The sequence below is a fragment of the Chitinophaga sp. HK235 genome (assembly GCF_018255755.1).
In the GTDB taxonomy this organism is placed as follows: Bacteria; Bacteroidota; Bacteroidia; order Chitinophagales; family Chitinophagaceae; genus Chitinophaga.
The window spans coordinates 5,904,288-6,019,630 of the sequence record NZ_CP073766.1; the positions used below are offsets into that span (position 1 = coordinate 5,904,288).

Annotated in this window: 99 protein-coding genes, 3 tRNA genes, 2 pseudogenes and 1 riboswitch (3 of these 105 running past the window's edge); of the genes and pseudogenes, 50 read left to right on the forward strand and 54 right to left on the reverse strand. The window is 45.8% G+C overall.

Features of this window, described 5'->3' with window-relative positions; genetic code table 11:
• Positions 1–15 carry the 3' end of an SPOR domain-containing protein gene (locus KD145_RS22330; protein ID WP_212001794.1) on the forward strand. The gene continues 426 nt to the left of window position 1, outside the view, so only the last 15 of its 441 coding nucleotides appear in the window; the start codon falls outside the window, past its left edge; its stop codon occupies positions 13–15.
• Positions 1–1,177: the 3' portion of a M20 family metallopeptidase gene (locus KD145_RS22335; protein ID WP_212001795.1), read on the forward strand. Its footprint begins 2 nt before the window's first position; the window shows 1,177 of its 1,179 coding nt (coding positions 3–1,179); only part of the start codon is in view: it crosses the left edge, with 1 base visible at position 1; its stop codon occupies positions 1,175–1,177. Before KD145_RS22330 ends, KD145_RS22335 begins: the two co-directional genes overlap by 17 nt.
• Positions 1,178–1,327: 150 nt before the next feature.
• Here the strand turns inward: KD145_RS22335 and KD145_RS22340 are convergent, their stop codons facing one another.
• The 5 genes from KD145_RS22340 to glyA all read right to left on the reverse strand — a co-directional run bounded on the left by KD145_RS22340 (position 1,328) and on the right by glyA (position 5,757).
• Positions 1,328–2,065, reverse strand: a complete 738-nt coding sequence (locus tag KD145_RS22340; RefSeq protein ID WP_212001796.1) for a hypothetical protein — start codon at positions 2,063–2,065, stop codon at positions 1,328–1,330.
• Between the two features lies 1 nt (position 2,066).
• Complete coding sequence (locus KD145_RS22345) at positions 2,067–2,438, reverse strand: GntR family transcriptional regulator (protein ID WP_212001797.1); 372 nt, start codon at positions 2,436–2,438, stop codon at positions 2,067–2,069.
• A 12-nt stretch (positions 2,439–2,450) separates the two neighbouring features.
• A complete protein-coding gene (locus KD145_RS22350; protein WP_212001798.1) occupies positions 2,451–3,254 on the reverse strand; it encodes a hypothetical protein in 804 nt (267 codons plus the stop codon).
• Positions 3,255–3,259: 5 nt separating this feature from the next.
• Entirely contained in the window at positions 3,260–4,093 is an 834-nt protein-coding gene (locus KD145_RS22355) for an ATP-binding cassette domain-containing protein (protein ID WP_212001801.1), read from the reverse strand.
• Between the two features lie 386 nt (positions 4,094–4,479).
• Positions 4,480–5,757, reverse strand: a complete 1,278-nt coding sequence (gene glyA / locus KD145_RS22360) for a serine hydroxymethyltransferase (RefSeq protein WP_212001802.1) — start codon at positions 5,755–5,757, stop codon at positions 4,480–4,482.
• A 181-nt stretch (positions 5,758–5,938) separates the two neighbouring features.
• Between glyA and KD145_RS22365 the strand changes: the two genes are divergently transcribed.
• A complete protein-coding gene (locus KD145_RS22365) occupies positions 5,939–6,931 on the forward strand; it encodes a sugar phosphate nucleotidyltransferase (RefSeq protein WP_212001803.1) in 993 nt (330 codons plus the stop codon).
• 35 nt (positions 6,932–6,966) lie between these two features.
• Positions 6,967–7,911 (forward strand): nitronate monooxygenase family protein, encoded by a 945-nt coding sequence (locus KD145_RS22370; RefSeq protein WP_212001804.1) that lies wholly within the window; start codon positions 6,967–6,969, stop codon positions 7,909–7,911.
• Positions 7,912–7,983: 72 nt separating this feature from the next.
• On the opposite strand, the gene KD145_RS22375 is transcribed toward KD145_RS22370, so the two are convergent.
• The 4 genes from KD145_RS22375 to KD145_RS22390 all read right to left on the reverse strand — a co-directional run bounded on the left by KD145_RS22375 (position 7,984) and on the right by KD145_RS22390 (position 12,401).
• The gene (locus KD145_RS22375) at positions 7,984–9,294 is read right to left on the reverse strand and encodes an ABC transporter permease (protein ID WP_212001805.1); all 1,311 of its coding nucleotides are present in this window, start codon (positions 9,292–9,294) and stop codon (positions 7,984–7,986) included.
• An 18-nt stretch (positions 9,295–9,312) separates the two neighbouring features.
• A complete protein-coding gene (locus tag KD145_RS22380) occupies positions 9,313–10,257 on the reverse strand; it encodes an ABC transporter ATP-binding protein (RefSeq protein ID WP_212001806.1) in 945 nt (314 codons plus the stop codon).
• Between the two features lie 54 nt (positions 10,258–10,311).
• Entirely contained in the window at positions 10,312–11,871 is a 1,560-nt protein-coding gene (locus KD145_RS22385) for an NAD(P)/FAD-dependent oxidoreductase (RefSeq protein WP_212001807.1), read from the reverse strand.
• A gap of 146 nt (positions 11,872–12,017) precedes the next feature.
• Complete coding sequence (locus KD145_RS22390; RefSeq protein WP_212001808.1) at positions 12,018–12,401, reverse strand: DUF3127 domain-containing protein; 384 nt, start codon at positions 12,399–12,401, stop codon at positions 12,018–12,020.
• A 556-nt stretch (positions 12,402–12,957) separates the two neighbouring features.
• On the opposite strand from KD145_RS22390, the gene dnaA reads away from it, so the two are divergent.
• From dnaA to KD145_RS22415, 5 genes are all read left to right on the forward strand, one after another.
• Positions 12,958–14,391 (forward strand): chromosomal replication initiator protein DnaA, encoded by a 1,434-nt coding sequence (dnaA, locus tag KD145_RS22395; protein WP_113615518.1) that lies wholly within the window; start codon positions 12,958–12,960, stop codon positions 14,389–14,391.
• Positions 14,392–14,531: 140 nt separating this feature from the next.
• Positions 14,532–14,792 carry a hypothetical protein gene (locus KD145_RS22400; protein WP_212001810.1) on the forward strand — a complete coding sequence of 87 codons (261 nt, stop codon included), beginning with the start codon at positions 14,532–14,534 and terminating at the stop codon, positions 14,790–14,792.
• A gap of 323 nt (positions 14,793–15,115) precedes the next feature.
• Positions 15,116–15,204: transfer RNA gene (locus KD145_RS22405), tRNA-Ser, on the forward strand.
• A gap of 223 nt (positions 15,205–15,427) precedes the next feature.
• Complete coding sequence (locus KD145_RS22410) at positions 15,428–15,979, forward strand: GNAT family N-acetyltransferase (protein WP_212001812.1); 552 nt, start codon at positions 15,428–15,430, stop codon at positions 15,977–15,979.
• Between the two features lie 200 nt (positions 15,980–16,179).
• Positions 16,180–16,389 carry a GreA/GreB family elongation factor gene (locus tag KD145_RS22415; RefSeq protein WP_212001814.1) on the forward strand — a complete coding sequence of 70 codons (210 nt, stop codon included), beginning with the start codon at positions 16,180–16,182 and terminating at the stop codon, positions 16,387–16,389.
• 109 nt (positions 16,390–16,498) lie between these two features.
• Here KD145_RS22415 and KD145_RS22420 read toward each other — a convergent pair whose 3' ends face one another.
• Entirely contained in the window at positions 16,499–16,834 is a 336-nt protein-coding gene (locus KD145_RS22420; RefSeq protein WP_212001816.1) for a hypothetical protein, read from the reverse strand.
• Between the two features lie 413 nt (positions 16,835–17,247).
• On the reverse strand, positions 17,248–18,312 hold the full coding sequence (locus KD145_RS22425) for a serine hydrolase (RefSeq protein ID WP_212001818.1): 1,065 nt from the start codon (positions 18,310–18,312) through the stop codon (positions 17,248–17,250).
• 507 nt (positions 18,313–18,819) lie between these two features.
• On the opposite strand from KD145_RS22425, the gene KD145_RS22430 reads away from it, so the two are divergent.
• From KD145_RS22430 to KD145_RS22445, 4 genes are read left to right on the forward strand one after another with little or no spacing between them, the layout of a single operon-like run.
• Positions 18,820–21,876 carry a TonB-dependent receptor gene (locus tag KD145_RS22430; protein WP_212001820.1) on the forward strand — a complete coding sequence of 1,019 codons (3,057 nt, stop codon included), beginning with the start codon at positions 18,820–18,822 and terminating at the stop codon, positions 21,874–21,876.
• Positions 21,877–21,903: 27 nt separating this feature from the next.
• Positions 21,904–23,376: a RagB/SusD family nutrient uptake outer membrane protein gene (locus KD145_RS22435; protein WP_212001822.1), complete on the forward strand. Its 1,473-nt coding sequence runs from the start codon at positions 21,904–21,906 to the stop codon at positions 23,374–23,376.
• Positions 23,377–23,399: 23 nt separating this feature from the next.
• Positions 23,400–25,040 (forward strand): arylsulfatase, encoded by a 1,641-nt coding sequence (locus KD145_RS22440; protein WP_212001824.1) that lies wholly within the window; start codon positions 23,400–23,402, stop codon positions 25,038–25,040.
• Positions 25,041–25,061: 21 nt separating this feature from the next.
• Complete coding sequence (locus KD145_RS22445; RefSeq protein ID WP_212001825.1) at positions 25,062–26,669, forward strand: arylsulfatase; 1,608 nt, start codon at positions 25,062–25,064, stop codon at positions 26,667–26,669.
• Here KD145_RS22445 and KD145_RS22450 read toward each other — a convergent pair.
• Positions 26,647–27,501, reverse strand: coding sequence for an AraC family transcriptional regulator (locus KD145_RS22450; RefSeq protein WP_212001827.1), 855 nt, complete (start codon positions 27,499–27,501; stop codon positions 26,647–26,649). The two genes, KD145_RS22445 and KD145_RS22450, sit on opposite strands and share 23 nt — an antisense overlap.
• A 128-nt stretch (positions 27,502–27,629) precedes the next feature.
• On the opposite strand from KD145_RS22450, the gene KD145_RS22455 reads away from it, so the two are divergent.
• Both KD145_RS22455 and KD145_RS22460 read left to right on the forward strand, forming a co-directional pair.
• On the forward strand, positions 27,630–28,613 hold the full coding sequence (locus KD145_RS22455; protein ID WP_212001829.1) for an NADP-dependent oxidoreductase: 984 nt from the start codon (positions 27,630–27,632) through the stop codon (positions 28,611–28,613).
• A 210-nt stretch (positions 28,614–28,823) separates the two neighbouring features.
• Positions 28,824–28,898 (forward strand) — tRNA-Pro (locus KD145_RS22460).
• A gap of 104 nt (positions 28,899–29,002) precedes the next feature.
• Here the strand turns inward: KD145_RS22460 and KD145_RS22465 are convergent.
• Positions 29,003–29,164, reverse strand: a complete 162-nt coding sequence (locus KD145_RS22465) for a hypothetical protein (RefSeq protein WP_212001830.1) — start codon at positions 29,162–29,164, stop codon at positions 29,003–29,005.
• 218 nt (positions 29,165–29,382) lie between these two features.
• On the opposite strand from KD145_RS22465, the gene KD145_RS22470 reads away from it, so the two are divergent.
• The 4 genes from KD145_RS22470 (at position 29,383) to KD145_RS22485 (ending at position 36,924) form a co-directional block, all read left to right on the forward strand.
• Positions 29,383–30,387, forward strand: a complete 1,005-nt coding sequence (locus tag KD145_RS22470) for a YafY family protein (protein ID WP_212001831.1) — start codon at positions 29,383–29,385, stop codon at positions 30,385–30,387.
• A 258-nt stretch (positions 30,388–30,645) separates the two neighbouring features.
• Positions 30,646–32,223 carry a class I SAM-dependent DNA methyltransferase gene (locus KD145_RS22475; RefSeq protein ID WP_212001832.1) on the forward strand — a complete coding sequence of 526 codons (1,578 nt, stop codon included), beginning with the start codon at positions 30,646–30,648 and terminating at the stop codon, positions 32,221–32,223.
• 2 nt (positions 32,224–32,225) lie between these two features.
• A complete protein-coding gene (locus KD145_RS22480; RefSeq protein ID WP_212001833.1) occupies positions 32,226–33,344 on the forward strand; it encodes a restriction endonuclease subunit S in 1,119 nt (372 codons plus the stop codon).
• A gap of 205 nt (positions 33,345–33,549) precedes the next feature.
• Positions 33,550–36,924, forward strand: a complete 3,375-nt coding sequence (locus KD145_RS22485; protein WP_212001834.1) for a DEAD/DEAH box helicase family protein — start codon at positions 33,550–33,552, stop codon at positions 36,922–36,924.
• 282 nt (positions 36,925–37,206) lie between these two features.
• On the opposite strand, the pseudogene KD145_RS22490 reads toward KD145_RS22485, so the two are convergent.
• Positions 37,207–38,285, reverse strand: a pseudogene (locus KD145_RS22490) (IS3 family transposase); the annotation flags it as partial.
• An 81-nt stretch (positions 38,286–38,366) separates the two neighbouring features.
• On the opposite strand from KD145_RS22490, the pseudogene KD145_RS22495 reads away from it, so the two are divergent.
• Positions 38,367–38,735: pseudogene (locus KD145_RS22495) on the forward strand (helix-turn-helix domain-containing protein); the annotation flags it as partial.
• Positions 38,736–38,737: 2 nt separating this feature from the next.
• Here KD145_RS22495 and KD145_RS22500 read toward each other — a convergent pair.
• From KD145_RS22500 to KD145_RS22510, 3 genes are all read right to left on the reverse strand, one after another.
• Positions 38,738–39,196 (reverse strand): GNAT family N-acetyltransferase, encoded by a 459-nt coding sequence (locus tag KD145_RS22500; protein WP_249219522.1) that lies wholly within the window; start codon positions 39,194–39,196, stop codon positions 38,738–38,740.
• A 70-nt stretch (positions 39,197–39,266) separates the two neighbouring features.
• Positions 39,267–39,884, reverse strand: a complete 618-nt coding sequence (locus KD145_RS22505) for a hypothetical protein (protein ID WP_212001836.1) — start codon at positions 39,882–39,884, stop codon at positions 39,267–39,269.
• Positions 39,885–40,011: 127 nt separating this feature from the next.
• Positions 40,012–41,949, reverse strand: coding sequence for a pentapeptide repeat-containing protein (locus tag KD145_RS22510; RefSeq protein ID WP_212001837.1), 1,938 nt, complete (start codon positions 41,947–41,949; stop codon positions 40,012–40,014).
• Positions 41,950–42,155: 206 nt separating this feature from the next.
• Here KD145_RS22510 and KD145_RS22515 point away from each other — a divergent pair, with 206 nt between their 5' ends.
• The 3 genes from KD145_RS22515 to KD145_RS22525 all read left to right on the forward strand — a co-directional run bounded on the left by KD145_RS22515 (position 42,156) and on the right by KD145_RS22525 (position 44,880).
• The gene (locus tag KD145_RS22515) at positions 42,156–42,485 is read left to right on the forward strand and encodes a hypothetical protein (protein WP_212001839.1); all 330 of its coding nucleotides are present in this window, start codon (positions 42,156–42,158) and stop codon (positions 42,483–42,485) included.
• A 159-nt stretch (positions 42,486–42,644) separates the two neighbouring features.
• Positions 42,645–43,175, forward strand: a complete 531-nt coding sequence (locus KD145_RS22520) for an RNA polymerase sigma factor (protein ID WP_212001840.1) — start codon at positions 42,645–42,647, stop codon at positions 43,173–43,175.
• Positions 43,176–43,182: 7 nt separating this feature from the next.
• Positions 43,183–44,880, forward strand: coding sequence for a hypothetical protein (locus tag KD145_RS22525; protein ID WP_212001842.1), 1,698 nt, complete (start codon positions 43,183–43,185; stop codon positions 44,878–44,880).
• Here KD145_RS22525 and KD145_RS22530 read toward each other — a convergent pair whose 3' ends face one another.
• Together KD145_RS22530 and KD145_RS22535 are read right to left on the reverse strand one after the other, a co-directional pair.
• Positions 44,881–45,774 carry an AraC family transcriptional regulator gene (locus tag KD145_RS22530; RefSeq protein WP_212001845.1) on the reverse strand — a complete coding sequence of 298 codons (894 nt, stop codon included), beginning with the start codon at positions 45,772–45,774 and terminating at the stop codon, positions 44,881–44,883.
• 27 nt (positions 45,775–45,801) lie between these two features.
• A complete protein-coding gene (locus KD145_RS22535) occupies positions 45,802–46,749 on the reverse strand; it encodes an SDR family NAD(P)-dependent oxidoreductase (RefSeq protein ID WP_212001846.1) in 948 nt (315 codons plus the stop codon).
• 139 nt (positions 46,750–46,888) lie between these two features.
• Here KD145_RS22535 and KD145_RS22540 point away from each other — a divergent pair, with 139 nt between their 5' ends.
• The 4 genes from KD145_RS22540 (at position 46,889) to KD145_RS22555 (ending at position 49,523) form a co-directional block, all read left to right on the forward strand.
• Positions 46,889–47,404, forward strand: coding sequence for a hypothetical protein (locus KD145_RS22540; protein WP_212001848.1), 516 nt, complete (start codon positions 46,889–46,891; stop codon positions 47,402–47,404).
• Positions 47,405–47,480: 76 nt separating this feature from the next.
• Positions 47,481–48,377, forward strand: coding sequence for an NAD-dependent epimerase/dehydratase family protein (locus KD145_RS22545; protein ID WP_212001850.1), 897 nt, complete (start codon positions 47,481–47,483; stop codon positions 48,375–48,377).
• Between the two features lie 60 nt (positions 48,378–48,437).
• Positions 48,438–49,013 (forward strand): Crp/Fnr family transcriptional regulator, encoded by a 576-nt coding sequence (locus KD145_RS22550; RefSeq protein WP_212001852.1) that lies wholly within the window; start codon positions 48,438–48,440, stop codon positions 49,011–49,013.
• A gap of 63 nt (positions 49,014–49,076) precedes the next feature.
• Positions 49,077–49,523 carry a carboxymuconolactone decarboxylase family protein gene (locus KD145_RS22555; RefSeq protein ID WP_212001855.1) on the forward strand — a complete coding sequence of 149 codons (447 nt, stop codon included), beginning with the start codon at positions 49,077–49,079 and terminating at the stop codon, positions 49,521–49,523.
• A gap of 13 nt (positions 49,524–49,536) precedes the next feature.
• Here KD145_RS22555 and KD145_RS22560 read toward each other — a convergent pair whose 3' ends face one another.
• Positions 49,537–50,031 carry a GNAT family N-acetyltransferase gene (locus tag KD145_RS22560; RefSeq protein WP_212001857.1) on the reverse strand — a complete coding sequence of 165 codons (495 nt, stop codon included), beginning with the start codon at positions 50,029–50,031 and terminating at the stop codon, positions 49,537–49,539.
• Between the two features lie 182 nt (positions 50,032–50,213).
• Here KD145_RS22560 and KD145_RS22565 point away from each other — a divergent pair, with 182 nt between their 5' ends.
• Entirely contained in the window at positions 50,214–50,777 is a 564-nt protein-coding gene (locus tag KD145_RS22565) for a hypothetical protein (protein ID WP_212001859.1), read from the forward strand.
• 57 nt (positions 50,778–50,834) lie between these two features.
• Here KD145_RS22565 and KD145_RS22570 read toward each other — a convergent pair whose 3' ends face one another.
• The 5 genes from KD145_RS22570 to KD145_RS22590 form a co-directional block, all read right to left on the reverse strand.
• Positions 50,835–51,257, reverse strand: a complete 423-nt coding sequence (locus tag KD145_RS22570; protein ID WP_212001861.1) for a BrxA/BrxB family bacilliredoxin — start codon at positions 51,255–51,257, stop codon at positions 50,835–50,837.
• Positions 51,258–51,392: 135 nt separating this feature from the next.
• Positions 51,393–51,593, reverse strand: a complete 201-nt coding sequence (locus KD145_RS22575; RefSeq protein WP_212001863.1) for a hypothetical protein — start codon at positions 51,591–51,593, stop codon at positions 51,393–51,395.
• Between the two features lie 68 nt (positions 51,594–51,661).
• The gene (locus KD145_RS22580; RefSeq protein WP_212001865.1) at positions 51,662–52,039 is read right to left on the reverse strand and encodes a hypothetical protein; all 378 of its coding nucleotides are present in this window, start codon (positions 52,037–52,039) and stop codon (positions 51,662–51,664) included.
• 112 nt (positions 52,040–52,151) lie between these two features.
• On the reverse strand, positions 52,152–54,542 hold the full coding sequence (locus KD145_RS22585; protein WP_212001867.1) for an ABC transporter permease: 2,391 nt from the start codon (positions 54,540–54,542) through the stop codon (positions 52,152–52,154).
• Between the two features lie 186 nt (positions 54,543–54,728).
• Complete coding sequence (locus KD145_RS22590) at positions 54,729–55,058, reverse strand: hypothetical protein (protein ID WP_212001869.1); 330 nt, start codon at positions 55,056–55,058, stop codon at positions 54,729–54,731.
• 280 nt (positions 55,059–55,338) lie between these two features.
• Between KD145_RS22590 and KD145_RS32505 the strand changes: the two genes are divergently transcribed.
• The 4 genes from KD145_RS32505 (at position 55,339) to KD145_RS22605 (ending at position 57,041) form a co-directional block, all read left to right on the forward strand.
• Entirely contained in the window at positions 55,339–55,464 is a 126-nt protein-coding gene (locus KD145_RS32505; protein ID WP_256441229.1) for a hypothetical protein, read from the forward strand.
• Positions 55,465–55,488: 24 nt separating this feature from the next.
• Positions 55,489–56,322: an AraC family transcriptional regulator gene (locus KD145_RS22595; RefSeq protein WP_212001870.1), complete on the forward strand. Its 834-nt coding sequence runs from the start codon at positions 55,489–55,491 to the stop codon at positions 56,320–56,322.
• 70 nt (positions 56,323–56,392) lie between these two features.
• Entirely contained in the window at positions 56,393–56,881 is a 489-nt protein-coding gene (locus KD145_RS22600; protein ID WP_212001871.1) for a DUF1772 domain-containing protein, read from the forward strand.
• Between the two features lie 85 nt (positions 56,882–56,966).
• Positions 56,967–57,041 (forward strand) — tRNA-Pro (locus tag KD145_RS22605).
• Positions 57,042–57,120: 79 nt separating this feature from the next.
• On the opposite strand, the gene KD145_RS22610 is transcribed toward KD145_RS22605, so the two are convergent.
• Entirely contained in the window at positions 57,121–57,570 is a 450-nt protein-coding gene (locus KD145_RS22610) for a helix-turn-helix domain-containing protein (RefSeq protein WP_212001872.1), read from the reverse strand.
• A 135-nt stretch (positions 57,571–57,705) separates the two neighbouring features.
• Between KD145_RS22610 and KD145_RS22615 the strand changes: the two genes are divergently transcribed.
• Positions 57,706–58,629 (forward strand): zinc-binding dehydrogenase, encoded by a 924-nt coding sequence (locus tag KD145_RS22615; RefSeq protein ID WP_212001874.1) that lies wholly within the window; start codon positions 57,706–57,708, stop codon positions 58,627–58,629.
• Positions 58,630–58,743: 114 nt separating this feature from the next.
• Here the strand turns inward: KD145_RS22615 and KD145_RS22620 are convergent, their stop codons facing one another.
• On the reverse strand, positions 58,744–59,154 hold the full coding sequence (locus tag KD145_RS22620) for a VOC family protein (RefSeq protein WP_212001876.1): 411 nt from the start codon (positions 59,152–59,154) through the stop codon (positions 58,744–58,746).
• A 316-nt stretch (positions 59,155–59,470) separates the two neighbouring features.
• On the opposite strand from KD145_RS22620, the gene KD145_RS22625 reads away from it, so the two are divergent.
• A complete protein-coding gene (locus KD145_RS22625; RefSeq protein WP_212001878.1) occupies positions 59,471–59,770 on the forward strand; it encodes a putative quinol monooxygenase in 300 nt (99 codons plus the stop codon).
• A gap of 155 nt (positions 59,771–59,925) precedes the next feature.
• Here the strand turns inward: KD145_RS22625 and KD145_RS22630 are convergent, their stop codons facing one another.
• The 3 genes from KD145_RS22630 to KD145_RS22640 form a co-directional block, all read right to left on the reverse strand.
• Positions 59,926–63,132: a reprolysin-like metallopeptidase gene (locus KD145_RS22630; RefSeq protein WP_249219523.1), complete on the reverse strand. Its 3,207-nt coding sequence runs from the start codon at positions 63,130–63,132 to the stop codon at positions 59,926–59,928.
• A gap of 205 nt (positions 63,133–63,337) precedes the next feature.
• Positions 63,338–65,077: a carbamoyltransferase N-terminal domain-containing protein gene (locus KD145_RS22635; protein WP_212001880.1), complete on the reverse strand. Its 1,740-nt coding sequence runs from the start codon at positions 65,075–65,077 to the stop codon at positions 63,338–63,340.
• Complete coding sequence (locus KD145_RS22640) at positions 65,046–66,164, reverse strand: glycosyltransferase family 4 protein (RefSeq protein WP_212001881.1); 1,119 nt, start codon at positions 66,162–66,164, stop codon at positions 65,046–65,048. The genes KD145_RS22635 and KD145_RS22640 overlap by 32 nt, the downstream gene beginning before the upstream one ends.
• A 226-nt stretch (positions 66,165–66,390) precedes the next feature.
• Positions 66,391–66,579, forward strand: a riboswitch (cobalamin riboswitch).
• Positions 66,580–66,826: 247 nt separating this feature from the next.
• Here KD145_RS22640 and KD145_RS22645 point away from each other — a divergent pair.
• The 4 genes from KD145_RS22645 to KD145_RS22660 all read left to right on the forward strand — a co-directional run bounded on the left by KD145_RS22645 (position 66,827) and on the right by KD145_RS22660 (position 75,543).
• Positions 66,827–69,175 carry a TonB-dependent receptor gene (locus KD145_RS22645; RefSeq protein WP_249219525.1) on the forward strand — a complete coding sequence of 783 codons (2,349 nt, stop codon included), beginning with the start codon at positions 66,827–66,829 and terminating at the stop codon, positions 69,173–69,175.
• Between the two features lie 28 nt (positions 69,176–69,203).
• The gene (locus tag KD145_RS22650; RefSeq protein WP_212001882.1) at positions 69,204–70,700 is read left to right on the forward strand and encodes a PepSY domain-containing protein; all 1,497 of its coding nucleotides are present in this window, start codon (positions 69,204–69,206) and stop codon (positions 70,698–70,700) included.
• A 382-nt stretch (positions 70,701–71,082) separates the two neighbouring features.
• On the forward strand, positions 71,083–74,124 hold the full coding sequence (locus KD145_RS22655) for a TonB-dependent receptor (RefSeq protein WP_212001885.1): 3,042 nt from the start codon (positions 71,083–71,085) through the stop codon (positions 74,122–74,124).
• Between the two features lie 45 nt (positions 74,125–74,169).
• Positions 74,170–75,543: a RagB/SusD family nutrient uptake outer membrane protein gene (locus tag KD145_RS22660; protein WP_212001886.1), complete on the forward strand. Its 1,374-nt coding sequence runs from the start codon at positions 74,170–74,172 to the stop codon at positions 75,541–75,543.
• A 96-nt stretch (positions 75,544–75,639) separates the two neighbouring features.
• Here KD145_RS22660 and KD145_RS22665 read toward each other — a convergent pair whose 3' ends face one another.
• From KD145_RS22665 to KD145_RS22690, 6 genes are all read right to left on the reverse strand, one after another.
• Positions 75,640–78,798: a T9SS type A sorting domain-containing protein gene (locus KD145_RS22665; RefSeq protein ID WP_212001887.1), complete on the reverse strand. Its 3,159-nt coding sequence runs from the start codon at positions 78,796–78,798 to the stop codon at positions 75,640–75,642.
• Between the two features lie 196 nt (positions 78,799–78,994).
• Positions 78,995–79,504 carry a hypothetical protein gene (locus KD145_RS22670; RefSeq protein WP_212001888.1) on the reverse strand — a complete coding sequence of 170 codons (510 nt, stop codon included), beginning with the start codon at positions 79,502–79,504 and terminating at the stop codon, positions 78,995–78,997.
• A 93-nt stretch (positions 79,505–79,597) separates the two neighbouring features.
• A complete protein-coding gene (locus KD145_RS22675) occupies positions 79,598–79,945 on the reverse strand; it encodes a helix-turn-helix transcriptional regulator (protein ID WP_212001890.1) in 348 nt (115 codons plus the stop codon).
• Between the two features lie 428 nt (positions 79,946–80,373).
• The gene (locus tag KD145_RS22680) at positions 80,374–81,111 is read right to left on the reverse strand and encodes a hypothetical protein (protein ID WP_212001891.1); all 738 of its coding nucleotides are present in this window, start codon (positions 81,109–81,111) and stop codon (positions 80,374–80,376) included.
• 136 nt (positions 81,112–81,247) lie between these two features.
• Entirely contained in the window at positions 81,248–81,799 is a 552-nt protein-coding gene (locus KD145_RS22685) for a hypothetical protein (RefSeq protein WP_212001892.1), read from the reverse strand.
• Positions 81,800–81,887: 88 nt separating this feature from the next.
• Entirely contained in the window at positions 81,888–82,223 is a 336-nt protein-coding gene (locus KD145_RS22690) for a DoxX family protein (protein WP_212001893.1), read from the reverse strand.
• A gap of 96 nt (positions 82,224–82,319) precedes the next feature.
• Between KD145_RS22690 and KD145_RS22695 the strand changes: the two genes are divergently transcribed.
• On the forward strand, positions 82,320–82,661 hold the full coding sequence (locus KD145_RS22695; RefSeq protein WP_212001894.1) for a helix-turn-helix domain-containing protein: 342 nt from the start codon (positions 82,320–82,322) through the stop codon (positions 82,659–82,661).
• A gap of 55 nt (positions 82,662–82,716) precedes the next feature.
• Here KD145_RS22695 and KD145_RS22700 read toward each other — a convergent pair whose 3' ends face one another.
• The 3 genes from KD145_RS22700 to KD145_RS22710 form a co-directional block, all read right to left on the reverse strand.
• Positions 82,717–83,247, reverse strand: a complete 531-nt coding sequence (locus KD145_RS22700; RefSeq protein WP_212001895.1) for an OmpA family protein — start codon at positions 83,245–83,247, stop codon at positions 82,717–82,719.
• A 111-nt stretch (positions 83,248–83,358) separates the two neighbouring features.
• Positions 83,359–83,721 (reverse strand): hypothetical protein, encoded by a 363-nt coding sequence (locus KD145_RS22705; protein ID WP_212001896.1) that lies wholly within the window; start codon positions 83,719–83,721, stop codon positions 83,359–83,361.
• Positions 83,722–83,823: 102 nt separating this feature from the next.
• Positions 83,824–84,723, reverse strand: a complete 900-nt coding sequence (locus KD145_RS22710; RefSeq protein WP_249219527.1) for a glycerophosphodiester phosphodiesterase family protein — start codon at positions 84,721–84,723, stop codon at positions 83,824–83,826.
• A 134-nt stretch (positions 84,724–84,857) separates the two neighbouring features.
• Here KD145_RS22710 and KD145_RS22715 point away from each other — a divergent pair, with 134 nt between their 5' ends.
• The gene (locus tag KD145_RS22715) at positions 84,858–85,958 is read left to right on the forward strand and encodes a serine hydrolase (protein WP_212001897.1); all 1,101 of its coding nucleotides are present in this window, start codon (positions 84,858–84,860) and stop codon (positions 85,956–85,958) included.
• 73 nt (positions 85,959–86,031) lie between these two features.
• Here the strand turns inward: KD145_RS22715 and KD145_RS22720 are convergent, their stop codons facing one another.
• Both KD145_RS22720 and KD145_RS22725 read right to left on the reverse strand, forming a co-directional pair.
• On the reverse strand, positions 86,032–86,559 hold the full coding sequence (locus KD145_RS22720; RefSeq protein ID WP_212001898.1) for a DUF1697 domain-containing protein: 528 nt from the start codon (positions 86,557–86,559) through the stop codon (positions 86,032–86,034).
• Positions 86,556–87,293, reverse strand: coding sequence for a DUF4184 family protein (locus KD145_RS22725; RefSeq protein ID WP_212001899.1), 738 nt, complete (start codon positions 87,291–87,293; stop codon positions 86,556–86,558). The genes KD145_RS22720 and KD145_RS22725 overlap by 4 nt, the downstream gene beginning before the upstream one ends.
• A gap of 175 nt (positions 87,294–87,468) precedes the next feature.
• Here KD145_RS22725 and KD145_RS22730 point away from each other — a divergent pair, with 175 nt between their 5' ends.
• Positions 87,469–87,993 (forward strand): YceI family protein, encoded by a 525-nt coding sequence (locus KD145_RS22730; protein WP_212001900.1) that lies wholly within the window; start codon positions 87,469–87,471, stop codon positions 87,991–87,993.
• A gap of 109 nt (positions 87,994–88,102) precedes the next feature.
• Entirely contained in the window at positions 88,103–89,353 is a 1,251-nt protein-coding gene (locus KD145_RS22735; protein WP_212001901.1) for a DEAD/DEAH box helicase, read from the forward strand.
• A 6-nt stretch (positions 89,354–89,359) separates the two neighbouring features.
• Here the strand turns inward: KD145_RS22735 and KD145_RS22740 are convergent, their stop codons facing one another.
• The 8 genes from KD145_RS22740 to KD145_RS22775 all read right to left on the reverse strand — a co-directional run bounded on the left by KD145_RS22740 (position 89,360) and on the right by KD145_RS22775 (position 98,162).
• Positions 89,360–89,986 (reverse strand): hypothetical protein, encoded by a 627-nt coding sequence (locus KD145_RS22740; protein WP_212001902.1) that lies wholly within the window; start codon positions 89,984–89,986, stop codon positions 89,360–89,362.
• 118 nt (positions 89,987–90,104) lie between these two features.
• The gene (locus KD145_RS22745; protein ID WP_212001904.1) at positions 90,105–90,692 is read right to left on the reverse strand and encodes a YceI family protein; all 588 of its coding nucleotides are present in this window, start codon (positions 90,690–90,692) and stop codon (positions 90,105–90,107) included.
• 34 nt (positions 90,693–90,726) lie between these two features.
• Positions 90,727–91,161, reverse strand: a complete 435-nt coding sequence (locus KD145_RS22750; protein WP_212001906.1) for a DoxX family protein — start codon at positions 91,159–91,161, stop codon at positions 90,727–90,729.
• A gap of 75 nt (positions 91,162–91,236) precedes the next feature.
• On the reverse strand, positions 91,237–91,689 hold the full coding sequence (locus tag KD145_RS22755; RefSeq protein WP_212001909.1) for a MarR family winged helix-turn-helix transcriptional regulator: 453 nt from the start codon (positions 91,687–91,689) through the stop codon (positions 91,237–91,239).
• Between the two features lie 309 nt (positions 91,690–91,998).
• Positions 91,999–93,096: an efflux RND transporter periplasmic adaptor subunit gene (locus tag KD145_RS22760; protein ID WP_212001911.1), complete on the reverse strand. Its 1,098-nt coding sequence runs from the start codon at positions 93,094–93,096 to the stop codon at positions 91,999–92,001.
• Between the two features lie 4 nt (positions 93,097–93,100).
• Positions 93,101–96,253, reverse strand: coding sequence for an efflux RND transporter permease subunit (locus KD145_RS22765; RefSeq protein WP_212001912.1), 3,153 nt, complete (start codon positions 96,251–96,253; stop codon positions 93,101–93,103).
• Between the two features lie 9 nt (positions 96,254–96,262).
• Complete coding sequence (locus tag KD145_RS22770; RefSeq protein WP_212001914.1) at positions 96,263–97,654, reverse strand: TolC family protein; 1,392 nt, start codon at positions 97,652–97,654, stop codon at positions 96,263–96,265.
• Between the two features lie 88 nt (positions 97,655–97,742).
• On the reverse strand, positions 97,743–98,162 hold the full coding sequence (locus KD145_RS22775) for a hypothetical protein (protein ID WP_212001915.1): 420 nt from the start codon (positions 98,160–98,162) through the stop codon (positions 97,743–97,745).
• A gap of 150 nt (positions 98,163–98,312) precedes the next feature.
• On the opposite strand from KD145_RS22775, the gene KD145_RS22780 reads away from it, so the two are divergent.
• On the forward strand, positions 98,313–98,855 hold the full coding sequence (locus KD145_RS22780) for a DinB family protein (RefSeq protein WP_212001916.1): 543 nt from the start codon (positions 98,313–98,315) through the stop codon (positions 98,853–98,855).
• Here the strand turns inward: KD145_RS22780 and KD145_RS22785 are convergent.
• The 3 genes from KD145_RS22785 to KD145_RS22795 form a co-directional block, all read right to left on the reverse strand.
• On the reverse strand, positions 98,852–99,592 hold the full coding sequence (locus KD145_RS22785; RefSeq protein WP_212001918.1) for an SDR family NAD(P)-dependent oxidoreductase: 741 nt from the start codon (positions 99,590–99,592) through the stop codon (positions 98,852–98,854). The two genes, KD145_RS22780 and KD145_RS22785, sit on opposite strands and share 4 nt — an antisense overlap.
• Positions 99,593–99,691: 99 nt before the next feature.
• Positions 99,692–100,201: a DinB family protein gene (locus tag KD145_RS22790; RefSeq protein ID WP_212001919.1), complete on the reverse strand. Its 510-nt coding sequence runs from the start codon at positions 100,199–100,201 to the stop codon at positions 99,692–99,694.
• Position 100,202: 1 nt separating this feature from the next.
• On the reverse strand, positions 100,203–100,574 hold the full coding sequence (locus tag KD145_RS22795; RefSeq protein WP_212001921.1) for a transmembrane 220 family protein: 372 nt from the start codon (positions 100,572–100,574) through the stop codon (positions 100,203–100,205).
• A gap of 614 nt (positions 100,575–101,188) precedes the next feature.
• Here KD145_RS22795 and KD145_RS22800 point away from each other — a divergent pair.
• From KD145_RS22800 to eboC, 6 genes are all read left to right on the forward strand, one after another.
• Positions 101,189–104,428, forward strand: a complete 3,240-nt coding sequence (locus KD145_RS22800; RefSeq protein ID WP_212001923.1) for a TonB-dependent receptor — start codon at positions 101,189–101,191, stop codon at positions 104,426–104,428.
• Positions 104,429–104,459: 31 nt separating this feature from the next.
• Positions 104,460–106,235, forward strand: coding sequence for a RagB/SusD family nutrient uptake outer membrane protein (locus KD145_RS22805; protein WP_212001925.1), 1,776 nt, complete (start codon positions 104,460–104,462; stop codon positions 106,233–106,235).
• Positions 106,236–106,343: 108 nt separating this feature from the next.
• Positions 106,344–107,861 carry a VCBS repeat-containing protein gene (locus KD145_RS22810; protein WP_212001926.1) on the forward strand — a complete coding sequence of 506 codons (1,518 nt, stop codon included), beginning with the start codon at positions 106,344–106,346 and terminating at the stop codon, positions 107,859–107,861.
• A gap of 397 nt (positions 107,862–108,258) precedes the next feature.
• The gene (locus KD145_RS22815; protein ID WP_249219529.1) at positions 108,259–109,143 is read left to right on the forward strand and encodes an EboA domain-containing protein; all 885 of its coding nucleotides are present in this window, start codon (positions 108,259–108,261) and stop codon (positions 109,141–109,143) included.
• A 15-nt stretch (positions 109,144–109,158) separates the two neighbouring features.
• Positions 109,159–110,145: a TatD family hydrolase gene (locus KD145_RS22820; RefSeq protein ID WP_212001928.1), complete on the forward strand. Its 987-nt coding sequence runs from the start codon at positions 109,159–109,161 to the stop codon at positions 110,143–110,145.
• A gap of 53 nt (positions 110,146–110,198) precedes the next feature.
• Positions 110,199–111,119: a UbiA-like protein EboC gene (gene eboC, locus KD145_RS22825; RefSeq protein ID WP_249219531.1), complete on the forward strand. Its 921-nt coding sequence runs from the start codon at positions 110,199–110,201 to the stop codon at positions 111,117–111,119.
• 36 nt (positions 111,120–111,155) lie between these two features.
• Here eboC and KD145_RS22830 read toward each other — a convergent pair whose 3' ends face one another.
• Entirely contained in the window at positions 111,156–111,791 is a 636-nt protein-coding gene (locus tag KD145_RS22830; protein WP_212001930.1) for a response regulator transcription factor, read from the reverse strand.
• A gap of 21 nt (positions 111,792–111,812) precedes the next feature.
• Complete coding sequence (locus KD145_RS22835; RefSeq protein WP_212001932.1) at positions 111,813–113,789, reverse strand: tetratricopeptide repeat protein; 1,977 nt, start codon at positions 113,787–113,789, stop codon at positions 111,813–111,815.
• A gap of 617 nt (positions 113,790–114,406) precedes the next feature.
• Between KD145_RS22835 and KD145_RS22840 the strand changes: the two genes are divergently transcribed.
• Positions 114,407–115,343, forward strand: the 5' portion of a protein-coding gene (locus tag KD145_RS22840; protein ID WP_212001934.1) for a 3-dehydroquinate synthase. It continues 218 nt past the right edge of the window; the window shows 937 of its 1,155 coding nt (coding positions 1–937); the start codon lies at positions 114,407–114,409; its stop codon lies off the right edge, out of view.

The window sequence follows — 115,343 nt, forward strand, 5'->3', positions numbered from 1 at the left end:
GAAGAACCGTATTAAAGAGCTGGCTAAAGCCTATGCCCCCGCCTTCGTAGAGATCAGGCGGCATATTCACTCCCATCCCGAATTATCTTTTCAGGAATATAATACTTCCGAATTTATCCGGCAGCAGCTGGATAAATTCGGCGTTCCCTACAAGGCAGGTGTCGCCGGCACCGGCATCATTGCACTGATAGAAGGAAAAAATCCTGCATCCAAGACGATCGCGCTGCGCGCCGATATTGATGCACTCCCTATCACAGAAGCCAATAATGTACCCTACAAATCTGTCAACAACGGCGTGATGCATGCCTGCGGACATGATGTACATACCACCGTGGTGCTGGGGGCTACCAAAATATTACATGAGCTGAAAGACGAACTGGAAGGTACTATCAAAATACTGTTTCAGCCCGGAGAAGAAAAACATCCCGGCGGCGCCAGCATCATGATTGAAGAAGGAGCGCTGGAAAATCCGCGCCCCGACGCTATCCTGGGCCTGCATGTGCAGCCTACCATGGAAACCGGTAAACTGGGTTTCTGCGCCGGTAAATACATGGCCAGCGCCGACGAGATCTACATCACCGTGAAAGGTAAAGGCGGTCACGCCGCACAGCCGCACCTGACCGTGGATACCATCCTCGTGGCATCTCAACTGGTGGTAAGCCTGCAGCAGATCATCTCCCGCAATAACAATCCTTTCTCTCCTTCAGTGTTGTCTATCTGCGCTTTCAATGGTGGTTTTACAACTAACGTAATCCCCAGCGAAGTAAAGCTGATGGGCACTTTCAGAGCAATGGACGAAACCTGGCGTTTTAAAGCACATGAGCTGATCCGCAAACAGGTGATGGGTATTGCCGAATCCCTGGGGGCTGAAATAGATGTCGAAATACTGGTTGGGTATCCTACCTTGTATAATAATGAAGAGGTTACTGCTAAAGCACGTGGTTTTGCAGAAGAGTATCTCGGCAAACAACAGGTAGAAGATACCGAATTAAGAATGGGCGCAGAAGATTTTGCCTTCTACTCACAGATAGTACCAGCCTGTTTCTTCCGACTCGGTACCGGCAATGTGGAAAAAGGTATCACTTCCGGTGTGCATACACCTACTTTTGATGTGGATGAAAGAAGTATAGAGATAGGAATGGGCACCATGGCTTATCTAGCTGCACAGTTCAGATAAAAACAATTGCATAAATAAAAGCGTCCTGATAAACATCAGGACGCTTTTTTATTTATGATTAACTTTAGTGATGAAAGGGTCGAGTGGAAAATCATCCCTGTTATGAAATAGTAAAAACGTATATGCTTTCACGTTATATCTAAGCTGTGTCTATTTTATTTGTTTGATGTTTTGAATGCTGTTGCCATGAATATGCATTTCTCTTAAACTGTCGACTTGTATGTCTCCATATTTGTAGGATGCACTTAAGCGAAGTGTGCTGGCCTTGTCCAGCTTTATTTTCAGGCTGTCTGTCTGGGTGGCTTCATCCATGTCCAGCGTGCTTTCAAGACCGCCTGAAAAAGACAGGGAACCTATCTTGCTGTCGTTAATATAAGCTGTTACATGTGGTCCGGTTATGATCCTCAAACGGTCCTCTTTCATTTCATGTATACGCAGATGGGAGGTGGGAGCGATCACCTGTTCTATCTGTGGGGCGGTGAGGTATATATCTCCTGAATTATAAACCTGCAAAAACAGGGTATCACCGGAGCTCCTGAATTGTACCTTGTCGCCGGTATGGGTGGTCAGCACATATTTATCATCCTGTCTGATGTTGAGATAACCTTTATCCCATACACTGCTGACGGTGGTGGTGCTGCTGCTGTTGCTGCCCTGGCGTACTTCCATCTCTTTGATGGAATCCTGCTGAGGGGCACCGGAGGCGGTGTTTACAAGTACTACTTTAAAGGGTGGCAGGGTGGTAGTGATGGACTGGTTTGCCTCCCGTTGATTGCCGTTATTGGAAATTCCCTTGCTGTAATTGGCCCGCAGCACGATATCGGTACTTAACATCAATAACACGACCAGTCCTAAAAAGCCGAGGAATAATTTATTGCTAGTTTTCATGTTATTTGAAATTAGATTTTTTAAATTTTTCGTAGTACGGTTTTAGCTCGTCCATATCGATGTCCAGCAGATACATGCTGCGAAACAGGCTGGGCAGCTCATTGGTGATAAAGGACTCTTTCTTGAACTGCCTGATTTTTTTGATGGCATCGTTGCTGATGAAGTAACCGATACCCCTTTTGTTGTAGATAATTTCCTGCTGCTGTAGCAGCTCACAGGTGCGCATTACGGTGTTGGGGTTGACTTCCAGGGCAACGGCCAGTTCCCTTACTGAGGGGATGCGTTCTTCCGGTTGCCATTTGTTGAGCAGCACCTGTTCGCATATATAGTCTGCAATCTGCAGATAAATGGCTTGTGAATCTTTAAATTCCATCTCATGAAAATTTTAAATTTCCTTGTCTTTTAACCGGAAATAGGCGATGGTCCACAGAACAGGGGCCAGTACATACTCGGCAATGAAGGCATAGCTTTTAATCATCTTTTCTGAGATGATAAACATCTCGCTATTGTATACTCCACCTTTTGTCACTACCAGGAGGAATGGCACCTGATGGAAAGGATAGTACATTTTGTTACCAAAGAGTATCCAAACAAAAAGAGTGTTGAGGAGATACAGACTGCCCAGAATCAGCAACGTAGTGACAAATGTTTTGAAGAAAGCCAGTCGCTGAAAAGAGACTGCTCCCAGCAGAAATACGGCATGGAGGAAAATGTATCCGTAGTAAAAATATACCCCTCCGTTTTGGGTGCTGAAGAATTCCCAGTTGCGTACCAGTCCTATCCCGGTTTTAGAGCGTACCACATTATCGATGGCGAAAAAACCAATAGATGAACAGAGGTGGTAAACCAGCAGGAAGCCTATACTGGTAATGAGAAACATGGTGATATATTTTTCAAACAGGGAGGCTGGCAACAGGAGAAAGTGTACCCCTTTTTCCTTGTTGCTGAAGTCGCTGAAGGACAGGCTGGTAAAGAGCATTCCGGCAAAGAAAAGTCCAATATAGTAGAAGCCGATGATGTCGGTCATCCGTTTGGGAGCGTTGCCTGTCAGCAGTATGAATACGGGGAAAAGCAGCATAATGCCAAAGATGACGAGGGTGCCCAGCAGGTACGATTTCCAGGACGCCAGCAGATGTTGCCGGAGATAAAAGCCCAGACGGCGGAAGTCCAGTACATTGTTAGGTTGCATATGAATTAGTTAAAAAGTTCCTGAATAGATTGACGGTTGGAGAGAATAGCGTTAAAGAGCAGTTCCATATCGATGCGGCTTTGTTCCATATTCACATTTTTCATGACTACGGCATGGCCGCGCAGGTTGCTGTCGGCGTACAATACCGGCAGCCGGTCGTCGAGCTGGGCCAGCAGTTTGAAGCTGAGCTTGTCGGTTACGCTGCTGACGCTTTGATTGAAGATGATTTTGTGATCATCGATGATGACGATGCTGTCTATCAGATTGTCGAGGTCCCTTACCTGGTGGGTAGAGATGACGATACATTTGTCATCTGTAACAGCCGCTGCGATCACTTTGCGGAACTGGCTTTTGGAGGGGATGTCCAGGCCGTTGGTCGGTTCGTCCATGATGAGCACTTTAGTGTTGGTGGCCAGGGCGAAACTGATGATCACTTTTTTCTTTTGTCCGTAAGACATGTTGGTGAGCTGCTGATCCTGTGGTATCGCAAACTCTTTGAGATAGCTGTAGAAAGCCTGTTCATCGAAGCGGGGATAAAAAGGAGCATAAGATTTCAAATAAGTGTGGATGCTGACCTTGGGCAGGAAGAACTCTTCCGGTACCAGGAATATTTCCCGGAGGAAGGCGGGTTGCCTTTGGGCAGATGTATAACCTAAGACCTTACAGGTTCCCCCGTCCGGGAATAACAATCCGGCTATCTGTTTGAGCAGCGTGGATTTGCCGGCGCCGTTTTTACCGAGCAGGCCATATATATGACCAGCTTCCAGGTGGAGGTTGAGATCCTCGAACAGGGGCCTGTTTGGGCGGTAGCTGAATTTCAGGGATTGGATGGTAATCATAATTTGATTCGTGTTTTAGTGTACTACTTAACTAGTACACTATAAAAGTACAGCTTCTTCTGAAAAATCAAAAAAAATTTTTGGGAGGAATGTTGGACATCTACCTAAATCATTCAGTATCAGAAGAAAAAAAAATAATAAAAAGACAGAGGCCTCAACCATGTCTATGGCTGGTTTTATCAATCAGCGGTAAGAAGCAGGGAGTTCGGTGGGGTTGTGAATGGTACCTATCGGGTATTGGTAAGATGAGGCCAACCAATTGGAATTAAAGACCGCGCCTATATTTCCAGAGAGACCGGAACATACGCTATAAAAAGAAAGCGGTTGTCTTACAGAAGACAACCGCTTAAAAAAATATATGTCACTGCACCGAAGGCGCAGCAGTCTTACATTTCAGGATACAGTGGGAATTGCTGCATGAAGCCATTTACTTCGCCTTTGATTTTAGCGATGAGGGCTTCATTGTCGGCATCCAGGAGCAGCTGGTCGATCCAGTCAACGATCTGTTCCATATGACCTTCTTTGAGGCCGCGGGTAGTGATAGCAGGCACACCTACGCGGATACCGGAAGTGATGAAGGCAGATTTATCATCAAACGGCACCATGTTTTTGTTGGCGGTGATTTCTGCTTTCACCAGTGTTTGTTCGGCTTTTTTACCGGAGATATTTTTATTGCGCAGGTCGATGAGCATCAGGTGGTTATCAGTACCACCGCTGATGATCTGGTAACCTCTGTCCACGAAGCTTTTCGCCATAGACTGTGCATTTTTCAGGATCTGTTTGGCGTATACATCGTATTCGTCAGACAGAATTTCGAAGAAAGACACGGCTTTGGCAGCGATCACGTGTTCGAGCGGACCGCCCTGGATACCGGGGAATACAGCGGTATCGATGAGGGAGCTCATGAGACGGATTTCGCCTTTCGGAGTTTTCAGGCCGAATGGATTTTCAAAATCCTTGCCCATCATGATCATACCACCGCGAGGACCACGCAGTGTTTTGTGGGTGGTAGTGGTAACGAAATGACAGTGTTCAAATGGAGAGTTGAGCAGTCCTTTGGCGATCAGGCCTGCAGGATGCGCGATGTCAGCGAGTACGAAAGCACCCACCTGGTCAGCGATTTCGCGGATACGTTTGTAATCCCAGTCGCGGCTGTATGCAGAAGCACCACAAATGATCAGTTTGGGTTTTTCACGCTGCGCGATTTCTTCCATTTTATCATATTCTACGAGGCCTGTTTCTCTGTTAACACCATAGAAATGAGGCTCATAGAGCTTTCCGGAGTAGTTTACTGCAGAACCGTGTGTAAGGTGTCCGCCCATGCTCAGGTCGAGGCCGAGGATTTTGTCGCCTGGCTGCAGGATTGCCAGCATCACAGCTGCATTGGCCTGTGCGCCGGAGTGAGGCTGCACGTTGGCATATGCCGCACCAAATATTTGTTTGGCCCTGTCAATAGCCAGCTGTTCGCTTTGGTCTACTATTTCGCAGCCTGCGTAGTATCTTTTGCCAGGGTATCCTTCGGCATATTTATTCGTCATTACATTACCCATTGCCTGCATCACCTGCAAGCTGGTAAAGTTCTCAGATGCGATCAACTCAATGCCATGGCGCTGACGCTCCAATTCCTGGCGGATAATATCAAATATTTGCTGGTCTCTTTGCATGATGCCTAAAAATTTGCTGCAAATTTAGAATAAAGCCCGATGAAATGCAATTATGAGATTTACGGATTTTGACTTTTTTGAATTTTAAAACACATAAAACCAGTAAAAAGTCAAAATCCGTAAATCTTCATAATTTGTTCTATTTTCGCGGCATTCGGAGCTTATCCTAACTACAACGTACATGAAGGCAATAATACCTGTGGCAGGTGCAGGCACTAAACTCAGGCCACATACATATACACAACCCAAAGCATTGATTCCTTTAGCTGGCAGAACCATATTGAGTATCATTGTGGATCAGTTGGTGGAAGCAGGCATTTCGGAATTTGTTTTTGTTGTAGGTTATCTGGGTGAAAAAATCCAGCACTACGTAGAAAAAAAATATCCGCAGCTGACTTGTCACTTTGTGCAGCAGAACAGCAGGGAAGGTACCGGACATGCCATATTACTGACCCGCGAAGTAGTGGGTGAAGATGAAGTGCTGATTGTATTGGGAGACACTATCTGCGAATGTGATTTCAAGGAAGTCATTGCTGCTCCTTATTCTATATTGGGTCTGAAAAAAGTAGATGATCCGCGCAACTTCGGTGTGGCGGAAATAGACGAGAACGCACATATTACCCGTGTAATAGAAAAACCCCAGATACCTAAATCCAATCTTGCCCTGGTAGGTCTCTACAAAATAAAAGAAAGCAAACAGTTGTATGATTGCCTGCAGGCTAATGTTGACAATCATATCAAGTCACATGATGAGTATCAGCTGACCGATGCACTGGAATGTATGATCGAACGTGGTGTACGTTTTAATTCATTCAAGGTGATCAACTGGTTTGACTGCGGTCGTAAAGACACACTGCTGGAAACCAATGCCATTCTCCTCAAAAAATACAAACTGGCCAATAATCCGGTGTTGCCTTATGAGAACACTATCATTATACCACCGGTAAGTATAGGAGAAGGATGTAATATCAAGAACTCTATCATCGGTCCTAATGTGGCCGTAGGCGATAATACCGTTATTAACTACTCCATCGTAAAAGACTCCATCATCGGTTCTTTCAGCAATCTGTATGAAGTGGTGCTTAAATCTTCGCTGATAGGCAGTGATGCCAACATCAGAGGACTCAGCCAGAGCCTGAATATAGGCGACAATACAGAGATCGATCTGGGGTGAGCCGGTTGTAAGGCTTTTCGCCTTATATTCGTTGCATGAACCCGATTACCACTTTATTTGGGATACAGTATCCGATCGTCCAGGCGGGCATGGTATGGGCCAGCGGATGGCGTTTAGCCAGTGCCGTGAGCAATGCCGGCGGTCTGGGTCTCATAGGTGCAGGCAGCATGTACCCTGATGTGCTGAAGCATCATATTCAACGCTGTAAGGAAGCCACCAACAAGCCATTTGGCGTGAACGTGCCACTGTTATATCCTGACATTGACCAACTGATCAACATCATTCTGGAAGAGAAGGTGCAGGTAGTGTTTACCTCTGCCGGCAATCCCAAAACCTGGACACCGGTGCTGAAAGCCGCTGGTGTAAAGGTGGTGCATGTAGTGTCCAGTTCCGCTTTTGCATTAAAGAGTGAAGCGGCAGGCGTAGATGCCGTGGTAGCCGAAGGTTTCGAGGCCGGCGGACATAATGGCCGGGAAGAGACTACTACCATGGTACTGGTGCCGGCAGTATGTGAAAAAGTGAAGATACCCGTGATCGCTGCAGGAGGCATCGGCTCCGGAAAGGCTATGGCAGCGGCTTTTGCGCTGGGAGCCTCCGCTGTGCAGATAGGCAGCCGTTTTGTAGCTACCCCTGAAGCTTCTTCCCATATCAATTTCAAACAGGCAGTGGTCAACGCCAAAGAAGGCGATACCATGCTCAGTCTGAAAAAACTCACACCGGTACGGCTGATAAAAAATCATTTCTATGAAGCGGTGAGGACAGCAGAAGATAAAGGCGCCGATATCAACGCATTACAAACGCTGCTGGGACGCGCCCGCGCCAAAGCAGGTATGTTTGAAGGCAACATGGAAGAAGGTGAACTGGAAATTGGCCAGGTGAGTGCACTCATACATGAGATAATGCCGGCAGGCGAGGTGGTAAAGCAGATCTGGGCAGAGTTTGAAGCTGTCCGCCGTCATCTGGGAACCAACCATATTTAGGTATTTTTTTATTTAGACATTTTTTTATTTAAATGCCTAAATAAAAAAATGCCTAAATAAAAAAATCTTCATTTATCCTTTCTTTACAATCCACCTCAGCGCTTCTTTCAGCGTCACTTTTTTACCATACAGCAGGATGCCGGTACGGTATATTTTGCCGGCGGCCCAGGTAGTGAAAATAAAACCACCTATCAGAGATACCATCGACAGGACCAGCTGCCAGTAAGGAACGGTACCTGGAACGCCATAAGGCAGACGTGCCATCATCACCATCGGTGAGGTGAAAGGAATGATACTGCCCCATACAGCCAGCGAGCTGCCCGGATCGTGTACTGCTTTCATCATGATCATAATACCAATGATGATTGGTACGGTGATAGGGAAAGTAAGCTGTTGAACATCGCTGGCATCTTCATTGGCCAGACTGCCGATGGCAGCAAACAATGAAGAGTAGAAAAGATAACCACCGAGGAAATAAAACAGAAAGCAGGACAGCAGCAGGCTCCAGTTGATACTGCCTACCACGTCTGAGATACGGCGGAAAGCTTCTGCAGCTTCTGCATTATTGTTCTGGGCCATCATACCACCCTGACTGGCAGCCTGTATGCTTTCGGGAGAAATGAACAGCGGAATCAGCGCATAGATCACACTGATCAGCAGCCCCCATATCAGGAACTGCAGCAGCCCTACGGCCGCAATACCAACGATTTTACCCATCATCAGCTGAAAGGGTTTTACGCTGGAGATCATTACTTCCGCGATGCGGCTTACTTTTTCTTCCATCACACCACGCATCACCGAGGTGCCGAAGAGCAGCAATACAATGTAGATAATGAAACCGCTGGCGTATCCTACTCCGTAGGCCACCCAGGCATTGCCTTTCTTTTCATCATCGCCGCTTTTAAATTCTACAGAGACGTTGGAGCGGATAGCATCCAGTTTGGCCCTGTCGATTCCTTCCAGCTCCATGCGCTTTTTTTCGATGGCGCGGTTGATGTCGCTGTTGATGCCGGTTTCGAGGGAGATACCGGCTTGTCCTTTGCTGAAGTAGGTTAAACCGGCGGGCCGGTTGATATCAATATTGGGTATGTACAGAATGCCGGAATAGCCTTTTTCTTCGTAGTGCAGTTTGAGGCTGTCGAGATTGGCACCCGGCAGGAATTTAAAATATACGCCCTGTTTATCGGGCATGTTGTTGGAGAAAATACCGCTTTCATCGATCACGGCAATCTGTTTGCTCTCGTTGCCCCCGAGGGCCATCAGGATGGGGATAATGATCATTGCGCCAAAGGCCACTGGCACCAGTAATGTTACCACCAGAAAAGACCGTTTGCGGACACGGGTAAGGAATTCCCTTTTTATGATAAGCCAGATTTTATTCATAGTTGTAAGTCAGGATGATCAGGCAGGTTGCTGCTCCGTTGCGGGGGCATTTTCCGTTTGTTGTACCTGGGTGATGAATACTTCGTTGATAGAAGGTAAGATTTCTTCAAAATAGGTGACAGGGATGTTTTGATGGATGAAGTGCAGGAGTATATCGTTGGTGCTGCTGTCTTCATTCATTTTTACCGTGAAGGCTTTTTCATTTTCGTGTATTTCCACGATTTTGAAATGGTAGGTAGCCATCTGGGCAGCATTGGGCATTACGCCAAGGCCTATACGGAAAAGGCCCTGCTTGAAGTCCTGTTTGATTTGTTTGACGCTGCCATCCAGTATTTTATGGCCTTTGTTGACCAGCATGATATGATCACAGATTTCTTCCACCTGTTCCATACGATGGGTGGAGAAGATGATGGTAGTACCTTGCTGACTGAGGTTAAAGATTTCCTGTTTGATCAGGTTGGAGTTGATGGGATCCAGGCCGGAGAAGGGTTCGTCGAGGATGAGCAGTTTAGGATCATGCATGATGGTAGAGATAAACTGCACCTTTTGTTGCATGCCTTTACTGAGTTCGTCCACGCGTTTGTTCCACCAGGAATTGATATCGAACTTATCGAACCAGAACCTGATTTTCTGCATGGCTTCTTTTTCGCTGAGGCCTTTGAGGCGGGCGAGGTAGAGCGTTTGCTCGCCGACTTTCATTTTTTTGTACAGTCCTCTTTCTTCGGGCATGTAGCCGATGAGGTGAATATCGCGTTGCGGGTCGTACTGCTGGCCGTTGAGCCGGATCGTGCCCTCATCGGGATAGAAGATACCGGTGATCATGCGCAGCAGTGTTGTTTTTCCCGCTCCGTTAGGGCCAAGAAGGCCGAAAATACTGCCTTGCTGAATATCAAAGCTGATGTCATCTACTGCTTTGTGCGTGGCATAGTATTTTTTCAGGTTTCTTACTTCAAGTAGATTCATGATGAAAAAATAACAATTAATCATGAATAATGGATCATTCCGGAGGAGATGATTTTACTGAAGTTTATCAGCGATCATATTGGCTACGCGTTCCCCATCCATGGCGGCAGACACGATACCGCCGGCATATCCGGCACCTTCTCCGCAGGGATAGAGTCCTGCCAGCTGCGGATGTTCGAGGGTATCGTTGTCGCGGGGAATCCGCACTGGTGAAGAGGTACGTGATTCGGTGGCAACGAGGATAGCGTTGTCGGAATAGTATCCTTTTATTTTCCGGCCGAATGCTTTGAAAGCGCCTGCCAGCCGCTGGTGTACAGCTGCGGGCAATACGGTGCGCAGGTCCGTGCTGTTGACGCCGGGCAGGTAGGAACATTCGGGCAGGGAGGAAGATATTTTTCCCTTAACGAAATCTGTCATGCGTTGTGCGGGAGCTACAAACAGTCCACCACCGGCGATGAAGGCCTGTTTTTCTACGGCCTGCTGGTAATACATGGCTGCAAGCGGGCCATGGTGGGCAAACGGGGCGAAATCGGATTCATCTACAGTGACCACCATACCGGAGTTGGCGAAGGGGTTGTTGCGTTTGGAAGGTGACCAGCCGTTGACAACCAGTTCACCGGGATCTGTAGCTGCAGGGGCGATGATACCGCCGGGGCACATACAGAAAGAGAATACACCGCGGCCTTCCACTTGTTCCACCAGGCTATAGCTGGCAGGAGGAAGGTATTCTCCACGGAGGTCGCAATGGTATTGAGCGCTGTCTATCAGTTCCTGCGGGTGTTCTACCCTGACGCCGAGGGCGAAGGGTTTGGCTTCGAGCAGGATGTTTTGCTGATGTAGCATGATAAATATATCCCTGGCAGAGTGGCCGGTGGCGAGGATTACCTGCTTAGCTTCGAAAGTCTGGCCGGTGGCGGTTTGTACGCCGGTGACAGTGCTGTTGTGTATAAGCAGGCTGCTAACTTTTTGTTCGAAGTGGACTTCTCCGCCTGCAGCGATGATCTGTTCGCGCATAGCGGTGATGATATGCGGGAGTTTATTGGTACCGATGTGGGGATGGGCATCGATCATGATTTTTTCTTCGGCACCGAAGTGAACGAAGATATTGAGGATGCGGTTGATATCGCCGCGTTTGTTAGAACGGGTGTATAGTTTGCCGTCGGAATAGGTGCCGGCGCCGCCTTCTCCGAAGCAGTAGTTGGATTCGGGGTTGACGATACCGGTTTTATTAAGAGAGGCGAGGTCTCGGCGGCGGGCGCGTACATCTTTTCCGCGTTCGAGGATGATAGGTTTAATACCTACCTCGATGAGGCGTAATGCGGCGAAGAGGCCGGCGGGGCCTGCTCCGGCGATGATGACGCAGGGTGCATTGGCCGGGAGTTGTTGATACACCGGGTGTGCATGAACTCTTTCATGGAAAGGTTCATTGACAAATACGAGCAGGGTAAGGATGAAATAGACCTGTCTGGAGCGTGCGTCTATAGAGCGTTTGAGCAGGTGGTAGCCGGTGATGGAATTGGGTTTGACACCAAGTGCGGCAGCGGCCGCTGTTGTGATATGGGACGGATGAGCTGCATCGGCTGGCGTCAGCTTCAGAGAGATTTGTTGTTGCATGAAAAAACTAGTTAGGGAGTTATCCTAAAAAGAGTTATAAATTATAAATTTTGCATGGTTGGCCTATAACGAAGAGCTTAGCGGATAATGTATATCATATCATTATACGCTAAGCTCTTGGCAATAAGGTGTTATTCCGGGATGGATTAAAACGGCAGATCGTCGCCACCATCGTTGCCACCAGCGGGCATTTGCGGTGCATTGTAGTTAGGCATTGGGTCTGCACCAGCGGGAGCAGCCATTACAGATTCCATACGCCATGCGTCCAGGTTGGTGATGTAGTTAACTTTACCATCTTTTTCCCATCTGGTGCCTTTGATATTGAAATAAACTTTAACGTTTTCACCTTCATTGAACCGGTCAACGATACCTGTACGGTCCTGTACGGACTGGAATTTGATATAGTTGTTGATAACACGGCCATTGATATCATCGGATTTCTCGATAACGAACTCTCTTGTTTTAAAAGTTTCGCTGCGTTGTACCGTGTTGTACTTCACAATCAGCTTTCCGGTAATTTCAAAACTCATAAAAATTTAATTTAAAATTCAGAAGGATCAAAGATACAGCATTCAGCCAAGTGCGGGCAAATATTTTTTATTTAAACCCTGCGCGGGATATGTAAAAAAATTATCTGGTAATAACTAATTACAAACACATTTTTTTAAATGGAGATACTAACATAGTTTTGCACCCTCGCAGAAAAAATTGTGAATATCTCACCTGTTTTCTGTGCTTGATTTTTTTGCGATGAGAAGGTGCGATATTATTTTATCAGTTATATATCCATATTTATGATAAAGAGGACAATGAGAGAGGCAAAGATGTTGCTAATCAACAGTATTTATGGTACTTAAAATCGTGCAACGTTAGTGCTGTAAAGCACTGGCAGCAGGGCATGGCACAGTATTGACACACTGTTGTCCGGAGAATATAAACAAGGGTAGATAAATTTTTTTTTTCAACATTTTCTACAGATATTCGTCGTCCTGTCTGAAAATTTTTCAACATCCTGCGTTGAGGAATTTAGAATTCGAGAACTAAGCAGCATCCTTAATTAAGAAACAACTAATTTTTTTTATCTCAATGAATAAAACTTGCGAACAAGTTTGGGAAAGGTGTCTTAATATAATTAGGGATATTGTGGAATGGCAGCCGTTTAAAACTTGGTTTGAACCTATTAAGCCCATTAAACTTGAAAACAATGTTTTAACCATCCAGGTCCCCAGCCAATTCTTTTATGAATATCTTGAAGAGCATTATGTGGGATTGTTAGGGAAAACAATTAAAAGAGAATTAGGTAAAGAAGCCCGGTTGGAATACCGCATTGTAGTAGAGAACGGTACACCACATCAGCATCCCAGAACGGTCAATATGCCGACGCAGTTTGTCAAACCCCAGAAAGATAATGAGGTTGACTTCCCGCTAACAATACATAATCCGGTTAAGAATCCTTTTGTAATCCCTGGTATCAAACGGGTACAGATCGATTCGCAGCTGAATCCCAACTATACGTTTGACGCGTATATTGAAGGAGATTGTAATCGTGTGGCACGCCGTGCAGGAAAAACGGTGGCGGAAAAACCAGGTGGTACTTCCTTCAACCCACTCGTTATTTACGGTGGTGTAGGATTAGGAAAGACACACCTCGCACAGGCCGTGGGCAATGAAGTAAAGCGTATTCATCCGAATAAGGCTGTACTGTATGTGAGCGCGGAAAAATTTATCAATCAGTTTATTGATCACTCTAAAAATAATATCATCAACGATTTCATTCACTTCTATCAACTGATAGATGTACTGATCGTAGATGACATCCAGTTCTTTGCCCGCGCAGAAAAAACACAGGACGCGTTTTTCGCGATCTTCAACCATCTGCATCAATCCGGCAAACAACTGATCCTTACTTCCGATAAAGCACCCAAAGACCTGGACGGTGTGCAGGAACGCCTGTTGAGCCGCTTCCGCTGGGGCCTCAGCGCTGATATCCAGATCCCTGATTTTGAAACCAGAATGGAAATTCTGGAACTCAAAATGAGAAACGATGGACTGGAAATGCCCAAGGAAGTAGTGAAATACGTGGCCTATAATATCCAGACTAACGTACGTGAACTTGAAGGTGCCCTCATCTCCCTGCTGGCGCAGTCTTCCCTGAACCGCAAAGAGATTGATCTGGAACTCGCTAAAAGAGTACTGAAGTCTTTCGTCAAAACTTCTTCCAAAGAAATCACCATCGAAAGTATTCAGAAAATGGTCTGCGAATACTTTGATGTACCATACGATAAACTGCTGCAGAAAACACGCAAACGCGAAATCGTACAGGCGAGACAGATAACCATGTACCTGGCTAAATCATTTACAAAAAATTCCCTGAAAACCATCGGAGAACACTTCGGCGGAAGGGACCATACTACCGTGATCCACAGCTGTCAGACCGTAAAAGACCTGATGGACACCGATAATAATTTCCGTGACAGCGTCATCGAATTACAGCAAAAAGTACAGCTGGCTGCTATGTAAAGCCAATCCCCATGACCTATTTATGTAATGCCGTTCCTCTACAGGACGGCATTACTTTTTTATTTTTATATTTTATGCCGGCTTAAACCCTTTCCATGAACATTCGCATCATCATTTAGCCGCTGCTATTGTTTGTCAGCGTGGTCTTTTATCGTATCAGCAGCCAGCGGGAAGAAAAACTGTTTGCAGAACAAGGCGTGGCAACAGTAGGGACCATTGAAGGCGGGATATATCGTACTCATCGAGGTGGTGCGACCGAAAATATAATCGTCCGTTTTACCACACACGATAAAAAACAGCTCGAACTGTATGGTTACAGAGCTGGAGAAGCAGGTAAACCGCACTACAAAGACGAGCCTGTATCTCCGGGAATATCCTCATATTTACCGGTTGGCCTATGATAGCAGCACCATTTTCCCCGGGAAAATCCTTTTTTAAATAATGCCCTATAAAAAAAATGAAAAAGCTGGAAGGCCCCGGCAATTTAAAATTAGAAAAGATCGGCGGCAGATTTAAATTATTGGGTACTACTCAGCAAACCCTTTTCCAGAAAGAGTTTTATTCGTTGCTGATACAGTATGAAAGGCCACGCAGATCCGCTTTCGCCTGTTCCACTCCCCCTCCTGAAACTCGTTTTTTCAAAAAAAAAATCTAAAAAAAATGAAAATGCTTTTGGTGAATATAAAACTTTTCCTATTTTTGCAACCCCTTCAGGGATATACACGGTGAGGTGCCTGAGTGGCCGAAAGGAACGGTTTGCTAAACCGTCGTACGGGTTAAACTGTACCGAGGGTTCGAATCCCTCCCTCACCGCAGGAAAGGGACCAATCAGCTTCATGATGATTGGTCCCTTTTTCATTTGGTCCCAGGACTAAAGTCCTGGGCTATTGTTGTAGCAGATTGCATCTCTCCCGTTCCTCTTGCTTCACTCGACACACTGCTGCGCTGTAAACCGGACTATCCATTTTTTCCTGATTGGTGTACAGGTATCGTTCATATGAAAAGTAGTTTTGTATAGAAATTGAATCCTACTGATATGAATATAAATACACAGCCTACGCTCGGGAATGAAAACCTGTTGTTAATACCCCTGCAGGAATCAGATTTTGAAGCCCTTTACGAGACGGCTTCCGATGAAAAGATATGGGAGCAGCATCCAAATAAAGACCGCTGGAAAAGAGAGGAATTTCAGCGTTTTTTTGAAGGCGCCATAAAGAGTGGCGGAGCCTTTAAAATCATTGATAAAAAAACAGGGGCAGTAGCCGGAAGCACCCGTTTCTACGATTATAATCCATCTGACAACAGTATCATGATCGGCTATACGTTTTATGCTACCCGTTATTGGGGCAAAGGATTAAATCCTGTGGTGAAGCACCTGATGCTGGATTATATTTTTCAGTATGTGGATAGTGTGTATTTCCATGTAGGTGCTTCCAATGTCCGTTCACAGATAGCCATGACCAGGTTGGGAGCCAGAAAGGTGAGAGAAGAAGATGTAGCCTATTATGGCGAAGCAACCAGGCATAATTTCGTGTATCAGATCACCAAAGAAGAGTATACCGAAAAACAGGCAACAGATAAGTCCTGATGGAGAAATCTCCGTTTTTTAGTATCTTCATCCTTCGTGAAAAATCTTTTTTCCATATTCATTTTCTTCTCTCCTGCTAATCTCTTTCAACTGGCAGGTGTTACGCCATTCATCAGTGGCAGACTGTACTCCTTTTCAAATTATAAAGACTTCAATAATTAATCCCCGCTCCGTTAGTTACTGACGGAACAGGGATATTTATGTATGGCTATACGGTAAACCGGATTAATCTGGAATACAAGCTGATGCCGCCAGGTGAGGCCGATGAGCATAATGGAAATATCTCCGCGCTGTCGTTGTTTGGCCTGGCTTTGATGGGGTTACAGGAAGGTGAAAGTTTTACCTGGCAGTTGTCGGGCAGAAAAAAATACTATGCTGTAGTGGCGGTGAGGAACAATGCGTTTGTGTAAACGGTAAGGAATGACTGGATGAACCCATGTTGACGGTTGAAATATAAACCTGCCTGCGGGAAGGGTATATTTCAGCCGTCAACAGTTTTTCAGGGTGAATATTGCGGGGTTAATGTTTCCGCCGGGACTTTTTCTTTTCTGTTGTTGTTATTTTTTCGGATGTCCCGTTATTCCCGTAGTTACCGCCAATGCTATCATTGGTCCGGCTGTTTCGTGCAATGTCAGGTATACCGGCTGCCAGGTTTTCGGCTAGTGGTTTGAAGAGGTGGGCACGTACATTGCTCTGGCTGTCGAGTATTTCCTGCAGCCGTATTACTTCAGGGCTCGCCCACATTTCTGCCAGAAAAAGGCTGTCCCGCTGCCGGGGTGTGTTTGCAGACATATTGTTTTGTGCAACAGCCTTCATGGAAATAGAACAAACAAGCATGAAAACGATCTTTTTCATAATCTCAATAGTCGATTGATTCATCACGGTTTGTATTCCCGCAATAATGGTGAAAAAAAGGGTGTACGATTATCTCATAGGAGGTATAGAGAATAGCTAGTTGGTAATGTTCCTCAAAAGTACAATCACCTTACGCAGTGTATTTACGTAATCATCAAAAAAACTAAGATTCATGAATATGCGGTGGAAGGACTGAGACCAGCCTTTGTGGGCCAGTGAAAAGCCTGGTGGGTAAGGCTCACACCACAAAGCCCCGCAGGCTTTATTGGTAGTGTGAGCCTGAAGTTAACGTGTATCCACGTTTTCGCAGTGAGGGATCGTGTCAATATCCCTGCATCACTGAAAAAACAATAAAGTAAGCAATAGTATTGTATTGGTTTTCATGATATTTCTGGTTATTGGGGATAAATATTTCACTTCATATCTTCCACCATCATATTCCTGATCTTTTTCTCAAACACAAAAGCCCTGGCCATATCCCGGGTATCCCAGGATACGTTTTCCAGTACGATTACACTGGTTTGGGTGGCGGGGTAATAAAAGTTGATGCAGGTGGTGGCAGCAGCCGGCATATTGGCGGCGCCGCTATGTCCCAGTTCTGTGAGCGTTCCCGGATGTGCGATCTGTATGCCATCGCCATAGTCTACAGGGCCCCAGGTGGGATGGTCGCGGTGAGAGAAAGAAGTAGTGAAGATTTTGTATAGACTGTCAGGCAGTATCCTTCCGTTGTGCAGTGCTTCATTCCACAGGAGCAGGTCGCGGGCGTTGGAGATAATACCGCCGGCAGGGGCGAGCATTTTCATGAAGGTTACATCAGCGCCGGTGGGGATGAGCTGGCGGGTGCTGTCTTCCAGAAAACTTTTCAGGACGATAGGTTTGTTGCCCGGGGCATAACTGTTTCTCATCCCGGCCTTGCTAAAGAGGTCCGCCACCAGTGTGTTATAGGGTTTACCGGTTACTTTTTCAAGGATCTCACCTAACAGCGAGTAACCGATATTGGAATAGGCAAATTGTGAACCTGGTTTAAATGCCAGTGGTCTGTCAGGCCAGATGATACCAGAGACATGATTGAGCAGATGTTGTACCGTGACGGTATCTTTCCAGCGTTGAGGGATGTTGTGGAGATAACGGCCAATAGGCGCCTGCAGGTCCAGATGCTTTTCCGCGGCCTCCTGTAGTACCAGTACACCGGTCACTTGTTTGCTGACAGAACCTATCACAAACTGTTCATCGGATTGAAGCGGTATTTTGTGTGCAGCATCGGAAAAACCATAACAGCGGGAATATAGGATTCTGCCATTGCGGGCAATGAGGATAACGCCGTTGAAGGGACGTCCCAGGTCTGTTTTTATCAGGGTGTCTATACGGGCGATGACTGCAGGACTTTGCCCGCTGGCTGGCATAACGGAAATCAACAGGGCCGCAGCGAGGGCACGCTGACAAGTCCGCCTGATCAGGGCAGGGGAAAAAATTTTCATGAAACGGAGTTGAGGATGTTAGCAGATGGTTTTATGCTTCACGTAAGTTACGCCGACTTCCCGATTTCTTCCAAACAAAATTGATGCACGCTAAAAAAATCTTATAACTATTAGTCTACAAATATTGTGTACTAATAAAAATAGTCTTACTTTTACCCCGTTGTTATCAGAACAGGCACTGAAAACCACCATCTATATACAGCAGAACCAGCCCTGGTACAGTTTTTAGCACCACCCAATAAAACTGTAGGGCACCAACAGTGCTTCCAGCAACATTTTTCTTCAACACTAAATTTTATTTAGATGTCAACCACTTATTACTGCAACCGTACCGGCGGAGTGAGGTGCTGTTCCGGCTGTTGTTGTGTACGATAGAAGCTTTCCGGCATTTCCTCTAGTTGATTCTTTTCTGACAGGGCCTTTGTTTCCAGGGCCTGACATTCCTATGCCCGTTGTCATGTTACCTGTTTTCCGGCTTGTGTGGACGGGCGGCTAAATTTTTAAATCATGCAGATAATGTTACACAAAAACATATTGGCATGGGTAGGACTATCCATGCTCTTTTTTATCCCCTTGCTTTCAACAGCACAGGTGCCTACAACACCGCTGATCAATTCACACCTGAGCGGCATAGTGGTGGATGCCCGCACCCATGAACCATTGCCGGGCGCGGTGGTCAATATCAAAGGTACCACGCATGGTGTGTCTACTGATGCAGAAGGACGTTTTGTATTTGTTACCGGACAGAAATTCCCTTATACACTTATCATCAGTTACATCGGTTATAAAAAAACAGAGGTGGTAGCTACAGGTGGCCATATAGAAATACCACTGGAAGCGGTGCAGAGTCAGCTGAATGATGTGGTGGTAGTGGGATATGGCACGCAGAAAAAAAGTGATCTTACCGGTGCTATAGCATCCGTTTCAGGCCCGTTGCTGAAGCAGCCGGTAAGTGCTGTTGACCAGGTGCTGAAAGGTGCTGTTCCCGGCGTACAGGTAACCCAGACTTCCGGGCAGCCTGGTGGTGGCGTCAGTATCCGTGTAAGGGGAGGTAGCTCCATACAGGGTGGTAATGAACCACTGTATGTAATAGATGATTTCCCGATATACAACAGCCCTGCGGGCCCGGGTATACTCACCGGTGCACCCGTAAACCCGCTGGCCAGCATCAATCCTTCTGATATCGAAAGTGTGGATGTCCTGAAAGATGCCTCTGCCACCGCCATCTATGGCTCCCGCGGAGCCAACGGAGTAGTGATCATCACCACCCGTAGAGGCAAAGCCGACCGGAACGCGATTTCCTATGAAGAATCTTACGGCGTACAGTCCTTACGCAGGAAGATAGACCTGCTCAACGCCCGCGACTTTGCCATCTTGCGCAATGAAGCATTGTTCGATGCCAATCCTTCCAAAGGCCCTAACCAGTACCTCTCACAGGAACAGATCAACCAGCTGGGCAAAGGCACCGACTGGCAGGACGCCGCTTTCCGTAGTGCTCCCACACAAAATCATCAGCTGACCATCAGCGGAGGTAATCCTAAAACCCGCTACCTGCTTTCCGGCAATTACTTTGACCAGCAGGGTATCGTCAGCAATACGGGCTTTACACGACTGGGTGTCAGAGCTAACGTAGACGCACAACCGTATGAAAAGCTGAAAGTAAGCGCCAACCTGTCTGTCAGCAAGTCGGACGCCAATGTAGCGCCTTCCGGCTTTATCACCTCCCTGTTGCAGATGCCGCCTACCGCTACCATCTATGAGCCGGATGGCAGCTATACCCTCCGTAATCCTTTCGAAAACATTTTCGCTAACCCTATCGCTACCATTAACGAACAACGTAACAAATCGACTACTAATCGTCTGCTGGGCACTGCCTTTGCTGAATACAGCATCATAGATGGACTGAACCTGAAAGTGTTGCTGGGCGCCGATGTGAACAATACCAGTGAAAAGAACTACATCCCGGCAACTATTTATGAAGGGATACAGAACAAAGGCAACGCTGCCAGAGGCACCTACAATGCTTATTCCTGGCTGAATGAAAACACCCTCACGTATACACGCAGTATTGGTAAACATGCTTTTGATGTACTGGCAGGTTTCACCCAACAGGAATTCAGTAGTGATATTGTAAGATCCGGTGCACAGAATTTTGTTTCAGATGATCTTACCTACAACAGCCTGCAGAGCGGATCTACACTGGTACGTCCTTTTTCCGACGCTACCTCCTGGGTGCTGCATTCCTATCTGGCGCGAATCAACTACAATTATCACAGCCGTTATTATTTAACGGCCAGCATCCGTACAGATGGTTCTTCCCGTTTCGGGAAAGGCAACAAATGGGGCTACTTCCCCTCTGCAGCTGCTTCCTGGCGTATCAGCAACGAACGCTTTTTTGAACCGGCCACAAAAGTAATCAACGACCTGAAACTGCGGGCCAGCTTTGGTACTACCGGTAATCTGGAGATCGGTGAATATCAATCACTCGCCACCCTCTACAGCCTCAATTATCTTTTCGGGAAAAATATAGCCACCGGTTTTGCTCCCTCCCGTCTGGCTAATGATCATCTGGGCTGGGAAAAAACCTGGCAGTATAATGCCGGACTGGATGCAGCATTTCTGCGAGGCAGGCTGTTATTTACGCTGGACGGCTATTACAAGAAAACAACCAACCTGCTGCTGAATGTAGAAATACCCTGGACTTCCGGACAAACCGCTTCCCTGCAGAACTTCGGCTCTGTACTGAACAAAGGCCTGGAAGTCAGCATCAGCAGTAAAAACTTTACCGGAGCTTTTACCTGGAATACGGATTTTAATATTTCCTTCAACCATAATGAAGTGCTGACCATCGGCAATGGTGCCCGCTCCTATATCAGCGGCAACTATATCATTCAGGTAGGACAACCGCTGGGAAGCTTCTATGGTACGGTAACAGATGGTATTCTGCAAAAAGGAGAAGAAGCCACCAAAGGAAAATATACCGGCAATGCTGCGCCTAAGCCAGGAGACCGTCTTTACAAGGATATTAACGGCGACGGCACCTTCACCACAGCTGCCGACAGAACGATTATCGGCAACGCACAGCCGGACTTTGTGTTTGGCTTTGGCAACAACTTTTCCTGGAAAGGATTGTCACTGTCAATATTCCTGCAGGGATCTTATGGTAATAAAATCCTGAATTCCAACCGGCAATCGCTGGAACTGTTTACCGGTCAGCAAAATGCTGCGGCTTCGGCACTGGACCGGTGGACGCCTGCCAATCCCAGTCAATCTATTCCCCGCGCCAAGTTGGACCCCGCCCCGGTTTTCTCTGACCGCTTCATCGAAGACGGTTCTTTCCTGCGGATTAGAAACATCACGCTGGGCTATACCCTGCCCAGGTCGGTGATCGGTAAAATATCGGCTGTCAACGTATATCTGTCTGCACAAAATCTGCTTACCTGGACAAGATATACCGGCTTCGATCCGGAGGTGACTTCCGGCAGCAACGTATCACCGGGAACAGATGCAGGCATCTATCCCGTAGCCAGAACAGTAAGTGCTGGTGTGCGCATCACACTGTAATCATCTACCAACCACAAAAAAGCAAGTATGAAAAAAGCCTTTGTATTGTATATCGTTATGCTGGCCATCGGGTGGGTATCCTGCACCAGGCTGGATGAAAAACCGGAGTCAGTGCTGACTACCGATAATTTTTATCAGAATGAAGACCAGGCCAAAGCGGCCGTCACAGCTGCTTACCGCAAGCTGTATGAATCGGGGCAGTCTATTTATAACAGTCTTTTCCAGATCGGTGTGGAAATGGCCACCGATGATTATGAAGCCGGGCCAAGGGCGCGTAATGCCCATGTGCGGGCCATTTCCGGACTTACCCACGATGCTTCCAACGACCGTATGGAGCAGCTATGGAAACAGAGTTACGATGCCATCAATGTTGCCAATATCGCGATTGACCGTATTGCTCTTATCAAAAAGGAAAATATTTCTGCCACCGTACAAACGCGACTGATCAAAGAAGCCCGGTTCCTGCGGGCGCTGCATTATTTTAATCTGGTGAGATGGTTTGGTGGTGTGCCACTGGTGCTGCATGAACCAGCCTCTCTTTCACCGGAGGCGTTGTATGTGGAGAAAGCGTCAGAAGCGGCCGTGTATGCACAGATCATCAGTGACCTCACCGCTGCAGAAGACCTGCCCGCTCCCGGAGAATATGGTGCCAACGATATCGGCAGGGCTACCTCCGGTGCGGCCAAAAGCCTCCTGGCCAAAGTATATCTCACCCGCAAAGACTGGGCAAATGCAGTAGCGAAAAGTAAGGAGGTGATAGATCATCACTGGTATGCGCTTTTTGATAATTATGCCGATGTGTTTAATGTGGGGAAGAAGAATGGTATTGAACATATTTTTTCTGCGCAGTTTCAGGGCAATTCCGGTTACCAGGGCAACAGTCTGGCCAGTCGTTCTGCTCCCAACGAAGTGCCGGGCATCAATGGTGACTATGCCGATGCATTACACAAACAGGGAGGGCTATACGAAAGTTTTGCAGAAGGAGATGCCCGTAAGGCTGTCACCTTTGTAACCCAGATGCTCAGTCCAACGGATGGAAAGCTGTACACCTTTGAACCGCATTTCAACAAATACTACGATCCTGCAGTAGTGGGCAGCCAGGGCGAGTCTTCCAAAAACCTGCCTATCATCCGGTATGCCGAAGTTTTGCTGATATATGCTGAAGCATTGAATGAGTTGAACGGGCCTTCGGCCGAAGCTTATCAGGCTGTTGATGCCGTGCGGCAAAGAGCTGGTGTGGCCCGTCTGCAGGACCTGGCTCCTTCGCTTAATGCAGACGCTTTCCGTGACAGTATTTTCCAGGAAAGAAGGAAAGAGTTTGTATATGAATACCAGCGCTGGTTTGATCTGGTACGAAGAGGGCCGGATTATTATGTGAAAGTGCTGAAAGCTGCCGGCAAAACCCTGGCTGCTCCCCGGCATATTCATTTCCCTACGCCACAGCGGGAGCTGAATCTCAATCCCAGGCTAAAACAGGACCCGCTCTGGGAAAATTATTGATACCGCATTTAAAAGTATGTCTGATGAAAAAAATGATCACCACCCTTGTTATGCTGGGTGTTATCCACCTGGGTGTAGCACAGCAAAAACAGCAGCGGCCCAACATCATCCTGATCATGGTAGATGATATGGGTTACTCCGATATTGCGCCTTATGGCGGCGAAATACAAACCCCCAACCTGTCGAGGCTGGCCGCCGAAGGGCTGCGATTACAGGAGTTTTACAACAATTCCATCTGTGCACCTACCAGGGCTTCCCTGCTGACAGGGCAGTCCAATCACAAAGCCGGCATCGGTTTTTTTAATGTCAACCTCGGGCTGCCTGCCTACCAGGGTTTCCTGAACAAGGAATCGCTGACGCTGGCAGAAGTGTTGAAGACAGCCGGTTACAGCACACTCATGTCGGGCAAATGGCATGTGGGCGATGATAGTATCTATTGGCCTAATCAGCGCGGATTTGACAGGTTCTTCGGTTTTATCGGCGGTGCCAGCAACTACTATGATATTGGTAGTTATCCCGATAAGGTGCCACCGGTGCCGCTGGTAGAAGACAACCGCCGCCTCAATCTGGCACCAGGACAGTACCTGACGGATGAAATCACCGGCCATGCTGTGAAATTCCTGGAAGAACAAAATCGTACCAGTCAGCCATTTTTTCTGTATGTGGCTTACAATGCTCCTCACTGGCCGCTGCAGGCACCACCTGAAGATATCGCCCGCTACAAAGGGCGTTATGCTATTGGCTGGGACTCGCTGAGGAATGAACGTATCGCCCGTCAGAAACAACTGGGCCTCATCCGCAAAGACGCCACTATCGCCCCCGATCCGGAAGTGCCGGCATGGGAAAGTCTTACCTATGATGAAAAAAAGTTGTGGGAGAAAAAGATGGAAGTGTATGCGGCCATGGTAGACCATGTAGATCAGGGCATCGGAAAGATACTGGATAAGCTGAAGGCATTGAAAAAAGAGGATAATACACTCATTGTATTTATTTCCGATAATGGTGCGCAGGGTGGTTTTATCCCTACCGGCAGAAGAAGACAACGCAGTTCAGGACCTATCGGTACAGCAGGTTCTTATGATTATCAGGAACAAAGCTGGGCACATGTTTCCAACTCCCCTTTCCGTTCGTACAAAGCCAGTGCCTACGAAGGTGGTATCAGCTCTCCGCTGATTGCCTGGTATCCGGCTAAAATCAAAGGTGGCAGCGTCGCCCGGGGCACAGCCCATCTGATAGATCTGGCGCCTACGTTTTATGAAATAGGTCATGCGCATTATCCGGCTACTTATCATAACTTCAGCATACAACCTTTACAGGGAGTCAGTCTGGTGCCCTTGTTTTTTTCCCTGCGGGAGATAGACCGGTCGACGCCCCTTTTCTGGGAAAGAGCAGGCAACAGGGCCGTGAGAAAAGGTAAATGGAAACTGATATCCTCCTATCCTTCCAAACAATGGGAATTGTATGATATAGACAATGATCGCGCAGAAACCAGGAACCTTGCCGCACAACAACCACAGGTAGTAAAAGAGCTGTCGGCCGCCTATGAGCAATGGGCCAGTGATAATAATGTGGTGGACTATGATAAGATAAAACCCGCCGGACCTGCTGGTTTTGCGGGTCCTACAGGCGCGCCGGTTCTTCCATCCCACAGCAAAAAACAATAACATCAGCATAAAAAAGAAAAAATGAAGCAGTTATGGTTAACATTCACCGTCATCGCCACTCTGGCGGTTGTGAACACGATATATGCACAGGCCAGGAAACCCAATATCATCCTGATTCTGGTAGATGACATGGGTTACTCCGATCTGGGAGCTTATGGCTCGGAGATACATACGCCTAACCTGGACCGCCTCGCCAGTGAGGGCTTGCGGCTGAAAGAGTTTTACAACAACTCCATCTGCGCGCCTACAAGGGCTTCCCTGTTAACAGGGCAGTATCAGCACAAGGCCGGTGTCGGTTTTTTTGATGTCAACCTGGGACTGCCTGCCTATCAGGGTTTTCTCAACAAAGAATCTCTCACGTTGGCGGAAGTGCTGAAAACAGCTGGCTATCGTACACTCATGTCAGGTAAATGGCATGTAGGCAATGATAGCCTGGTATGGCCCAATCAACGTGGATTTGACCGGTTTTATGGTATCATCGGCGGTGGCGCCAACTATTTCGATGCCAGGCCTATGCCGCTGTTTGGGTCACAATATCCGGTGGTCCTGGTGGAAAACAACCAGCGGTTGCATCCGGCAGACAACAGCTATTATTTCACCGATGAGATAGCAGCACATGCCGTTAGATACCTGGACGAACAACGCAACAGCAGCCAACCTTTTTTCCTTTATCTGGCCTTCAATGCACCTCACTGGCCATTACAGGCTTTACCGGAAGATATTGCCCGTTACAAAGGCCGGTATGACATAGGCTGGGATTCCCTGCGTACAGAGCGGCTGGCGCGGCAAAAACAGCTGGGTCTCCTGGACCCCAAACAAACTATCGCCGCAAGAGATGCATCGGTACCCGACTGGAACAGTCTTACCTACGATGAAAAAACGTTGTGGAAAGCGAAGATGGAAGTGTATGCCGCCATGGTAGATCGTATGGATCAGGGTGTAGGCAAGGTGCTGGACAAGCTGAAAGAACTGAAGAAAGATGACAACACCCTGATTGTGTTTATCTCTGATAACGGTGCGCCGGCAGAAGATGTGGCACACTGGAACGGCACTCCTGCCGGCCGCAATACAGGACCCGTAGGTACTGCAGGCTCTTTTGAGTCACAGGGTAAAAACTGGTCTTATGTGTCCAATACGCCTTTCCGCGCATTCAAGAACTTTATGTATGAAGGTGGTATCAGTTCGCCGCTGATTGCCTGGTATCCGGGGCATATCCGGAAAGGCACTATTGAAAAAGGTACCGCTCACCTGATTGACCTGGCCCCTACTTTTTATGAGTTGGCCGGCGTGAAATATCCACAGCAGTTTAATGGCGCAAAGCCTAATGCCCTGCCCGGTAAAAGCCTGACAGGGCTCTTTTTCCGGGGAGAAGATATTCACCGTGATGAACCGGTGTTCTGGGAACGGGCGGGCAACAGGGCGGTGAGAAAAGGAAAGTGGAAACTGGTGTCTACCTGGCCGCAGTACCGGTGGGAACTGTATAACATCGAAGAAGATCGTGGTGAGACCACCGATCTGGCGGCCCAGCGCACGGACGTGGTCAATGAACTGTCGGCCGCCTATTTTGAATGGGCTAAAAGAACCGGTGTTGTGGACTTTGACAAGATCAAGCCGGAACGTCGGCCATAGCACTTCTTCTGATTTCAGACATGCCTTTGTTGTAAAAGCGTTTCATCATTTTGTTGAGATGACTGCTATCGGTGAAGCCCAGGTCGTATGCGATTTCCTTAAACGGAATATCGGTGTACAGGGCCTTGGCTTCTGCCAGTTTCAGCTTGGACCGCAGGATAAACTCCTGATAGGTTTCTTTCGCATTGCGTTTGAAATACTCGCTGAAGTAGGTAGGTGCAATATGGAAACGTTCAGACAGAAATTGTGGTGTGATCATCTCCTCATCCAGCAGATGGTATTGGACATGTAGCAGTAGGTCTGCAAACTTTTTTTCTTCGTATAGGGGTTGAAGTGGTAATGCTGTTGCCATATTGCGGGCTATCAGTTCCAGGATGGATACCATGGTGCTTTGCATGATACGGCGTGTATGCGGGTCGTTGCGCTGTTTTTCATACATCAGCAGTTCCAGCAGATGTACCAGGTGCTGTTTATCGGTGTCGTTGCTGATCAGTTCTCCTGGCAGGCGGTTATAGTTGCCGATAATGAAATTGAGGCGGCAGAACCATTTCCCGAAATCAATCACACAATCTTCATCACTCGAAAAAAAATTGGCTGTGAAACGGATAAACAGGAAAGTAGTGGCTTCCGTAATGTCGTATAAGTGACAGTCGGAGGATGGCAGCAGGAAAAAACTTCCTTCCTGGTAAGGAACCTGGTTGTAGTTGACACACTGTTTCCCTTTTCCTTTGAGGATATATACCAGCTCAAAAAAATTATTCCGACGGTTTCGTTTTTCCCAGTGATCCAGCTCGGTAACGCTGATATTGAATGGTTCATGTATTTGTTCCATACTGCTAAGATACATATTTACTACCGTGCTGGAGAGGGTATCCAATCTCGTTACTGCTTTTCCCCTTTTGCTTACCACTCCATTGGTAAGCCGGCTTCTACCTTTGCTGGTATAAAAAATTACGAAAGATGAAAGCAATTGTTTTGGAAAAACTGGATTCCGCTTCACCACTGGAAGTTACCGACATCGCAGTACCAGCTATTACAGATACAGAAGTATTGGTGAAGACAGTAGCGCTGTCTATTAATCCCGTGGATGTTAAGACTTTGGAAGACTATAAAGTGATCACTGATGAACAGACGATACGTGCCAGCGCAGCCGCTGTGTTTGACGGTGTGTCCCCTGTTATCCTGGGTTGGGACCTGGCCGGCATCGTGGAAGCAGTAGGGAGTAAAGTGACAAAATTCAAGGTAGGAGATGCCGTATTCGGGATGGTGAATTTTCCGGGCCAGGGTAAAGTCTATGCAGAATATGTGGCTGCTCCGGCATCCCATCTGGCACTGAAGCCTGATAATATTAGTTTTGACGAAGCGGCTGCTGCTACGCTGGCGGCTGTTACCGCCTGGCAGAACCTCACCCGGCATTATACCGTAAAACAAGGCGACCGTATCCTGATCACCGCTCCTACTGGTGGCGTAGGTCATTATGCCATTCAGATGGCCAAACATCTGGGTGCTTATGTGATAGCCATCACACAGCCTGCCAGCAAGGCATTGGCCTCCTCTTTCGGCGCCGACGAAGTGCTGGATTATGATACATTCGATCTGGACCATGCTGCCAGCCTGCAGCTCAACCTGTTGCTGGACTTAGGTGGTCGTTTGCCGGCTACCCGTTTTACCCGCCATCTGCTGCCCGGCGCCCCTGTGCTGTACGTCCCTTCAGTCATTCCTGACAAACAACAGCAGCATTACCACGACCAGGGACTGAATGTATCCTTTACCATGGTACATTCTGAGGAAAGCGCTATCGACGAGATCGCGCAGCTGTTGAAAGACGGCAGTGTTACCTCGCATATAGACAGTGTCTTCGACTTTACTGCTATGAGAGCCGCATTTGATACCATCCATCAGGGCACAACAAAAGGAAAAATCATCATCAGAATGCCCCGGTAAACATCTTTTCCGAAAAAATCTTCTCTGAAAGTATTCGTTGAAACCTTTACTGGTAAAGGGTTTTAATTTTTCTTCCGAGAAGATTTTTTAATTTTTTTAGAAAAATTTGCTTTTATGTCAAACAAATCCCTACCTTTGCACTCCACATTTGAAGAAAGGGTTGGCCGCAAGGGCGCCTGTTTGATCTGAAATGTGGACCGTTCAGGGATTCGGGGCGTAGCGTAGCCCGGTTATCGCGCCTGCTTTGGGAGCAGGAGGTCGCAAGTTCGAATCTTGCCGCCCCGACGGAAAAAAGGATAGTTCATTACTGATGAGCTATCCTTTTTTATTTTACAGTATTTCATCTTTCAGAAAAAAGAAGCGCTTCCAGTGAAGCGCTTCTAAGAGGGTTAAGCTAACAGGATCAACATCCAGGTTACTGCTTTCCCATCGTAGGGAGGCATTGTGTTGCCTTTTGCAATGGGAGCAGTGGTACTTGGTGTACCAACTACTTTCCATACCCCACTTTCCGGACATTTTTCGCCGGTCCTAGCTGTAGTACCTACTGCCATATGGATGGATTAATCAGACCTCAACAAATTGGAGAGTAGGTCTTGTCTCTCCTGAGCTCTTGGACAGCAGGAACTCATGCTGCTACGAATTATTTTTAGTTGGTTACCATCTCTGATCACAAAAACAAAGCTAGAGGTGCTATGTGAAGCCTATTTGCGCGCCGTTGGGTATTTGAAAAATATTGGCTATTTTCCTATACGTTAAAACATCGTTGCCCATGCCTAAAAACAAAGACTTCACCCGCCGTATTGAGCTTATTGACGCATGTCTCCGTAATAACCTGAGAAAGTGGACACTTAAGACGTTGCTGGAAACGATTAATGAAAAGCTGGAAGAAGGATGTGGAGCGGCAGTAAGCAAGCGCACCCTGCAGGGTGATATCCAATATATGGAACTGGAAAAAAATGCACCTATCGTCAGGCAACGGGAAAGCAATAAAGTTTATTTTTCTTACGACACCCCCGATTATTCCATTAAAAACCTGCCTATAAAAGAGGAAGAGGTTAATCTGCTCAATGATGCAATTAACATTTTGCGGCAGGTCAACGACTTCAAGATATTGCCGGAAGTGGATGCTATTATCAACAAGTTGCAGAATACGGTGCAAGCCAATGTGACAGGTAACGCAGCCATTATCCAGTTTGAAAAGCATACGACGGCATTGGGTATGGAGTATATCGATGATATTTTTACTGCCATTAAGCAAAAGGTTTCTTTGCGAGTAACTTACCAATCGTACAAAGCCAAAGAGCCAACAGAATATGTATTTCACCCTTACCTGCTAAAAGAATGGCGTAACCGATGGTTTGTACTTGGCCGGCAAAACGAAAATGGATATCTTACTATTTGTGCGCTGGACAGAATTAAAAAAATTAAAAATAGTGCGTCCCCGTATATCCTCAATGACTTGTTTGATCCTGATACATATTTTAATAATCTTATAGGGGTTACCATGCCCGCGAACGCGAACATAGAAATGGTTGAAATAAAAGTCGCCCCTGGTCAGGTTCCTTACATTAAAAGTAAGCCTATTCATCACACGCAGGAGATTGTAAAGGAAGATGGATACGGCTATTTACTGATAACGCTGAAAGTAGTGGATAACTATGAATTACGTTCGGTATTACTGGGGTTTGGAGCGGATATCGAAGTGGTAAAACCTCTCTCGTTAAGAGAAGGCATACAGGAGTTGTTTAATAAAGGGATTGAATTATATATGTAATATATTTTACAGCATTGCTTGTGTCAAAAGTGAAGAAATGGGCAGGGATTTTAAAAGGTAACAGCTGCCAGGCTGATTTTAGGCATCCAATTCCACCGTAAAAGGAGTCTTCGCTGTGTAAATACACTTCATCTATCCGAATGACATTTGCAGTATCAATGGTTACCGGATCGCTTAAAATTCAGTACTGGAGAATGTTCGAACAAACCTGCATAAAAATTTCCTTACTTCAAGTATCTTGCGATGAAAACTAATAATATGCTTAACGCAACGCTGCGTGGTCAAATCGATAAAATTTGGGAAACCTTCTGGACGGGAGGCGTTACCAATCCACTTACTGTTATTGAACAAATTACTTACCTGCTTTTTATGAAGCAGCTGGATGTAATACAGCAACAGAAAGAGAAAAAGGCTCAGTTGGGCCGTACAAAGGAAATAAAAGACCCCATTTATACTCCCGAGCAGAATGAGCTGCGCTGGAGTAGCTTTCAAACCCTGGGGAGTCCGGAAGAGCTTTTAAAGATATTTATCAGGCCTGATGGAGCTTTTGAATTTATCAAGCAACTGGGAGATAACAAGGACAGCGCTTTCACTAAATATCTCAAAGATGCTACGTTTAAGATATCCAATGCTCGTGTACTGGGCACTGTGATTGACTTGATCAGTAAGATAGATATGACTGATCGGGATACCAAAGGAGATGTATATGAGTATCTGTTGAGTAAAATAGCGCAAGCCGGTGTCAACGGTCAATTCCGCACGCCACGCCATATTATCAAAATGATGGTGGCATTAATGGCACCTAAAATAACGGATATTATCTGTGATCCGAGTGCCGGTAGCTGTGGCTTTCTGGTCGTAGCTGCAGAATATATACGTGAAAAATACAAACAGGCGCTGGCAAAGGAGGAAAATCATGACCATTTCCAGAATGGGATGTTTATGGGAATGGAGTTCGATGATACGATGTTGCGCATTGGTGCTATGAATATGATGCTGCATGGGATAGAAAACGTTAACCTGAAGCCAGTCGATGCCCTAAGTGAGGCTAATAAGGATTTTGTAGCGACATCTACCTTGATCCTGGCTAATCCTCCATTTAAGGGAAGTCTCGATGAAGATGCTGTAGATAGTAGTATACATCAAATAGTAAAAGGAAAGAAAACTGAGCTATTATTCCTGGCCCTAATGCTACGGGGATTAGTTGTAGGCGGCCGTGCGGCGGTGATTGTGCCGGATGGAGTGTTGTTTGGCAGTAGTAATGCACATAAACAAATACGTAAAGAGATATTGGAGAATAATCAGTTAAATGCTGTGATATCCATGCCCAGTGGTGTATTTAAACCCTATGCTGGTGTAAGTACAGCCGTTCTTATCTTCACCAAAACAGGAAAAGGTGGTACCAGGGATGTATGGTTCTACGATATGGAAGCTGATGGATATTCTCTGGATGATAAACGTACCTCTCTGGCACCTGAGTTTGCCAGCTTCGCTGATTTGGAGAAACTGATAGATCAATATCAACAGGAGCCTGTTTTACAGACGGATATTCCAGATATCGTTCATCGTTACCATAACCTGGAAAAAGAAAGGGAACGTGCCCGTACAGAAAAGAGCTTCATGGTGCCGCTATCAGAAATAGTGGCTAATGGTTATGATCTTAGTATAAATCGTTATAAGGAGGTTGTGCATGAGGAAATTAAATACGACATGCCACAGGAGATAATTGGGGGGGTATTTGACAAGTCAGGCAATTTACAAAAACCTGGCATAAGACAATTGGATAAAGAACGTATGGATCGATTACAGAAATTGGAGCAACTATTGATGAAGTAACTATGAGATGGAAGACAGAAATCCTTGAAAATATAACGGTGATTAGCAAAGGGAAGAAACATTTGGAAACAAATGATAGCGATGCTAAGAGATATATACAGATAGAGGACCTTGGAGACAAATTTATTCCCAAGTATACTCTTGAAAAAGGAGTAGGTGTTGAGGAAAACGATGTCGTAATAGCCTGGGATGGGGCGAATGCTGGTAAGGTTGGAGTTGGAATGATTGGTGTTATCGGAAGTACATTGGCACGAATAAGACCAGTTACCGATAAGATCATTGGAAAGTATCTATTTAGGTTTTTACAACTAAAAGAAGCAGAAATTAGATCTAAAAGGACAGGAGCTACGATCCCACATGTTAATGGCGTGGAATTGCGTAAAATGAGTTTTGCTTTCCCGGATCTTGCTACTCAACAGCGTATAGTCGCTATATTAGACGAAGCTGATGGTTTGCGTAGAGCTGATAAGCAATTATTGGTAATGCACAATGAGTTGATGCAATCCATCTTCATTGAAATGTTTGGCGATCCAATAAAAAATGAGAAAGGTTGGCATTGGGAAAAATTTGCAAATGTTGGGAACTTGGATAGAGGAATATCCAAACACAGACCTAGAAATGCACCAGAATTGCTTGGAGGTATATATCCACTAATTCAAACTGGTGATGTTGCTAATAGTGAGGGATATATAAGAACTTATAAATCAACCTATTCAGAGTTGGGGTTAAAACAAAGCAAACTATGGTATCCTGGAACTTTATGTATTACTATCGCTGCTAATATTGCAAAAACAGGGATACTAACCTTCAATGCCTGTTTCCCCGATAGTGTGGTTGGATTCACTCCAAATAAGAAAACAAATGTTATATATATACAGTTTTGGCTTTCTCATTTACAAGAGATGTTAGAAGCCACCGCTCCTGAATCAGCACAAAAAAATATTAATCTGGAAATTTTAAGAAATTTAAAACTTCCTTTACCTCCAATTGAGTTACAAGATAAATTTGCAAAATTAATAGAAGAAGTCGAACATCAAAAGGTATTGGTCATTCAACAACAGCAACAAAGTGAAGCTCTTTTTCAAAGCTTGTTACAAAAGGCTTTTAAAGGAGAATTGTGATAATTTTGAATGCGTCCTGCTTGAATGTAAGACGCATTCTTTAAATATGAAAACTGATTATTGTTTTTCCCCGAAAATTTGAGACATCAGATTGGTCATAGATAGAAATGCCCCATGCACCGTTTGGCATCAGAACAGCATTAGATAGTGAACTCATAGGCAGTGACTTGATTATATGAACAGAATTCCGTATATTTAACTTATCATGTCGAACTTTACCTTTCTCAATCCTCAGTGGCCGGATATACACGAAACGGCCCAGGAGGCAGAGGCGCAGGTCCGTCATTTTCCACGTAGTAGCGCCTTAATGTGTCGTACTGTGCTTGAGCAGATGGTCAAGTGGATGTATGATAATGATGGTGATTTGCAGCCCCCAGACGTACCGACGCTGGACAGTATGATTAATTCCCCGGACTTCAGGGCGATTGTACATATACAAAGTCTGATAACCGAAATTACCTATGTTCGTAAACTTGGTAACCTTGTAGCCCATAAGGAGAAGCGGGTATCTGCAACAGACGCACTTGCCAACCTGAAGTATCTATATCGTTTTGTAAGCTGGTTTGCCCGTTACTATGGCCAGGGCCATGTGGAGATACCGCCATTTGAGGAAACGCGTATTCCCTCGTTGCCTGTAGCTGACAAGGCAAAGGAAGACCTGCAGTTGATAGTAAAGGATTTGCAGCAAAAGGACAAGCCGTTGCTGCGCTTTATCGATGAAAGCCTGTTGTCAACTGAACAGCAGAATGTTATCAAGGAAAGATTAGCTGCCACTAAGGCTACTAAAGATAGCCGCACGGAAGGAATTTCCTCGCCTCCGCTTATTTCTGAGAAAGAAACCCGTCTGCGATTTATTGATTTGTTGCTAGAGGAAGCGGGTTGGGACGTTAATGCCGTTAATGTAAGGGAATATTCATTGAAGGGTATGCCTGGAGGCGCTGGTCGGGCAGATTATGTGCTATGGGGGGATGATGGATTGCCTCTGGCAGTAGTGGAGGCTAAACGTACGATGGAAAGCCCGAAAGTAGGGCAGCACCAGGCTAAATTGTATGCTGATTGCCTGGAACAGGTGACTGGGCAACGTCCGATAATTTTTTATACTAATGGCTTCGAAGTATGGTTATGGGATGATAAGTTGTACCCTCCGCGTTTGGTAAGTGGCTTTTATACAAAAGATGAGCTACAGCTGAATGTTTCCCGTCGTAATAGCCGGAAGGTGTTGCTCCTGCAACCGATAAATAAAAGTATTGTTGATCGCTATTATCAGGAGGAGGCTATTAAACGGGTAACAGACCGCCTGGAAGAAAAAAAGTATCGTGGTGCTTTGCTGGTAATGGCTACTGGAACTGGTAAAACACGTGTAGCTGCTGCGCTGGTTGACTTATTGACCAAGGCTAACTGGGTAAAACGCGTGTTGTTCCTTGCCGATAGGAATGCACTGGTTACACAGGCTAAAAGGAACTTTAACAATTATCTACCCAACCTTACGGCGATTGATTTGACTAAAGAGGAAGACGATGGTACTGCCCGTATTGTATTCAGTACCTATCCTACCATTATGAATCGAATCGATAACATGTGGTATGGTGATAAACGTTATTATGGCTGTGGACATTTTGACCTCATTATTGTAGATGAAGCACACCGGAGTGTGTATAACAAGTACAAAAGTATTTTCCAATATTTTGATGCTTTACGCATAGGACTGACTGCTACGCCGAAAATAGCTGGTATAGACATCAATACTTATGAGTTGTTTGATCATGAAGACCATCTCCCCGCTTTCAACTATGATTTGGATAAGGCAGTGGGCGATAAGTATCTCGTTCCTCCCAAAGCAATGAGTGTACCCCTGCGCTTTCCAAGGGAGGGTGTTAAGTACGACGATCTTTCGCCGGAAGAAAAGGTAGATTACGAAGAGAGGTTTGGAGACCCCACATTTGGAGTGCCCGATGAAATTGCTAATGATGCACTGAACAACTGGCTTTTTAATACAGATACGATAGATAGGGTGTTACAGCACTTAATGGAGAATGGTCTGAAGGTAGAAGGGGGAGATAAACTGGGCAAGACAATTATTTTTGCTCGTAATAACCGGCATGCTGAATTTATAGAAGAGCGTTTCAATAAATTGTATCCATTCTTACGTGGTGAGTTTTTGCGTGTAGTAACTTATAAAGTACAACAGGTTGATGATCTGATCGACAAATTCAAAGGAGTTACTCCGATGCCACAGATTGCGGTCAGCGTAGATATGCTGGACACAGGTATAGATATTCCCGAGGTAGTGAATCTTGTTTTCTTTAAGCCGGTATATAGTAGTAGTAAATATTGGCAGATGATTGGGCGTGGTACACGACTCTGTAAGGACATATTCGGTCCGGGCCTGGAAAAGCAGTTTTTCTACATATTTGATTATTGTGAGAATTTTGAATTTTTTCAACTTAATGTTGATGGTATAGAACCAATACTTAACCAACCACTCAGTCAACGTATTTATGAACGGCAGCTCGATATAGCACTGCTCCTGGAGTCTCTTCAAAATGACGAACTTAGAAAACATAGGCATGAACTGGTAAATGATCTGCATAATAAAATTAACTCGTTGGATGGTGATGGTTTTCAGATACGTTTGCATCGTAAACAGTATGAAGAGTACAGGAATCGCGACAAATGGGATCCCTTGACTAAGGATAAGGTGGGAGAAGTAAAAGAACATCTTTCTGCTTTGGTTCTTGATATTACAGGGGAAGAAAAGGCAAAACGCTTTGATCTTCTTATGTATAATATTCAGTTAAACAAACTGCAGAATGCGAAGAGACTACAATTCTATATAGACAAGGCAGTCGCTATAGCGGAGAGTCTATATAGAAAGGATGCGATTGATATGGTGAGAGAAAAATTGCCTGTCATAAAACCGGCAATGAAATATGAGTTTTGGGATACTGCAGATATAGTTACTGTTGAAAAGATAAGAAAAGAATTAAGGGATCTGGTGTTTTGCCTAGATAAAGAACAACAACAGGTTTTTTATACTTCTTACCAGGACACTATGACGGGAGAAATGGAAGAAGTTGACATTATGAATACCTCTTCTGCGCAGATGGACGGTTATAAACGCCGCGTTGAAAGGTTTATCCGGGAGAATGAAAGCCATATTGCCATACATAAACTAAAAAACAACTTTCCTATTACCAACGACGATATCGCGGCACTGGAACGAATTATGTTTGAGGGTGGAAACCTTGGAACCAAAGCGGAGTTTGAAAAGGAATATAACCATCAACCATTAGGGGTGTTCATTCGTAGCATTGTTGGCTTGGATCGGGAAGCGGTAAATAAGGTATTTAACTCTTTTATTCAGTCTGTAAATCTAAATGCCAATCAAATTCGATTTATAGACAATATTATTGATTATTTGTCGGAAAATGGCCGTATAGAACCGGAAAAATTGGTCGAGCCTCCATTTACAGAGATTAATGATATGGGAGTTTTTGGTATTTTTGATAAGGTACGGGTAAATGAGCTCATTCAGATAATTAATGAACTTAACGAAGGTGCGGAGGATAGATTAAATTGAGTAACACTATCTCGAAAACTGTATAAATTAAAAAATCGGGGTTTTATGGACTGCCCCCAAAAACTTAGACAGCCGCTTAATTAACTTTAAGCGGCTTTGAAGTGCTCCCCAATTTAGTAGCGCCCAGAACTAGAATTTCGGGGTGTTTTTTTGCTTAAAAATCTGCGTCCGGCCAGATGACTTTTTTGATGCCGTTGAGTTCTGTTTGGATGTTACAAAAGTCATCTGACTGGAGGTAGAAATAAGCGGTAGGCCTTCGTTTTGTACACCCTCTTTTTTGCATGCTTCAACAAATTCCGCTGGTGTCATGTCATTCAGAGAGCTATGTGGGCGATACTGGTTGTATTCAATCCTCCATGTCTCAATTTTTTCCATAGCATCCTCCAAAGATAAGAACCAATGGGCATTCAGGCATTCATCCCTGAAACTCCCATTGAAGGACTCCACATAAGGATTATCAGTCGGGCGACCAGGACGGGAATAATCCATTGTAACCTTATGCTGATACGCCCATCTGTCCATTTCTTTAGATATGAACTCACTGCCATTGTCGGTTTGTATGCGTTTAGGGAGAATTCCCTGACCTATTCGCAGCTGCTCCAGCACCCCTACAACATCGTATCCTTTTAATGATTTTCCTACGTGGATAGCGAGGCATTCCCGACTATAATTATCCACTACAGTTAACGATCGGAATTTTTTCCCGTCATAGAGCGCGTCTGATACAAAATCCATTGATATGCATTGATATAATTCTGTAAGCAATGGCCGCTCCAGCCGGTGAGCTGCGGATTTGTTCCGACGGGGGCGTTTACTCCTAAGGTTCAATCCCTCCTCCCTATATATCCGGTAAGTCCGTTTATGGTTGTCTGTCCAGCCCTCCCGACGCAAAAGCGTGTGAATCCGACGATAACCATATCGTATCCTCGTATCAGCGATCTCCCTAATACGTTTCCGTAAGGGGCGGTCCTCCCTCCTGTGAGATTTGTAGTAATAAACCGACGCAGGAATCATCAGTACACGACAGCACTGACGGATGGGAGTCTTATACATCTGGCTTAAGGATTGGGCCAGCTCTCGCTTTTGAGCTGGCCTTAATACTTTTTTTTGAGCACATCCTGCAGCATCTGCTTATCCAGACTTAACTCCGCTACGATCTTCTTCAGCTTGGCATTTTCATCTTCCAATTGCTTTAAACGCCGTAGCTCGGATGGATCCAGGCCTCCATACTTCTTTTTCCAGTTGTAAAATGTAGCCTGACTAATCCCTAATTTCCGGCAGATTTCCTCTACGGATATCCCTGTCTCGGATTGTTTGATCGCAAATACGATCTGAGCCTCAGTAAATTTGGTCTTTTTCATGGGCAATTTGCTCCTTTAAGTTATGAAGAATTACCCCGAAATTTCTAATTTTCAGTGCTACAGTTTTTGGGGAGGAGATCACGTCAATTCATTACCCGCAAAGCTGTAAACAGCGACCTGTTACAAAAGCTGGAAGAAATTTTAGATGAATATTTCAACAATGAAAAATCATTAAGCCAGGGGATTCCGACAGTTCAATACCTTGCAGAAATGATGAATATAACACCGAGTTATTTAAGTGATATGTTGCGTGCTCTCACCGGGCAAAATGCACAGCAACACATACATCATAAACTCATAGAAAAAGCGAAAGAAAAATTATCTACAACCAGCTTATCCGTAAGTGAGGTTGCCTACGAATTGGGTTTTGAACACTCGCAGTCGTTTAGTAAACTATTCAAAACAAAAACTAATCTTTCACCCCTCGAATTCAGGCGGTCTTTTAACTAATTTTAAGTCAGTTTGTAAATAAATTCTTCTATTTCCGCTTGTCGTGCATTGGCAAAACCTTTGTCTGTACCAATTTTCACAAAATTACATTTCTCTAAAACTTTCTGTGAACCAAAATTGTCAAATGCAACTCGTCCGAAAATGGGTCTCCTGTTTTCTCTTTTTAGAAACGCTTGAAGTGCTTTTGTCGCAATACCTTTACCCCAAAATTTTTTGTCAATCCAATATGTAATTTCTGCTTCGCCTTCCATTTCAAATGCTGCGATACTTCCAGCAATACTGTTGTCCACAATTATTGTCTGCATATTTATAGTCGGGTCATTCAACAGTTTTGAATATTTCTGAAGATATGCTGTTTTATCTGTCGGGTCCTTTGATGTGAAAGCAGCTAAATAATTTGCGTCATTGTCAAGTTGAAAGATAAAGAGGAACGCTAAATCAGTAATTTCTGTCTTTCGCAAGATGATTTCATTGTTGTTTATCATTCTTTATATTTCTGTTATTATACGCTATTTTTAGCAGGAAACATAATCATTCCGCTGATGTAAATGGCTCCAGCACCAACTGAAGTTTTTCTTCCAGTATTTTTTTCTCTTCAGTGGTCAGTCTGATAATCACTACATCCTGGCCGGCCCAGGTATAGTCAGGACCGAGACATGCATAATAGGGTTCCTTTGTTGCGGCGGCAATTTCAACAAGTACATCTCCCAGTATCATATCATCATACCAGTCATCCTGATAAGCTGGTGCAAAAGTTTTCTCCTGCCCGTCGATTTTGCAGTTAACGTTAATAGGACCGCTGTCACTCTCCCACACTTCCCGGATGTCAGTGATAAGGTCTTCTTTCCCGGAAATCCTGTTACATAACAGTAAAAGATCAGTATAGCTGTTGTTCCCGGCGCATACGTCAGCTTCCATATCCAGATAAAGCACTTTCTTTGTGTCCAGCGTGATAAGGGCATGATCAGTGGATGGAATTTCAGAAGCGTTCTCATTAAAGAGGTCAAAATAGGCATCCTTTCTCTTTTTCAGTATTTCGTCCAGCAGCGCTTCATCACTCAGAGAAGCATAATCCCTGAAAAATCCCGCTTCTCTGAGCACAGACAGGTAACCGAAAGGGCGTGAGGGGGTTGTAGCGTTTTTATTCATAGTATAGTAAAATTATGTTTAATGGAGGCAAGATATTATCGTGCTACGCAATGTATCTACGTGAAAAAAACAATTGTGCTTCTCTGGAAAAGTTGACAAGGACTTCAATCAGGCAGAAGCAGTATGTCTATAAACCGAGTAAATTCCGGATAAATGGATAGTTGGCAGCTACATAAATCAGAAATATTACAATCATGAATACGCCCATTAACCATTCCATAATAACCACGATAAGCAGCGGGTTTGGAAAACTGAAATATGTTTTGCTGAATTTGTAATCGAAAAAGATGTAAAAGCTTTTCCAAAAGCATTTTAGAAAATTTTTGATGTAATCTTTTGGGTCATATGGACTCTTTTTTCGTTTTTTGCTCTTATTGGCGCTCTCTTTTTTCTCTTCGTTTTCAGTATCGATATACGCTATGAAAGTTTTTCGGAAGAGAAAATAATAAAGAAGGGTGAAAAGGGTAATGATGAAAAAGCAACTCATCAGAAAGTTTCCTCCGCCTTTATAACCATTCCGTACTGCGAGTTCAAGAAAACTTATCCAGTATAATTCAAGTAGATTTTTTATACTTGGGTTATGCCAAAGGTAGACTACTTTAAAGCCTAGTTGCTGGTGCCGGTACTTGTTCTCCAGTTCGTTAACTAGGTCCTGGTTACGACTATACGTAAATTTAATGTCATCGATCAGCTTATCATAGAAACTGTTTACGTTTTCCAGGAATGCTTTACTACGCATAGAGATAGCTGAATTCGTTTGGCAATACATAAAATTTAATTCACCTATGGAAACGGGGTTAATATTAAAATTGGAGAGATTGAAATTTGATGGATTGAGTATAATATTCAGGCCGGATGAAAGATGACTATAGTAAAAGCTATTATTGGTTTTCAGCGAGTCTTTAATGATGGTATTAAAGAGCATTAAGGTATCAGAGAAAAAGGCGTCTTTTAAATCAATGTTATTCACATACTGGTTGTTGAAACTTGTCATATGTGAAAAGTTAGCAGAATTAAAAGACATATTGCAGATGGGAAACTTCATGTTTGAAGCCGGTGCCAGATCAATCTCCGGAGTGTCTTCCGCCTGACTGTCATTGTATTTTAATCGTGACTGATCCCGGAAAAAGGTAGTAATGTAGGTCCTCCCTTTAAATGTTACTCCGGAAAAATCAAGTGAGTAATATGGATTATTATTGTAAATGACAGCTTCGTCATAGAAGATACAGTTGGGAGTAGCCTTATAGGCAGGCTGTGTTCTTAGACCAGTAAAGGGATCGCTGAAAAAATTACTGAAGACTTTTTCAGCCCAGGTGAATACCTTATTCCCGATCTGCGTTATTCGCTGATCATCGGCGAGCGGGAAGTAGGTGATCTGAGAGATGTAGTCATTTATAATTCTTGATCTTCTGTTAAACGAAGTGTTGTCAAATACTACTCCATTTGAGAATCTTCCAAAAGTAAAATTGTTTAGGAAAGTAACATCATCATTGAAAATGATATTCCTGAAATATACATTGGTGAAAGTACATTGCTTAAATGTAACAGGTTTTTGAAAAAGTGTTTTGGGATAATTACGATTTGAAGTATGGGGTAATTTGTCCGGCAGTTCTTCACCGGGAAATTTTATGTATTGGATGTAAGCGTTTTCAAAATGTAATTGATATGGTATCACCCAGTTGTCACCCTGCCTTTCGGCAAGTGAATCCAGATAAAGGGTGTCAATCATCGAAGTCCCTATAGGTATATTATTTTTTATCTGCGAGTATAATTGCCATTCGTTATCATTCTGCTTACTATATTCAATAAGTAGTCTGGAAGGTCTTCGCTCGAATATTAAAGCATTACTATCCATAAGATGTTGATCCGCTCTGTAGACGTGCATAAAGCTTTTGGAGCTTCCATTGGAGAGCCTGTAGTAATTAATATCAGTATAAGGATCTATTCGGCCTATAATTGTCTTGTAATAGTTGTATTGGATAGAATTGCGCTGAGCATACATTGATAAACCAGATATCAGTAGCGCCAATGACAATAATGTACACTTATAGCGGGGAGAAGGCATTTCTTTAAAGGATTTTTTGGGGCGATGAATTTAATGAAAAATTAAATTTTCGGATCTGAAGCGTATGCCCTAAGAAAGAGGATAATTGTTAATCCTTGTAGGTAGTAGTTTCATTCATACTCAACTTATCAACAACAGAAAATTTTCTCTTTTTGCCCAACCTCTTCTGCAGTTGTTCCCGTTTACTTTTATAAACGACTTTTCTTATGAGATATCTTCCCATTTATTTTTTAGCAGTATTGCTGGGTATTTGTTGTGTGATCGGTTGTAAAAAGGATATGAGTGAAGTGACCCTTCAGGAGATGGCTGCGCAAAAGGCGAAATTGAGTGCCGACTCAACAGGTCATCACCATGATAGTACCAGGCTTGATTCTATCCATCATCCCGGTGATACCATCAAACATCCGGATACCCCCTGGCATCCAATAGATACACCGAGACATCCGATTGACACGCCCAGGCATCCGGTAGACAGTCCCAGACATCCGATAGATACATCATGGCATCCCCGCCCGGACAGTTCCCGGAGGAGATAACTGATTACGTATATGCTATCATGTTAGACAAAAACTATCTTAGCCCAGGACTTCAGTCCTGGATTAAAATAAAAACAATAGTTGCTATATGACTGAATAGTCTATAGCAACTTTTCCCATTTTGATAACCCACATTTGGTACTGTAACAGTATTGCCCTTTGGAAGATTTACAGCAATTGGTACGTGACTGCCTGGCCAACGACAGGCGCAGCCAGGAAAAACTATACCGGAAGTTCTACCCGGCACTATTCCTATTGTGCCGGAAATTCTTCAGCCAGCCTGAGGAAGCAGTGGAAGTACTGAACGATGGTATGCTGCAGGTATTTACACAACTGGAAAAATATGACGCCGCTAAAGGGGAATTCTTTAACTGGGTGTATACTGTTGTCAGAAATACAGCACTGGACAAAATACGCAGCCGTAAATGGCCATCACATAATGAAATAGATGAAGAAGTAGTGACAACGCAGAATAATACGCTGGGCAAACTGGCCTGGGAAGATATCTATAAACTGCTCGACGCATTACCTCCATCTACCAGAGCTGTGTGCACACTGTTTTATCTGGAAGGCTTTCCGGTGAAAGATATTGCCGAAATGCTTAAACAAAGCCCGGGAACAGTGAAATGGCACCTGAGTGAAACACGAACTAAACTGAAGCCGATATTGGAGCAACACTACCTTAAATGATACCTGAGTGAGTGAAAGTAACCTGCATAAGCACTTTTGGGACGATGAAGAAGTCCCCATTTCCTTACCTTCCGCTGATGACAGCTGGAAGCTCATGGAGCAGCGCCTGAATGCAGTGATGCCCGTGACTCCCCCGGCTAACGGACATCCCGCTCCAAATTCAGCAGGCATCATCGCCAAAATGCTGCCCTTCGTTAAATATGCAGTCGGCACCCTGTTTATATCCGGTTCCGTACTATACGTTGTACACCGGAACAACCTTCCTGCACCGGTATTAGTGCCGGCGGGCAATACCATTACCATAAAAGACAGCACTACCCTTACTACAGACTCCATGGCAGACAATGTGAGCACTCCGGCTGCAACACCTGTCGTTTCCAAACCGGATACAACATTAGTCGCCAACAAAACAACAGCCACAGATCCGGAAAAAACGGAATCTTCCCGGCAGGATATCCCGAGAGGAAAATCCTCAGTTGTGGCCACAGGTACCAATCATCGGGCTCTTGCTTCCAATACACCGGGTATACCCCCCATATCAGCAGCTGCGTCTGATACACGAGCCGCGGCCGCCAATGCCCCTGCATCCGGAGTTTCGGGCCATTCAGTCCGAAATACACCAGTAGGTAACAGCGCAACCTCAGGCTTTTCTGCAGCTGGAAGGGTATCTGTGAAAAGCGCTGCTGCTGATAAAGCAGTCGGTCAGCATACCTCCGCTTATGCTGGAGACAAAGCCCGGCGCCATTCCGGTATAACAGTGCCGTATACACGTAAGGATAACAGTTCCTCCGGTAACAACGCTGAGAAGTCGGAAAAAATCAGCGATGATATAACTGTAACGCATAAACTACTTTCTCCGGCCTCCGTACAGGAAGCCTCCGGGAATACTGCAGCATCAGATCTGGCAGGCGTTAACAACTCCGAAGCATCCGCCATGCTAAAACCTGGGTTACCTGCCAGACTGATCCTGCAACCTCTTCCGCTTTATCATCGTAAAACAGAACACCCATTAAAAGCCAGCCGCGAAACCATGGATCATCTCACCAGTAACCGTATGCCGCAGATAAAGCCGCATACACCTGGATACTGGCAATTGCTGGCACAGTGGACCATTCCGGTGCCCGTAAGCAGCAATCCGGCCTATTACAAAGGTCCCGATGGAAACAACCAGCTGTACAGACTATTAATTCCGGGTATCCGTATACAACGTGCCTGGAATAATGCAGCGATCAGTCTGGATATGAATGCAATGGCTACCCAACTATATAACGATGCCCCTTATTACAGTGGAATAAGCCTGGCAGGTCCTAACGATAAGATCACCCGTACGCTAAGGCAAACCTTCGGCTACAGCGCATCACTGGCTTACCATCATCGTATAGTGGGTAACTTCTTCGGAAGTGCAGGCTTGCAGGGATATTACGGACATACCGCTTCCATCTTTGAAACCAAAGAAGTCCGTGATACCATAAGTACCCGCACTTACAATAGTACTACTGCAGATAAAAGTAAAACCTGGAACAGCATAGGTCAGTTCCAGGGCAATATCACTGCTGAAGTTTATTACGATCATGCCAGATGGCAGGCTGCGGCCCGTACGGTAATTCCGGTGTTACATACTACAAAGGATTCGCTGGGAATGAATATGAAGCCGGTGATGCAATGGGAGGTATTACTCAGATGGAAGATCAACCGGCGCAAATAATCATTGTAATTTCCTGCGGAACTGCTGAGGTGTTTCCCCGGTCATCTTCCGGAAGAAAGTGTTGAAGTTGGAGGCATGCTCAAAACCAAGGCAATACCCAATCTGGGCTACATCCCAGTGAGTATGCCGGAGCAGGTATCCGGCTTCATTGGCCAGATGTTCGGAAATCAGTTCGGTGGTGGTTTTCCCGGTTACAGCCTTCACCGATTTGTTCAGGTAGTTTACATGTACCGACAGTTGTGTTGCAAATGCAGCCGCTGTTTTTATGTTGATCCGGTCATGAACACTGGTGATCGGGAACTGACGGACAAGTAGCTCGAGGAATAGTTCCGTGAGCCGGTCTGCTGAAGTGATAGGAATATAGGAAGCCACCGGAGGCGCAATTTTAAGCCCTTCATGTATCAGCAGCTGTACATAATTTCTCAGCACATCATCTTTATGGGTATAATGCCCTTTCGTTTCCTGCATCATCATTTCAAATAGGCCTGTTATCCTTCCTGCTGCTGCCATGTCCGGGAACAGGACATGATCTCCCTGGATTTTGAAGATGGATGCTTCCGCCGGGCTTTCATGTTTTAGCCGGTTATTTACAAATGACGCGGAAAACAGACAAAAGTAGTAGCGTTGCCTGGCAGAAATACGTTGCCAGGTATAAGGGATCATTGGGTTACTGAAAATGATAGTATTGCCTTTAACCGGGATGCTTCGATGAGCATAGTGTATAATGGCTTCGCCTTCCAGCAGCAGTGAAATTTTATAATAGTTCCTGCGTGTCAACGGGGCGGGATGAGGAGGATGTGTATCATCCACCAGATAGACGTAAAAATCGCCAGGGTGGTCGTTTCTATTTCCCCGTCTTTCAAAAAACTGTTCAATACTTTCATGGGAATTCATATCCCTAAGTTATGAAATTGAGCCTAACTAATAAGGCCATTTGATACCGGTTACTGCTTCGCTGAACTTCCATAAGGCTGCGGCATTAAGAGGGTCAAGCGCATAGCTGCGGACACCGTAAAAGGCAGGATCATCATCGGGTACAGATACGGCAATATCACAATCTTCACAATAAACGCCACCCATGCCATTGAGCTGAGGGCTCAGGGCACACCAGACGGAGGTGGCGGCTCCCTGCTGCGGCGTTTTAAGGTTATCCACCCGTGTGGCCCAGACTTGTTGTTCTTCGGGTGGCATATGTCGGAAGATATCTGTCATGATAGCACCGGGATGTACGGCAAATGCCCTGACCCCATGTGCCTGCCCTACGCGGTCCAGTTCAACGGCAAAAAGCACATTGGCGGTCTTGGATTGTCCGTAGGCTTTCATGGTGTCAAAGGGCTGTTTCTCAAAGTTCGGATCATTTAGTCGCAGGCCCATATGCCGGTGCCCTATGGATGATAGGGAGATAACCCGCGCGCTGCCTGCATTTTTCAATGCCGGCCATAACCGTCCGGTTAGTTGAAAGTGCCCCAGATGGTTTACGCCAAACTGAAGCTCATAGCCACGTTGGTCTTTCATGAGTTGTGGCAGCCGGAATAACCCCGCGTTATTGAACAATAAATCCAGCTGGTTATGTTCTGCCAGGAAACGCGCTGCAAAGCTGTCAACAGAAGCAGGATCGGCCAGGTCGAGCGGAAAAAAAGACACATTTTTCAGATGAGCGAGCCGGCTTGATGCCTTGCCGGCATCCCTGGCACCCACAACAACTGTTGCTCCTATAGCCGCCAACGTTATAACGGTTTCATAGCCGATGCCTGAATTGCCGCCGGTGACTAAAACAACTTTTCCCGTTAAATCATGGCCAGCAGCTAATTCCGCCGCCGTACTGGAAGCATTGTATCCTGAATGAATAGGTTGTTGTACTGTTTTCATATCGATTAAAAAATAACAGAACAAAATTAGATCAACCTGTTTTACTAAAGTTATGCGAATCAAATCAATGATTATGCAGTGCAAAACTTATCGTGTAACATTCGCCAATCTCCTATCGTTTAAATACAAAATCACACGTATGAAAAATGTTTACCTCTTTATCCTAATGCTGACGGGCGTTCTGTTTGTATCCTGCAAAAAAGATAAGATTGCCTATGACAATGATTTTAAAAAGAGTTATGATACCTGGATAAATTTTAAAGCATCCTCCAATAACACCTATCGGTATGGAGTTTCCTTTGCATCCTGGACAGGGAGTAGTTCTGTAACAGTTATTACCGTAAAGGAAGGTAAAGTTATCGAGCGGTCTTATACCGCTAAACATAGAGATCCTGCCACTAACCAGGTAGTCACCAATGAAGAATGGACGGAAGACGAAAGTGCACTGGGATCGCACATACCAGGCTTTTCTATGCTCACACTGGATGAAATCTATAAAAAGGCAAAAGACGAGTGGCTTATCAAAAGAGATAATGCTAACAACTATTTCGAAGCAAAGAATGACGGTATGATATCCAGTTGTGGATATGTGGAAAACACTTGTGCAGATGATTGTTCTGTTGGTGTTAACATAATATTTATCGAGAAGATATAGCTCGGTTTTTCCTATCTGAAATTCGCAAGATTCGGGTTTTTCTAAAAAAAAGCTGTCGTGAACTTTGCTCCAAAAAATGAAAGCAAAGCGTGTATTTATTCTCGGTACGACAGGTTATATTGGAGGCTCACTGGCAATTTATCTGCTGGAGAGAGGTTATCAGGTGAGTAGTCTGGTGCGGAAGCAGGCAGATGTAGCATTAGTACAACAACTGGGTATTCATGCAACTGCGGGAATACTGGTGGAAAGCCCTGATGTGCAGGCTATTCTTGGAACGGCGGATATCATCATTAATGTCTCAGATTCCGATGATCCTTTTATGGTATCGGCTATCCTCGATGCACTCGAAGGAAGTGGGAAAACCTTTATTCATACTTCCGGCGGCGGAATGATTGGCGATAAGGCCGCAGGGCAATATGCCGGTGAGGTGGTGTATACAGATATTCCGGAAAATCCTTTACTGGAGAGGGCCGGACGTGTAGCCATTGATAAGGCAGTGCTGGCCGCCGCACAGCGGAGCATACGTAGTATGGTGATCTGCCCTACGATGGTATATGGTAAAGGACTGGGACTTAAAAAGGAAAGCGACCAGATACCTGCATTGATAAGAGAAGCACAAAAACGGAAGAATGCAGTGATGGTGGGTAAAGGCGTGAATCTTACTTCCAATGTGCACATCATGGACCTGCTCGCATTATATGAACTGGCTGTAGAAAAAGGCACAGCAGGTTCTTTCTATTATGCAGAAAACGGGCGGACTTCTTTTTATGCTATCGCTGAAAGAATTAATCAGGTTTTAGGATTTGATAGAGAGATAACATCACTGTCCATTCACGAAGCGATTAAGATCTGGAGCCCTGCCATGGCTCATTTTGGTATGGGGTCCAATATTCTCGCCAGTGCAGAAAAAGCGCGTAAAGAGCTGGGATGGCAGCCTGTTTACAATAATCTCCTGGAAGAAATCAGCCTGTAAAATGTAATAAGGTTGTGATATTGCCTGATAGTAGATAATTTTGAAAGAAACTATCAGGCAATGCTTCATCCCTTTATTCAACATCTGAAAAATTATATCGCTGTCCAGGACACCGATGCAGACAGTATACTAAGTTTTACAGATACCCTTGAATTAAAGAAAAAGCAAAATCTCTTCACAGAAGGACAGCTGTGCAGGGCCAACTATTTTGTAGTGAAAGGTTGTCTGAGAATGTTTTTCATTGATGATAAGGGAACAGAACAAACCACCCATTTTGCTATTGAGAACTGGTGGATGACAGATCATATGTCTTTGCTCAGCCAGCAGCCAACAGATTTTTGTTTGCAGGCGGTAGAAAAGAGTGTAGTGCTTTCCATCGATAATGATGCGTATGAGGGGCTGATAAAGCAGTTTCCGGCAATTGAATCCTATTTCAGGATTATGCATCAACGGGCTCTGGCTGCTTCCCAGTACAGGATCAAATATTTGTACGGCTTTTCCAAGGAAGAGGTATTTGAGCATTTCAGTAAGAATGAACCTGCTTTTGTACAGCGGATTCCTCAGTACCTGTTGGCATCCTATCTGGGATTTACCCCTGAATATTTAAGTGAATTACGAAAGAAACGAAAATCTTAAACGGGTTTAAGATTTCCCCGGGTCCGGTGATATAGTTTTGTGGTTAAATAAAAAGATATCACTATGGAACAAAGAATGAATCTCGCTGCGGTGCAGCCTGCGGCTTACGAGGCACTGAGTGGACTTGAAAAATATCTGCATACTACTCAGTTGTCTGAGATTGAGAAAGGATTGATAAAGGTGCGTGCTTCACAAATCAATCACTGTGCTTACTGTATCAATATGCATACCGTAGATGCAGTACGCGATGGTGAAAATGCCCAAAGGCTTTTCCTGCTGGATGCATGGAGGGAAACCAATCTTTTTTCTGAAGAAGAAAAAATAATGTTGCAGCTCACCGAAGAAATTACACTCATTCATCAGCAAGGAGTGACTGCAGAAACGTACAACAAAGCCCTTACTATTTTAGGAGAAATAAAGCTGGCGCAGGTGCTCATGGCTGTTATCGCCATCAATGCCTGGAACAGGCTGGCGATTACTGCTGAGATGGGATTTTCCGTGAAGTTATAATATCAGCTGTTGGCTAAAACCGGCGCCGGTATAACAACAGCTGTTCTCCATTGAGGGAGAGTTTATCTCTGAATTTCAGTCCCAGTTTTTCCAGCAGATGGATAGACCGTTCATTGCCAGGTATGGTGGTGGCCAGGATATGAGTATGGGCGGCATCATTTCTTACATCTTCCAGCAGGGCATATGCCGCTTCATAGGCATAGCCCTTTCCTGCGTACTGTGGCAGGAAGGCAAAGCCGATATCATGATGGGGCAGATACGCCCGTTTGATCAGGGTGACGATACCAATCCGACATTCATCTTCCAGTCGTCTGACTACTTTGAAGTTGGTGGCCGGGTTTTCCATTACACGTGCGATATAGCTGATAGCATCATCGAGTGTGTCGACGTGTCTGTCGCCGATATATCGTTTCCAGGCATCGGTGTTGACTAAAGTATAGATGAAAGCTGCATCAGCAATGCTGATGGGTTGTATGATGAGTCGTTCGGTTCGCAGTATTTCCGTCATAGGAGCGTGTTATTGAGCGTACTGCTCTTACTACGAACTTACAATTTTTACAATCATGTTCCGGCAAAGGAAGAAAAACAAGGAACATGAAAAGTTTCATGTAAAAATTGAGTATGTTTTATTTATGGTATATTAATATTGTATGCATTACGTTTAAGTTAGCTATAAATAAAACCTATATTATGAAAAAGATGTTATTAGGATCTTTTGTGTTAATCCTTTTTTCCACTGCTATTTTACTTTTCCAGATCAGTTGTAAAAAGTCTGCCGATGCCGAACCGGGAGGCAATACTGGCGGCAATGGAAGTAACGGCAGTGGTTATACGTTGCCTCCTGCTACTGCCACTACTTTAGGGGGTGTGATGGTGGGGAATGGTCTGAGTGTGAGCCCAACAGGTGTACTTTCTGTAAATAACACTGGTAACGGCAATACAACACAACTTAATAAACTGGTGTTCTTAAAATACAACGCTATATCAAAAAAGGAACTATGGTTGATGAACTATGATGGTACGGGGCAGACAAAAGTAAATGTTCAATTAGGAGCTGATCAGAGTATAGTTGGGGATGTGAGGTTGTCGCCGGATGGTAAAAAAATATTTTTTGTACTGGAGACCCGGTTTGCTACTCCTGGCAATAAGAAGAGTGATATCTATTCCTGCGACATTGACGGCAGGAACCTGAAGGCATTAACTGATGTACCGGAGGCTTACGGAGGAGCCGTAGATCTGGGTGGAGCTTACTGATAATTATATTTTTAGATAAAAGGCCGGTCACCTGATCCGGCCTTTTATTTTTATGGACTATACAACGAATTCTTCAAAAATAGCCTGCAGATCGCTGGCTACTGCGCGGGCGTCTCTGCCTTCTATCCTGTGCTTAGGGATAAAATAAACCAGTTCTTGGTCTTTAAAAAATGCGATGGAAGGAGAAGATGGGGGAATATCTGCAATGTAGTTCCTGAAACGGGCGGTAGCCTCCAGGTCCTGGCCGGCAAACACAGTTACCACACGGTCCGGTTTTTTAATAGACTCATCTGTCATGATTTGTACTACTGCAGGACGGGCCATACCGGCGGCACAGCCGCAGACACTGTTAATAATCACCATGGTGGTGCCGTCCAGGGCCATAACTTTGTCTACATCTTCAGGGGTTATCAGTTCTTTCACACCCACTTCGGTCAGTTCATCTTTAAAAGGTTTTATTAACAAAGGAGAGTAGGGCATAACATTTACTTTTTTAGGTTAAAAAATAGGGTGAATCAAAATGTAGTTTTTATAACAGTAAAAAGCCTCAAAAAGTTATAGGCAGAAGTTGCCTGAAATAGAAAGCGTCCGGCATTTTACCGGACGCTTTTATAATTAATTGAAAACCTGAAAGTCAATTGTAGCAGGCTTATTGGCGTTTTCCGTATCTGGTTTGACTACTACCTCTATAGGTGCATCTTCTCTTATTCTGGGCATACTGATAGGCACACCCGCGAACAGGCACATACACATAGCGGCCATCATACAAAACAATACAATTCGCAATACCCGTAATACGGGTTTTAATTTTTTCATGGAGTAAAAATTTAGAATAATAAAACCACTGTTGCCGGAGAGGCAACATGTAATGAAGCATACTGGTATCAGGCGATCACAGGGAGTGCTTCTTCTGCAGTGGGCATTTTTACAGGAAGAGAAGGAGGAAAAGACTGGATCTGCTTACATTTTTCAGCAGCGCTGCGCAGCCGGACGTGAATTTGATTATCTGCAGCTGCCAGGGCCATGGCTACCGGTAAGTGGTAGTCCGCCACAGCCGGATGTAACAGCGACAAGGCCCTTTGATAACTGATCGTTTTTCTGCCCTTACAGGTGCCGGTATACACTTGTTCATCCTGTACGGCTGGTTTGTTGCAATACCCCTCATATGGCAGATAAAAGGCCGTACTGCATAGCGCAAACAATACCATCAGCCAGAGCGGCGGATGTTTTTTTACGGCACTGATATATGAACAAGGCATCATCTTTTAAAGGTAGTTATTTTATACTGAAGGGCCATAACAGCAAGGGCACCCATTTCTGGGTACCCTTGTAGTACTTCTAACATACCTGCGTTCGCATTTTAACGCAATATTTTTATTCTCCTCTCAGGCTTTTCACCAGATTGATGTTGATCGTCTTAATAGCCTGAAAACTAATAGTTCCCAATGCAATCAGCACTGCAATCATACCGGATAATACAAATATCCACCAGCTGATGCCTGTTTTATAGGCAAACTGTTGTAACCAGAGATGCATGGCCCACCAGGCTATCGGAGCCGCTATCAGGAAAGCGATGCCCACCAGCGACAGAAAACCGGATGACAGTATACCAAACAAGGAGGCTGCACTAGCCCCCATCACTTTACGGATACTGATCTCTTTGGCCCGTTGTTCGGCCGTGAATACAGACAGTCCCAATAGCCCCAGACAGGAAATAAAGATAGCCAGCACGGCAAAGATCACCGACAACCGGCCGGTCACCTGCTCACTTTTATACAACCGGGTATATTCTTCATCGGCAAACTGATAACTGAAAGGGAATTTGGGATTCAGCTTACGGCATAGCTGTTCAAGGCCTGTGAGCACCTGCCGCGCTTTACCCGGTTGTATCCTCACCAGAAAGGTGCCTGCCTGGAAGGTGCCGAATACGCCGGAAGCATTACTGTTGTCCAGCCGTAATACCAGCGGCTCTATCGTATTATGCAACGATTGATAATTAAAGTCTTTTACCACGCCGATGATGTGTCCGCGTTTACCCCAAAAGGTGAGTGGTTTGCCGACGGGGTCTTTGTAACCAATTTTTTTTGCGGCTGTTTCATTCAGAATATAGCCCACGGAATCAGTGGCAAACTCCCTGGAGAAATCACGTCCCTGCGCCATCTGAAGATGCATAGTGGAGATATAATCATACCCCACCGTAGAATGGGTAAAGTAGGATTTGGTAGCGGGGTTTCTGCCTTCCCAGTCAATGCCGCTGGTACGGCTTTCCAGACTGGTAGGGTTGCCCAGCATGCGGGTAACGGACACCACACCAGGAGTGTTGAGCGCTTCCTGTCTGAACACTTCTTTCTGAGAGCTCAGATCTCCATCTATCGGTATATACACCAGATTGACCCGGTCATATCCCAGGCTGGAGTCCTGGATATAGTTGATCTGTCTTGAAATTAATATCGTGGAGATGATCAGGATGATGGAGAGCACAAACTGAAAAGTTACCAGTCCCTTTCTGAACCAGCTGCTGCCGGCTCCTTGTGGCAGGGTGCCTTTCAGTACTTTGATAGGACTGAAGCCGGACAGGAACAGGGCAGGATAGCTGCCGGAGATGATGCCGGTGAACAATGTCAGTAAAGCCAGAGCGCCCCAGAACAGTGGCAGATGAGTAGGCAGGGACATCTGTTTGCCGGTGAGCGTGTTGAACACCGGCATCACGAGCAGCACCACCAACACTGCCAGCACGGCTGCAAAAACGGCTGTCAGCACGGCTTCTCCGATGAACTGGCGCACCAGTTGTCCGCGAACGGCTCCCAGTACTTTACGTACGCCTATCTCTTTCAGCCTTTTGGAAGAACGTGCCGTTGTCAGGTTCATAAAGTTGATGCAGGCGATCAGGAGAATAAACACTGCCACCAGGCTGAATAATTTTACATAAGTGATGCGGCCGCCGCTGATTTGTCCGTTTTCAAAGCGGCCATGAAGATACCTTTCATCATAACGTTGTAGGCCCAGTTCACTGTGGAAAGCGGCGTTATGCCGGTTGTAATCCTGCAGAAAGCTGGTTATTTTCTGTTCCAGCTTTGCGGCATCGGCGCCGGGACGCAGCATAATAAGGGTTTCCGGCCCGTTGTTGGCCCAGTCAGTGATCCAGTCGTTTTCCTGCTTCATGGCTTCCCAGTTAAGCAGGAAATCAAACTGCTGCGAAACATTGGCCTGCAAATCTTCAAACACAGCACTGACGGTAAAGTCGCGGTGGTTATCATACCGGATAGTCTGATGAATGGCCTTCTCCGCGCTGCCGAAGAAAGCTACGGCCATCCTGCGGGAAATGGCAATGTTTTCCGGGGCTGACAAGGCTTCCCGCGCACTCCCTTCCAGCAGAGGATAGCTGAACATCTCAAAAAAGTCAGCACCAGCTGCCCGGCCTTCTTCTTTCAATATTTTATCTCCTGCGGCAAAAGAGCTGGTACTGGACCATCCCAGGCCGGATGCCTTTTCTATCTCCGGCATAGAACGTTTCAGCTCTTCTGCCAGTAAACCAGGGGTGGCATAACCGGCATCTATGGTGCCCTCATGAAACATCTTTTCGTATACGCTGTACAAACGGGGCCCGTTGGCATGAAAAGCATCTACCTTTTTCTCGTCCTGTACCCATAAGAGGATCAACAGGCTGCAAGCCATGCCCAAAGCTAATCCCGAAATATTAATGACAGAAAAGCCCTTGTGTTTCCAGAGGTTTCTGATCGCAATCCTGAAATGACTGTTCAGCATTCCTTTTAGTTTTGGTCATTGGGGCCACTAGGATAGTGCCATTTTAATTCTATTGTGACTGTCAGATAGTTATGAAAGTTCAAAAATCGTGTGACGTCCGGTTTTGATACAGCCGGTTGTCCGGTTTTGCATAGATTGTCTCGTCCTGAAATAGCTATACAAGGTACAAATTGTTTGTGGTAAATGCTATACTCTTATGGTAGCTATGACTGCTGCCAGCAATGTTAGTGTCACCATCCAGTAGTATGCCTGCCGGGTGAAGGGTTTATCTGCAAAACGGATATTCATTACCGTTATTACTCCAAAGATCCCCAGTTTGGGTACTACCTTGTAGTAGTTGATAGCCGGGTATTTCAGGGCCACCAGGGCAATACCTGTAAGTAGAATGGCTATGCCCAGGAACAGTCCTTTTTTATCCCGGGGCGCTTCTATGTTGGTCCAAAGGGTGGCAAGGATAAACAGGTAACCGGCAAAGGCCATAAAATGTGTCAGCAGTAACAGGTTGAAAAGCAACATGGGAAAAGGTTTTAGATAGTTTGATTTATAGGGCAAAACTAAGACCGGGAAAGAGCCTGTTCATTCACCTGAGTTAATAAATTGAAAAGAGGGAGAAAGTTTTTTGCTGTTGATACTTTTAATAGCCTGTATACGTTTATGATACCATCGGATCAACGGGATGTTATCTTGTTCCAGTATAATTTCCCGTTTCAGCGGAACGCGATTATATTTATCCTGTCAAACCAATGCTTATGAGAAAAGGAGCGTATGCCAGCTTCCTCTGTTTTTTTTATAGCGATTGTCACCCCTGCTGCTGCAGCATTATACGGGATTTTCGCTGGACCACAGCCATCTGTTGAATGGTGCACTCCGGCTGATGCAGAATAAAACACGGGCGCTGCGCGGGTATTATGACCAGCAATAATTATAGCCCTTTTTATGTATTTTTATGAAGATGATAACCGCGGATAACCATATCAGGTACGAGCTTATTCCGGCGCCTGCTTACCTGCAGGCTTATATTCGTTATTTCTGGACCCTGGAGGGCGATGATCCCCAGGCGCTGGCCAAGGCCTTTGGGTCCTTGGTAGATGGTTGTCCGGGGCTGATTTTCCAGCATCCGGATGCCGGCACTTTTGTCCGGGAGAACAAGGAGCTGCCGGAAATTTTTCTGTATGGACAAACCACCCGGAATGTTGAAATCGCATCGCTGGGCCCGCTGAAGGCCACCGGCGTTATCTTCCACCCCAATGGACTGAAGTCGGTTTTTGGTATGAATGCCGGCGAGCTCACCAACGACTGTGTGGACCTGGGGCTGTTGCCCGGAAAAAAGACATTGCCGGAACAGCTGGCCACAGCTGGTTCTGCTACCACCCGGATAGAAGTTTTATCTGCCTATCTCCATAATAAAATCACCCAAAACAAAGCGACGGGAGACAGCATCGTGGAATATGCCGTGTCACAGATCATGGGCTCCAATGGCAGCACTTCTCTCAAAGATCTGCAGGACAAACTACAGCTCACAGAGCGTACCTTTGAACGGCGGTTCAAGGAGTATGTGGGCATCTCCCCGAAATTATTTTCCAGAATCTGTCAGTACCAGGCTTCCCTGCACCAGCTGAAAAGCAACGACTACAGTAAACTCTCAGATATTGCCTTTGAAAACGATTATGCCGATCAATCTCATTTTATCCGCTCCTTTAAGGAATTCACCGGCTGCTCTCCCTACCAGTTCCAGAAACTGCTGGATGAAACAGGTGAAGAAATATTGCTCATAAAATAATCCAGTGTCGGTTTTATTCAATTTTTAGTGTGCCCGCAGTTATAGCTTTGGGGTATAAATTATTTTCCAGATGAACACAAGACAGATCGTAATGATCATCGCTACCTTAACCGCTGCCCTGGTGGCAGGGTTGTTTTTTGGCTTTGCAGTATCCATCAATCCGGCTTTCACCCGCCTGCCCGATGCACAGTATATTACTGCAATGCAGGCTATCAACGATGTGATCGTTAATCCGTTGTTTATAAGTGCCTTCCTGGGAGCTGCGGTATTATTACCGGTAGCGGCTATTCAACAGCAGGGACGCAGAAAAGGGCTGCTGTGGCTGTCTGCCATCCTTTACATTGTAGGAGTGTTGGGTATCACTTCCGTAGCTAATGTGCCGATGAACGACGCGCTGGCAAAGGTACAGGTGGCCGGAGCTTCCGCGCAGCAGCTGGCTGACGCCCGCAATACCTTTGCCGGACCATGGAACGGCTGGCATAACATCCGTACTATCATCTCCGTGGTAGTTACCATACTGGCGATTATGGCCTGCCTGCAAAAAGAAGAAAGTAAATAATAGTTTTTTTGAGGAAGAATTTGGTTTTGTAAAATTTATACATACATTTGCATCCCGATTCGCCGATAAGGCGTTGCTGTCGGAACGGGGCGTAGCGTAGCCCGGTTATCGCGCCTGCTTTGGGAGCAGGAGGTCGCAAGTTCGAATCTTGCCGCCCCGACAGTATTGAACAAGGCAGCAGTAATGCTGCCTTGTTTGTTTTTATCACTTTCTGAAATGCAGTCCATTAGCAGAATAAATTATTTAATGGCGATTCGCTGGGCACGATTAACAGGCCAGTCCTGCTGCATTTCCGAAATATAACTATGTGCACTTTTTTCGCCCAATGTATCTTTTCCAATCAATCTTTTTCTGTGGGCCAGTCCCCAGGCCAGGAGTTCGAAGATGGCTTTATCCAGTGTTCTGCCGTAATCTGTTAATGTATATTCCACAGTAACAGGACGCGTGTCCAATACCTTTCGTGTTACCAGTTGATTTGATTCCATTTCGCGTAATTCCTTTGTCAGCGTTTTGGCTGATATACCATGCACGTGCCTTACAATATCCAGAAAACAAAGGCTGCCATGCTGCAGCAACGCACACAAAACCGGGATTTTCCATTTACCCGACAGCATAGATACAGCATCCATAATGGCAAGTCGATTATAGGAACATTCTGCAATTTGTTCAATACTGTCTTTCTTCTTCATATAACCTGTTAATGTGTTGTCAAATTACTCATTATTTTGATCGGTTACCAATCGGTAATCAGTTGCCTAAAGGTAACCAATGTCTTGCTGCAGCACCTGCCGAAATACCTTTGGGCTTTATTAAAACCCAATAATATGTCAGTTAAAGTAATAAGTATTAAAGCGTTTGGGAGTCCGGAAGAGCTGAGTGTAACAACAGTTGAACCCGTTAGAGCAGGGGCAGGACAGGTGCTTATAGCAGTAGAAGCCTGTGGTGTTGGATTAGTAGATGTATTTTTCAGAAAGGGGTTATTCCCAGGCCTTTCCCCTATAGGATTTGTGCCAGGTGTGGAGGTATCAGGGACGGTTATAGACGGAGCTGCGGAATGGATAGGAAAACGAGTATTTGCCAAAGTAGATAAGGGTGGTTATGCAGAGCAGCTTATTGCCGATGTCACCAGTATCGCTGAAATACCTGCTGCATTATCTTCAGAGGCTGCCGTTGCATTGGGTATTAACGCACTGGTAGCACATTTCTCTTTATTACAGGGACGCTGTGGAAAAGAGGAACAGGTATTGGTGAGAGGTGCGGGCGGCGGAATAGGTACTATGACGGCACAGTTGGCAAAGCTTAGAGGTGCGCAGGTAACGGCATCAACTACCTCACCTGAAAAACGCTCAATGTTATCAGCATTAGGTGTGCGGCAATTTGATAACGGGTATGAGGAATATGATGTGATCATTGATTCTGTTGCAGGAAATGACGTAACATCTTTCTTTAACAGGCTGAAGCCAAACGGCCGTTATGTACTTAATGGTGTTGCCGGCGGCTTTCCTCTACCAGATTTTGCGATGCCGCTGGTGACATCGCTCCAAAAATCTCTTGCAATTTCATTCCTTAGTCTTAATTCCGTTGCTGATAGCCAGTTGATGACTGCTATGACAGATATATTTACGCTGGCAGTACAGGGTAAGATCACTTCAGTAATTGACAAGGTTTATCTGCTGGAAGAAGCTGTGAGCGCGCATAAAAGATTGGAATCTGGTAAAGTGTTTGGAAAAGTAGTACTAAAAGTTTAAGGTGGCAGCATCTCCCGCTACCGGCATAGCCTTTAACAGATTAAAAAGAACTCCTGGTATTAACCGGGAGTTCTTTTTGGTTATATCTGCCTTTGAAGATGACACACAGCCTCCTTAATCTGCTTTTTCAAATCTTTTCTTCGCTTCTGCAGTCGCTGGTGTAAAAAAGTTAATAAGATTACCATCCGGATCCCTGAATAACAATGACCGGTTACCCCAGGGCATAGTAGTTGGTTTTTGAACAACAACTGTATCCAGGAAGGAGGCCAACGCCTCATAACTTTTATCAACGTCCTCCACTCTGAACTCAATGATAACTGAGCGGTTAGTGGCGGCTTTTGCCACTTCGTCTCCACCAAAAAATGCCAATGTCATGGTACTTCCAATAGCCAGAGATGCCAGGGGAGTACGTAGTTCAGCAAAATCATCGGTATACCATGTCATGGGGGTTCCGGTAACATGTTCATAAAATTGAACGAGGCGCTTAATGTCAGCAGTGATAATCCTGGCCGAAGAAAAATTCATAGTGAATGTTTTTGTAGGACAAAGGAAAATACCGTTAGTGACAACCCTATGTCAGTAGAGGTAAGCTGCTATTTAATATTTATAATAGTTACCTGCCTGTCCACCAGCCATCCTTTATTTATCCTTTTGAAGCCAACTAATAACTGCCGAAAATGAAGGGGGGATACTGCATATGAAAATTATAACGCTGGGAAAAGAAAAAAAATATGTTAATTTGGATTCCTTACTATGTGTATCGGTTTGTTCTTTTGATTCACCCAGGTGAAAATCAACATGCTCTGTTTTCAAATATTCGTTCATTTATAAAAACTATCTTATGGTGAATTGTGGATTATTAGTTAGACTAAATGCAAAACCGGGAAAAGAAGATGAATTAGCTGCTTTTCTGAGAGGTGGACTTCCGATCGTTTCAGGAGAACCAGCCACCATTAGTTGGTATGCTATTCAAATGGCGCCTTCTGTTTTTGGGATTTTCGACACTTTCAGTGACGATGCCGGCAGACAGGCACATTTGGCAGGCCAGTTAGCTGCAGCATTGATGGCAAAAGCCCCCGATTTACTGGCTGAACCTCCTACTATTGAAAAAATAGATGTACTGGCTGCTAAACAATCTTAAAATAACTAAAGGGTAGAGGTTTAAAAAAAGCAGCGTGGAAATCCTTCATCTTAATTATTGGAAGGAGGTATCCTCTTTAAATTAATTCATCTTAATAAGAAAAGCCAGTACCCGGATCGGTACTGGCTTTTCAGTATTGGGTTATGTATTGGTCTTTATTGTTTAACGATCTTCGTCATTTGCACTTGTTTTACGCCATTCTTAATCCTTACCATATAAACACCTACAGGCAAGGTAGAAATATCAAGCTGTGAGTTAACATTGCTCACTTCGCGACGCAATACTTCGCGGCCATTCACATCAAGGATACTCACTTCTGATTTTCCTGTGTAACCTGCAAGGTTAACGTACAGCACATTATTGGCAGGGTTGGGGAATACTTCCACTTTTTGCACTTTGCTGTCAGTAATATCTGTAACATCTGCAGCTTCAGCCCCGCGGGTGGCAGTACCTAATTGTACGCGTAAGGTATAACAAGAGGTGGAACTATTGGCGCCACTGTAACCATACACCTGTGCATAATAGGTACCCGGATTAACAGTCCTGCTGATAGTTTCATTGGTGGTACCACCTGCCTGTGAAATAGCAACCTGTGAACCTGCGCTGTTCAGCAGTTTCAGGTCATAATCGCCAGGCAAGGTGCGCAATGTAATAGTAATAGTGCCCTTGGTAGTGATCACAAATTTATAATTATCAACATCACCACTTGGGCTGATAAGACCAGTTACATCGGTATTAAATGGAATGGTTGCAGCACCGGCAGTTGTTCCATTGGTTGAATTATCCAATGGATTTGCACAACCTGATGAGGTTAAGGTAGTGAACTGTGCAGCGGCATATGTACTGCTGCCATTGGAACAGTTGGTTCTTACTCTCCAATCATATAATGTAGCTGATGTTAATCCGCTTACATTAACGGATGTGGAAGTGGTGCCGGTTGCGGCATTGGTCCATGTAGAGGATGTATTAGGTTTGTAATCTACATCATAGCTTGAGGCACCGCTTGCAGCTGTCCAGCTAACAGTAGCGCTGGCGGCTGTTACAGCTGAACTGGTTAAGCCAGTAGGCGCGTTACAAGTGTCTGTTGAGATGGTAGTAAACTGTGCAGCTGAATAAGCACTGCTGTCGCTGGCGCAATTAGTTCTTACCCTGTAATCATAAGTAGTTCCCTGTGTAAGACCTGTTAAGCCAACAGAAGTAGCTGTTGTTGCTGTTGCTGCATTGATCCATGTAGAAGATGTGCTGGCTTTGTAATCCACATTATAGGATACACCGCCGCTTGCTGCTGTCCATCCTACTGTAGCGGATGTAGTGGTAATAGCAGATGCAGCTAAGCCTGACGGAGAAGCACAGCCTGAACCGGAAGTAATAGTGAAGTTGGCATTGGAAATATCAAAGAAAATATTTCCTACAGCTTCTACTTTTATTCTGGCTGTTGTAGTGGGTGTATTGGGAATAGTTACAACCTCATTGCCGTCATTGGGAGTGCTGGCCACTAAGGTGTTGAATGTATTGCCACCATCTGTAGAGATGGATATTTTTACATTGGCGCAACTAACAGGGGATGCTGTTGAATTGGCGACATTCCATGTTATAGTTTGAGATGAATTGCCGGCCCATGATACATTGGTATTGGGAGAAGTCACTGCAAAAGGTCCTGATGTATTGGAGACGCTTACGGTCATATCGGCGAAATTGGTCTGACCGATAGTTACCGGTGGAGTTGGGCTATAGAGAACATTATCCCTTACCGTTAACCGGAATTTCAAAGTTCTTGTAACGGAACTTAAAGCTTCCGTATTGGCTCCGGCATCACCACCTGGCAATGGACCGGACACTAAACCACCTGCAAGAATAGTCTCCAGTTTGGGGAAATATCTTATTGGAGATGTAGTAGGGACATTTGATATCCAGTTAGGACCGGACGCCTTGGTAGGGCTGGCCACACTGGCAGTTCCTGTTTGTGCTGAGGAAGCATTATCATATTGCTCCCAGGAATAAGTCAGCACATCGCCGGCATTGGCATCAGTAGCTGAACCAGTAAGCGCAAACGGAGTGCTGATAGGAATAGTATAATTAGCGCCGGCATTGGCAACGGGAGTTGCGTTAGTGGCAGATATATCGGTGGTGATTGCGCAAGTCTTGCTGGCAAGATTGGACTGGATCTGTGCAATGGAAGCAGCATGATAATAGGCAATAGAGTGAGGAGCAAGGTCCTGGCTGGTAATACCGGCATAACCCATAATGGTAATCCCTGAACCAAGTTCCATATTAACGCCTGTACCTTCATTACTCATGGAGAAAGTATGGTTAGCTCCCAACTGGTGACCTACTTCATGCACTACATAATCGATATCGAAATTATCACCTTGCGGAATATTATCAGCAGGAGAAGTAAAACCACTTCCTTTTTGATTATCAACGCAAATGCAACCGATACAGCCAGCGTTACCACCACCACCGGATGCACCGAACAGGTGGCCGATATCATAATTTGCTGCACCAATCACAGAGGTTAATGTATTTTGTAACTCACTGTTCCACGCTCCACCAGCACCCGAAGCGGCATCGGAATATGGATCTGTTGCAGGATTGTAATAGATCACATTGGTTACTGTCGGGACCAGGTTAAGATGGACAGCCAGGTCTTTTTCATAAACACCATTGCAACGGGTAAGCGTAGCATTGATAGCTGCCAGTACCAAACCCACCTGTGAAGCGCTGGTGGCTCCAAAATAATTGGAGTATTCGGCAGTAACTGACTGTGCCAGCCGCAATGTTTTTGCATCGCCGGTTGACCTGGCAGTTGATACCTGCCTGTTGATGTCAGTTGCCATCTTTTGCTCAGGAGTAGAACACTTCCATGGTAAAGTCCTCGGTTGTTTTTTGAATACAGTATAGACTGTATGGTCGGCAGAATAAGGTTCAATAAATTCATTATCCCTTTCTGTACGGAAGACCATTGCTTGTATTCCCTGTGGAGAAATACTCAGCTTTAAGGTAGCCTGTTTGTCGGTGATACCTTTTCCGGAAAATGCCCTTATGTCCGGAAACTTAGCCTGTAATGCAGGGTCGAAATTGGAAGATTCTATAATTTCGAACTGTTCAATTTGTCCATCTGCATTAGGCAAAGAGATAATTGTTTTGCGTGCTTGCGCATTGCCTACCGTTTTGAATACTTCCTTACGCAAAGGATTAAAATTCAGGTCAAATAATTTGAATTCGGCCGGAAAGGCAAGTCGGGCTACAGATTTGTCGGTAGTAATCCTGACGGCATCGGTATGGGTTTTCCAATAGTCTTGCGCGAACGCAGTTGTGCTACACAACAATGCAGTTGCGAAGAGTAAAACTTTTCTCATCATAGTTTAGATTATTGGTGAAAAATGGTTGTTTCTATAAATGTAGTTTAACTCTCTGCGGTATAAATTGTACTGACCCAAAATATCTACGCACTATAGGATATGTAATATTTTAGTTACCAATCTTTATTGGTGCTCAATAATAAAAGAATCGGAGTCCATACGAACTCCGATTCTTTATATTTAATTGGTTAGATGTAGTTTGATATTACGGGGCTTGCAGCCTGTCAATAGGAGTAATGGATTCTTCTTTGCTCACCATTTCAAAAGAAATTTTTTGTTCTCTTTCATATAGAAAATGATTGCTCCACACATAATTTACCCGTCCCCAGTTCATAGCCGACGCTACATCCGGGAAAAAGCCTTTCCCATTGTAATTGGCGCTGGTATTACATAAGAGAGGTATGCCACTTAGTTTTTTGTATTCATTAAGCAGACGGAATATGACCGGATTGTCTGATTCACTGACGGTCTGCAGTCTGGCTGTACCATCCAGATGACAAATAGCAGGGATGCGGCTTTTCCATTCCTCCCTGACCTGGTGGTCAAAGAGCATATAAGGATCTTTGTTGCCGGGATCGAAAATGGCTTTTGCATCATGCTCCAGACAGATGGGAGCTACCGGACGATAATCTTCCCTGCCTTTTATATGATTGAGGATTCGCTTCATATAGGGATGTGTAGCCGGCGCCAGAATGCTTCTGTTACCCAGGGCTCTGGGGCCCAGTTCGGCCCGCCCGTTTAGAAATACTACAGGTTCATTTTTCAGAAAAAGATGGAGGGCCAGTTCTTCAATAGTAGCAGGTTTCTTTATCCAACCCTCACGCAGGGCCTCTTCCATGACAGGAGGCCCTGAGAAAACATTCCAGTCAAGATAGTTAATGCCGGTACTATGAATCATTTCGCAGCAACCAGCACCAATGGCACTACCCGAATCATTGGGAAATGGAGGCACCCATACTTCGTTAAACAAACCGGCATTGCGGATAGCACTGTTCCATTTAATATTCAGCGCGCTTCCCCCGGCAAAACATAAGTTCTTCGCTTTATTACCTTCCTTTTTTATTTTCTCTCCCAGCTCTTTTACCAATAGTTGTTCAAGAAAAATGTGGAAAGAAAGCAGGATATCCTCGTGCGCATAATGGAGAGCGCTTGTCTGCCTGATAAAGTCCTGTGCAAATAATTGTGCAAAGATTAATCCCCGTTCTTCATGTCCCTGTCCGAAAATGTTTGCACAGGCCATGGCTTTGTCCTGGTGTTTCTCATAAAGTTCATGGAACACCGGTATCATTTCTTTTCTGTAGGTACCTTTTGCAATATATGCCATCACTTTCCCGGCAACACTCAGATCATCCATAAGGCTGTCCTCATTCACCAGAAAAGGTTTGAAATGTTGTGAAAAGAGCGAGTATATATTCCCTATCATGTTGAATAACACACCCAGGCTTTCCACTTCATTGGTCTTGCAATGATAATAGAATAGTTGCGGGTACATACCTCCGTCCCAGGTAAGTACATAGGAGTCTTGTCCTGCTTTAGCCATAGGACTGGTGCAATAAGCGGCCGCAATATGTCCGGCTATATGAAAGTAACTGGAGTAATGAAAGCTGATGGGGCCGGGCAGTTCAAAACTTTTTCGTTGCATAATGTTGGCGCTTTCTTCACTGTAACGATCATATCCTGCCAGATTTACATTGGTATTTCCCTTTCCAAGGTCGATGACTTGTGCCTCATGCGGGTCCCATCCATCGATGACATACTTATCCATTTGCCAGAATGAGTAACCATATAGATTGAATATGGCATTAATTTCATCTATGCCTATGTTGAACTCGCTATATCTTGCAGCGTTGTTCAACTTTTCCATCTCATAACTGAAAATGAGCCGTTGATCATCGATCAGTGCTATGGAGCCGTCATGGCTTAGTTTGATACTGCAGATTTTCATATGATTTATTTTGAAGTACGTCAGTGTAAAATGAAAGGAGCTGGTTGTATGTCCGGGAAGGTGAAAAGATGGAATGAAACCTTTGCTGGGCAAGTGTTGTCAGGCTTCGGCGAAATAGCGGATTGATGAGGGTTTGTTCCATCATTTTGGATAAGGAATGAGTATCGGCAATTGGAATCAGGCCAGGGTAATCGGCTCCCAGTATCCATTTTAATCCATGGGTCATAGTGCTGATCAGCGGTTTGCCGCGGTAGGCCTGTTCCAGCATGGCGATCCCACATCCTTCAAACAGTGAAGAAGAAATAAAAATTTCGGCGCTGTCGCTGATGGATAAAGAATCTTCGAGCGGATGAAAAGCACCGTGAAAATGAACACGGTCGGCAATACCCAGCATCCTGGATTGCTGTAGTAGCCTTTCATGATCATCCCCTTCTCCCCAAATACAGATGGTGGCGGTGGTATATCGTTTCGACAGAAGGCTGAAGGCTCCCAGCAGGTATTCCAGCCCTTTTTCCGCCGATAATCTGCTGATACAACCGAATGTAGACTGGGGATAACTCCGGTCTGTGCGTTTGTACAGATCATTCATCAGGGTATTTGAAACGAGCTGGATGGGCTTGTTGAAATGGTACTCATTTCTGACGATGATTTCGGTGTACGGATTCATCACAATCAGTCCATCCAGGAATTGCATATGCTCCTGCATGTTTTCCGGTAGCCACCAGCAATGATTGCTAAGGTCTGTAGGCTCGAGCCCGCAAATGGGAAACCCGTATTGCTTATACCGGAGAATGTCAAAGCAAAATGATTCCAGGGGCATCACCTGCATCAATGAGATAGTAAAGCGGGTCGCAATAGTATCGATCGTATGGATGTAGTCGTTGATGTCATTGGAATGGATCTCTGCAAAACTTATCTGTCCAGAGCCGGAAGCCTTATCCATGACGGATTTCCAGACAGGATGGATGGCACGGGTTACAATATGCACATGGATGCCTGCAGACTTCAGCAAACGACAAAAGGCTGATACCATATACTCGCTTCCGCCAAGTTTACTCAGATCAGGGGTAAGCCAAATGATTTTCATAGATGTTTCCATTCGTGATAGGGGTTTCAGAATCCTGTGGTCCGGGGCTAGTTTTGGGGTTTCAGTTTGTTTGATATGGAACAAATCTGCTACAAAAAAGTTCGAAATTCCGATAGGCTCCGGATCAGGCAGGTTTTTGAAACCCTGGAAGGAACTTATTTTGTTTTTTATGCCCCAAAGATTTTAATGCTGGTAATTACTATATTTGCCCCGTTTTCGTTCTTTTCTTTCCCCAACAAAAAGAGGTTCTGCTTAAGTGCAGATTAATAGGGAATCGTGTGAAAATCACGAACTGTCCCGCAACTGTAAGTAACGTTCAGGTTACTGCCAGGAAATGTCCACTGGTCTTTGATGACTGGGAAGGACGGCAGTAATGTTACAAGTCAGGAGACCTGCCTTTTTTATGCTGGCAATGCTTTCGTGGGCTGAAGCAACGTCAAGTTTGGAGTTTTGTACCTGAAGTGTATTCATTTCGGGGCAGTGTATGCAATGGGCATACCTCCGGTCTTTTTCTGTATAGCAGTATCCGATGGCATGGTAAAGTTTTGAAGAACAATTTTCTGTCTTCATCATCATTATCAATGCAAAACGCTACAATCAACCACTCCCGGACGAGGAGCCATTTTTTTAACTGTCCCCCTTCTTATTTACGGATTTTGTTCATGTGTACCATTATCGGTGTTTTACAGATGGTTGTTACAGATGATCAACTTTATGCACAATCGCAAACGACTGCTGCCCATTCCGGCAGCCTGCGCGGACAAATTACTTCAGAAACCGGCGAACCCCTCGCCGGTATTACGGTACGGCTGAACGAAACCGGCTATGGTGCCGTAACAGATGCGGATGGCCGGTTTCAGCTTTCAACCATACCTGCAGGCAACTACATCCTTGCTGTCAGCGGCGTTGGCTACCATGTGGCCGAGCAACGGGTGGCAATAAGCAACAGGAAAACAACGGAGTTGTCGTTGCAACTCAGTAGCCGCACCGGACAGCTCTCCGAAATCACTATCACTTCAGCACAAAAGTCTGCTGTCATTAGTGTGAATAAAATTGCAGTACCTATCAGGGACCTGCCACTCACAACGACCACCATCTCTGCCCGTACGCTGGAACAAAGAGGCACAGATGATCTGGGAGAAGCTATGAAAAACACCGCCGGTGTGCGTGCCAATAATACCTATGGCGGTTTTCAGCATTTTACCATTCGGGGTTTTAACAATTTTGTATTGCTGGTAGATGGTGTCAGAGACGAGCGTCACAATATTTCCACCAGCGCCCCCAGTACCAATCTGGCTAACATCGAACGCATAGAAGTATTGAAAGGGCCTGCCTCTGTTTTATATGGACATTCAGCATTGGGCGGCATTATTAACCTGGTCCGTAAACGTCCTACCAGCGAACAGAAGGCGGACTTCTCAGCTTCCTATGGTAGTTTTAATACCCGCCGGATGCGGGTGGGCGCCGGTGGTGCGCTGAGTAAAAAACTCCTGTACCGGGTAGATGCAGGACTGTCTGCCACCGATGGTTACCGCCAGTCAGGCATGAATACCAACAACGCCTATCTGGCACTGGATTACACACCCACAGCCCATGATAACTTTTACCTGACCCTTGGCGCCAACCACGATAAATATGCTACGGATGCCGGTATCCCAATGCTGGAAGGTGGGAAATTAACACCTGGCATGAACATGGATACCCGTTACAACGATCCGGCAGATTTCCTGAAAAACACGCAGTATAATGTTCAGCTGCGTTATACGCATCAGTTCAGCCATTCACTCCTGTTGTCCAATCAGCTCTCTTATTCAGATGATAACATCAACTATTTTTCAACAGAAGAACTGACATTCAATAAAACGCTGGATTCTCTCAAACGCACTTCCCCACTCTATTTCAATCATCTGACCAAACCGCTGCAAAACCAGCTGGAACTGACTTACAATACACAAACTGGAAAAATTGAACAGAAAGTGCTGGTGGGGTATTCATTCAGTTACCTCGACAGAAAAACCTATAGCGCCAATATTTTCGGTGCAGGGCTGCATACACAGGTGGCTGTACAAAACCCTGTATTGAACCAGGGTAACGTTGACTACTATACGACGCAGTACAAGGCTACAGAAGAAACCGTACATGGTTTTTACCTGCAGGACTGGCTTAAGTTCTCCAATAAGCTGAAAGGTCTGATTGGTTTGCGTTATGATATCTTCAAAGGGACTTATTATACCAATAAAGTAGACGCCAATCGTGATATTACTGACAGAGGCGCTAAAACAGATATTCCCGCCTCAGCTCTGACCTACCGCGCCGGTCTGGTATATCAACCTACGAAGGCCTGGTCTGTTTATGGCTCATATTCCACTTACTTCAAACCTTCCCGGAGAGTGGCACCCAATGGAGAGACCTTTGATCCGGAAGATGGTTATCAGGGAGAAGCGGGCACAAGGCTGGAGTTTGGCCATAGCTGGGCGGTAAACGGCTCTGTGTACTACATGCGGAAGAATAATCAGGTGGAAAGTTTACCCGGTGGTGTATACAAACGGATTGGCTCAGCAGATTCCAGAGGGTACGAACTGGAGTTGCAGGGAAGCCCGCTGGCAGGCCTGGATGTTAACGCAGGATATACCTTTACCAATGCGGCGTATCGTCCTTTTGCGGGAAAAGAGATCAATACAGTGGCCGGAAAAACCGTGGCATTGGCTCCCAAACATATGGCTAATCTATGGGCCAACTATCAGTTGCAGCGGTCTGTGTTGCGTGGTTTAAGTATTGGTATGGGATTGAATTATATGGGAGATAGTTATGCGAATAGTGCCAACACCTATATCCTTCCCGCATATACGGTGATAGATGCTGCATTGGGGTATCAGATCGGAAAGATTGGTCTGCGGTTGAATGTCAACAATCTGGCAAATGAACGCTATTTCGCCAATGTGATCATCACCAATCAGTTCTATCCGGGTGCTACCCGCAACTATCTGCTGACCCTGAAGTATTCCTTGTAGGATCTGAACAGATTTACACCTTACAACTATGTTCAGAAAAAAAATGCTAAAAGCAATACTATTGCTGCATCGTTATCTGGGGTTTGTACTGAGCCTGATGTTTGTGGTCTGGTTTTTATCCGGCTTTGTGATGATGTACGCAGGTTATCCAACGATGAAACCGGACCAACGGTTAAAGCAGCTGCCACCGGTTAATATGGAGGCATGTCACCTGACGCCGCAGCAGGTATTGAATGTTGCCGGTATCACTGATTCCATCGTCACCATCCGGATGGGTATGCTACTGGCCCGCCCTGTTTATAGAATCGTTACACAGCAAAAAAGGCATATAGCCATCTTTGCAGACAACGGTGCCGTGATAGATAAAATAGATGTTGCATCGGGCAGTCGGCTGGCACGGGCTTTTGTGCACGATGCCAGCCGGCCCCAGGCGGTAGATACACTATGGCAGATAGACCAGTGGATGGCAGCCTATCGTTACCAGGGATATCTGCCGGAGGTGTATCGGTTTAAGATGAATGATCCGGCTGCTACCTATGTGTATGTATCCTTTCATACCGGTGAAGTAGTGCAGATGGTGAATGCCCGGCAACGGTTCTGGGCCTGGCTGGGGCCTATTCCCCACTGGATCTACCCGACTATACTCATTCGCAACCGGCCGGTATGGAGCCAGGTGGTGATATGGGTTTCACTTATTGGCGCCGTGATGTGTCTGACAGGTATTATCATGGGCATTGTTCGTTATAAACGGAAAAACAAACAGCCGCTGGTCTTCAGCCCATATCAGAAAAAATGGTTCCGTTATCACCATTATACGGGGTTTGTGTTTGGCATCTTTGTATTTACCTGGATTTTAAGTGGCTGGTTCTCGATGAGCCCGGTGGCATTCGGCCCGGGTCCTGGCAAACAGCTGGCTGAACGCGATCTTTTATCCGGAGGCCCGTTAAACGTACCGGCGTTTACGTTATCCCCGCGTCAGGCGGTTTCCATATTCAGTTCATTCTTAATAGTAAAGGAAATACAATTGATTCAGCTGGATGGCAAGCCCTATTACCTTGCTTATCAGGATGCTCAGCATACACGCTTACTGGCAGCAGACCAGGAGAGAAGTATTCCGTTTGAATATTTCCCGGACTCGCTTTTCATCGGTAAGGTCAGGGCTTTTCAGCCGGCACAACAAATAAAAGAGTCTGTTGTATTGAATCACTATGATGATTATTACTATTCCCGCACCTTTGAAAAAAGATTGCCTGTATTAAGAGTAAAGGTTGACAATTCGGAACAGACCTGGTATTATTTCGATCTGAAAACAGGTCAGCTGGCGCTGCGGCATGAAAAGGGGAGCCGGCTGGAACGCTGGCTGTACCATGGTTTGCATAGCCTGGATTTCAGCTTTCTCGTATATAGGAGACCGTTATGGGATATCGTGGTATGGGTGCTGATGCTGGGAGGTACAGCTGTCAGCATCACAGGGTTGGTACTTACCTGGAAATGGCTTAGAAGAAAGGCAGGGAAAATGTATTAGATGAGAAAACGGATTTCAGGGTGTTACAAAGCATTGTAAATTAATTTATTAATAACCCTGTTCTTATTCTGGCATTTGAGCTGTTTTAATCCAGCCATAAAAAATTTAACAAAATAATATTTTTATAAGGTAATATACTTATTAAGATTTATCTTTACGGACCGTTTTCCTATTGTACTGTTGTTTTGCTTATGAAAGTGGCAATGAAGTGCCCCTTGTTATTAGGAGTTTAATGCTAATCAAACCGGTGTTTAAAGTAGATCGACCAATCTCTTTTAAAATGACCTGTCGTTTTTGCGCGAATAATTAACAACCAAAAAAACTGAACTATTTTCTAAATCAACATTGTCTAAATCAACATTTTAATCAAATCTAACTGTCTATGCTGCGTCTCTACTCGTTTATGAGCATGCTTATGCTCATAAGTGTCCTGTCATTCGCACAGGCCAAGCGTATTACCGGTAAGGTTACAGACTCAAAAGATGGCAATGCTTTGCCTGGAGTTACTGTGAAAATTAAAGGTACTAATGCCGGTACAATTACTCAAGCTAATGGAAACTATGAATTATCTGTTCCTGAGAATGCTACCAGCCTCATTTTTTCTTTTATAGGTTATGCCGATAAGGAAGTGGAAATCGGCGGTAAACAAACGATCAATGTTGCAATGGGAGGTGGAAGTAAAGACATCTCTGAAGTAGTGGTGGTGGGATATGGTAGCCAGAACAGGAGAGAGATCACAGGTTCTGTAACCAAAATAGCATCCAAAGAAATTGCCAACCAGCCGGTGGCCAGCTTTGAATCCTCCATACAAGGTAAAGCACCTGGTGTGGTAATCGAATCTGGTAGTGGTAAAGTGGGCCAGGGTATGAAGATCCGTATCAGGGGTACTTCTTCTATATCAGCCAGCAGCCAGCCATTATATGTGATCGATGGTATGCCAGTGATATCAGAAAGTATGTCTGACAGCGGTAATGATCCTACCAACCCATTGGTAGATATCAATCCCAATGATATTGAATCAGTGGAAGTGCTGAAAGATGCTTCTGCTGCTGCTATCTACGGTGCACGTGCTGCCAACGGTGTAGTGCTGATCACTACCAAAAAAGGCAAGGCCGGTGAAAAGACCAACATCGAACTGAATGTAAACACAAGTTTCGCTAAACCAACCATGAGACGTAAATTCCTGGATGCACAGCAATATGCAACGCTGGTCCAGGAATCCGCAGTAATGGACGGTAAATATGATTTTGCCCACAAAATAAATAACTTCCCTACTGAACAGGCCGCTATCGATTATTACCAGAAACGGGTGGATAAGAGAATGACTGCACTGGCAGGTAAAGACTGGCGTACGAGTAGCGTCAACACTGACTGGCAGGATGAAGAGTTCCGCAAGACAGCACATACCAACCAGATTGACCTTTCTGCTTCCGGTGGTAATGAAAAAACAAAATACTATGCTTCAGGATCCTATTCAGACCAGGAAGCAATCGTGATCGTAAACAGGTTCAAAAGATATGGTGCCCGCTTAAACCTCGAGCATACAGCTAATTCAAGACTGTCTTTCGGCGTTAATATGGGTGTTACCCGTTCAGAGCTGAACCGTATTTCCAATGACAACGCCTTCTCCACACCAGGCCAGATGGTAGCACAGCTGCCAATGTCACGCCCATATGATTCATTGGGTGAGCCTAATCCCAATACATTGTATTATAATGGTCTGGTAGATAAGAAATATGCGTATAACAGGCAGGTTTCTTTCCGTACCATAGGTAATGCTTTCCTGAATTATCATATCCTTCCTTCTTTAGCTTTCAGATCTGAGTTGGGAACGGATATTTATAATCTTAACGAAGATTTCTTCCAGGGCAAACAAACACAGGATGGTAAAGGTATCGGAAGGGGAGGCGACAATATCACGCAAAACGTGAACCTCAATACCAATAACTACTTCACCTTTACGCCTCATATCGATGATAAAAACAATATCTCTGCTGTAGTGGGTATGAGCTACCTGCAAAATGACCTGAGAGGCAACGCTGTGAGTGGTGAGAATTACCCCAGTGATGCGGTGAAAAACCTGGGTGGTGCAGGAACGATTACCGGTGGTTCTTCCAATGAACAACGATATACCTTCCTGTCTTACTTCATGAGAGCGAACTATAACTATAAGGGCAAATACCTTGCTTCCTTCAGTATCCGTTCAGACGGCTCCTCCCGTTTTGGTCCTAAGAACAGATATGGTTGGTTCCCTGCAGGATCTTTGGGTTGGGTTGTATCTGAAGAAGATTTCCTGAAAGGCAGCAAAGTGCTGAATTTACTGAAGATCAGGGCCAGCTATGGTAAAACAGGTAACGCTGAGATCGGGCAGAATAACTACTATACCTTGCTGAGTGTAACGAACTATCCAATGCTCCCGGGCTTTTCACCTACACAGCTGGGTGATCCAACCCTGCACTGGGAAAGCACTGTACAGGCAGATGCCGGTGTGGAATTTGCATTGTTTGACAACCGTTTGAGCGGTGAAATAGACTACTATAATAAACAAACCTCCGACCTGTTATTAAAAACAAACGTACCGTTGTCAAGCGGTTACGCCACTATTTACAGAAACGCGGGCTCACTGGAAAATAAAGGTGTTGAAGTATTATTGAACTCACGTAATATTCAAACCAGAGACTTTACCTGGACCACCTCCCTGAATGTGGCTTACAACAAGAACAGGGTGAAATCCATCAATGGCCAGATCATTGAAAGTGGTGTACAACGTGCCGTTGAAGGCGAACCTATCGGCGTATTCTATATGCAACGTTATGCAGGAGTAGATCCTAACAATGGAGATGCATTATATTATACCAAAGATGGTAAGACAACCAACGATTACGCTCAGGCCGACAGAGGTGTGGTAGGTAAATCAAATCCTGACTGGACAGGCGGTTTCACCAATACCCTCAGTTATAAAGGAATTGACCTGAGTGTGTTCTTCACTTTTGTTCAGGGCAACCAGATCTATAACCAGGCAGGCCAGTACCAATCTGTAGGTTTTGGCGGTGGTTATGACAACCAGACTGCTGATCAGCTGAACAGATGGCAGAAACCCGGCGACATCACCAATATTCCAAGACTGTCCCACTTCCTCGGAAATGGTAACCAGTCTCCATCTTCACAATGGATATATGATGGTTCATACATCCGCTTAAAACAGGTGACATTGGGTTATAATCTCCCTAAATCTGTTCTGTCAACTGTAAAACTTAGCAGCGCCCGCATTTTTGTTGCAGGATACAACCTGTGGACCAAAACCAAATATATCAGTGATCCGGAGGTAAATACCAATACACTCGGAAATATCACCGGTGGTATTGACTTCTACACTGTTCCGCAACCAAAAACAATTACTATTGGGCTTAATGTGAAGTTTTAAGCAGTAGCCAGGTTGAACATAAATGAACCACAAAAAGTTAAAGTAATGAAACCAATAACTAAATATATCAGTTATCTCGTATTACCTGCCATGCTGACTTTTACAGCTGCCTGTAATAAAAAACTGGATGTGACGCCAGGACAACAGATCTCGCCGGAACAGATCAAGACAGAAGATGATGTGAATGCCATTCTGATGGGCGCTTATAACTCCATGCAGGACCCTAGTGCATTCGGAGAACGTTACATATTCCTCGCTGACCTTTTCGCAGATGCCGGCTTTATCAATTTTCAGGGAACTTTTCAGACATATGCGCAGGTAGCCACCAGGCAGATTCAGAAAAGTGGTATCATCCCTCAGGAGGTATGGCGCAGAGGATATGTTATTATCAACACTGCGAACATCGTACTGGCAAACCTGGACAAAGTAAGTGCAGAAAACAAGGCTGCCATTGCTGCTGAAGCTAAGTTCGTGAGAGCTATTAACTATTTCGAACTGGCTGGCTTTTATAGCTTGCCTTATTCAGCTGGAAATGTAGATAAAAACCTGGCAGTACCGCTGATCACCACTGCAGTGATCAGCACCACAGACCTGCCTGCCAGCAAACAGCCCAGAGCAAGCGTAGCGGATGTATATAAACAGATCATTGCCGATTTACTGGAGGGTACTACGAGCCTGCCTGATAGCTACGGAGAAAAGAAAAATAAAAGCAGGGCAACCAAATATTCTGCATATGCTTTCCTGGCAAGGGTTTACCTGGCACAAGGCAATTATGCTGAAGCGGCAAAAGCTGCAGACAAAGTGATCGAATCAGGCAATTACTCCCTGGTACCTTCTTTTGATGCTGAATTTAATAACACGGCACTCTCCGCAGAAGATATATTTGCGATTCTTCAAACCAGTCAGAGCAACGCCGGTACCTCCAATAACGGCCTCGTTACTTTTTATGCACTGGATCAACGTAATGATATTAACATCAGCCCTGACCAGCTTGCACAATATGGCCCCGGAGATCAGCGCAAAAATTTCTATAGCTATTCCAGCGATAGCTCCAATATCACTACCAACAAATGGAGAGACCTGTATGGCACCATCCCGGTTGTACGTTTGTCAGAAATGTACCTGACCCGTGCAGAAGCCAATCTCCGCGCTGGTACTGCTGTTGGTGATGCTCCGCTGAACGACGTGAACAAGGTAAGAACCCGCTCCAAAGCCACACCACTTGCTGCTGTTACACCTGATGACGTAGTACAGGAAAGAAGACTGGAACTGGCATTTGAAGGCGATAACTACTGGATCGTAAAACGTCTGCAGCTGAATGTAGGCAACCTGAAATACAATGACAATATGTTGGTTTTCCCGGTTCCACAGCGTGAAATAGACGTGAATCCGGGATTGGTTCAGAATCCGGGTTATTGATTAACGTGCAACAGTAAATATATAAATAGATAAATAAGTAAATAAAAAGGGCGTCTCCAGCACTACTGTGTTGGAGACGCCCTTTTTGATGAAGATTTATTGTTTGATAATCTTCCCTTCCATCTCTACTTTCCTGTCTTCCAAAACACGGTACAGGTAAATGCCTGCAGGAAGTCCTGTGGTGGTAATCTGTTCGGTGCGGTTACGCAGCTGTCTGCGCATCACTATTTTACCTGTCATATCTGTGAGTTCAAAGAATACAATACTATTCTCCCTGGTGACTGCATAACTTATCTGTAAAACATCCGTTACCGGATTCGGATACACTTTGTTTTCTGTCCGGGCTTCCGTTACGGCCTGTTGTAGTTTGCGGACTGTACTGCTGTCTTCCAGCGGGTATAGTACGGTGTTATCTGAGATACGGTCATCGAACAGGCGTAACCAGGATTGGGCACGGAGTCTGGCCCACATGGAAGCTTTGGTAGCAATCGTCTGAAGTGTGTTGACCTGGTCGGCAGTGAGGTCTTTTCCGGTCAGTCCTTTACCTGCGAGTGCTATGCGCAATGAGATAAGACTGCGGCCCCAGTTGTTGAACTCTTCTGCTTCATCACCTGCCAGCTGATATTTGGATACAATACCGTTATAGGTGGTATTGGCTTCGGGGATGTTGCCGTTATCGATCAGCAGGTCCACATAAGCCAGATCTGCATATGGGTCCTGCCATTGGCTCAGATAGAATTTCAGGCTGTCGGTACAAAGATCGCTGGTGGTATCTGCCATCATACGGTGAAGCGCATAAGGAGGTATGGTAGGGAATGGAACGGTGGGGTCTCCCCATGACTGATCTTTGTCTTCGGGACAATTATTTTTACTGCCGGTGACCGCAAAAATTTTAACGTTGTTGGTATGATAGTTCATGGGCTGCTGATTAACCGTATTGGCATTGTAGTAATAGTTGACCTTCCCTACCTCATCTATACGGTTGTAAACTTCCTGGTAACCGCCACCATAACTTAATATGTTGGCAGTGGCAAATCCTGCGCTACCCTGACTGGATGCCATGCCATCGAATATAGGGTTCGCTCCCCGGGCTACAATGTCATACAGTACTGCTTTGTTGGTGTTGCAGCGGAACTGCAGTCCCAGCAACCCTTTAGGGGCAAACAGGATGGCCCGGTTCCTGTAGTTGCTCAGGTTGGCGGTACCAATGTAATTATAGGTGTTTCGCTGCACCACATTATTGCCTGATCCGGTATTCCATACCAGCACCCCTATATTATAAAACGGATAATCACCTTTAAAGCTGTTTTCGCTGATCCGGAAACCGCTGCCACCCATTACCTGCACACCGATATTCCCTAAAAAGCCCGGTGCTCCCGGTGATGGCGGAATGCCCTTCGGCACATTAAATGTATTGTACTGTATCTGCGGTACGATCAGGCCCTGTGCCCATACCCCCTTTTTATTATTGTCGAAGGTGGCGCCTGTGACCTTCAGATAACCGTAGGTGGGGCTTGTGGCCTGCACGGTTACTGCTTCGTCGAGGTTGGTGAACTGGCAGGGGATGGAACCATAGTTCCCGATGGTCACACCAAAATCCATTCCCACTACGCCGTAATTTAAGGGTGTTTTTACACCGGAGCTGTTGATGAAACGGCAACCGCCTATCTGTACGCCACGTACTTCCCAGCCGGAGATGAAGCCACGGAAAGGACCGCTGAGTTGACGGTCTACCAGGAAATCACAGTTGTAGAAATGTGCATTGTACGGTGACTTATAGGTTTGTCCGTTAAAGGTATAGGTATTTAGATAGTGGTTGAAAGAGATGCTGCGGGAATTATTGTAGAAACGACAGTTATTAGCTAAAATGATTCCTCCGCTCTTTTGAACAAAATTATTCAGATCAGTACTCATAAAGCCGTCTACTGCATAGCTGAGAGTACTTTTGTCCATCATGAGTGTACCTTGATAGTACTTATATGCCCCATGCATCTTCTGGTCAAGGCTGTTGTTGCCTTCTGCTATCACGCCCATCCACATGGCTTTTTCGATACCACATGGGTGGAAGGCCGTCAGGGTGGCATTTTCGAGCTTTAAAAATCCTGCGTAGGAAGATGCGTTAGGCGCTGCCTTAATGCGGGCATAGGCTTCCGGTCCGAATTCCACGCTCATGTCCTTGATTTTCAGGGAAGCGCCGGGGGGGATGGTCAGCCCGTGTTCAATGCGGATGATGCTACCGCCGGTGCCGTATAGATTGTTGAGCGGGTTACTGCCGGGTGTCCATACCTCATTACCGCTGACCGTATAGTCGTACAGGTGATAGCTGCTGCCGGGGATATTATTGACCGGGTCAGGCTGGCTGATGTCGGACTGCACTACCAGTGGCGCCGGCAGCGCTATTTCACGGATACCGTCATTCACACGGACATTTATCAGTCCGGCCAGACCGAGATTGCCCGATTGCAACAGGATCAGCATATCACTATAGGTAAAATAATGATCAGTCGGGTCCGGAGCGGTGGTTGCGTCATAAATACTGCCTCTGTAAATCCCAACGCCATGGGCCGGGCCCCATACAGCATCGCAGGAGATAGATGCCAGGTATTGTTCAATGTATTCGCATTGATGATTGGCGTCCACATAATAAGGAACCAAAGGCGCATTGTTCATGACATCTTTCAGAGAATAGGGCCAGGTCTTTACATTGAAATGATAATCAGCTCCCGCTTTGATGAAGTTTTCCGGACAGATTTCCGGTGCTTCCACCCATACCTTTTCTATTTTGGGAATAACGGTAAATGTAACATTAGCGGGATTTTGATCACCTGATCCATCATTATACCATAACGATAACCGTTTTACCGATTTTTCATGAAACACAAACCGGACGGTATCATCCACCGCCAGCTGACTATAGAAATTGGCGGTTTGCAAAGTGTCATTAGAGTAAAGGTCTATATCATAGAGATTAGTGTCATTGATGATAGGATTTTTGTGTAATACCATGGTGATGGTATCGCCGATATATACCCTGAACATGAACCGGCGTACACAGGTACCGTTGATTGTATTGTACTGAGGAAAGTAAATAGAATCGGCATGTTGGTCAAATCCCCTGATGGCAACAACCTGGACGGTCCAGATGTTTTGAGGGGGATGGTTATCTGCCCAGGCGCTGCCATGCAATAAAATGAAGCACATAATGGCAGAAAATAGTTTCCAGTATCGCTGGAAACCGGCGGGGTTTGTTTTCATGTAAAAGTATTTTGAGGTAAAAGAATGAATTGAAAATAATGAAGGTTACAGGGCATAACGGTGGCCCATGGCTGTAGTAAAGGGCTTTTAAAGTACGTGGCATAGTGATCATTTACAGATATAGTTGCTCGAAAGCGGTGGCTTGTCTTAAAGGAGCCATAGGGTTATCGGGACAGAAACTTAGGGGCAGCACAGGCTATTTTCTGGTAAAGGTCAGATAGTCGATCATTCTCCAGGTGATACCATCATTGCTGGTTTCATAAGTTATTTTGAAAGACTGATCTGATAGTTTTTCATAGATAAAATGCTGGTACTGTACGCCTGTCTTCGGATAAAAGGCGTTGCAGGTAAGTATCAGCTTTCCGTTTTTCCAGCCGTTGCTGTCAAATTTCCGGTGGCCCTGAAAGTTGTCAAATGCATATGCTGTAAACTGTCCGGTTTGTGCATCGATGCCCCACATGGAGTGTGCTTTGTAGTGGTTGGGGGCTTTGTCTGTATGTTCATACATGATCCAGCTGCTGTCCAGCGAGAGCTGGAAACTAAGGTCTGCTGCTATTTTCCGGCCGTTGCCAAACGCTCCTTCCCCGCTCCAGTTGCCGGTAAAGAAATGCACGAGGTCTTCCGGTAGTTTATTGGTATTGGTTTGTGCCTGAAGATAGGAGGAGAGCCCAAGGCAAAGCACAGCAGTTACTATGAGGTATTTCATTTTTTATTCTGAAGATAATCAAAAGGTAGCTGATGTGCAACTGCTATGAGCCTCCTTCACATTTTTCATAACATTCGATGCCGGATGTAAGTCCTATTGCCTATGAGGGCTGTTTTCATTGCTGTATGTTTTATCGTCCAGTAATGATACCAGGTTGTGCAGTTTCACTTTCCAGAATGTATCGTAGAAATTAATCCAGTCCTGCAGTTCGTTGAAGCCATCCTTTTTAAGGGTACAATATCTTTCCCGTCCTATATTTTGTATGGAGATGAATCCTGCACCTTCCAGTATTTTGATATGTTTGGAAACGGCGGGCCTGCTCATGTCGAAGTTGTCGGCCAGCGCGTTGATAGTCAGGCTGTTTTTGAAAAGCAGTTTTAATATTTGTCTTCTGCTTGGATCGGAAATAGCCTGAAAGACGTCAGAGATTTGTGGGTCCATTGTTCGATATGTTGATGTGTACAGCTATCCTTTGCATATTCCTGAGCCAGTCGTCGTCCGTGCGGGTAAGAGCGTGAAGTTTTCCAGTAAGATATTCCCAGATAATGGCAGGTGGATGCGTAAAGAACAGGCTGTGCCGGATTTGCTTCGCCATAATGTGTAACTTTTGGGTTACCTGAAGTCAGATGTAACTTTTAAGCTACGAAAATTCAATCTGACGATCGCACCCATTCCCGATAGTATCTGGTAAAGCCGCCCCTGACGGACAGTTTATTAACTGATGTCCATTCACGTTCTGTTTTTATTTTTCAAACGGTAACAGCTGCGTTATTCTTTGCTTCCTTCCAAAATCTGATATCACGATATAAATATTCCCCGCCATGACCGGCTGCCGACGGAACATGGCGGGGAACTGAAGATGATTGTGCCTAGAAATTAGTTGACAGATAATTGCTGCAGTTAGGATCTGAGCTGGCCAGTGTGCTGGCATTGTAAGGAGGCCTGTTGGTATTGCAGTATTTGGCTTCTGCTGATACCGCCAGGTATTCTGCCTGATTGCTCAATACATAAGATCCGGCAGGATATACACCTGCATTGCGGCACCACCACCACAGATTGTAGATAGTGGAGTTGTTGAATCCACCGCTTACCCATCTGTCGTGCAGATAGTGGAACAGCTCGTGGAAAATTACATTTCCGGGACCTGTATGCACACTACGGTAAGTGGCAAAGTTTACAATATATACGTTGCCGTTAGTGTAAAACAGATCCCCGGTTCCTGGGCTGTTATACACATTGATAGGTGCACCAGTCATCCGTTGTTTGGTAGTGCTGGTGGTACTGGTGTTGTACAACTGATCGATCTCTCCGTTCACCAATGTCTTGATATCATTGGGAACAGTGCCGGAATAGTTAATGGTGAATGAACGGTAACTGGCAGCTGCTACCGCGCCACTGGCTTCGCCTCTGGCATTTTTGTTCTTGTTGAAAAAGTCGATGATCTTCTGACGTTCTGGTGTGATGGTAAGGTGATCTTCAACAAGATCTTTCTCTACAGGTTTTTCAGGTGCTACTACAGGCTGATCTGCTTTTTTACAACTGTAAATGACAGTCATGGTTAACAACAGTACAATCGCTGAGTTAACGAGGGTTTTAGTGTGTCTCATTGATAAGATTTTGGGTGAAGGTTATTGACTCGCCTGATTGGGTTTAGTGTCAGACAAGTGGGTTTCAAAAATCATCACAATGCTACAACCAACGACTGCTACTGGTTCTCAACTGCTGTCCTGTTTCAGGAAAAACTCAGAAAGTAATGCCGAGAACAAAAAGATTGGCGCTGACAGATTGTTCCGGGATATTTACGAACTCATTATTTATATTAATATCTTTCGGAAAAGTATATTCATATCCCCGGTAAATATAGGACGCATACACGCCGATGTTGCTGAAGTGATAGATAAAACCAAGCCCTGCACCATAAAAATACTTACCGCTCTTGTTAAAGGTAGTCATCGCCTGTACACCGGAAGGGGCTGTCAGATTCTGTACCTGCTTGACGTTATAGCTATTATAACCAAACTGTCCGGTAATATAGGGGGAGATATGAACACGATCAAAGCGGTATTTGATCTTCAGGTCCATGAACACAGGAATCATGGCATGGTCTTCAAAAGAGGTCAGCTCTACGCCCGGCCCTATATTGACGAGATGCCATAATTCCACATTGCAGGCCACGCCACCACCAAAAGCGCCATCATGGATCATCGTATAAGCATATCCATACAACAGTCTGTCAGATTGTTGTGCAAAACAGAAAGCTGGCATCAACAGCAGAAAAAACAGTATTTTCTTCATGGCGCTAAGGTGTTTAAGAAATCTCCTTTCTTTAACAGACAGCAGTGTTATATTGTTGTTGGCGCAGGCCGGACAGCAAAAGCAGCCTTTAGCTCAACTGCCGGCTATATAACCACCAGCAGCAAGCCATTACCAGCACCGGCACAATATAATGCCAGGCTGCGTCATGGCTCTTAAGATGTGTCACCACTGCGCCAATCATGATTACAAACATGCCTGCCAATGCATAAGTCCGGCCAGCCGGCCACCAGACCCCTGCTGCCGCCAACAGCTCCATCACAGCAATACCATGAAAAAACGATCTGGAATAACCGGCTTTTTCAAAAACAGCCCAGTGTACCGGATGATCTTGTAACTTTACAATCCCGGCAAAACAGAAAAGTGCTGTCAGCAGTACCAGCAATACATAATAAACAATTTTCATAGTGTTAGTTTTTTTGGTACCGGCAAAATTAGACAACAGCATGTACGGAATAGCCGGGCTATCATACGTGATAGTAGTATCATAAAGTATAGTTACATGAGTACTGGAAAATTATGCCTGGAACATATCCGGCCCGTCATCGACGCCGTGGAGGTGCTGAGCGGCAAATGGAGAATACCGGTAGTGGTAGCGCTCTGCGAAAGCCCCAGAAGGTTTAATGAGCTGATGAGGGATATTAAAAACATCACTCCCCGCATGCTGGCCAAAACACTGCAGGAACTGGAGCAGCACGAACTGCTGGAAAAAATCCCTGATACTGATAATCCGGCTACCATCATTTATCAGATCAGCGAATACGGACATACCATGGAACCCCTGATCCTGGCGCTGACAGAATGGGGCACTGCCCACCGGAAACGACTGATCGGAAAAAGTTAACCGCAAAAAAAAGCCGCATCCGGAAAGATGCGGCCATCACATATTTTAGCGGATGCTATTCTTTTACATCGTAAAGGATTACAAATTCGACCCTTCTGTTTCTCGCTTTCCCTTCTTCTGTGCTGTTGGATGCAATAGGATGACGGTCTGCCAGTCCCCAGGTAAATATACGGTCACTATCAACCTTATATTCACTAAGCAGTGTTTTGGCACTGGCTGCACGTTTCTCAGACAACTCCCGGTTATAACTGGCCGTGCCGGTACTGTCAGTATGCCCGGTGATCAGTATCTTGGTTTTGTTATACTTGTTCAGTATCGTTGCAAAACGCCCGAAAGTAGGCTTGATCTCTTCTTTCAACTGATCTGAAGAAGAAGCAAACAGTACATTATTGGGAAATATAACTTTCACACTGTCGTTGATAATACTTACTTCCGCCTGATTCAATACATCTTTTAATTCCTTGTACTGCTTGTTCATATAAACATGCGGACTGGAACTCTTTTTTGAAGATGCGCAGGAAGCCATAAAAGCCATGGCCAACACAGCGTATATCCAGTAACGTGAGGTCATTAACATTCTTTTCATATCCTGTTTATTTGGCTGCAAAGGTATCTAAAATTCAGATTATCAATTTGTTGTGATGATAATCTTTAATGTATAATTAAAAATATATGTAAGAGAATTATTTACCGATTCTTATGACTGTGATTTTATCAACACCAATTTTTCTTGCTGATAACGCAGTCTCGGCAGCAGCGTAGAACGATCCCGCATACCGAACACGGTGGTACCTGATTTTTCCTGCGGTCCTAACGGATGAATGACTGCCAGCGCTAACAGCCCCTGTATTGTCAGTGGTGCAGTTCGGGGATTTTTAAAAACACTGTTTTCGGAAGCAACGGGGTAATTGCCGAAAGAGGATGGAGAGAAGAAGTTAAGAGGTAAAGCGTGGTCAGTTCCCGCCATATCAGTATGGCACATCAGGACTGTATGGTGCCGGGGCTCGTCCGGTAGTGCAAGGCAGCCCCGCTCTTCACGGACTACAGCAGTTATTTCCATTATAATTCAGTTTAATGTTTGAAATGATAAGGACTACTGCTTGATAACAATACCTGCGAATGTTTTGTTCCCGGCGCTTCCGCCCCGGGAACAAAAATTATTTTAACGCTGGTAGCTGCCGGCGATTTTGATAAGCCTGTCGGGATAGTTGGTGATAATACCATCTACACCGAGCGACAACATCCGCTGCAGATCAGCTTCTTCATCCACTGTCCAGGGAAGCACCTGTACTTTTCTGGCGTGGGCTTCTTTGATGAGGTCTGCTGTCACCAGGTTGAAGTTGGGACTGTAGATGTCCGGTACAAACCCAAGTTCAGTGATATTGTCTGCGAAAGACTTTTGATTGCCTATCAGCAGGGCTGTTTTTTGTTTGGGATAGGTTTTGTGAAGCACCTGTAAAGTCCGGATATCGAACGATTGAATGGTAACCCTGCCAGCGATTTTTTTCTGGTTGACGATATCCATCACACGGGCTACAAATACGGTTGGTACGGGATTGTAGATACCATCGCCATCAGGGGAGGATTTGGTTTCCATGTTGTAGTATACCGGTTTCAGATGATGCAGTTTCACATAGGCTTCCACGCTGTCGATCAGATCGGCGAGCAGTGGGCGGTGAACCAGCATTTTCTGCTGCTGTGGAAAACGTGGGTGTGGTTTGGTGCCGGCATCATATTTACGGATGCTGTCGTAGGTCATGGAAAACAGCGCCAGCTTTTTTTGTTCTTCTTTGGTGATATCACTGCCATCCGGTTTACGCATGAACTCTGCTGACATATATGCATCATGTGATACCACCACCTTATTGTCTGCCGTGATAATACAGTCCAGTTCCAGGGTACGGGCGCCCAGTTTCACAGCATTCAGCATGGCAGGGATAGTGTTTTCCGGCATCAGCCCCATGCCGCCGCGGTGGGCCTGCACATCTGTTTTCTGTTGTGCGCTGCTGCCAACGCTGAAGAGGCTGCCTCCCAGCAGGAAGAAAAGGATACGTTTCATCATGAATATTATTTTGAATGTTCGGTAAACTGCAAGATACAATATTCAGTTGCCCGGTAATAGCCTTTAGCCCGGCTACTGCGATTCATAAACTAAATTTAACGGTGCAGGATGCTTTTTGATTTATCTTACGGGAGATGAAAATACCCTTAAAAATAAATAGTGTTTTATTGATACTCAGCCTGTGGTGGTCCGTTCCGGCCAATGGCCAGGAGATCCCGCAGGTAGACCGCGCTGTCAAAGCATTTATGTCGAAATATAAGGTGCCGGGTATGGCGGTGGCCATCACACGTAATGGGAAGTTGGTGTATGCCAGAGGTTATGGTGTGGCCGATAGAAGCACCGGCGAAAAGGTAACTGCGGATAGCCGTTTCCGTATTGCCAGTGTATCCAAGTGTATAACGGCAGTGGCTATACTAAAACTCGTGGAAGAAGGACGGCTGTCTCTCCACCGCAAGGTATTCGGTCCGGGTGCCTTGCTGGGCACCATTTACGGTAGCAAGCCCTATTCAGCATGGCTGCAGGAGATAACAGTGCAGCAGCTGCTGGAACATACGGCCGGCGGCTGGACCAACGACGCACAGGATCCTATGTTCAGCCATCCCGAATGGACTGCTGATACGCTGATCTCCCGTACCCTCGACCAGCGGCCGCTGAAGTATCAGCCAGGCAAGGTATACGCCTATTCCAATTTCGGCTACTGTGTGCTGGGACGTGTGATAGAAAAGGTGACGGGCAAAAGTTATGCACAATACGTACAGGATGCGGTATGCACACCAATGGGTATCACAGATATGGCTATCGGCGGAAATACACTGTCAGAAAGGAAACCTGGTGAAGTAGTGTATTACGACCGGCAGGAACAACCCTATGATTTTAATCTGTCCAGGATGGACTCCCATGGAGGCTGGATCGCTTCTGCTACCGGGCTGGCCCGGTTCCTGGCGGCCACAGACGGCTTTGATACCCACCCCGACCTGCTTTCTCCGGCAAGCACCAAAACAATGACGACCGGCTCTGTGGCTAATCCGGGTTATGCTTTAGGTTGGGCAGTCAACAGCTGGAATAACTGGTGGCATGCCGGTTCCCTGCCCGGTACTGCCAGCGAAATAGTTCGTTCCGCTAAAGGCTTTAACTGGGTACTGTTGTGTAATACCCGTACCAACAAAGCTTTCTACAATGATCTGGACGGACTGATCTGGAAGGCGGTGAATGATACTACCACACAATGGCATTGAGTTATTTGGTTATTTTTTTATTTGGTTATTTAATACCTAAATCGGTCAATAACCAAATAACCCAATAACCAAATTATAGTGTTACTTTCTGAACAGTGGCCCAATTACGGGTAGTGGCTACGAGGCCAAGCTTTTTTTCAAGGGAGTTGTTGGAGAAGGGATTGCCGCCCACGATTTTTTTCATCAGCACATATACTTCCCGGCCGTTGATACGATAGGTTGCTATATCGTTTTGCATAGTCTCCAGGATGGCGATGGCATCTTTACCAGGCCATGTCTGCAGGAAGGCCACATAAATCTGCAGTTCTTTATCGGGGATAATGCCGGGGAAAGGGGTGTTGTCCAGCACAGCGCTTAATTCCGCGGTAGACCTTATACAGGTGGACACATCAAATCCCAGGTTTTTCAGCAGCAGTTGCTCTATTTTATTCTCCAGCGAAGCGCAGTCTTTACTGCCGCTGTCGAAGATTACATTACCGCTCTGTATATAGGTCTTTACGTTTTTAAACCCTGCCTGTGTAAAAAGATCTCTGAGTACCTCCATCTTCACTTGTCTTCCTCCCACATTGACTGCCCGCAGAAAGGCAACGTATCTGGTCATAGCCTGATTAATTTTTTGCCCAATACTACGGTAAAGAATCCATAAAATATAGCGGCCATCACAATAGCGAGGTAGTCGATGCTTTTACGGTACAGCAGGGGTTGCTGTTGATAAAGCAATAGGATAATGCTGGTAACAGCTATTGTCAGCAGCCAGAATATGGCTTTGTTTCGCGCCGGCTGGCCGGCAGGAAGCGGGTCGGCCGGTATCTTCATGAAAAAATAAAACAGTAGCAACAGGCCCGCCAGCGAAGTGATATACTGCATCAGATACCATGCTTCCATCGTTTGGCCGAATACCTGTACATCTCCCTGCAGGAAAGGCATCAGCTGTACAAAATAACCATTCCCATGGGTAAAGGCATCCAGGAAAAAATGTGACAGGGTACCGGCAATGACAGAGCCGATCACTACCAGATAATGCCGCCTGAAATAGCTGCCCCAGTGGAAATACCGGAAATGATGCAGCCTCGATCCCGCCCAGGCTGGCAGATAACGGACCAGCGCAGGCAGGGCTACTTCGTGATAAAGGAAAGCCAGCGCCAGCGACAACGGAATATCATATGCAAAAATGCCCCACCAGCTATGTCCTCCGTCAAAGTAAGGATTGAATAATACAAAATACAGGAAATCCGGTGCCATAGCACCTATTATCAGGCCGGTCAACGAAAGGTAAGGACGTTGTTTACACGTGAAAGGCAAAACAATGGCGATATGTGAAATCGTGAACGGCATAGGTGCGTAGTTGTTACTAAAATTAAAGCATATGTAGAAATAATGTTAAAATTTCCCACATTAAATTATCCTTCGTGTGCAAATAGTGCATCATTTCCGGTATTTTATCCAACATCCGTAGGCGTGTCAGGACCTAAATTTGTCAGGTCTTTGAAACATAAAAAAACAATGTGCTATGACTAACTGGAAAATTGATGAATCACACAGTGAAATAGGATTCAAAGTAAAACATCTCATGATCACCAATGTGAGTGGTTACTTTACACGCTTCTCCGGCAGTGTACAAACAGAGAGCGACGATTTTCATGATGCTTCCATCGCCTTCGAAGCGGCAGCAGACAGTATCGACACCCAGAACCAGCAGCGGGATGAACATCTCCGCAATGGTGATTTCTTTGATGCTACTACTTTCCCCAAAATCAGCTTCGTCTCTAAAAAAATTAAAAAAATAGATGAGGAGAACTATAAGCTGCTGGGCGATCTTACCATCAAAGGGCAAACCCACCCTATAGAGCTGGAGGTGGAGCATAGTGGTACTACCGTAGACCCCTGGGGGCAGCACAAAGCAGGCTTTGCGCTGAAAGGCCGCTTACACCGCGCGGACTATGGCCTGCGCTGGAATGCCACCACCGAAGCCGGCGGCATCGTGCTGAGTGATGAAGTGAAACTGAATATGGAAATACAGTTGGTCAAATCCTGATCCCATCCCGGTTAAAGGCACGGAGCCGGGGGCTTTAACCTCCGGCTCCGGCGCTTTCCTTCTTTGCGTGGGGTAATTGGTTTATCTTCGCCGCAGATAACCGGCGCAAATGAAATTTGAACAGTACAATATATCTCCTGAGATTAAGGAGAGTCTGGCTGAGTTGGGCTTTAAACGTCCTACCGACATCCAGTACAAAGCGATTCCTTCTATTCTCAAGGGAGATGATGTGATGGCCATTGCCCAGACAGGCACCGGCAAAACGGCAGCATTTGCCATTCCCGTGCTCCACCGGCTTCAGCAGCAGGACCGGCGCTCCCGGAAAGGCAGGTATGAAGTGAAATGCCTGGTAATGGTGCCCACCCGCGAACTGGCCATCCAGATAGCCGGCGTATTCCAGCAGATCGCTCAATTCACCGAACTCCGCATCCTGGGTATGGTAGGCGGTGTAGACCAGGAGCCACAGGTTAAATTCCTGGAGAAAGGTGTAGACGTGCTCATTGCCACCCCCGGCCGCATGTTCGACCAGATCAACCAGGGACACCTCGACCTCAGCAAGGTACAAACGCTGATCCTCGATGAAGCCGACCATATGCTGGACCTGGGCTTTATCCGCGATATCCGCGATGTGATCAGACATATCCCCCGTGATCACCAAACCCTGTTCTTTTCCGCTACTCTCGATAAAGACATCAAAGACCTGGCATATTCGGTGGTCAACAACCCTATCCGTATCCAGGTCTCCCCGGAAGATCCGGTTTCCAAAAACGTGAGCCATGCTGTGGCCTACGTGGAAATGGACGATAAGCGTTTCTTCCTGGAACGCCTGGTAAGGGAGTTCCCCGACAAAAAAATACTGGTGTTTGTACGTACCAAAGTAAGGGCCGAAAGAGTGGTGGCCGCTATGGCGCGTGTAGGTATCAACTCCCTGGCTATGCACGGCGGCAAGGAACAGGATGACCGCCTCCAGGTAATGAGCGAATTCAAAGAAGGTGCAGTGCCTTTATTGATCACCACCGACGTAAATGCCCGCGGTATCGATATCCCCAACGTAGATTATGTGGTCAACTATGACCTGCCTGATGTGCCGGAAAACTATGTACACCGTGTAGGCCGTACCGGCCGCGGCGTACAGAAAGGACAGGCCGTTTCTTTCTGCAGTACCGAAGAAAAGCCATTACTGGCAGACATCCAGAAATTCATCGGTAAAGAAATCACGGAGATGAAAATCAATAAAAGTGATTACCAGGAAACCATCCGTTTCTCGGAAGAAGTACCGAATGACAACTGGCAGCTGCTGATAGATCAGCACAAAGAGGAGATGGATAAACTGAAAAAGAAAAAGAAGAAAAAGAAATAAACAACCTTATCCGTATACTTTTTTCATGCCATCATACAACATTTTAGCTTTGTTGCGCAAGGCACGGTTTTCAACCGATGGATGTATGGTGGCATTGAAAATAGCCAGGCCATAGATCAGTGGCATCTTCTGGTAGTTGATATTATTATTTTGCAGATCAGTTTTCCAGTTATTGTTGGCGTAGTTGTCCTTATAGCTTTCATTGATGGCATCGTACTGGACCTGACAGCTTTCTTCATCAAACCAACTGGCCATTGCGGCAATGCCAGTGAGTTCCATCATCAGCGCTCGTTCTTCCTTTTCCTCCGGCCGGGTGTGCCCGTACAAAAACAGCATATACAGCGCTGCCAGCGTAAGCAGCACTGCTATCGTGATCGATAAGGTGCCGGGCCTGTCTCCGGCTATCAGGATGGCAGTCAGGCTACCCACGGTAAGGGGTGCACGAAGATAACCCGCAATCACACTTTGCCGGTGTAGTTTAATCCGGAAACCTTCCCTCCCGCTTTTTTCTTTCCCTACTATTACCATGGAGTACTGTGGTATGAGGGGTAGTATCACTAATGTAAACCGGGTTTCTATCTGTTGCTGGTTGAATTTTTTTACAGAACCGAGGAAAATATTGCCGACGGCCATGGACGGATAGTTTTTTTTTGAATGCCAGCAAATCTACTGTTTTATCATAAAGCAACAAAGCGGCAAAGAATCCTTTGCCGCTTTGTTATCATGTTCCTTTATGTTATGTGCTGGGAAATTACTGCTTAACAATTTCCGCGTTTACCAGAATATCTACGGTAGGCGCTATTGCGTATACACCGTTAGCTAATTTGTCGGCATATTTTACACCGAAGTCCAGACGGTTAACAGTCGCTTTCGCGGTGAAACCTGCTCTCCACAGTCCCCATGGGTCTTTTACAACACCGTTGTAAGTAACGTCAAAGGGTACACGTTTAGTAGTGTTGCGCATGGTCACATCGGCCAGCATTACATATTTGTTGCCTGCTATTTTTTTGAAGGAAACGCTTTTTACCTTGATCTCAGGGAACTGCGCTGCATTGAAGAAGTCATCGGTTTTCAGGTGGTTATCACGCTGTTCGATGCCAGTGTTGATGCTGTTCACATCGGCGGTGAATTCTACTTTTGCATTCTGAAAGTTGGTGCTGTCTGCAGTTTCAATAGTGCCGTTGAATTTGGCAAAGTGACCCTGTACAAAGTTGATGCCCAGGTGTTTTACACTAAAGATGATGGCGGTATGTGCAGGGTCTGCATTCCATTTAACCTGTGCAAAAGAGGCAATGCTGGCTAATACCAGGAGGGCGGTAGAAAAAAACGCTTTCTTCATGTTTTGTTGTTGTTTTATTGAAAAGAATTAAGAATTATTTGGTCAGTTGACGGTCTACAGACCAGCGGCCTGCACCTTTAACGATCAGGGCAATACAGATACCGATTACCAGCAGATGGTATTCAAACCCTTCTCCTTTCTGGGTACCGGCCCAGTTCATAAAGAAACCGTTGGCGGAGTGCATGTTGGTAGCTACAAGCATGATGGCTGTCAGCATCAGGGCCCACAGGCGTGTAGTAAAACCGAAGAGGATCAGCAGAGAACCGATGCTTTCAGTGATGATCACCAGGAAAGCCAGGATAGCAGGGGTGCCGCTGGAGGTGAAGAAGTTCATCGTTGCCTTAAAACCATAACCACCAAACATACCAAACAGTTTCTGAAGGCCATGTGGCAGCATTACAAGGGCTACGGTTACACGGATGATGAAGGAAGTAAGGTTATCATCGGTTTGCAATAATCGTTTTAACATAAAATGTGTTTAAGTGTGTGTTGTAATGTATAGGTGTGAACAAATATTGTATATACAATTGTTAGGGCAAAAAAATTAGCCGCGCAATTTATCCAGCAGCAGGCTGAGCTGATGGGCTTCTTCCCTCGTCATTCTCTGGGCCAGCAACTCATCGTTCTCCTCCATGGACGGATCCAGCTCCCGTAATACTTCCATGCCCTTATCCGTAATTTCGATCTCTACTTTACGGCGGTTAGACGGGCACTGAATACGGGTCAGCAGCCCTTTCTGGCGCAACTTCTCCACCAGGCGGGTGGCATTGCTCATTTTATCCATCATACGCTCCTGTATGTCCAGCAGGTTCAACGGATTGGGCCTGCTGCCACGCAGTATGCGCAGTACATTGTATTGCTGGGAAGACAGGTCATAATGCTTCAATAGCTTTGAAATGCCTACTTCCAGCCAGTTTGCCGTAAAAACGATGTTTAGCATGGCCCGCTGATAGTCACTTTTAAATTTTACCTGTTTTATTTCATCCTCTAGTCTCATAATTACAGTTACTACTGTTGTATATACAACAAAGGTAGATGTATTTTTTATTCCTGCAAATTTTTTTTGGAGAATATCAGCGTGAATGGAACTAACTATTTGACAGATAAATATTTAGAATGATGAGCCTGGCAGGGGCATAAAATAGCCGGACGGTAAAAACCGCCCAGCTCGCCATAAAAAACACGCTTACTTGCCTGTTTTAAACTTATTGTAGTGATCCTCATTTTGCTGGCGCACTATTGCAGGCGACCAACAGTACAGTGGCCAGCACCATTATACCAATGAGGTTGAATATCCTTTTTATGTTTATTTGTTTTTATTAGGTTGTTGAATGCTGCTTCCTTCCTGTATTTCTTCACTGCCCATTTTGAGAATCCTGTCACCTTCCCGGAGTGCACCAAACACCTCTACCTGATCAGGCATCATACGTCCTTTGCTGACCGGTACATTGCTGGTCTTTCCATGCTCCACCCGGATGATATATACGCCCATACCACTCTCTACTACAGCCGATTTGGGAACAAAAAAAGTGGCCTCCGTATTCTGCAATGGAATACTGGTTTCGGCAATCATAAAGGGCTTCAGTTCATTGTTGGTATTGATAAAATCTGCTTCTATCTTTTCTGAACGCAACTTTACATCCAGACTGCCGGATTTACGACTGATGAAGGCCAGGTGTTTCTTTTGAGGCTGAGAGCGTACCTGAAAACGAATAGTATCCCCGATTTTCAGATAGGGTGTATGTGCCTCCGGTATGGAAAGATTCAGCCGCAGCTTCTGGATATTCTGAATCACCAGCAAAGGTGTTTTCTCCATAGGGCCTACATAAGAGCCAAGGTCTACTTTCCTGTCTGTGATGGTGCCGCTGAATGGGGCTCTGATCACCAGATAATTATCGATGTCTTTGAGTTCATTATAAGCCGATTTGGCTGCATTTAACTGAGCTTCATCAGAAAGCCGGCGGGCCTTTATCTGGTCCAGCGCATCTTTGGCGATAGCTCCCTGCGTTTCGGAAGCCTTCATCATACGATCATAGGTGGATTTGGTAGACAGGTAGATGGCTTCCTGTGCCTGCAGCTTCGCTTTGGCATTGGCCACCTGGGATTGGATTTCCGGCGCTTCCAGCACCATCAGCACCTGACCGGCGCTTACTCTATCGCCAATGTCTACACGAATATTTTTAACATAACTGTTTACTTTAGCAAATAACGCTGTCTGCTGGTCGGGTATTAGTTCCCCTGCCAGCTTTAAGGTTACCAGGGGATTGCTTTTCCTGATCTCCACTGTTTCGAACGGGTTCATCATCATGCCCGTTTTCTTTTCTTCTTTTATTTCCTTTTTGTTATCACTGCAGGCTGCAAGAATAAATGTAGAAGTGACAATTATATATAATAAGGATTTCATGATATTAGTTTTTTAATGCTGTAAAGTGAATACTGTTTTCATCTTCAGGATCAAGAGAGGGAGACTGCACGCCTGCCTTACCCTGTATCCAGGCGAATACGAGCGGCAACATAATGAGCACCGAAAAGGTAGAGGTGATCAAACCGCCTATTACCGCTCTGCCCAATGGAGAAACCTGATCGCCTCCTTCACCGAAGCCGATGGCCATGGGCAGCATACCGGCTGTCATAGCCATGGTGGTCATAATAATCGGGCGGATACGAAGGCCGGTAGCACTGATGGCGGCCTGAATGGCATTGCCATTTTGCAACCGCAGTGTCTCCGCATTACTGATCAGCAGCACCGCATTGGCAATAGACACACCCACTGCCATGATAATCCCCATATAGGATTGAAGGTTCAGCGTAGAGCCGGTCAGCTTCAGTAATAACAACGAACCCAGTATCACAAAAGGAACAGTCGTAAGGATGACTAGCGAAACCCGGAAGGATTGGAAGTTGGCTGCCAGCATCAGAAAAATCACGATGATGGCCACCAGCAGGCCGCTGGCAAGGCTCTTCATGGTATCGTCCAACACAGGCGTCATCCCTGCTACCTGGATATTCACGCCTTTAGGCAATTCGCCCAGGGAGGCAATAGCAGCCTGTACATCCTTCTGCGCACGCGCCAGATCAGACTTATGAACATTGGCTGTTACGGTTGTATAGCCCATGGTACCCAGGTTGTAACTTTCACCCAGGGTTTTGGTGGGTGTGATAGTGGCTACATCGCCCAGCACAGGACGGTCTGAGTTCTTCGATAGCGGAATGTTGGCCAGTTCATCTTTACTATTCAGGATATGCTGTGGCATCTGTACCTGCACATCATAGGCTATGCCCATCATACCGCCTACCCACATGTTTTTGCTGGTGTAACGGGAAGAGGCCGTGCTGGCCACCAACGACCGGGCTATGTCCTGCGCGTCCAGCCCTAACTGTGCCGCCCGTACGCGATCAATGTTAATCTCTAAGGCGGGATAGTTCATGGATTGCGGAATTTGCTGGTCCCGCAGGTAATCCAGCTCTTTTAGTTTGGCCAGCAACTTATTGGCGGTCATAGCATTCATCTTCTTCATCATTCCTGAAATGCGTATCTCTATCGGGGTGTTGGCTCCCTGACTCAGTATTTTCTCTGTCAGATCAATCGGTTCAAAAGAAAGTTTCAGCTCAGGCATTTTTTGTTTCAGATGCTGTCTTATCTGGTCTTTTAACTCGTCTGCATTACCCTTGAATTTTTTGAGGGCTACCTGCAGCAGTGCTTCGTGTGGCCCTGCGTTATAGAGATAAATAGGACTCACCGCAAAAGTGGAGGGATGCTGTCCCACATATACGGATGATATAGCGATATTTTCCTTACCCAGTAAAGTGTCTAACTCATGTAATACTGCTTTTACCTTCTGTTCTGTTTTTTCGATGCGGGTACCTTCGGGTGCTGTAATCCTTACCTGAAACTGGCTGGAGTTAACAGTGGGTAAAACATCCTTTCCGGTAAATTGATACAATAGTCCTGTCGCCGCCAGCACCAATACGATACTGAAAGCAACCACTGCTTTTTTATGAGCCATCAAACGCTCCAGCAGCAGAGAAAATTTGTTTTTAAACCGGTCAAATCCTGTTTCCTTTTCCTGCGTATGTGCGTGATGGTTATTCTTCATGATCCAGTTGGCCATTACCGGTACAAAAGTCTGCGACATCAGGAAGGAAATGATCATGGAAAAACCAATGGATAAAGCCAGTGGCATAAAGAGTGAACCGGGTATGCCTGTCATCATAAATGCAGGGGCGAATACGGCCAGGATACACAGGAGAATCAGCAGTTTAGGGAAGGCTATTTCTTTACATGCATCCCAGATGGCCTGCGCTTTGGATTTGCCCATGGCAAAGTGCTGGTGGATGTTTTCGATGGTGACGGTACTTTCATCTACCAGAATACCGATGGCCAGCGCCAGGCCGGATAAACTCATGATGTTGATGGTTTGCCCGAATAATTTCAGGAATAGTACCCCTGAAATAATGGAGATGGGAATGGTGAGAATGACAATCAGGGCAGCCCTTCTGTCGCGGAGAAATAACACCACCATCAGTCCCGTCAGCAGTGCACCTAATATTCCTTCCACGATCAGGCTTTTTACTGCATTGATCACATATACAGACTGATCAAACTCATAAGAGATGGTCACATCGTCGGGCAGGTTTCTTTGTATATCAGGAATCGTTTTCTTCAGATTTTGTACTACATCATAGGTAGATGCCTTCCCTGATTTGGCTACATTGATGTACACGGAGCGTTTACCATCGATCAGGGCATAACCGGTGGTGATATCAGCTCCGTCTTTTACAGTGGCCACATCGCGCAGGTATACGTTATCTACTTGTCCTTTGAATAGCGGGATATTCCCGAATTCCTCCACTGTTTTCAGTGTATTGTTGGTAGGGGTCAGGTAGTTGATATCATCGATATAAACATTCCCTGATGGGGAAGTCACATTTTGTCTGCTGATGGCTTCCACTATTTGTTCAGGGGAAAGCTGATGTACGCGTAGTTTGCCGGGATCGATATTGATCTCAATGGTGCGGGGACTACCTCCGAAAGGAGGGGCGGTGGTCAGGCCCGGAATAGCAATCAGAAACGGACGGGCCGTAAAATTGGCGATATCCTGCAACTGGTTGTTGGTTTTGGTGGCGCTTTTAAATACCAGCTGCCCTACCGGTTGGGAAGAGGCGTCAAACCGGATGATAAAAGGTGGCGGCGCTCCGGGCGGCAAAAACACCTGCGAACGGTTAGACAATGCGGAAAGCTGCGCTATCGCTTCGCCCATTTCAGTGCCTTCATAAAAGTTAACCTTCATCAGGGTCAGCCCTTGTGTATTTTTGGTTTCGATGCTCTTGATGCCATTGGTAAAAAGCATCATGTTCACATACATTTTGGTAAAATACCCTTCCATCTGCTGCGGCGTATAGCCGTTGAAGGAGTGGGCGATGTATACTACCGGCAGGTTCATTTCCGGCAGTATGTCCACCTGTATCTCTTTGGCTGAGCGTATCCCAAAGAATAACAGCCCCAGCACCAACACCATTATAGAGATGGGTTTGCGAAGTGCAAATCTTATTAAGTTCATGGTTGAAAATTATTTTCGGGATGCGTTCAATAGTATTGTCAGATCGCCCTGAGCGGATGCTTGTAACAATAAAGCCTGCCATACATTGTTTTGGGCAATTTCGAAATCGATCTCTGCACGGTTAAGGCTATATAAGGCCTGCGTATAGTCGACCAGGTTAGTTAGTCCGTTTTCATACAAGGCGGTATGCTGTTTATAGGCCAACTGTGCTGCCGCCAACTGTACTTTTGTTTCTTCAAAGTTTTCAAATGCATTCTGCAGCTGGTTTTTAGCCAGTTGGGCCTGTGCATTTAATTCCTTGTTCAGCAGTTGATAGTTGTTTTGCAGTGATTCCGTTATATGCTTTTGTTCTCTGATTTTGCTGTTATAGCGGAATAAATTGGTGATGTTCCAGTTCAGGGACAGTCCTAGTAAATAGTTGCCACGGTCTATGCCTGTTCCTTTAAAATAGGAAGACGAATAGGCGGTTTTATCCTGTGCATAGTTCCAGTCGAATCCTGAGCCACGGCCTTGTATCACACCAAAGGCAGAAACATTGGGCATTTTGTAGGTGTGGATCAGCTGTTCGGATTGAACGCTTTCATCGATTTTTCGTTGTTCCCAGGCCAGTAAGGGATGGTCTTTTACCTGCGCTGTACTACCCGGGTGGAGTGAGGGAACGGAAGTGCTGAACAGGCTGTCCAGCTGATAGGTCTGGTATTCATCGCCCAGCAGTACGGCCAGGCTTTGGGCGTATTCCAGCTCTTTATCATAAGCCTTTATCTGTAAAGACCGGGCATGGGATACTTCTGCTTTTGACAGGGAAGCGTCTACTTCCGGCAGTAATCCGCTCTTTGCACGGATATCGGTCATTTCATAAAATACCTGTGCTCTTTCCAGATTCTTCTGCTGTACGTATTTAATGCGCTGACTGGCCAGCAGGTTGAGGTAGGCGGCACCTACTTTCACCTGGTGCTGGAATATTTCCTGGTCCAGGTCGGCAGTAACGGTTTGTTCTTTTGATCTGGCGGTAGCTACCTGTTGTTTCAGTCTGCCGAAAGTAAAGATGTTCCAGTTGACATTGGCAAAGTAAAGTGCACCAAAGGCGGCATTCCAGCTTTGTTCGGCCATCGGCATGGAAGTGGCGGCTGATGCCAGTCCGCCGTAAGCATACAGGGGACCATGCTGAACGTTGATGGTGCCAAAGCTCTGTTGGGCAGACAGGGTAACATCAGGTAGATATTGTTGTTGCTGGAAAACGGTATGCTGTGCGGAGGCCAGTACAACGGCCTTTTTAGATTTTATTTTATCATAGTTTTCAACAGCGCGCTGTAACGCGTCAGGTAGCTGTAGTACCTGTGAAAAGCCGGAATGGCTGAAAACAAGCACCAGACTCACCAACGCAATGAATTTCAGATTCATTGTATCATCAGTTTAGGAATCAGACATAAAGAAGTGGGTATGTCCTATGGGTATAGAACAAGGGTCCTTAAACTCAATCAGTCTTATTCTAAATTCTGTAAACGCAATGCAGGATGTAGAGCGGGTTGCTCCGGATGGGGATTTTGGAGGAAGGGAATGCTGTGCAGGCTACTGTTTCATTTTCGATAGAGAAATCGAAAACGGCGCCCAGCATACGATTGGGGATAGCTTCTCCCCAAAACGTAACTGAAAAGTCGCGGTAGGACTGCTTTTTAGCAGCATCTGCTATTTTAATAGTCTGGCTGTCGTGTTTGCAGCAGTCTTTCTTTTGTTTTTTTAATCCTTTTTCTTTTGCTGCGCAGATGGGGCAGGGTTTATCAGGATGTTTGTCATTCGTCAGGCTCATCTGCCGGGTAGCCATGCCTTTGCATACATGGGAATACCGGGTAAAGCCCGAAGACAGTGCCAGGTATAAGCAGGAAAGTAATATGACGAATAACCTTTTCATAAACCAGTGTGCAAATATACCCGCATGCACAGGGTATGGGGTTTACATAATTATTACTATTACTTATAAAATTTTTGAGAAGGCAAAAATGCTACTGACATAAGGCTGTCATAAGAGGGGTGTTTCTTTGTATTGTAAACGATTCACACTATGATACAGACTACTACCGACACCCATCACACTTCACTGGCTGATTTCGCCAAAGGTTATGCTGCTTACAATTTATGGGCTGATCAAACAATGATAGCCTGGTTACAAAAACAGGACCCTGCTTTACTGGAAAAAGAGGTGGTGTCCAGCTTCCCAACTATCAAACATACGTTGAAGCATATGTTGAGCACTGCCAGCTGGTGGATGAAAAACCTCCGCGGCGAACATCCTGGGTTGACCTATGGGCCGGTAGAATGCCAGGAGTCCGTGGCGGAGGTGCTGGCCGGAGTAGTGGCCGTATCAGAAGAGTTGATGGAACTGGTATCCTCCATGACAGCGGAACAATTGCAGCAGGCCTATCTGGTAACGATCCCTTTTGTCGGTGATTTTAATATCCCGGGGTATGAAATGCTGCCGCAGATTATAAACCATACCGCTTACCACCGGGGCCAGGTGGTGACCATGGGCCGCCACCTGGGTATCACGGATGGGCCTAATACAGATTATATGTACTATGTGCTGGTAGGGGCACAGCGTTATTAACTGTTGGTGCCGCCGTCTATGGTGATGGCGGTGCCGGTAATATAACCGCTTTCAGCAGAGGAGAGGAAAGTCACCAGTGCTGCAATATCTTCTCCGGTACCATATTCGCCCAGGGAGATGTTTTTTCTTTGTGCATCGGCATGTTCGCTGTTGGCAGGGTTCATATCGGTATCAATAGGGCCGGGCTGTACCAGGTTGACGGTGATACCTCTTGGGCCGAGGTCGCGGGAAAGGCCTTTGTTGAATGCGGTGAGTGCTGATTTACTCATCGCATAAAGGGTGCCGTAAGGACCGCTTACCCGGTCGGCCATGCAGCTGCCGATGGTGATGATACGGCTGCCTTTGCCCATATGTCTGGCGGCCGCCTGAGAAGTGATAAACACGCCACGGGCGTTGATGTCCATGGTCCAGTTGTATTCTTCAACGGAATAATCCTCAAAAGGTTTCAGAACCGCAACGCCGGCATTATTAACGAGAATGTCTATACGCCCGAATGCTTTGATGGTTTGTTCTACTGCAGCGGTATTAGCGGCAGGGTCGGCGCTGTCGGCTGCGATGGCGAGGCCGCGCTGTCCTTTGCTGGTCAGTTCTGCAACTATGGCAGCTGCTTTCTCTGCTCCTTTGGTATAAGTGAAAACTACGGCGGCTCCTTCTTCTGCCAGTCTTTTTACGATGGCGGCACCGATGCCGCGACTACCTCCTGTTACCAGGGCTACTTTATTTTCCAGACGTTTCATAAAAATTGATTTTATGTCTGCAAAGCTAGAGTGGTAGCCTGGTTTAAAGAAGAGGAGATGTAATTGTTAAGGACTAACATAAATGTTAGTCCCTTTGTATTACAGGTATCTTTCGTGGAGAATCCGGAGGTGATGTATCTGATGCCCGATGAGGGTAAAGCCCATGGCCAGTACACTCATCTGATACTTCCAGCAGGTACCGTATCTCAGCAGCGCTTCATCCGGAAAACTTCTGAACAGCGCGATGGTGGACTTTCTTACAGCTATCAGCTCATCCATGACTTCTTCCAGGGAACGGCTGCTGGTAAAGGTATTCTCAGCATACAGGTCCTGATCGAAGCCGGGAGCCACATTTTTATCATTACGTGCAAATAACAGGGTACGATAGGCAAACACCCGCTCTGTATCGGTGATATGCTGGAATACATCTTTGACGGTCCATTTACCAGGTGCATAGGCGTAGTCGGCCAGCGACGTCAGCCTGGCCATGTCCAGGGCCTGCAGCTCCTGCAGGGAGGCGTCCAATGCTTCGCGTATGGTAAGGTCTGGTACCTGATTGATGTAACGGCCAAAATATTCCGGATCGGGTGAAATGGCTTCTTTTTTCATATCATGATTTCTTTTTGGAATAAAAATAGTTAATGCCTAAAACAGCGATGCAAATAAACAATCCAAAAAATTCCCGGGTATCTTCTATCCAGGGCTTTTCCGCTTTCATGGTTTGTGCAATATTCTCCGCCTGATGTTGCGACATCCAGTCTATCACTCCGTCTTTAGTAAAGAATAAATAGAGCGCATATACGAAATATACTGCAATGCCCACCAGGTACCAGCGACGGTAAAAACGCTGCCGCGCAGCCATCAGACAGCACCAGGAAGCAAACAGATAAATGGGCATCCATACATAGGGATCGGGATCATTATATTGTAATCCGGCGAAAATGATAAAGATGACACAGAAGAAAATGTTGAAGAATTTCATGCCATGAAAATTAAGCATTAAACATACATAAAAGTATCAGGTGTTTATACTTTTTTAACTGTAAACTATTATACTTTTTTATCCCGCGGATGCGGATTACTGTTAGAAGTGCCTGCAGAAATTTTTTTATTTAGAGAAATGTTAAAAAAACACTTGACTGAGCTAATTTATTGTTATATATTCGGCTTATTGTAATAAAAATTCCACGTGAGAACCAAAATCTGAAGTAAGAAAGCATAGTACTAAACTGAACCGTTTCTCACTAGATCATTATCAAAAAAAAAGATTATTGATTTCGGACAAAAAAACGTGCATTAAAAAAATGTATTGAACAACCCGGTGTAAACATGTCCGCATCCATGTCTTGCATCCTTAATGAATTGGTTTTAATTGTTGAATAGACAGTTATTGTTTGTTCAGCTACTGTAGTGCATCCTATGGTGGCCATGGATAAATAATGTCTTTTCATACAGTCCCTTATTTGTCTTGCCGGTACCCCATGCCGGCGGGAATGGGATTGTTATGCAAAGAATTGTCTGAAGGCAAGAGAACATACAAGACAGGTACTCTATTTTTTAACCGATTTTTTTAAAACGTTACCCTTAAACCACGTTATGAAAAAACATTTCTACCAAAGACTTGCCGTACTACTATGCGGCATACTACTGCTGCTATGTGGTAGTAACGTAGTCGCACAAACGAAATATACGGGAAAGGTGTCTGATAAGGCATCCCGCAATCCGCTGCCCGGTGTTTCCGTATCTGTGAAAGGCACCAACAGGGGCACTGCTACAGACCCCTCCGGTAATTTTACTATTCAGGCCAAATCAGGAGAAACACTGATCTTCTCCTTCGTGGGCTATGATCCACAGGAAGCGGTGATCGGTGTCGGCCCTATCAGCGTCCTGCTCGCAGAAAAAGTAGGTTCCCTCGAAGAAGTAGTCGTGACCGGTTATGCCAGCCAGAAGAAAAAAGATCTGACCGGCGCCATTTCCGTTGTAAAAGTGGAAAATATCACTAAACAACCTACTTCCCAGATAGCCAACCAGCTGCAGGGACAGGTGTCGGGTATTACCATCGTAGGTACCGGCCAGCCTGGCCAGGAGCCGCAGGTAGCCGTGCGCGGTAAAAATACTTTCGGTAACAATACACCGCTATATGTCGTAGATGGAGTGCCCATCTCCAACCTGGCAGATGTAAACCCCAACGATGTGCAAACTATGCAAGTGCTGAAAGATGCCGGCGCCGCCTCTATCTATGGTGCACGTGCAGCCAATGGCGTTATCATCATCACCACTAAAAGAGGTACCGGCAAAGTAAAAGTACAGTACGACGGATATTATGGCGTACAAAAACCACAGGGCGGTAACCCCTTCAATATCCTGAATCCGCAGGAACAGGCCGACCTTAAATGGCTCGCCATCAAAAACAGCAGCCAGGGAGCACCACCTGTATTCGATGATGTGCTCTACGGTAAAGGTAATAAACCGGTGCTGCCGGATTATATCTACCCCGAAGGCGCCATGGAAGGTGATCCACGCGTAGATCCCTCTAAATACAACGTGATACCGGATTATAAAAGCCCCACCGTCTCCGCTGGTTTCTACCGTATCAATAAAGCCAACAAGCAGGGTACTGACTGGTTCCATGAAATATTCAAACCGGCACCTATCACCAGCCACAACATATCCGTAGCCGGTGGTAGCGATATCGGCAGCTACTTTTTCTCTATGTATTATTTCAACCAGCAGGGTACCCTTACCAATACCTATAATAAACGTTATGCAGTAAGGGCCAACAGCAGCTTCAATATCACCGATCATATCCGCATAGGGGAAAACATGGAATACTCCATTATCAACAACCCCAGGATCGGTATCCTCACAGAAGGCAGCGGTATCGGTATGGCTTTCAGGGAACAGAGCATTATTCCGGTATATGACATCAAAGGTAACTATGCCGGTACCTTTGGAGGCGCCCTCGGAAATGCCCGCAACCCCGTGGCTATCCAGGACCGCTTTGGTAGCACCAAAGCAATCGCCAGCAGGTTGCTGGGTAATGTGTATGGTGAAGCAGATATCATCAAAGGCCTCACCCTCCGTACTTCCTTCGGTGGTGAAATTTATTCCGCTTCTAACCACAACTTCACTTATCCGGAATACGAAAACAAAGAAAACAACAGCGTCAATTCCTATACAGAATCTGCCGGCAATGGCTATGACTGGACCTGGACTAATACCCTCAGCTATCATATCAATTTTAACCGCGCACATGATATCAAGGTAATGGTCGGCACAGAAGCTTTTGATCAGGTAGATCGTATGGTGACGGGCACCACCACCGATTATTTTTCTTTTAATCCTGATTTCGCCAACCTTACTTCCGGATTCGGAACACCGGTGAATGGTAGCTCGTATGGCTCCAATAGCCTGTTCTCCCTGTTCGGTAGAGTGGATTACGCTTTCAGGGATAAATACCTGATCGGTGCTCTGATCCGCCGTGATGGCTCTTCTCGCTTCGGTTCCAATTACCGCTATGGTAACTTCCCGGCCGTAAGTGCCGCTTGGCGTATGTCTCAGGAAGAATTTATGAAAGGAATCTCCTGGATCTCCGACCTGAAAATCCGTGGAGGTTATGGTATTATGGGTAACCAGATCAACGTTAATCCCAGCAATGCCTTTACTACCTTTACTTTCAATAAGTCCACTTCCTTCTACGACATGAATGGAACGGGCAATACACTGGCCACCGGCTTTATGCAGGGCCAGATTGGTAACCCCAATGCAAAATGGGAAAGCAACACCAACTCCAACATCGGTATCGATGCAACCTTGTTTAAAGGTGCACTCGAATTCTCTCTGGACTATTACAGCAAAAGGATCAAAGACCTGTTGTTCAACCCGGAACTGCCCGGCGTTTATGGCGGTGCTACCGTACCATTTGCCAATGTAGCAGAAATGAAAAACAACGGATGGGATTTCTCTGCTACCGGTAATATCAACCTGGCTCCTAAGCTGAAATTAACGCTCACCGGTACTTTCACTTCCTATAAAAACGAGATCCTGAAAATATCAGAGTCTGCTCCTTACTTTGAAAGAGATACCCGCCGTTACGGTGTGGCTATCATACGAAACGCAGTAGGAAGAAGCATCAGTGAGTTCTTCGGTTATCAGGTTGAAAAATTCTGGGATAGCCCTGAAGAAGTAGCTGCAGCCAATGCTGCCGCCAGTGCCAAAAATCCAGGGGTAAAAGAATATATGCAGGATGCTGCCCCCGGACGCTTCAAATATAAAGACATCAATGGCGATGGTAAAATAGATGTTAATGACCGTACTTATCTCGGTAGCCCCAATCCCGACTTCTCATATGGCCTGAATATCGGCCTCACCTATAAGAACTGGGATTTCTCTGCATTCTTCTATGGCGTACATGGAAACAAGATCTGGAACCAGGTAAGATGGTGGACTGATATCTACGGTTCCTTCAATGGTGCCAAAAGCAAAACAGCGCTGTATGATTCCTGGCTGCCGGACCGCAAAAATGCCAAAGCACCTATTCAGGAAACAAAACCTTACTTCAGCACTTCCAATCCTCCAACATCTTACTATGTGGAAAACGGATCTTATCTGCGTGCTAAAAACATGATGCTGGGATATACTTTTCCTTCTCATATGCTGAAAAGAATAGGCGTGGATAAATTCAGGATTTATGCTCAGGCAACCAATGTGTTTACCATCACCAAATACACCGGCCTGGACCCTGAAATCGGCGGTAACACAGACTCCTTTGGTATTGATGAAGGTGCTTACCCCAACTCACGTCAGTATCTGGTGGGCGTTACGCTGAATTTCTGATCTGTTTATTTGAACTGTTAAACTGAGAAAAATGAAAATAGTACGATATACAAGTGCAATACTGCTCGTCGCTGCTGCCCTGAGCAGCGGATGCTCCAAAGGCTTTCTGGAAAAGCCGGCTTATGGTGCTTTGTCCGACCAGATTGTAGCCAATAAAGATGGTGTTAATTACCTGCTGGTAGGTGCCTATGCAGCACTGGATGGACAGGGAAACCCCACCGGCGCTTTGGGTGGCGGCGGTAACGCCTGGGAAGCCTCACCTACCAACTGGATTTATGGCAGTGTAGTAGGAGGTGATGCGCACAAAGGCAGTGAAGGTACTGACCAGACGCCTATCAATGAAATAGCCATCAGCCAGCCCAATGTCAGCAACTCCTTCTTCAATACCAAATGGAAAGCTGTTTACGAAGGCATCACCCGCTGTAATAATACATTACGGCTCATGGCACAGGCCAAGGATATGACCGACGCGCAAAAAATACAGGTACAGGCAGAAGCCCGTTTCCTCAGAGGCCATTTTTATTTTGAACTGAAGAAAATGTTTGGTAACGTGCCTTATATCACAGAGGCAACTACCGATCCGCTGTTATCTAATGATGCAGAAATATGGCCTAATATCGAAGATGATTTTAAATTTGCCCAGGCTAACCTGCCGCCTACACAATCCCAGGTGGCCCGTGCCAATAAATGGGCTGCTCAGGTATACCTGGCCAAAACCTATCTTTATCAGAAAAAATATCCACAGGCACTGCAGCTCTTTAATGATGCCATCACCAACGGCGTTACCTCAAACGGGCTGAAATATAAGCTGACGGATAATTTTGAAGACAATTTCGATGCTTCCAAAAAGAATAATTCGGAATCCGTATTTGCCATTCAGATGAGTGCCAACGACGGTACCAATGGTATCGCCAATGCCAATATGGGTGACATGCTTAACTTCCCCGGCAATTTCAAATGCTGCGGCTTTTACCAACCCTCTTTCGATCTGGTTAACTCATACCGCGTAGATGCCAGTGGATTGCCCTACCTGGACGATTATAACCAGCATCCCGTGACATCTGATATGGGTATCAAAGCCACTGAAGCATTTACGCCTGACAATGGTTTGCTGGACCCTCGTCTGGACTGGACCGTGGGCCGCCGCGGTATTCCTTATCATGACTGGGGATACTTCGCGGGTTCCACCTGGATACGCGACCAGTCGCAGAAATATGCAGGTCCTTATGCCACCAAAAAAATGGTGTACTGGAACTACAACCAGGACAAATACATGGATGATCACTCCTGGGCTCCGGGAACAGCGATCAACGTATTACTGATCCGCTTTGCCGATGTGCTGCTGATGGCAGCGGAATGCGCCGCAGAAACCGGTGATATGGCCAGGGCTACAGACCTGGTGAATCAGGTACGTCACAGAATGATCGACAACCCACAGTACTGGATACACGATTATAAAGATCCGACTAAACCCATACTGGGATTCGATCCTGCCAAACCTTTCTCCAATTATAAAATCGGTGAATATCCTGTTTTCCCTGGCCTCGATTATGCCCGTAAAGCGATCCGCTTCGAACGCAAACTCGAACTGGCCATGGAAGGCCACCGTTTCTTCGACATTGCCAGATGGGGTATTGCCGATCAGGTGCTGAATGCCTATTTCGCTTTCGAAGGCGGCATCACGGATGATGTGAAAGGAGGACATTTTACCAAAGATAAAAATGAAGTCTTCCCCATTCCGCAACGCCAGATAGATCTGACACTCAAGGAGGGCAAACCGGTATTAAAACAGAATAAAAACTACTAGTCAAATACAAATGATCGGAAAGGAGCAGCGACTGAAGCGAAATAATAATTAATCTTCGCTTCAGTCTCTGCTCCTTTCTCATTATTTTAGGATACCAAAATCTAATCCATGAAACCATTTGTCCTTGCCACACTTTTTATCATCCTCTCAGGCATTACGATCATCAGCAGTTGTTTTACACCGTCAGCAAAAGAGAAAGGAAAAATGCTGGCAGACAAATATTGCACTGGCTGCCACCTGGTCGTAGATCCGGCCATGCTGGACAAGGAAACCTGGACCAAACACGTGCTGCCGGCCATGGCCCCCAAACTGGGTATTAAAGTATGGGCAGGTGATCAGTATTATCCGGCCAGTCCGGGTCAACAACAAGGCCCCATATCTTTCAACGAATGGACAGCACTGGTGGCATATTTTGAACAGAACGCACCGGCACAGCTTACACCTGCCAAACCACCGGTGCCGCTGCAGCACGACTGGTTTGGCTTTGCGCCCCAATACCCCGTTGGTGTGGACTCTCCCAACATAGCGGGTACCACGATGGTTTCCTTTGATCCTGCGGGCCACCGCATTTTTACCAGCGATACCTATACGAGTACCCTCGATATCTGGGATAGTTCCCTGCGTAAAACAGGCTCCTGGCGCTTGCCTTCCCCGGTAGTGGACATACTATATACCACTGATAGCGGAAAATCATCATCTGCAATCATCACCCAGATCGGAAATATGAAAGCCCTGGATGCACCGGCAGGTATTGTAAGCAGACTCAACATCCATGATCCGCAGAGCAAACAAACAGATCTTATGCCTTTTCTGAAACGTCCGGTGCAAACGGTGCAGGCAGATTTTGACAAGGACAACCAAACTGACTTGTTAGTGTGTGCATTTGGACATAACCAGGGAGGACTGTATTGGCTGAAACAGTTGTCGGATCACAGATACGAGCAGAAGACCATCACAGAAGTGCCAGGTGCTATTCATGCAGAAGTAGGAGATTTTAATGGAGATGGATGGCCCGATGCAATGGTACTTTTTGCTGCTGCCGATGAAGGCATATGGTTGTTTGAGAACGACCGGAAGGGTGGATTTAAATCTGTTAACCTGCTGAGATTCCCGCCCCTCAATGGTTCTACCAGTTTTCAGCTGGTGGATTTTAACCAGGATGGAAAGCTTGATATATTATATACCTGCGGTGATAATGCAGATTTTTCGATGGTGCTTAAACCTTATCATGGTTTGTACGTCTATATCAACGAAGGGAAAAATAAGTACAGACAGGCTTGGTTTTATCCGGTGAATGGCTGTACAAAGGCTGTGGCAGCGGATTTTAACCTGGATGGCAAAATAGATATTGCAACAATTGCATTTTTTGCAGATATGAAAAACAATCCTGCAGAGAAATTTATTTTGTTCGAAGGAAAGGACCATCAGCTGAACTTCACGCCCCATGCGCCTCCTATAGAAAAGGAAGGGCGCTGGATTTGTATGGATGTAAAGGATATGGATGGAGATGGAGACCTGGATATAGTACTAGGAAACTATGGGCGTGGATTTAATATACTGGATGGTTATAAGCCTAACTGGAAGGAGTATCAACCGTTTATGGTGCTTGAGAACAAACAGAAATAAAAAACGCTAACGATAAAATCGTTTGTTTATTTGGAGAAGAAGTAGAATAATATGTATATTGCCGATAATTATTCTACGAGCAGGTACACATGTCGGGTCACACATTTTCAGAGAAATAATACATTCTATTGTTCCTGAAGGAATGTACCTTTGTTCTTTAAATTCAGCCATTATCACCCAAAGATATTTTCATAGCGCTTTCCGTCAGGGCGCGATGATAGAAAGATATCCTGATGCATAATCAGGTTTTAGAATGGCGGAAGGAGAGGCAGCAATGCCTCTCTTTTATTTTTATTACCACCTATCAAATATTATCCTCCTTAATCAGAAAATATGGTCAATCCTGTTTACTTTTAATCAGAAAATAAGCATTCTCATTTTTTAAACAGGATTTTCAGTGGCGGAATATGTATACGACCAGCAGAAAATGAGCAACGGGCTTGAAGCCATTATTGCCAGCAATAGCAGTAACACAGCCAGGGAGTGGTTGCAGCAACGTCTGCAGAAAGCCGCATCCATACCGCAGTTTAACCAAACCTTTACCGCTATTCCCAGATTCACCGGGAAAAATATTATTTCCGTAACATCCGAACAGACAGCTGTATTACAACAGGAAGTACCGGGGTTTTTCGTACACGGGTGGACGTTAGACCGGCTGGTAAGAGTCTGGTGGTTGCTGCAGCTGAACATCAGTACTAAAACGATTTATATTGATACAATAGAACAGCTCTTCAACGCCGCCGAAATGAATGAACTGGCAGCATTGTACAGTGCACTCCCGCTGCTGGCGTTTCCGGAAGAGTGGAAACTCCGCACTGCAGAAGGTATCCGCTCCAACATCGGGGTAGTACAGGAAGCTATCATGCTACATAATCCCTATCCGGCAAAATACCTGGATGAACCCGCCTGGAACCAGCTTGTCATGAAGGCGATCTTCACAGATAAACCGCTGCACCGTATCTCCGGCCTGGATGAGCGCCGCAACATTGCACTGGCTGCTATTCTGACTGACTTCGCCCACGAAAGATGGGCCGCCGGCAGAAAAGTAGATCCCATGCAATGGCGACTACTCACTCCTTTTATCAACAGCGAAAGCCTGCCGGACATCACCCGTGTATGGCATTCCGCTGATCAGACAGAAAAAGCTGCCGCCGCGCTGGTATGCGCAGGCTCTGATTATCCGCCTGCTCAGCAGTTGCTGGCCTCCAATTTGGCCCTGGCAGCCGAAATACAGGATGGCTCCCTCACCTGGGACGTCATCGCCACAAAATTATCCCAGTAACTAAACCTGAAAATTATGTGTGGTATCCACGAACTCACTGAAAAAGATCTGCAACCGCTTTCCTATACACCAGCCTATCTGGATAAAATCAAAGGCATGCGTTTCTTCGATCCGCATGTGCATATGACATCCCGTACTACCGACGACTATCAGGCAATGGCCGATGCCGGCATCGTAGCACTTATCGAACCCGCCTTCTGGCTCGGTCAGCCACGCACCGGCGTTGATACCTTCCGCGATTATTTCAACAGCCTCCTGGGCTGGGAACGTTTCCGCGCGTCTCAGTTCGGTATCAAACACTACTGCACCATCGGCCTTAATTCAAAAGAAGCCAACAACGAAAAACTGGCAGAAGCCGTCATGGAAATACTGCCACAGTTTGTCTACAAAGAAGGAGTGGTAGGTGTTGGTGAAATAGGTTTTGATGACCAGACAGCGCTGGAAGAAAAATATTATCGTGCACAGCTGGAACTGGCTAAGGAAGCCGGTTTGCCCGTACAGATCCACACGCCTCACCGCGACAAGAAAAAAGGAACGCAACGCAGCATGGACATAGCCATCGAACATGGCCTGCCTCCTCACATGGTGATCGTAGATCATAACAACGAGGAAACGGTGAAGGAAGTGCTCGACCGCGGTTTCTGGGCCGCTTTCACCATCTATCCATTCACTAAAATGGGTAACGAAAGAATGGTCGCCGTTGTGAAACAATACGGCAGTGAAAGGATTATGGTCAACTCAGCTGCCGACTGGGGTATCAGCGATCCCCTTGCTGTGCCTAAAACAGCAGCCTTGATGCACGAAAGTGGTATTGACTTGAATGATATTCATTCGGTAACTTACATGAACGCTGTAAAGGCATTTGCGCAAAGCGGGCAAATCAATGAATCGGATTTTGAGATGGCCGGAAATATAGATCAAAGTGAAAGATTTAATGGAAGCACCGTTTTACGCGGAGGTCAACAGCCCAGAATCAATAAAAATACGACCATCATCCGGTAAAGGCCTGGCAGTTTCGTTACTGCTGGCAATGAACCATGAAAACCTGTTAAGCGGTGACTTATATTGTTAGCAAAGTAATTGGATACCTGCGCCTGATGCGCCCTGCCAATATCATTACGGCTATTGCCGATATTCTGGCAGGGGTTGCTATTTCCGGCTACTTTCTGAATGCAACCTTTTCCTCCCTGACACTGGATCAGACGCTTCCGGTGGTATGCCTGTGTCTGGCCACTGCCGGACTATATGGAGGCGGTGTTGTGTTCAACGATGTTTTTGATGCAGACCTGGACAAGGTAGAGCGGCCCGAAAGGCCCATCCCCAGCGGCGTTATCACGCACATACAAGCGATTATCCTCGGCTGTTACCTATTGCTGGTAGGAATACTGGCTGCCTTTTCAGTGGGTGGTTTCCAGGGTATTGCCGGCTGGATGGCCATCGCCACCGCCACCTCGGCACTGGTATACGACAAATGGGGAAAACATCATAGTTTCCTTGGTCCAGTAAACATGGGACTTTGCCGCGGTCTCAACCTCCTGCTGGGCATCAGTATTGTGCCCGGCGCGGTGGAAACATGGTGGTGGATAGGCCTGGTACCGGTGTTGTATATTGCTGCCGTTACCAACATCAGCCGGGGAGAAGTATATGGCGGTACAAGCACCAGCACCCGCATCACGGCGGTTTGTTATGGTATCGTACTGCTCACCATCGGGGGCCTGGCAGCCTTTAATCACCATCTCTGGAAAGCATTGCCTTTCCTGCTGCTCTTTACCTGGATGATCATGAAACCTTTGTACAGGGCTTTTAAGGACCCTTCCGGGCCCAACATCGGAAAGGCAGTGAAGGCGGGCATTGTTGCACTGATAGTCATGAATGCCGCCTGGGTGGCAGCTTTTGATGCTGTCAGTTATGCACTGGCGGTATTGCTCCTGTTGCCTGTATCAATGGGACTGGGAAAAGTTTTTGCCATCACCTAAATCACTAAATCACTAAATTCCTAAATCTCTAAATATTTAAATCAGCCCTCTTTTGATGGCTTCCTTTACCAGCCCGGCTGTATTTTTTACGGCCAGTTTCTGCGTGAGGTTAAGCCGGTGGGTTTCTACTGTACGCAGGCTGATAAACAACATATCAGCGATCTGCTGATTGGAATGTTCTTCTGCAATCAGCTTCAGTATTTCCTTTTCACGACGGGTAAGCGGAATGTCGTAGCCAGTGGATTTCTGCCCTGTGATCATTTCGTGTAACAATTGTTGTTTGATGCTGGCATCCAGAAACTGTTCTCCGGCATATACCTGTTCTATGGCCGCTACCAGCGTGTCCTGGTCGGTGTTTTTAAGAAGGTAGCCACTGGCACCATTACGCAGCATCTGTTTGATATAATGTGATTCCATGAAATTGGTGAGTGCAATGATTTTTATCTCCGGATAATTTTTCCGGACCTGTTTACATAATTCCAGTCCATCAATATCCGGCATCTGTATGTCCAGCAGCAATACGTCCGGCAAGCTGGCCGGTAACGCCTCCATCAGTGCGGTGGCGGCATTGCTTTCATATACTACTTCTATATGTGGATAGGGAGCCAGCATGGCTTTTAATCCATTGATGACCAGCAGGTGGTCGTCTGTAATGGCTAACTTGATCTTCATAAAAAATAATTGACATGGAAATCAGACTTCCATGAGTTGCATAATCGCGATATCAAATTCTATATAGGCGGTAGTTCCGTGTCCGCGGGATGCGTCTATTTCCAGATTGCCGTTTAATGCCTTTATCCTGGATTGCAGGCTGTTGAGGCCCATACCGGTTTGAAGGCCAGGGTGGGTCTGGAAGCCTATCCCGTTGTCTTCAACAGTGATGGTGAGCAGCTGCCCATGCCGGGTAAGCTGCACAAAGGCTTCTGTAGCCTGTGAATGTTTGATAATATTGTTGACCAGTTCCTGTACAATACGGTAAACCGACAGTTCGAAATTGGCTTTGAAACGCCCGATATCATCCGGTGCATAACACGAGATGGTCAGATGCCGGGAATGGCTCACATTACGGCAATAAAAACGAACCGCTTCTGCCAGCCCCATTCTGGCCAGCAGCTCGGGCATCAGGTTGTGCGCGGTTTTACGTACTTCGCCGATGGCATCATCCAGCATGCCCATCGCATGTATGAAACCTTTGTCTGTTTGTAAGACGGTACGGTCATGCTTTACGGCTGCAAAGTGCATTTTAACGGCAGACAACAATCCGCCTACGCCATCGTGCAGATCTTTCGACAGGCGGGTACGTTCTCTTTCTTCACCCTGTATCATCGCTTCCAGCACTTGTACTGTTTTTTCCACCTCCATAGTCTGTAATTGTTGTTGCTGCAGCTTGTGGCGGTGCTTCAGCCGTTGCCATACCAGAAAGGCGAATGCCAACAGCAGGATAGCGGATATCAGGAAGAAAAAGAGCCACATGTTTTTATGTTGCAGCTGCAGGTCCTTGCGGGTGAGCTGCAGTTGTTTTTCGGTGAGCTCACGGTCTTTTTTCTCTGACTGGTACTGCATCTCCAGCAGTGCCACATTATTGCGGGCCGCATCACCGGTAAGGGAATCATTCAGCACTTCAAACTTCTCCCGCAGGAGAAATGCCTGCTTATAATCGCCCATGGTGGCTTTCAGGTTGGAAGCTACCAGATAAGCCCAGCGCAGTTCATTGGTGGCATTGTATTCCTGAGCCATGGTAATGGCTTTTTCCACATAAGAGAAGGCTTCGGTAAACCTGTTCAGGTTAAACAACTCCCGTCCGTAGCCCAGGTACAAATAGGTGAGCAGCTCGGGTTGGGGGTATTTATCAGACAGCTCCAGCGCCTGGGAATATTGCTGGTAGGCTTTTTCCCGGTTCCCTTGTTCAAAATAGAGATTGCCCAGGTTGAGCTGTGCCTTGAGCACATAGGCACTATCCTCCAGCTCCCGGCCTGTATTGATAGCCTGCCGGTAATATTGTTCCCCTTCCTCATAGCGGTGCAGCGACACCATACAGGAGCCCATCGTGATCAGGGCGGCAGAAGTACGTCGATTGTTGCCCACCGCGAGGCCGTTATGGTAAGCCTTTTCGGCATATTGGAAGCCTTTGCGGAAGTCTTTCAGGATCACAAAAAGGGAGGCCAGGTGGTTGTTCATCATCCCCGAAAAAAGGCTGTCCCGCATGGCGTCGGCCAGTTTGAGCGCTTCCAGGTAACGGCCGGCAGCGGCAGGGAAATTGCCCAGCGAATGATGTTCATTACCGCTGAAACTAAGGGCCCGCATCAGGTTCATCGTGTCTTTCAGTGCTGCGTATATGCTCGCGGCCTTGTCTACCATAAACAACGATTCCCGGTATTGTCCGCGCATATCCTGGATATACATGTAATAACAGGCGAAATCAGCCACGCCCTTGTCATAGTGCAGCTGACGGCTGAGATGCAGCGCTTCGCGGAAAATCTGGTCTGCCTTCTGTAAACTGTCCGGCAGATAACTCATCGCATAGGCAAACAAGGTGTTTACCCGGCTGGTGTCGGCCTTCTTGTATTGCAGTACCCGAAACAGGCTGTCTTGTGTTGCCGTGTTAAACGCCCGCGCTGATAAGCAGAGCCCGGAGATTAAACAGCAAACAAAAAATAATCTTTTTAACATTGCTCAATAAGCTTTTTCAATCAGATCAATATCTGGGGTATGCCCGAAAATGAGTCTGGGAGAGGAAACACTACGTTCCCGGCCAGGCTTAATGCTTGTGACAATTTACTCAGCAATGCAACAAGAGAAGTATGAAAAACAGCCGTGTTACAGGGTTAACAACATGGGGGGCATTTGCCGGATATTCATCTAAACAAACAATTAATCAATGACTTACAGATAACAGTACAGTCCATCTGCAGCAGAGGATAAAGATCTTCAATTCCTGCTTAATACGCAACAGGTAATAGGACGAACGGAAAGGATTGCCATCCGTATTTTACCTGGTGGGTAATATAATGCCCGATAGATAAGGATTTGCGGCAAAGAGCAGAGGCTAAGTAGAACTACGCAATTATTTAAATAATGGTTTGTACCGTGGAATAGCCGTATAAAACCTGGTTTCTTTGCAGAGAGTAATGAACCATTTCTCAATTGCATACCGACAACAACAAACAGGTAGAACCCCAAAAAAGGCTCCGTTCACGGAGCCTTATTCTTTGTGAAAATATCTCGTTTTTATGTGTACATTTAATGGCTATTGAATTTTTTTAGATTGATGCATGCGGAACTAAGCCATGGAGTATATTCAACAACAATTCGACGTTAACTTTTCTTTCGGGGTATTTTTTTCCAGACATTTATTTGATCCTGCCAATACCTGTTTGTCCGCTTTCCTGGAATCCAAGGCCAGTACTGCCTTTCAAAAGAAACTGCTGGTCATCCTCGATGGAGGTGTAGCGGCCAGTCATCCCGGCCTTGCGGAACAGATCAGCCGTTATCTGGGCCAGGTGCGCGGGTTTCAGCTGGCACCTGAAATCATTACCATCACCGGCGGGGAAAGCGTAAAAAATGACCTGCCCCTGCTTTTTTCGCTGGTTGATGCCATCGACCGCTACGGAATAGACCGCCACTCCTATGTGATCGGCGTCGGGGGTGGTTCCCTGCTCGACCTGGTTGGGTTTGCAGCCGCTATCTCCCACCGTGGTGTAAAACATATCCGTATCCCTACTACCGTGCTGTCACAGAATGATTCCGGCGTTGGGGTGAAAAACGGTGTCAACTACAAAGGCAAGAAAAACTTCCTGGGCTCTTTTGCACCACCGGCTGCAGTGTTTAATGACAGCACTTTCCTCACCACCCTGGACGGCCGCGACTGGCGCTCCGGTATGGTGGAAGCGGTAAAGGTAGCCCTCATCAGGGATGCAGCTTTCTTCGAATGGATGGAACAAAGAGCGGCAGCACTTACTGCCGGCGATATGCCCGGTATGGAAGAGCTGATCTATCGCTGCGCAGCCCTGCATATGGCACATATTGGTGGTGGCGGCGATCCCTTCGAAAGCGGCTCTGCCCGTCCGCTTGACTTCGGGCACTGGAGTGCACATAAACTGGAACAACTGACTAACTTCGCTTTGCGCCATGGGGAAGCGGTATCCATCGGTATCGCGATCGACAGCGTGTATTCCTGCCTGTTAGGATGGATTAGTGAAACGGATATGCACCGTATCGTCAGTG

Coding starts and splice junctions, on each gene's coding strand:
- KD145_RS22370 (WP_212001804.1), top strand. CDS start 6,967: ATGAACCCGATTACCACTTTATTTGGGATACAGTATCCGATCGTCCAG.
- KD145_RS22550 (WP_212001852.1), top strand. CDS start 48,438: ATGCTTCATCCCTTTATTCAACATCTGAAAAATTATATCGCTGTCCAG.
- KD145_RS22475 (WP_212001832.1), top strand. CDS start 30,646: ATGCTTAACGCAACGCTGCGTGGTCAAATCGATAAAATTTGGGAAACC.
- KD145_RS22775 (WP_212001915.1), bottom strand. CDS start 98,162: ATGAAAAGGTTATTCGTCATATTACTTTCCTGCTTATACCTGGCACTG.
- KD145_RS22710 (WP_249219527.1), bottom strand. CDS start 84,723: ATGATGAAACGTATCCTTTTCTTCCTGCTGGGAGGCAGCCTCTTCAGC.
- KD145_RS22765 (WP_212001912.1), bottom strand. CDS start 96,253: ATGAACTTAATAAGATTTGCACTTCGCAAACCCATCTCTATAATGGTG.
- KD145_RS22350 (WP_212001798.1), bottom strand. CDS start 3,254: ATGCAACCTAACAATGTACTGGACTTCCGCCGTCTGGGCTTTTATCTC.
- KD145_RS22755 (WP_212001909.1), bottom strand. CDS start 91,689: ATGAGACTAGAGGATGAAATAAAACAGGTAAAATTTAAAAGTGACTAT.
- KD145_RS22425 (WP_212001818.1), bottom strand. CDS start 18,312: ATGAAAATTTTTTCCCCTGCCCTGATCAGGCGGACTTGTCAGCGTGCC.
- KD145_RS22805 (WP_212001925.1), top strand. CDS start 104,460: ATGAAAATAGTACGATATACAAGTGCAATACTGCTCGTCGCTGCTGCC.
- KD145_RS22740 (WP_212001902.1), bottom strand. CDS start 89,986: ATGGCCGTCGGCAATATTTTCCTCGGTTCTGTAAAAAAATTCAACCAG.
- KD145_RS22450 (WP_212001827.1), bottom strand. CDS start 27,501: ATGGAACAAATACATGAACCATTCAATATCAGCGTTACCGAGCTGGAT.
- KD145_RS22540 (WP_212001848.1), top strand. CDS start 46,889: ATGAAAAATGTTTACCTCTTTATCCTAATGCTGACGGGCGTTCTGTTT.
- KD145_RS22695 (WP_212001894.1), top strand. CDS start 82,320: ATGAGTACTGGAAAATTATGCCTGGAACATATCCGGCCCGTCATCGAC.
- KD145_RS22785 (WP_212001918.1), bottom strand. CDS start 99,592: ATGAAACGTCTGGAAAATAAAGTAGCCCTGGTAACAGGAGGTAGTCGC.
- KD145_RS22800 (WP_212001923.1), top strand. CDS start 101,189: ATGAAAAAACATTTCTACCAAAGACTTGCCGTACTACTATGCGGCATA.
- KD145_RS22810 (WP_212001926.1), top strand. CDS start 106,344: ATGAAACCATTTGTCCTTGCCACACTTTTTATCATCCTCTCAGGCATT.
- KD145_RS22365 (WP_212001803.1), top strand. CDS start 5,939: ATGAAGGCAATAATACCTGTGGCAGGTGCAGGCACTAAACTCAGGCCA.
- KD145_RS22470 (WP_212001831.1), top strand. CDS start 29,383: ATGCCTAAAAACAAAGACTTCACCCGCCGTATTGAGCTTATTGACGCA.
- KD145_RS22515 (WP_212001839.1), top strand. CDS start 42,156: ATGAGATATCTTCCCATTTATTTTTTAGCAGTATTGCTGGGTATTTGT.
- KD145_RS22530 (WP_212001845.1), bottom strand. CDS start 45,774: ATGAATTCCCATGAAAGTATTGAACAGTTTTTTGAAAGACGGGGAAAT.
- KD145_RS22625 (WP_212001878.1), top strand. CDS start 59,471: ATGGTGAATTGTGGATTATTAGTTAGACTAAATGCAAAACCGGGAAAA.
- KD145_RS22795 (WP_212001921.1), bottom strand. CDS start 100,574: ATGAAATTCTTCAACATTTTCTTCTGTGTCATCTTTATCATTTTCGCC.
- KD145_RS22620 (WP_212001876.1), bottom strand. CDS start 59,154: ATGAATTTTTCTTCGGCCAGGATTATCACTGCTGACATTAAGCGCCTC.
- KD145_RS22715 (WP_212001897.1), top strand. CDS start 84,858: ATGAAAATACCCTTAAAAATAAATAGTGTTTTATTGATACTCAGCCTG.
- KD145_RS22560 (WP_212001857.1), bottom strand. CDS start 50,031: ATGACGGAAATACTGCGAACCGAACGACTCATCATACAACCCATCAGC.
- KD145_RS22480 (WP_212001833.1), top strand. CDS start 32,226: ATGAGATGGAAGACAGAAATCCTTGAAAATATAACGGTGATTAGCAAA.
- KD145_RS22445 (WP_212001825.1), top strand. CDS start 25,062: ATGAAGCAGTTATGGTTAACATTCACCGTCATCGCCACTCTGGCGGTT.
- KD145_RS22610 (WP_212001872.1), bottom strand. CDS start 57,570: ATGAAGAAGAAAGACAGTATTGAACAAATTGCAGAATGTTCCTATAAT.
- KD145_RS22390 (WP_212001808.1), bottom strand. CDS start 12,401: ATGAGTTTTGAAATTACCGGAAAGCTGATTGTGAAGTACAACACGGTA.
- dnaA (WP_113615518.1), top strand. CDS start 12,958: ATGAATAAAACTTGCGAACAAGTTTGGGAAAGGTGTCTTAATATAATT.
- KD145_RS22685 (WP_212001892.1), bottom strand. CDS start 81,799: ATGAAGAAAATACTGTTTTTTCTGCTGTTGATGCCAGCTTTCTGTTTT.
- KD145_RS22535 (WP_212001846.1), bottom strand. CDS start 46,749: ATGAAAACAGTACAACAACCTATTCATTCAGGATACAATGCTTCCAGT.
- KD145_RS22600 (WP_212001871.1), top strand. CDS start 56,393: ATGAACACAAGACAGATCGTAATGATCATCGCTACCTTAACCGCTGCC.
- KD145_RS22570 (WP_212001861.1), bottom strand. CDS start 51,257: ATGCCCTACTCTCCTTTGTTAATAAAACCTTTTAAAGATGAACTGACC.
- KD145_RS22555 (WP_212001855.1), top strand. CDS start 49,077: ATGGAACAAAGAATGAATCTCGCTGCGGTGCAGCCTGCGGCTTACGAG.
- KD145_RS22440 (WP_212001824.1), top strand. CDS start 23,400: ATGAAAAAAATGATCACCACCCTTGTTATGCTGGGTGTTATCCACCTG.
- KD145_RS22820 (WP_212001928.1), top strand. CDS start 109,159: ATGTGTGGTATCCACGAACTCACTGAAAAAGATCTGCAACCGCTTTCC.
- KD145_RS22665 (WP_212001887.1), bottom strand. CDS start 78,798: ATGAAAACAAACCCCGCCGGTTTCCAGCGATACTGGAAACTATTTTCT.
- KD145_RS22660 (WP_212001886.1), top strand. CDS start 74,170: ATGAAACCAATAACTAAATATATCAGTTATCTCGTATTACCTGCCATG.
- KD145_RS22595 (WP_212001870.1), top strand. CDS start 55,489: ATGAAGATGATAACCGCGGATAACCATATCAGGTACGAGCTTATTCCG.
- KD145_RS22455 (WP_212001829.1), top strand. CDS start 27,630: ATGAAAGCAATTGTTTTGGAAAAACTGGATTCCGCTTCACCACTGGAA.
- KD145_RS22385 (WP_212001807.1), bottom strand. CDS start 11,871: ATGCAACAACAAATCTCTCTGAAGCTGACGCCAGCCGATGCAGCTCAT.
- KD145_RS22375 (WP_212001805.1), bottom strand. CDS start 9,294: ATGAATAAAATCTGGCTTATCATAAAAAGGGAATTCCTTACCCGTGTC.
- KD145_RS22700 (WP_212001895.1), bottom strand. CDS start 83,247: ATGAAAAGAATGTTAATGACCTCACGTTACTGGATATACGCTGTGTTG.
- KD145_RS22750 (WP_212001906.1), bottom strand. CDS start 91,161: ATGTTAAAACGATTATTGCAAACCGATGATAACCTTACTTCCTTCATC.
- KD145_RS22675 (WP_212001890.1), bottom strand. CDS start 79,945: ATGGACCCACAAATCTCTGACGTCTTTCAGGCTATTTCCGATCCAAGC.
- KD145_RS22780 (WP_212001916.1), top strand. CDS start 98,313: ATGATACAGACTACTACCGACACCCATCACACTTCACTGGCTGATTTC.
- KD145_RS22790 (WP_212001919.1), bottom strand. CDS start 100,201: ATGAAAAAAGAAGCCATTTCACCCGATCCGGAATATTTTGGCCGTTAC.
- KD145_RS22430 (WP_212001820.1), top strand. CDS start 18,820: ATGCAGATAATGTTACACAAAAACATATTGGCATGGGTAGGACTATCC.
- KD145_RS22465 (WP_212001830.1), bottom strand. CDS start 29,164: ATGGCAGTAGGTACTACAGCTAGGACCGGCGAAAAATGTCCGGAAAGT.
- KD145_RS22720 (WP_212001898.1), bottom strand. CDS start 86,559: ATGACCAGATACGTTGCCTTTCTGCGGGCAGTCAATGTGGGAGGAAGA.
- KD145_RS22565 (WP_212001859.1), top strand. CDS start 50,214: ATGAAAAAGATGTTATTAGGATCTTTTGTGTTAATCCTTTTTTCCACT.
- KD145_RS22670 (WP_212001888.1), bottom strand. CDS start 79,504: ATGAAATACCTCATAGTAACTGCTGTGCTTTGCCTTGGGCTCTCCTCC.
- KD145_RS22575 (WP_212001863.1), bottom strand. CDS start 51,593: ATGAAAAAATTAAAACCCGTATTACGGGTATTGCGAATTGTATTGTTT.
- KD145_RS22680 (WP_212001891.1), bottom strand. CDS start 81,111: ATGAGACACACTAAAACCCTCGTTAACTCAGCGATTGTACTGTTGTTA.
- KD145_RS22705 (WP_212001896.1), bottom strand. CDS start 83,721: ATGGAAATAACTGCTGTAGTCCGTGAAGAGCGGGGCTGCCTTGCACTA.
- KD145_RS22435 (WP_212001822.1), top strand. CDS start 21,904: ATGAAAAAAGCCTTTGTATTGTATATCGTTATGCTGGCCATCGGGTGG.
- KD145_RS22345 (WP_212001797.1), bottom strand. CDS start 2,438: ATGGAATTTAAAGATTCACAAGCCATTTATCTGCAGATTGCAGACTAT.
- KD145_RS22340 (WP_212001796.1), bottom strand. CDS start 2,065: ATGAAAACTAGCAATAAATTATTCCTCGGCTTTTTAGGACTGGTCGTG.
- KD145_RS22590 (WP_212001869.1), bottom strand. CDS start 55,058: ATGTTGCTTTTCAACCTGTTACTGCTGACACATTTTATGGCCTTTGCC.
- KD145_RS22635 (WP_212001880.1), bottom strand. CDS start 65,077: ATGAAAATCTGCAGTATCAAACTAAGCCATGACGGCTCCATAGCACTG.
- KD145_RS22585 (WP_212001867.1), bottom strand. CDS start 54,542: ATGCTGAACAGTCATTTCAGGATTGCGATCAGAAACCTCTGGAAACAC.
- KD145_RS22745 (WP_212001904.1), bottom strand. CDS start 90,692: ATGAAGAAAGCGTTTTTTTCTACCGCCCTCCTGGTATTAGCCAGCATT.
- KD145_RS22630 (WP_249219523.1), bottom strand. CDS start 63,132: ATGATGAGAAAAGTTTTACTCTTCGCAACTGCATTGTTGTGTAGCACA.
- KD145_RS22615 (WP_212001874.1), top strand. CDS start 57,706: ATGTCAGTTAAAGTAATAAGTATTAAAGCGTTTGGGAGTCCGGAAGAG.
- KD145_RS22355 (WP_212001801.1), bottom strand. CDS start 4,093: ATGATTACCATCCAATCCCTGAAATTCAGCTACCGCCCAAACAGGCCC.
- KD145_RS22730 (WP_212001900.1), top strand. CDS start 87,469: ATGACTAACTGGAAAATTGATGAATCACACAGTGAAATAGGATTCAAA.
- KD145_RS22650 (WP_212001882.1), top strand. CDS start 69,204: ATGTTCAGAAAAAAAATGCTAAAAGCAATACTATTGCTGCATCGTTAT.
- KD145_RS22410 (WP_212001812.1), top strand. CDS start 15,428: ATGAATATAAATACACAGCCTACGCTCGGGAATGAAAACCTGTTGTTA.
- KD145_RS22735 (WP_212001901.1), top strand. CDS start 88,103: ATGAAATTTGAACAGTACAATATATCTCCTGAGATTAAGGAGAGTCTG.
- KD145_RS22835 (WP_212001932.1), bottom strand. CDS start 113,789: ATGTTAAAAAGATTATTTTTTGTTTGCTGTTTAATCTCCGGGCTCTGC.
- KD145_RS22690 (WP_212001893.1), bottom strand. CDS start 82,223: ATGAAAATTGTTTATTATGTATTGCTGGTACTGCTGACAGCACTTTTC.
- KD145_RS22580 (WP_212001865.1), bottom strand. CDS start 52,039: ATGATGCCTTGTTCATATATCAGTGCCGTAAAAAAACATCCGCCGCTC.
- KD145_RS22760 (WP_212001911.1), bottom strand. CDS start 93,096: ATGAAATCCTTATTATATATAATTGTCACTTCTACATTTATTCTTGCA.
- KD145_RS22420 (WP_212001816.1), bottom strand. CDS start 16,834: ATGAAAAAGATCGTTTTCATGCTTGTTTGTTCTATTTCCATGAAGGCT.
- KD145_RS22510 (WP_212001837.1), bottom strand. CDS start 41,949: ATGCCTTCTCCCCGCTATAAGTGTACATTATTGTCATTGGCGCTACTG.
- KD145_RS22545 (WP_212001850.1), top strand. CDS start 47,481: ATGAAAGCAAAGCGTGTATTTATTCTCGGTACGACAGGTTATATTGGA.
- KD145_RS22505 (WP_212001836.1), bottom strand. CDS start 39,884: ATGAATAAAAACGCTACAACCCCCTCACGCCCTTTCGGTTACCTGTCT.
- KD145_RS22380 (WP_212001806.1), bottom strand. CDS start 10,257: ATGAATCTACTTGAAGTAAGAAACCTGAAAAAATACTATGCCACGCAC.
- KD145_RS22725 (WP_212001899.1), bottom strand. CDS start 87,293: ATGCCGTTCACGATTTCACATATCGCCATTGTTTTGCCTTTCACGTGT.
- KD145_RS22830 (WP_212001930.1), bottom strand. CDS start 111,791: ATGAAGATCAAGTTAGCCATTACAGACGACCACCTGCTGGTCATCAAT.
- KD145_RS22485 (WP_212001834.1), top strand. CDS start 33,550: ATGTCGAACTTTACCTTTCTCAATCCTCAGTGGCCGGATATACACGAA.
- glyA (WP_212001802.1), bottom strand. CDS start 5,757: ATGCAAAGAGACCAGCAAATATTTGATATTATCCGCCAGGAATTGGAG.
- KD145_RS22640 (WP_212001881.1), bottom strand. CDS start 66,164: ATGAAAATCATTTGGCTTACCCCTGATCTGAGTAAACTTGGCGGAAGC.
- KD145_RS22770 (WP_212001914.1), bottom strand. CDS start 97,654: ATGAATCTGAAATTCATTGCGTTGGTGAGTCTGGTGCTTGTTTTCAGC.
- KD145_RS22655 (WP_212001885.1), top strand. CDS start 71,083: ATGCTGCGTCTCTACTCGTTTATGAGCATGCTTATGCTCATAAGTGTC.
- KD145_RS22645 (WP_249219525.1), top strand. CDS start 66,827: ATGTGTACCATTATCGGTGTTTTACAGATGGTTGTTACAGATGATCAA.
- KD145_RS22415 (WP_212001814.1), top strand. CDS start 16,180: ATGTATGGCTATACGGTAAACCGGATTAATCTGGAATACAAGCTGATG.